Genomic DNA, 112,689 nt, shown 5'->3' on the forward strand with positions numbered 1-112,689 from the left:
TTGATTGTCGGTCGGAGCGGACACGTTCGACAGCGCACCCCACGTCTGCCCACCGTCGGTCGAGCGACGGTAGGAGACTGCCTGCAACACGTCGTTGGCCTTCTGTCGCTCGTCCGAGAAGTAGGCAGTGAGCCCGCCGCCTCCGTCCACGATAAGAGTGGGCTCCCAGACTGTCGTTGTGGTTGAGGTGGAGGACGGGTCATATACGGCGGGGCCGCCGGTGTCGATCGTGCTGAGGTAGCTCCAGCTAGCGCCCTGGTTGCTGCTCTTGTACACAACGAGTTTCGTAATGGATGACGGGTCGTCGCGATCAGCCGGCCGGATCTGGCCCGCCAGAAGGAGGGTTCCTGCGGCGAGCCCTCCAGTCGCCTGCGGCAACTCATAGAGGAACGGCTGGGCAAGCCGATCGAGCTGAGTCAGGTCCTCCTGGCCCGGGATGCCCGGAAACTGCAACCCCGGATTGACCGCCGAGATCTTGGCCCAGGTGGTTCCGTTGTCGGTGCTGCGGAAGATCGGCCACTCCTGGTGGCACGGCAGGCTCGGAGTGGCGAGACATGCCTGAGTGTCGGTCGTCGGGTTGGAGCTGGGACTGGAGTCCTTGATGAGCCTTCCATCATCGAAGGTCACGATCAGAGTGCCGTTGGCCGATCCACTGTGCTTCAGCGCCACGATTTTCGCGTATGCGGTGCCGGTGGCGTCCCCGCCTTCGTCATTGAACGAGGAACCATCCGGCGGCGCGTAGACGAGGGAGCCGTTCCCGGTTGTCACCGCGTAGGCAGCAGGTGTGCCCGCGAGCACTGAGCAGGTCAGCGCGATTGTGGCGGCCAGAGCGAGTGTTGCTCCCCGACGGCGGCGGCCAGATTCTGTGTGTCGCATCGTTGCGTCCTTCTAGCTGGGGACGATGCAGCGTTTCTACATCGTTGTAAGTGATGGTTGCACAACGATGTAAATCGGGTCAATGGGCCGCGACGGATCAGCGGTCGCGCGTCGCGAAGCGGTGGAATGCCTCGGCAACCGGGGTCTTCGTACGCCGCAGCGTGCCGTCAGGTTGCTCGTCGAGCGCCCACAGCCCCATCGTCAACAGGTAGTTCATCGCCGCCTGGTCGCCGGTGCGGTAGCTCCACTCGATCATGTCGGTGATGCACCACCAGGTGTAGCCGACAACGTCGACGCCCTGCGACCGGAGCTGGTCAACGGCCTCCACTGACTCTGTCATCCAAGCGATTCGTTCGTCGACTGTTCCGGTGTAGCTCGTCTCAGTAAGGAAGACGGGCTTGCCGTATCGTTCGGCGAACAACCTCAGGACGTCCTTCATCCCTTCGGTGCCGGCGTTGAGCCGGGGGCGCAGGTCTCGGGGACCGCCGGTCCGCGTCACGCCGCGCTCGAAGAGCTCTGTCGAGTGCTGCGGGTAATAGTTGACACCTATGACATCGGGTTGCGCGGTGTGGGTGCGCGCCCAGGCGAGGTCGTCGTCGCTGAATCCATGTCCTCTCAGGTAGGGGGCCAGCGCGTGGTCGTCTCCGACCCGCCCCATGACGAGATCCTGGATGAGGAATCGCCGGTGGCGCAGGTGCTCATGCGTTTCGTGGTGGGCATCGAGGTCCCCGCCGAACCGGAAGGATGCCTCTACGTGCATGAAGTCCGCCGACTCGTCAACCTCGGCGATCGCGTTCTGGGCCGTCACGATGCCGCGTGTGATACCGCGGAGGACAGCGACGAAGCCCTGGTCGCCGGTGCGGTACGGGGGCCACTGGCCGAACTCGCCGCAATACATCACATTGAGTAGTGGCTCGTTGAGCGGCGTGTAGTGCCGGATGCGGCCTCGGTAGCGCTCGGCGACTTCGGCAGCGTACTCGGCGACGCGTTGCGGATAGTCAGGGTTCACGAATTGGTCGTCGAGCCAGAGCGGCGTGCCGTAGTGCATGAGGTCTGTGACGAGCTCAAGGCCGAGCTCGTCGAAATGGTCGATCACTCGGTCGAGCCACTCCCAGTCCCACGTGCCCGCCTGTGGCTGTATGCGGTACCACGGGATGCCCCAGCGAACCATCTCGCTTCCCGACTCGGCGCAGTAGTCGAGATCCTCTCGCCAGAAGCGGTAGTGCTGCATGAGCTCGTACTCGTCGAGTGCGCGTTCTCCTGGCTCCGTCTGGGGAATGAAGGTGTCCTCCACTCCCACCGCGAATCGGAGGCGTCCGTCTTCGAACCAGCGCATGTATCGTCCTTCGGTCGTGATGAATGTGAGTGGCTTGAGCCGGACACCGGGCAGGGTCGAGCCCGCGCTCCGCAGGCAGCGGCGCGCGGGCCCGGTCACGGTAGCCGGTGGTTTAGCCGGCGAGGGCGGCTTCGATCTCCTGTTGTGCGGAGGTCAGCAGAGAGGCGACGTCGCCCCCGGCGAGGGCCTTCTGCGTTGCCGTGTCCATTGCGGTGAGCACGTCGGTCGAGGGAATCACTCCGGGCAGGAGCGCTGCGCCATATTGCGATTGATCGGTGAGCGCGGCGACGACCTCGTTCTCCGCCACGTCCGCAGGCGTGACCTCGGTGGTCAGCGGCGGCCAGCCGGACGCCAGCGACCAGGTCACCATGTTCTCCTTCTGGTAGAACCACGTGAGGAACTCCTGAATCGCGGCACGCTCGGCATCGGTGGCCTGCGAGGTGACGCTCAGGTCGACCGCCAGAGCCGACGCCTTGATGCCATCCGGACCGGCGGGGAGCGGGGCAATCCCGAAATCGATGCCCGCCGACTCTGACACTGTGGCCATCCAAGGCCCGGCGAGGGTCATGGCCACTTGGCCAGCACTGAACAAGCCATCGGCGTCGGCGCCCGCCAGCCCGGTCGGAGAGAATCCACCCGCGGCCAGCGCGTCCTGCCAATACTTCAGGGTCTCGACATTCTCCGGCGAGTCGATCACTGCGGCACCATCGGCGGTCACGACGTCTCCGCCACCGCTCTTGAACAGCGACGGCCAGACACCGTTCCCGACCGTGCCGTGGTCTTGCAGGGCGAGGCCGTACTGCTCGGGGCTCCCATCGCCGTTCTCATCGATCGTGAGTGCGTTCGCGGCATCCACCCATTCGTCCCACGTCGTTGGCACGTCGACACCGGCCGTCTCGAACATCGCCGCGTTGTAGAACATCGTGAGCGGAGTGAAGCTCAACGGAGCGGCATAGTGCGCGCCCTCCACGATGCCGGTTGCCACGGCCCCCTCGTTGAGCACGTCGGCGCCACTTCCAGCAGTCGAGTACCACTCGTCGAGATCGTGCAGCGCCCCCTTTGACGCCCAGACCGGCACGTTCTCCGCCGGAAGGGCAACGAGCTCGGGGCCAGTGTTGGAGCTGAGTGCCGGAAGAGCAGTGTCCAGCAGCGTGGCCCACGGCTTGATCGACGGCGTGATCTCTATGCCGTCCTGGGACGCGTTGAACTCCTCGACGAGATCGTTCAGCACCTCGCCGTCGGCCTCCGTGTATCCGTGCCAGAACTCAATTTGGATCGGGCCTTCTGAGTTCGCGGTGCCGGCGGCGCAGCCCGATGCCGCGAGCGCGACCGCGCTCAGGAGGGCGGCGGCCGTCATTGTCTTCTTCATTGGTGCGGGACCTCCACAAGTCGACTTCGGTGTCGAAGGGAAGGCGAGACACCTGCTCGCTTCCCCATTCTCTACAACGTTGTAAGGGCGTCGTGCTCACATCATGGATCGCCAGCACCGAAATGTCAAATAGTCACCGCGGCAATCACGCGTTCCTCAACTTGACGCAGCGACCGCCCTCACCCTAGGTTCATTTACAACGTTGCAGAAGCGGTAAGAAACCGCGGAAGAGAGAGACAGCGATGACGCTGACCAGCACACAGCGATTCCGGCCGCCGCCCCAGATCGGCGGCCGCGGCCCGCTGCGCGGGCGGGCGAAGCGGTGGATCACGATTGTCGCGTTCCTGTTGCCGGCGATGACCGTCCTCATCGCCTTCGTGTTCTGGCCGATGCTCGCCGCTCTCCGGCTGTCCTTCACCGACGCCAGTGGCTTCGGGGTTGAGGAATGGGTTGGATTCGACAACTACGCCGCGGTATTCACCGAACCCAACATCCTCCGCGCGATGGGGAACACCGCCCTCTACACGGTCATCTTCACACCGATCGTCGTGGTTCTCGCGCTGCTGCTCGCGCTCGCGCTCAACAGTCCGCGACTCCCCCTCCGCGGCACATTTCGGACAGCCCTGTTCCTGCCTTTCATCGTGTCTCTTGCTGTCGCGGCGTTCGCATGGCAGTACCTCCTGGACCCCCAGGTCGGGCTGCTCAACTTCTGGCTGCAGTCGTTCGGCATCCGCATTGGCGACGTCCTGCAGGACCCCGCACTCGCGATGCCAACGGTTGTGATGATCGCAGTCTGGAAGAACTTTCCGTTCTACATGATCGTCTTCCTTGCGGGCTTGCAGGAGATCCCGCAGAGCCTGTACGAGGCGGCGAAGGTCGACGGCGCGGGACCGCTCGCACGATTCCGCAACGTCACCCTGCCCCTTCTGGGCAATACGACAGGGTTCGTACTTGTGATCGCCACCATCGCCGCACTGCAGGCCTTCGACCAGATCTACATACTCACGGGAGGCGGGCCCTATCAGAGCACGCAAACAGTGGTGATGCAGATCTACAAGTCGGGCTTCAAGGACCTCGAGCTCGGGTTCGCCTCGGCGCTGTCCTATGTGTTGCTCGTCGCCACACTGCTGCTGAGCTTGGCGCAGTTTGCGATCACGGCCCGCAGCGCGAAGGACGCCGGGTGAACATGACTACGTGCACTCGCCGCCGCTTCATCGGGCGGCTCACAAACTGGCTGTTCTTCGCCGCGCTGCTGCTGGTCGCGCTCCTCATCGTGCTGCCGATCGCGATCATCGTGTTCACTGCCTTCAAGCCAGTTACCGAAGTCAACGCTTTTCCGCCGACCCTCGTACCTGGCACCTGGACGCTCGACAACTTCACGAGGATCTTCACCGATCTGCCGTTCGCCAGACTCATCCTCAACAGCTTCGTCTTCGCCGGAGGGGTGACCCTCTTCGCGCTCACATTCGACTCGCTCGCGGCGTACGTTCTGGCGCGGATCGACTTCCGAGGAAGCAACCTCCTGTTGATCGCGATCATCGCGAGCCTCATGGTCCCCTTCCAGGCCACCCTGATCCCCGTTTACCAGCTCGTCGCGGATCTTGGCTGGATCAATTCCTATACCGGTCTCATCGCTCCGCGAGCTGCCGACGCCTTCGGCATCTTCTTCCTTCGCCAGTTCTTCCTGTCACTCCCGCGCGACCTTGACAACGCCGCGCGCATCGACGGGGCATCAGAGTTCCGGATCTTCCGCAGCATCGTCCTACCCAATGCCGTCCCCGCGCTTGTGACGCTCGGCATATACACGTTCATCAACAACTGGAACGACCTGCTCTGGCCGCTCGTGTTCACGACGGATCAGCAGATGGGCACGATCACATCGGGACTCACGCTGTTGACCGGCCCCGACGGCATCATTCCCTACGGCGTCATGATGGCCGGCTCCCTGATCGCATTGGCGCCCCTCGCCGTCCTCTTCCTACTGCTGCAAAAGCGCTTCATCCAGAGCGTCGCGAGCACCGGACTCAAATGAACACGACTCCTCTGAGACGAAAGGCTGCAATGGCCAACGCACGACTTCTGTTCGACACCCGCTTGCCGGTCGGACCCGTCAACCGACGACTGTTCGGCTCGTTCGTGGAGCACCTTGGCCGGGCCATCTACGACGGGATCTACGAGCCGACACACCCGACCGCGGATGCGGACGGGTTTCGGGAAGACGTCCGTGAACTCGTCCGTGAACTCGGTGTAAGCGCCATCCGCTACCCAGGCGGCAACTTCGTGTCCGGGTTCCGATGGGAAGACAGCGTTGGCTCTCGTGAGGATCGTCCAACGCGGATCGATTTGGCGTGGCACTCCACCGAAACGAACGAGATCGGTCTCCACGAGTTCCACAGCTGGCTCGAGTCCATCGGCAGCGAGCTCGTCCTCGCAGTGAATCTCGGTACCCGCGGCACTCTCGAGGCGCTCGATCTCCTCGAATACGCGAACCTTCCCGCTGGCAGCCGCCGCACCGACGAGCGCATGCGCAACGGACGGACGGACCCCTTCAAGGTCTCGATGTGGTGCCTTGGCAACGAAATGGACGGGCCGTGGCAGCTCGGGCATCGCTCCGCCGAAGACTACGGCAAGCTCGCCGCACAGACCGCCCGGGCGATGCGGATGTTCGATCCCGCCCTCGAACTAGTCGTATGCGGGTCGTCGAGCCGGCACATGCCGACGTTCGGCGAGTGGGAGCGAGTCGTGCTCACACACACTTACGACGACGTTGATTTCATCTCCTGCCACGCCTACTACGAGGAGAAAGGCGGAGACGCGGCAAGCTTCCTCGCCTCCGCGGTCGACATGGACGCCTTCATCGACCAAGTGGTCGCCACCGTCGAGCATGTGAAGGCACTTAAGCGCAGCGACCACGTCGTGAACATCTCGTTCGACGAGTGGAACGTCTGGTACAACGAGCGATTCGAGAAGGTCGACAAGCTCACCGGCGTCGACAACTGGCCCGTCGCACCCCGGCTTCTCGAGGACGGGTACACCGTGCTCGATGCCGTCGTCGTCGGCAACCTGCTCATCTCGCTCCTCCGGCACGCAGACCGAGTCACGAGCGCCTCCCTCGCACAGTTGGTCAACGTGATCGCACCGATCATGACCGAGCCCGGCGGCATCGCGTGGAGACAGACCACGTTCTTCCCGTTCGCACTCACCTCCGCGCTCGCTATCGGAGAAGCCCTCACGACAAGCGTGGAGAGCGACACGTACGACACCACGGCCTATGGGCCGGTGCCCACGATCGACGCGGTGACGACCCACGACCCCGCGACAGGTACCGTCGCGATCTTCGTCGTCAACCGGTCGCTAACCGAGACGACTGCGCTCCAGTTCGACCTCGGGGCGCTTTCCAACGCGGCAACAGGAACGGCGCAGACGCTATCCGACGAGGACATCTACGCCGTCAACACGCTAGAGAATCCCAACCGGGTATCCATGCGCGACAACGACTCGCTCATCCTCGATGACGGCGTCGGCTCAGTCGAGCTCCCCCCTGTGTCATGGACGGTCATCTTGCTCGAAGACCCTGGCCGAGCAAAGACGATCCCGCCCCGCGGCAATCGACTGCACGCGTAGGTCCCCTGTCCGAACACCGCCCGTATAGGGATGCCGAGTCGACTGAGTGCCGCCCGGATGTCCGCACGAGCTCATCCGCATCGTTCCGACGCACCCCATCGTGCGGTCACGCGCCGGCGGTCCGGGCTGTGTTCGCGCGGATGTTGCGGCAACCTGGCCGGAGCGAGCAACTTCACGGCTGGGTGCCGACTTCCAAGCCGACAGTGTTTTCGACTGCTACTTCGAGCGCAGACAGGAGGGAGCTCGGTCCCTTAGCCACGTCCCTTGGATAGTCTCGTCCAATGGCAGCTTCCTCCCGCTCCCGCGAGGCCAGACGACGGGCGACAATCAAAGCCCGTGCCGCCACAGCGAGGTTGTCGGACGCGAAGAATGCAAACGATCGGGGCAGTGCGGTGCCGCCCACGGTGGCAGGGTATGAGGTCGCAGCAGAAGCGGCCCACGCACGGGTCGCGGAGGCGTTGCTCGCCCGCCACAATGCGCGAATGTTCAGCATCGAGTCGGTGCCGGATTCGTACAAGGACACGATCATGTCAGCGTTGGTGCCGCTGGTCTTCCTTACGGGCGCGATCGACGGGCTGAGCGGGAAGGAGATGCGGAGGCCGGGATCAATCGGGAGGTTGACCCTCCGGAAGTTCATCTCGGGAATCGACAGCGTAGTGGCGACAATGCGCCTTCTGCTGTGCGGACAGATCGCCGGCGCTGCGATTATCGCGCGAAACCAGATCGAGACCTGGACTGAGGCGCGCGCTGCTTTGACGGATACGACGAAGCAGCGAAGTGAATCTCACGCGGACTTCGTCGCGCGTACCTGGTCGCGCCCCATCAGTCGAAGCCATGCAAGCGCAGGGACGGCGAGCCGTGTATTCGACGATCCCGAACAGTACGTTTCGGTCGTTGAACCCGACGTCGAACACACGCACATCCGACTCAGCACGGGTGAGGAGCTTTGCCCGGCAGGAATCTGGGGTTTGCTCAGTGAGGTCCTGCACGGGAGGGAGGGCACAGCGGTCTCAGCTTGGGATGCCTATTGTCTTGACCCGGCTCAGCTCGGCGAGTCTGAAGCAGTGCTTGGGCTCGTTCTGGATGCATTGCGAGTGGGGATGTTCCAAATCCGTGGCGAAATTCGACTGCTCGCGATTGACGGAGACATACCCATGATTGATGAACTCCTGCGGCAGACCGCGGAGGAGTTCTCGGTGGCGGCCGACGACGACGGCGCCAACCCACCAGCCCCCGGCGCATTGCCGCCGTCGTCGCACTTCGTCTCTCCGCCTCTTTCGTTCATGGCCCCACTTTCGCCGGGCGAGGGGCTCTCCCCGGCGGCCGTGGGGCAGTTGGCCGACGCCGCGAAGGCCTTCGAGCTGGTCAAGCAAGGTCGTCGCCCCGCGGGTCGGCTCTACCGTGACGACGAGTTGATGACTACCGTTTTTGGCTGGCATCGTTTCCGCAGCGCTCGTGCGGCCCAGGAGGCGTTGGATATCGAAGAGCGACTCCTGCCCGATGAATTCGATGAACGCGTGCTGCAACACAGGTCGACCATCTGGGCGTTCGTGACGGAGGCGACCGCGCTGGTGGGGCTGTGGCAATCTCCCGGTCCTTCTAGAGACGCCGCCCTACTCGCGGCATCGACGTTGCGATCTGCGTGGTGGCTTTGGCTGGAGGACGACGACCGCGCAATGTCGATATTGCGGACGGTGCTCGAGCAGACGGCGCGGCTACGAGTCTGGCGGCTGAAGCCCGAAAAGGCCCTCAAGCTCGAAAGCCGCTCAACCCCTCGGGATTGGATCGAGGCGGCGGGCTGGAAGCGCCTCGCTCCGCTGAACTCGGCACTCGGCGAGTTTGCGCACGTAACATCACGTTCTGACTGGAATGCGGCACGGCTAGTACTTACCGACATCCAGGACTCGCCAGAGCGGGACGATGCTCCTTTCACGGCACGGCGTTCGTCTCTTGAACTAGTCACATCGCTCCTGGCCATTGAGGTGTGTGAACAGAATCAAGCGCTGAGTCCCAGCATCGCGGACGCCCTCCGAGAACTGTTTCACGAGGTGGGCGCGTTCCCGCAAGATGAGGCCCGATTTGTTGAGGATCGACTCCGAGCCATCCATGCCTATCAGACGAGGTCCACCGATCAGGGTTCGAAGAGCTGAGTAGTCGGCTGCCGCTGCGCGAGCAGATGGCCATTTGGCTCGGCGTGTCGAGCCCGATCTGAGCATCCGTTGAAGGTGCGCCCATTGCCCGCAATGGGTTCGCAAGTTTGCGCCTCCGGTTCCTTCTCGTACGGCGCCGCTACCCAGCGGGGACTACTGCAGAACTTGCTGACCCCCTGAGCAGGCTTGCCCGAATCGCTGGCCAAGTCGCGCGCGCCACGGAACGTCAATCGGGCGCGGTATGGCCTGCACGCGGCCCTCGTCTCCCGCGCAGTGTCCGTTTGGGGATGGTTTGACGACGGGCCGGACGTCGTGGATATCCGGCACCCATCACCGCTGTCTTGAACCAGTCAGGAAGGCGAGCAGAAGTCAACGACTGGACCGTGAGCATCGTCGAGACTGTGCGCCAGGGCTGACGTGCTTGGTCATGTGCACGGGCCGACGCCTTCGAAGACCGTGCCGAGGTAAGTCTCGTCGCGTGCCGCTGTAGCGGCGAGGTAGTAGTCCGTGAAATGCTCGCACTGCCCGTTCGGAGCACTGATCGCTCTCGGGAAAGGTTGGAAGCCTCCCCCACCCCCGCCTCCACCACTGCCGGCACTGCCGCCACTGGTGCCTCGTGGCTGTGGGCCTTTGCCGGGAGGCGTCGTGTCGGGTCGTGTGGGAGGCCGCCGTGGCGGCGCCTTCCGGCGTGCCTCGACAAGCGGCGGGACGTAGGTAACTAGCGTGTCGTCGAGCCACACGTGGCCTTCGGCGTCAGTGATCCAGGTGTGCTCGGTCCGCATGCCCTGAGGGGTGACGGTTACCTCGACACGGGTGGTGTCGTGAGTGTTGGTGTCGAACCGAACCAGCAGTGAGTGTGTCTCGCTCGTCAGGACGCCGTCTCGGTCGAATGAGTGCGAGCCCTGTTCGGTGGTGAAGTGACTGGCATCCACCGATTCGGCGAACGATTCGAACAGGCCGCTGCCGTCCCGCTGATATGAATCGGCCTGACTTTCGTTCCTATCGCATTGCTTGTCCGGCAGGTGCCGGTTGGGCTGATTCCAGGTCATCGTAGTACGCGTCCTCGACCTCGATCGGGGTGCGCATGTCGAGCTCGCCGTGGAGGCGCTGGTTGTTCCACCACCACACCCATTCGAGGGTCGCGAGCTCGACCTGCTCGACGGTGCGCCACGGCCCGCGCTGGCGGATCAGCTCGGTCTTGTAGAGGTTGTTGACCGCCTCAGCCATCGCGTTGTCGTAGCTGTCGCCGACGGTCCCGGTGGAGGGGACGGCGCCGAGTTCGACTATCCGGTCGGTGTAGACCATCGCGGTGTAGTTCGACCCGTGGTCCGCGTGATGGATAAGCCCGTCGAGCCTGCCGCCTGCGCCCCACGCGGCCATGTCCAGCGCCTGCATCGGCAGGATCTCGGACCGCAGCGTGGCGGCGACGTTCCAGCCAACGATGCGGCGTGAGTAGACGTCGGTGACGAACGCGACGTAGGCGAACCCGGACCACGTCGCGACGTAGGTGACGTCGCAGACCCAGAGCCTTCGCGGCGCGGGCGCGGTGAAGCGACGGTTCACGAGATCACTCGGCAGGACCGTCGTCTTGTCAGCGCGGGTGGTGAACACCCGCTTCGACTTCAGGACGCCTCGGACGCCGGCCAGGCGCATGAGGCGTTCGGTCTGGTCGCGGCCGATGTCCCACCCTTGCCGGCGCATCAGCGCATGCATCTTCCGCCGCCCGTAGACGCCGTAGTTCTCTGCATGCAACCTGGCGACCTCCGGGACGAGAAGCTCGTCCTTCAGCTGCCGTGCCGACGGCGCACGGCCGACCGCGGCGCGGTAGCCGCGGGAGGTGAGGAACCCTTGAACTGCCGGCCGGAGGACGCGGCAGATGAGCTCGACCCCGAAACGATCCCGGTGCTCGTCGATGAACCGGATCATCTCGGTCAGGGGCGGTCGAGCTCCTTCGCGAAAAACACGCTCGCAGCCTTGAGAATCTCGTTCGCCTTCCGCAGCTCGGCGTTCTCCTTCTGCAGCTGCTTGATCTCCGCCGCGGCGTCGCTCGTAACCCCGGGCTTGGTGCCGGCGTCGACCTCGTACCGCCGCTGCCAGAGTCGCAGCGTCTCCGGGCTCATCCCGAGCAGCCCAGCCACATGCCGCACCGCGCTCATCAAGTTCGGGTGCTCCGGCCGCGCCTCCGCGAGCATCCTGAGCGCACGCTCACGCATCTCCGGCGAGTACTTCCTGTTCATCGAGTTCCATCCTTGCTTGAAGAACGGAACGAAAGTCAGGCCGATTCAATAAGACCATCGATGCGAGCCCTTCTCGGACTGATCCGGCCCATGAGGCGAGACCCAATCCCAGGCGTGCTCGATGACGAGGGTGCCATCAGGCGGCACGATAACTGACGTGTGGGATCCGTCCGGATACACAAGGGCACCGACCGACGAAAACGTGTAGTCCGGAGGGCCACCGAGGGTCAATGTCTGGGTGTGAATCTCACCGCTGTCCCACTTCACGTAGATGATGACCTGACGAATGCTGCCGTCATCGTTGTACGTGGCTTCACGCTGCTCCGTGTATCCCGTCGTCGACGTGGCGGCGAGGTATGACGTCTCGGTCATTGTGAACCGCCTCCGGCACCATGGTTTGCCGCGAGTGTAGCGACCAGGGGGGCTAGCCGACAGCCCCGGGTTGACTCATCCGAAGTTCAGCCGATCCTGACGACTCCTGGCTGGAAAGCACAGCGACCACCGCCGGATCTTCGCCACCTTACGTGACCGCTTAGCCCCGCCACGATGTCTGCTAGACCGTCCACGGGTGGATTGATCCCAGTGCGCGGAATGCTCCCGCCTTCGCGCGATGCCCGGATGGATCCGAGCGGAGTACGACGCGACCCGGTGGGACGCTGAGCAGATGGATGGAATACAGATTGGATACGCCAGGGTCTCGACGACTGATCAAGACCTCACCTCCCAGCGTGACGCGTTGCTGCGTATGGGAGTTCTCGATTCGAACATCTATGTCGATCATGGACTGACCGGCACCAACCGAGCCAGACCCGGGCTCCGCGAAGCTCTCGCCGCCGTTCGAGAGGGCGACACACTCGTCGTCACCAAGCTCGACCGGCTCGCCCGGTCCGTGAAAGACGCGCGGGACATCGCCGACGAACTGACGACGAAAGGTGTCGCGCTCAGCCTCGGTGGCAGCCGGTACGACCCCACCGACCCGGTGGGGAGGCTGTTGTTCAACGTGCTCGCGATGGTTGCGGAGTTCGAAAGGGACTTGATCAGCATGAGAACCAAGGAGGGGATGGCGGTCGCGAAGGCGAAGGGCAGACTGAAGGGTAAGCAGCCGAAGTTGTCGCTGACTCAGCGCAAGCTGCTGTTCGAGGTTCAAGACCGGGGTGAGTACACCCAGGCGGAGGTCGCGGAGCTGTTCAGCGTCTCCCGCGCCACCGTCTACCGGGAACTCCAGAAGCGCCGCAGGGCGTTCCTGTCCACCAGTGAGGCACACATCTTCTGACCAGAAACGGCTCCGCCAATCCTCCCGCAGAGCCGAGACCCTTGGCAATTCTTGCCAAGGGTCGTATCCTGACGGAATGGTCACGATGAACGTCTCGCTCCCCGACTCGCTCAAGCAATTCGTCGACGAGCAGGTCTCCGAGCGAGGCTTCGGCACTACCAGCGAGTACGTGCGCGAACTGATCCGATACGACCGCGACCGCTCCCTCCTCCGCGAACGCATCCTCGCGTCTGCGGACGCGGAGTTCTCCGAGACCATGGATGGTGCGTACTTCGAACGGCTCCGCGGTGCAATCCGCGCCGCCGGCGACGGCGCTACCGCCCAGTGACCAAGAAGTGGGTGCGGACCCGCGCCACCGCGGAGACGGAACTGCAGTCCGCGATCGCCTACTACTTGCACGAAGGTGCGCCGGATGCGGCGCTCGGCCTGGTGGACGAGTTCGAAGCGGCACTGGATGCCATCAGCAACCACCCCGCGATCGGATCCCCGCGGCTCGAGGTCGAGCTCGGCATCCCCGGCGTCCGAGTCTTCGCCCTGTGGACCTACCCGTACGTCATCATCTACTTCGACACACCTGAGTTCGTCGACGTCAGACACGTTCTCCACTCCAGTCGAGATATCCCCAACCGACTAGCCGAGTGACTGAACGCACACTCGCGCCCCTCAAACGAGCATTGCCCGCATGGGATCGCTCGACGGCTGGCCGCGAGGAGCCATCTCTCTCTGGCTACGATCTGCTCATGGGGAAAGCCGAAGCTGGGTGGTATGACGACGGGTCAGGTCGGCAACGGTGGTGGGACGGTGAGAGGTGGACCGAGCACTACGCCGACATGAGTGGCGACACCGTCGAGCTGCGCAGTTCGGCGACGGTGGTTCTACCTACTCAGCCGTCGGGGTGGTACGACGACGGTCGCGGACGAATGCGCTGGTGGGACGGATACCAGTGGACGAATCAGACCCACTTCAGCGGTGAGCACCACTCGTTTGCCAACATCACCGTCTCGGGCGCATGGATTCACTTCGGCGATCTCAGCCAGCCCGTGGCCGGGGTGATGGCGTCATTCGAGACCGCGGGAGACATCGGCGAGCGATCGACTCTCACCCGCGCGGCAGCGGGTGGTTTACTTTTCGGCCCCGCCGGGATGATCACCGGCGCGATGTTCAAGAAGAAGGTCGACCGGCGAGAGTTCTACATCTCGATCGACGGCCCTGAGCAGTACTGGGTCGCGCCGGTGAACCCGACTCTCGGTCTTCAGGCGCGCCAGTTCGTCGCGTGGGTGAACAGCGTCTCCCGGCACTACTTCCGGCGGTAGGCGTTCGCCCCTCTATTACGAGATACCAGCCCGAGGCGCGCGCCGCAGTGCCCGCGCGCCCCCTCTCACGTGCACTGCCCGCAGGAGGATCCGATCCAGCGGCTTGCGATCGCTGCGCACAGCGGGCACACACGGTGCGAGTCGGTCGTCGCTACTCAAAGAGCGCGGTGCGGCCCACTAGCATCTTGCTGACGTGAGCAGGGGCGACGGGATCGATTCGACGACGTGGGAGCAGACAGCGGGAGTCTCAGCACAGACAAAGGGATGGCCACCGCCGATAAGTCCCACCACGCCGTGAGTATCATGCGCGGCACAACCTGCTCTAACGGTTGGAACACGTCCGAGCGCTAGAAGGTGGGAAGAACCCCACGGCTGATCCGATGGATTCCTAGAACCAGGAGACTTGGGATGTCCGATGCGTCGAACGCAGACACAGGGCAGGAGGCACCGGTCGCCGCGGCGGCCGGCGGGACTGCTCAGTCGGGTGCCACCGCGCTGACGATCGCGACCCGGGCTGCGATCCCACTCGGTTACGCGGTCGTCGTCGCCGTGTTCGTGGCGTTGGGCATTCAGGGGGATCTGTTCGCCCGTCTGATCAGGAACGACCCAGGTGCCGTCGGCGCATCGTTCACCGTTGCGATCATCGCTGTTGTGGTTCCTCTCGTCGCGTTCGCGGTGACAGGCACATCCACACACACTGCTGCGCGCTGGATCCGCATCGCCGCCGACGTGTTGGGAGCTGTGCTCCTGGTGGTGGCGGCGGTGATCGCGGTGAAGGCAGGCGTCGAAAGCTATGGTCAACGGGAGCAGCCCAGTCTCAGCGTTCCAGCGGTGAGCCAGGACGCGCAGGAATTGGCGACAGTGCAGGTCTCGAGCAGCGCGCTCTCGCTTCGAACCGCCGACAGGATGCTGCTGCGTGTTGTGGCGTTCTCGGGCGACATCGGAGTGAACGATGCTCACGGCATCTGCCGCGACACGTCTCGACCCGAGCCTGATGTCGAGGGTGTGAAGCTGCTCTATTGGGGTGAGAGTGGCCCGACAGTGACCGGGTCCGCGACGGCATCCGCGTCAGTTCAGGTCGACACGGCCGAGTATCCATACGTGTGCGCGCTCGCAGTGCTCACCAACCAGGAGACGGACAGCGTCGAAGCCACTCGGCTGAGCTCGATACTCATTGACGTCACCGCTGCTGCGCAAGAGTAAGCACGAGGGCTCCCGTCGGAATGACCCCTCCGCTCCCATCGACGCCGCCCACGCTGGAGTCCCGGGCGCCCGCCGACGTCCGGCTACCGCGCAACGCGCGTTTCGGGGTCAGCTAGGCAGGCTTGGTCGACGAGTCCAGACCTTGAGCGCGGTGATCACGCAGACGGTCACCGACAACACTAGCCATAGCCACAGTGACGTGTCGATCCCGATGATCGAGCGCTCGAAAGTCCCGCACGTCGACGTTCCGCTGACGGGAGCGTCTGCGCACCATCCGCCGCGGATCACCGGGGCGAAGAACACCGCCACGGCGATGATCCCCGCAATGCCGAGCCACAGCACAGGGCCCCTGCGCGAACCGCTCCTGGTCATCGCCTCAGCCAACCAGATGACCGCGCGCTTGAGGAAGATCTGTACTTTCGGCGAGCGACACCACCAACCTGGACCGGTACCTCATCGCCAAGAAACCGCCGACGCCGACGCCGACCTCATCCGTGCAAAGGGCCGCGGAATCGCGCACACCCGCCCGGCCTTCGCGTATGTGTTCCGTCGACGGTAGAAGTCACGAGCACCACCGGAGTATGTGGGGAGTGGGCCTGGGGTTCGCGCGATCCCCCACTCGTACGGGCTTTGCCCGGATGGGATCGCGTACGGCGAGGGGACCAATGGGCTGGCCACCCCGGCGATGTCTCGCTCCTGGGTCGCCTGCGGACCGGCGAGAACCACCGGCCCGCAGGCTGCGAGCGGAATGGCGACGGCGAGCGCGGCAACAACCAGGGTCGTGCGCCCGATCATGCGACGGGCCATTCGCGCGGCGCCTCTCAGCGACGGATCTCACCGACCAGCACCGGCGCCGCGGTCGGGATGCGCGGCCATGCCCACGACGCGCGCAGGATGAACGCGAGCAGCAGCAACTCGACGCCGATCGAGAGGACGTAGAACGGCGCCCACTCCCAGTTCTCCCCGACTGCGTTGAAGACCGTGACGGGGATGTACAGCGCAGCCACCACGAGGTTCGTGATCCGGTTCGCCTGAGCGGGGAGCACCACCGACAGTGTGATCATCAGCGACGGCACCGCGAGCAGCGCGAGGAACGCGGTCATCAGGGGCGGGCTGATCTCGAACTCGAACACGAGCCCGGCCTGGATGTCGTCGAGGATCCCGGGCCGGTACAGGTGGTAATAGTCGACGTATATGTAGAGGAACATGAGGCTCGTCCATGCGGCGGCGAGCTTCGCTTGCACGGGCATCGCCGCGGTGGCGAGCGGAGCGTGGAGCTTCGGAATGGTCATCGGTCCTTCTTTCTTCGGGTGATCCGTCCGCCGAAGTGGCGGCACATCTGGGTGCGCGCGAGCACAGGGCGGCCCGACCGCCCGAGCGACGGCAGGTATGGGTCCGCCCGAGTCGCGGCTCGTCAGACGGCGACCACGACCTTCCCACGGGTGTGGCCGGTGCCGACGTGGGCGAGGGCCTCGGCTACAGCGTCGAGGGGGTAGGTGCGGTCGATGGCGGGCGCGACCTGTCCGGTCGCGAGCAGGTCGGCGAGCGCGAGCAGGTCCCGACGCTTGCCGACAGACGTGAACGGCCTCAGCCGCTGCCGGATGAACCCCGACTGCGCACGCGCCTTCGCGATCCGCACCACGGGCCCAAGCCAGCGTCCACCGCGCCCGCTGTTGGGGATCAACACGCCGGTCGGCGCGAGCGCGCCGCGCACATCGGCCAGCGGCCGCGCCTCCACGTTGTCCAAGATCACGTCGTAGCGGCTCCCGGCGCGGGTGAAGTCGGTCGCTGTGTAGTCGATGACGTAGTCGGCGCCGAGCATCCGGACCATCTCGATGTTGCCGGTTCGGCACACGCCAGTCACCTCGGCGCCGAGTACCTTCGCGATCTGCACGGCGAACGAGCCGACACCGCCCGAGGCGCCGGTGACCAGCACCGTCTGACCTGGCCGTACCTTCGCGATGTCGCGCACGGTCATGACGAAGTAGTCGCCAGGATGCACCGAAGCGGCGCCCACCCGCACGAGCACTTCAGCGCGCCCGGGCTCCGGCACTGCGACATCGATCGTCTCGAGCACCGAGGGCGGCCCGTAGCGGTGCTGCACCGCTGCCCGCATCGTCATGGTCGTGTTCGTCGTCATGGCTCGAGCATCGCCGTCGCGGCGCGCCACGTCATCGGCCGAGAGGCCTGCATCCCCTCGGCCGAAAGTACGGTTCGCAGTCCATGCCGACGACGGATGCCGCGAGCCGCCCGCCCCGGAGAGCATCGAGACATGTCGCAGCACACGAACGCCACCCGCCCGTCCACCGCGCACCCCACGGCCCGCGCGAAGACGGGGTGGCCGGTGATCGCGGGATTGCTGCTGCTGAGCGTGCTGCCGGTGATCGGCGGCGCGCTTCGCCTGGGCGAGGTGAGCGCCGACCCCGCGAGCGCCCCGAGCGGGATCGCGGCGGTGGCGATCGTCACGCACATCGTGGCGATGACGGTGTTCTGTCTGCTCGGCGCGTTCCAGTTCTCTCCGGCGCTGCGAACCCGACGCCGCTGGCACCGCACGGCCGGCCGCACCCTGATCCCGGCCGGGTTCCTCGCGGCGGCATCCGCGATCTGGTTGGCGGTCTTCTTCGGCGGGCCGCCCGATGAGTTCGCGTTCGCGATGGTCCGGCTCGTCTTCGCCGCGGCGATGTCGGTATTCCTCGTGGAGGCGGTCATCGCGATCCGGCGACGAAACTTCACTGCGCACGGAGCCTGGATGACACGCGCGTACGCGCTCGCCGTCACCGGCGGAACTCAAGCACTCGTCTCCATTTTGTGGGCGATCCCGTTCGGCGAGCCCGACGCCGTCGGCGAGACGTGGGTCGTCGCGGCGGGCTTCGTGATCAACTCCGTCGTGGCCGAGGTGCTGATCCGGCGACGTGCCGCTCGGCGGATGCCCCGCGTGCCCGCCCACGCGACTCCGTGAGCATCCGATCGTGCGCTTGTATCCTGACCCGGTGACCGGGCTCTGGCGTTCCGCGTGGACTGCGCCCAGCGCCGTGCCCTCACCGCCGCGCCGGGTCTGGCGGGACTGGCTGCTGCTCGGCCTCATCACGTCCACAGCGGTGGTCGAGGCCCTCTTCCGCACCGACCTCGCACACCCGCTGCCCGCGGTCATCGCGCTGCTCGCGGTGGCGCCGACGGTGCTGTGGCGGCGCACCCAGCCGCTGCTCATGCTCGTGATCGTGATGGTGCCGATCGACCTGCTGCTGCCCGACTCGGCCCTGTACGCGAGCCTGTTCGTCGTGGTCATGGTGTACGCCCTGTTCCGGTGGGGATCGGGACGCGACCTCATGATCGGCTCGGCCGTGATGCTCGTCAGTCTCGCCCTCACGTTCAGCCGGGGTGGCGGCGTCGACGAGCTGGTCGGCGGCTTCGCACTGCTGCTTGCGGCGGTGCTGCTGGGCGTCGCGCTGCGCAACCGGGCGGCGTCGAGGGGGCGGCTGCTCGACAGCATCCGCACAAGGGAGCGCGAGCACCTCGCCCGCGATCTGCACGACACCGTCGCCCACCACGTCACGGCCATCGCGATCCGTGCGCAGGCGGGCCTGGCGGTGGCCGCGCACGACCCGAACGCCGCACGCGACGCACTCGGCGTGATCGAAGCCGAAGCCGCCAAGACCCTTGGCGAGCTGCGGTCGATGGTGCGGGTGCTACGGCAGGGCGAGACGGCCGAGCTCGCGCCGAGCCCAAGCCTCGGCGACATCGCTCAGCTCGCCGGTACGCGGCCAGGCGGCGCGGCGGTCGCAGTGACGGTCGAAGGCGACGACGGCAGCATCCCGCCGCCGGTGGCCGCCGCGGTATTCCGCATCGCGCAGGAGTCGGTGACCAACGCCCTCCGCCACGCGCGCCAGGTCACCCGCGTCACCGTGCGCGTCGAGGCCGACGAGCAGGGCGTGCGGCTGAGCGCCACGAACGACGGAGACATCGCCACATCGACCACGCCAGGCTTCGGCATCATCGGGATGATGGAACGCGCCGCCTTGCTCGGCGGCACCTGCCATGCGGGCCCTGCGCCGAGTGGCGGCTGGGCCGTCACCGCCGTGCTTCCTCGTGTTGGATGGGCACCATGACCATCCGCGTGCTCATTGCCGACGACCAAGAGCTCGTGCGCACGGGGTTGAGCATGATCCTTCAGGCGCAGCCCGACATCGAAGTCATCGGACAAGCTTCCGACGGCAACGAGGCGGTCGCCCTGGCACGAAGCCTGCGACCAGACGTCTGCCTGTTCGACATCCGGATGCCGGGGCTCGACGGCATCGAGGCGACACGCATGCTCGCAGGCCCCGGCGTCGACGACCCGATGACGGTCGTCATCATCACGACCTTCGACCTCGACGAGTACGTGTTCGCCGCGCTGCGGGCAGGCGCCAAGGGATTCCTGCTCAAGGATGCCGGGGCGGAGCTGCTCGCCCAGGCGATCCGTGCCGCCGCCCGCGGGGACGCCCTGATCGCCCCCAATGTCACGGTGCGGCTGCTCGAGGCCTTCGCCGGAACCGGCCCCGCCAACCCACCGCCGCAACCGGTCGAACCGCTCACCGAACGCGAGGAGCAGGTGCTCGCGACAGTCGCGCGGGGGCTGAGCAACAGCGAGATCGCGAGCGAGCTCTACATCACGCTCAGCACGGTGAAGACGCACGTCGCGAGCCTCATGACCAAGCTCGACGCCCGCAACCGGGTCGAGATCGCCATCTGGGCGCACCAGACAGGGCGGACCCGCGCACGAAGTGACGGCGAGCGGAACTAGCTCCCAATGCCGTTGGAGCCCCGAGGCTCCTGCTCCGGGTGCGCGCCCACCTGAGCTCGCAGCGGAGCGTCAAACGCACACCCTCTTGCAAGTACTCGACGCCGGTCTCTCGTGCAGTGCCGGCATGAGGATCGCAACTGACGGAAGCGGAGCGATGACACGAGCGTCGGAGTCCGTAAGATGCCCTGGTGTCTTCTCGTGGGCAGGACGGGACGCGGGGTCGCGGCATCCTGATCCTCGCCACGGCGGTCTACCTGATCCTCTTGGTATGGGTTGTGCTGTGGAAGCTCGAGCCACCCTGGATCGGTGCCGCCGCAGGCCTGCCGCGGCCGATCAAGCTCGTGCCGTTCGTTCCCAGCGGGAATGCCGGCGCGAGCGCGCCCGCGGAGCTCATCATCAACGCCGTGCTGTTCGTTCCATTCGGGTTGTTCGCCGGAGCATTCGCACCTGCCTGGACATGGTGGAAGACCGGTACTGCGGCATTCGGCGCGAGTCTTGTGCTCGAGACCACCCAGCACATGATCTCGATCGGCAGCTTCGACACCACCGACCTCATCGTCAACACGACCGGCGCCCTCGCCGGCTGGACCATCTTCCTCGCGGTGCGGAACTCCGCGGGTGACCGCACCAGGATCGTGATGACCCGTGTATGCGTCATCGTGAGCACGGTCGCACTGGCCGCAAGCGTCGCGTTCGTGGTGTCACCACTGCACTACGGCCCGCAACATGACGTCGTCGTGGACCGTTCTACCGGCGACGAGGCGGACTGATCGCCACGATCACCGCACACGAATCACCGGGGCACCCGCCGAATGGGATCAAATTCGCCGATCCTGCCCGCCGATCGTCGGTCCGGCTCGCGCACCCCCACTCATCCGTCGTGGCGATGCAGGCAGCGCTCGCAACGGTGCCGCTTCCGCACAAATGCCCGTATGCGGATCGCGTCCGATGTGCCGCGATGAGCAAGAGGGACGCTCGAGCGTTTGACCGCAACGTGACGGTCGAAGCTGTCGGCCGTCGTGTCGAGGATGCCCGATTCGATGTCATGCGCATGACTGAGGATGAGCGCGTCGATCCGCCCTTGCTCTGCGACGACCGTGCGGATGAGGTCTGCAGGACCCTCGCGTGTGGAGAGATCGCAGGAGTAGTCGCAGCCGTCCAGATCGCTGCCCGCGCCCGCGCGGTTGTCGCGGTCGTCGCAGCACGGGTGGGAACCTGTCGCTGGGGCTAGCCTGCTTTCACCGCCGCCCTCCCGTTGAGATGGGATGCGCGGTGTGAATGGAGCAGGCTCCATGATCAGGTGTACGCGCGAGCCCGCCATCGCGCCTCGTGCGCCTCGCGCGTGCGCCTCGCGCGTGCGATACGACTCCTCCGAGAGCCACCGATGCACTCGTTCGACATCCATAGCCGAGGAATACCGGCCGCCAACGCCCAGTTTCAGCCGGCATGACGACGTTCGGAATCATCGGAGCAGGCCACATCGGATCCCAGGTCGCACGCGCACTCACGCGCGCCGGCCACGAGGTGGTGATCGCCAATTCGCGAGAGCCGGAGACGCTCGCGGACCTCATTGAGGAACTCGGGCCGCTCGCACGTGCCGCGACCGCGACGGATGCGGCCGAGGCCGCAGAGGTCGCGGTCGTCGCGGTGCCGATGCGAGCGATCGGCGACGTGCCGGTGGAGCAGCTCGCCGGCAAGGTCGTGCTCGACACGAACAACTACTACTGGGAGCGCGACGGTCACATCCCCGCGCTCGACGCCGGCGAGGCGACCACCTCAGGGCTTCTGCAGGCGCACCTGCCCACCTCCATGGTCGCGAAGGCGTTCAACAACATCTACGCGCACGAGATCACGACGACAGGAGCTCCCGCGGGAACTTCGGGTCGCCGAGCGCTGGGCACGGCATCCGACTTCCCCGAGGCGATCGCGGTGATCACCGAGGTCTACGACGCCCTCGGCTTCGACACCGTCTCGGCGGGTGAGCTTGACGAGTCGTGGCGGCTCGAGCGGGATCGTCCCGGCTACGGAGCCGTCCAGACCGTCGACGAGATGCGCGCGAACCTCGCCGCCGCGAACCGCATCCGCCCCGAAGACGCCACTTGAGCGGGCCTCGACCGACTTCCACGGAGGTCCCGCATCTGCACCGCCGATGGCGCCCATCCCGATCAGTAGTCTGACCGTTGTGAGCGACTACGACATCCTCGAACTCGGCGCACTCGACCGTTGGTACGACTACTACGGCGGCTTCACACCCGACAGGTCTCGCGACGGACGGCGGGTCGTCGACCATGAGATCGACACTCAGTACATCGGGATGACTGCGAACTCCTACGAGCCCGGTGAGGAAGCCGGTTACTGGCACACCCACTCCCACATCGAGGAGCTCTACGTCTTCCTCGCCGGAACCGGCCAGATGGGCCTCGACGACGATGTCGTCGACGTCAGGGCGGGATCGGTCATCCGAGTGGGCCAGGGCGTGTGGCGCACCTGGCGAAGCTTGCCCGATAGCCCCGGCCAGCTGCGCTGGCTCTGCATCCGCGCAGGCGGTGGCCCGATCGCCCACATGCCAGACGACGCCCAGCGAGACGTTGATCGCCCCGCGCCGTGGTGATCCGCGCCAGGCGCGTTCGAACACGGTCGCGCGGCGGTTCGAGCTGTCTGCGGTCGAGCGGAGTCTTTGAGCGCTCGCCCTTCCTGCCGCGAAGAGGGCGCCCCGAGGCGGGAGCGCCCTCTTCGGTGCTGCGCAGGCCGCTACGGGAGCGGGCCGTACAGAGCCGGCGCCGTGCGGGCGTGGGTCGACTGCTCGAATGCGTAGGCGAGGCCGAGCAGGGTGCCCTCCGAGAAGTCGCGGCCGAGCCATTCGAGGTTGACGTTCCCTGAGGCCGCGTTGCCCGCGCCCTGTACCCAGCCCATCGGCACGGTGACGGCCGGGAGCCCGGTGTTGGGGCTCAGGCGCATGTTGGTGCTGATGGTCGAGTACGGGTTGCCGCTCGGGTAGACGATCGTGTCGAGGTCCATCGCGTCCATGATCCCGGTGACCAGCTGCTTGCCGGCGGCGAGCTGGAGAGTGTGGCTTCCGTTCTCGCCCGCCCAGGCCTCGTAGGCCTCGGGGGTGACGGCCGCGCGCTGCCCGTAGGGGCTGTTGGAGCGGCCGGGCACGATGTTGTCCGACTGGCTGATCGCCAGCAGGCTCCGTGCCGCGACATCCGAGTTGAGGTAGGAGTCGATATACGCCTGCAGGTCGTGGTTGAACTCGGGGCCGCTGCCGCTGCCCTCGCTCAGCACGGCGCTCCAGCCGGTCGGCGGGGTCACCTCGACCACGGTGGCGCCCTTGGCCTCGAGGAGGGTCCGCGTCTGCTCCCACAGTGCGAGCGTGCCCGCGTTCGATCCGAACATCGACGTCACGTACCCGATCCGGGCGCCCTCGAGGGAGTCCGCGTCGAGGAACGACGTGTAGGTCGACGGGACCCGCCCGGCCTGAGTGGCGGTGATCGGGTCGCCCGGGTCGACGCCCACGACCGCGTCCAGCGCGACGGCGGCATCCACGACCGACTTGGCCATCGGGCCACCGGTGTCCTGCGACAGCGCGAGCGGCACGATGCCATCGCGGCTGGCGAGGCCCACCGTGGGGCGGACGCCGACCAGCGAATTGTACGTCGAGGGCACACGGATCGAGCCGCCCGTGTCGGTGCCGAAGCCGATCGCGGCGAGGTTCGCCGAGATCGACGCGCCGGTGCCGCCGCTCGAGCCGCCTGAGCTGCGGTTGGTCGCCAGCGGGCTCGCGACGGTCAGCGCGGTGCCCGGCGCCTGGAAGGCCGAGAACTGAGAGGACAGGTTGATCGCGAACTCGTCCATGCTCGCCTTGGCGAGAATGACGGCGCCGTCCGCACGAAGCCCCTCCACCATGGTGGCGTCTGAGGTGGTCTGGTTGAGGTTCCAGCATCCGCAGCCCGCGGTCGTGGGCATGTCGACGGTGTTGTAGTTGTCCTTCAGCGCGATCGGCACGCCCAAGAGCATGCTCGTCATGCCGCTCTCCGCACGGGCCGCGTCGGCGTCAGCGGCCGCGGCCAGCGCGGTCTGCTCCCCGACGGTGATGATCGAGTTGAGCGGGCGCCCCGTGCTCGCGGGGTCCACCGTCACACGGTCGTACGCAGCAATCCGCTCGATGTACTCCTGGGTGATTTCCACGGAGGTCGTCACGCCGGCGTTCATCGCGGCCTGCATGTCGAGGACACTGGCCTCGACGAGCTGGAACGGGCCGTCGTCGTAGATGATGCGCTGCGACAGGTCGGCGAGATCGAGGACGTCGATCGATCCGTCGGCCACGGAGTCGAGGTCGGCGACATCGGCCCAGTCGGCAGCCTCTGAAGTCGCGCCGAACGCGTCCGCGAACACCCCGAGATCCTCGACGGTGACCTGGTCATCGCCGGTGAGGTCGAGCTCGGTGTAGTACGGGGCGAGGAAGGACGCGGCCGCCGTGGGGTCGACGTTCTTGTTGACCCAGCCCTTGTGACGGTTGGCGTCGGCCTTCGAGGCGGCGTGGCGCTTGCCCGGCAGTCCGGTGAGGGCGACTGTCGCATCCGCGGCATCCGTGAGCTCGGTGAGCTCCGAAGTCGAGCTGACCAGCGAGGCGGCAGAGAGCGCGATGTTGGCCGACCCACCGTCGATCACGGTGAACGTGAAGGAGCCGAGCTCGACGTCGCCCGAGAGCCCGGGAGACGTGCCCAAGCGCGTGTCGGCAAGAGTGACGATGCCTGCTTCGGAGGACTCGATCGCGTAGCCGCCGTCGGGTGCCGTCGACGAGTTCGCGTCGAACTTCAGGAGGGCCGGGTCGTACATGAACTCGAGTGAGTAGGCGTAGAGGTCGGTGACGCCCTCGGCGACCGCGGTCACCTCGAGCTTCGTGCCCTCGGTCGCCTTCGCGGCGACATCGAGTGCGATCGTCGCCGTCGGCGGGGCAGCGGTGGCAGCGGGCGCGACGAGCGCCGCGCCGCCGAGCACGGTCGCGGGGGCGAGGAGGAGCGCGAGGGCGCGCGCGGGGCGGCGCCCGACGAGCCCTCGAGGGGTTGCTTCAGACATGCGTGAGCAGTCCTTCCTGGGGAGAAGGGGTGGATCCGGCGTCTGCACGGGCTGTTCAGGCGCGGACTATGCCGGTGAATGAACCGTTCCAGATCCGGATTGCGTCGCGATGTCGGCGTGTTGCGTTCCGATTTCCGCGTCGTCAGTCCGACTCACGGCCCGTCGCGTCGTGCCGCACCCCTTCGATGCCGTCCACGCCTGGCATCTGAACGTCCATCAGTACGACGTCGGCGCCGGAGGCGACGGTCTCTCGTGCGGCCGACGTCCGTCGGATGCCTCGCCGACCATGCGCAGATCTGATTCCGCGTCGATGATCGCCGGCCACCCCGAAGGAGGTGCTGGTCATCGGCGATCGCGGGTCCTGGACTGAGAGATGTGGGACGGAGCGCCCCGGTAGCGCAGGAGCGCTTCATCCTGCGCGTAGCCGCAGAAAATAGCACTCGTCCGCGACGCTGGCAACCCCACCTCGATTTCACGTGGGCACACGGCCGGGGGGCATACGATGGGCGACCGCACGACGAAGGAGACGAGAATGACCGACACCCAGGGAAACTCCGAAGCGACCCAGGCGGCGCGAGACGCGGCCGAGCGAGTGCGCAGGTCTGCCGCCGACGGCGCGGAATCGCTCGGTGCAACAGCGGAGCAGATCGCTGACGACCTCTCGGCCGGCGCGGAATCTGCGAAGGGCGATGTCGCAGGAACCGTGAGCGACATCGGGAACAAGGTGAGCGAGAAGGTCGGCGACGTCGTCGATGGAGCCAAGGGTGCTGCGTCCGATGCGAGGGCCGCCGCCGGAAAAGCCGCGGATGCAGCCGTTGACGCCGCGAAGGCCGCGACCGCGAGCATCAAGGATGCGGTCGACGATGTCGATTTCGACAGCGTCGTCGCCCAGACCAAGACGGTCGCCGGCGAGTGGACGGACAAGCTGAAGCAGACCTATCGCGAGCGTCCCGGCGTCGTGATCGCCGCGGCCGCGGGGGCTCTGGTGGTGCTGGGCGCAATCGTGCGCTCGGTCGGTCGTCGCTGAGTGTCGGGCTCACGTGAACTGATGAGGTCACGTGACCCGGTCGCGCCGTCCACGGCATCCATCGCCATCGGGTAGGCGAGGAGCTCGATCGGTGGCGCGCTCCGCGACTGCGTCTGCTCAGGCCTGCTCGATGGGGAGCCAGAGTTCGCACGTGGCTGTGCTGAAGTCGGGAGCCCGATCGAGGACGGCGACGATCGACGGCCCGGGGCGCAGTCGCCAGGTGTTCGAGGGGAACCAGTCGGTGGCGGTGGCCGCCCACGCGTCCTGCAGGGCCGCGGGGTAATCGCCGGTGACCCGGAAGACAGCCCATGCGCCCGCCGGCACGTCGATCACGTCCAGGTCGGCGGGCACAGGCGCGCCGAGCTCGACGGCGACGCCATGCAGGTAGGTGAGTTCGCTGCCTTCGGCATAGTCCGGATCGACGTCGGCGCTGACCTGCAGCAACCCCGCCGGCTCGGTGCTGCTCAGGCTCTTCAGCCGTTCGTGCGCGGTGATGGGCAGGGCGGCGATGTGGGCCTGGATGTGCGGGTTGGGGCCGCGGTGGATGAGCGGCACGCGGGCAGCGTGCCCGATGAGCCGGAATGCGGGGCGGTCGGCGATGCGGGTGTCCATGGGGGTGTTCCCTTCGACGGTCAGTCGGAACCTGAGCTGCGGTTGTGATCGAAGGGGACCGCCATCACGGCGCACGTCGCTGGGCCCTGCGCCATGAACTGAACGGAACGCTCGAGCGAAGGCCTCCGTCGAGCCGTACCGATAGCGGGTAGCGATGTCGAGCAGACTGTCGTCCTGCCGCAGATCGGCGGCGGCGACGGTCATCCGCCGCCGCCGGATGTACTCCGACAGCGGCATCCCGGCCAGTGACGAGAACATCCGCCGCACGTGGTACTCGGTCGTGCCGAGGCTCTTTGCGAGGCCGTCGATGTCCACATCGTCGGTGAGGTTCTGCTCGACGTGCTCGACGACGCGGTTGAGTATCGCGATCACGGTTCCTCCTTCGCGATCCAGCCTTCCCCTCAACGCAGCCTCGGGCCCGATGATCACGGACCGATCCGATCAGTCAGCCGTGTGCCCAGCCGCTCCACTTCGTCGCCTCGACACGGATGACGGGCCCGTGATGCTCCGCGTGCCGGTACTGCTCGTACTTGTTGTTGAGAGCTTCCCAGGCTCGTTCCCACGACTCGCCGCTCTCGACGATCGAGGCGATCCCGTCGGCTCGGACCCACCACAGCAGGCTCCAGTCCTCGTCGTACCGGTCCCAGCAGAGGGCGACGCGCGGGTTGTCCCGGATGTTCCTCAGACGTCTCAGGTCGAGGGTGCTCTTCGGCTTCTCATCGATGCCGATGATCACGAAGCCATCCGCGACGGCGAACGTGACGGGCACGAGGTGGGGATCGCCCGCCGCAGAGACGGTCGCCAGCCGGCCGACCCGCTCCGCAATCGCCAGGCTTCGCGACTCCTCAGCGGCAAGTCTCACGCAGCCATCATGCCTCAGCGTCCGGCGGAGTCGTACATGGGCTCGTTGCGCGCCGGCTGGCGAAGACGATTCCGACGATCCTGGCGTCGCTCGCACTGTTCCCGTAGCCGGAACGAGTCAGAGTTCGGTGGCGAACGTCGCGGCGAGCACGCAGAGTTCGTCGATCCGGCGGTCACGCGCGGCATCCCGGTCGAAGCCCTCGTAGGCGAGCGGCGGAAGTCTCCGCACGTTTGCCGAGCACGTAGGCGGCTGCAGCACCCGACGCGCGGGGCCGCCGCATCTCAGTGGATCGTCTCGCCGCGCGCGAGCATGGCGACGTACTGGGCGACGCGTGCCGCGCGCGTCTCCGGGCGCTTGAGGCTGCCCACGCGGAACGCCATCGCGAAGCGGTTCTGCGCCGATTGCGCGGCGAACGCGGCGGCGATCGCCGGGTCGGCATCCAGTGCCGCCTGAAGCTCGGGAGGGAGTTCCCCGTCACGCTGGCGATACGCGGCATCCCACCGCCCGTCCGCCTTCGCGCGATCGACCTCGCGGAGGCCGGCAGGTCGCATCCGGCCCTCCTCGATCAGACGGGCGACGTGCTCGATGTTGATCTTCGACCACACCCCGCGCGGCCGGCGCGGGGTGAAGACCTGCAGGAAGTAATCCGCATCGAGCGACAGCTTCTGCCCGTCGATCCAGCCGAAGCACAGCGCCACGTCAAGGGCTTGGGCGTAGGTGATGCCAGGCTTGCCCGACGCCGTCTTGCGAAGTCGCAGCCGCACTCCGTCGGGTCCGGGATCCGACTCCAGCCAGCGCTCCCATTCCTCGACGGTGTCGATATGGAGCTCAGGCTTGGCGGAGGCGGCGACCATCCTCGCACCGTAGACCTACCCACCGACAACTTCCATGAGAGCGACTGTCGATACGACGTCCAGGTCGGCTGCGCCGCCCGAGTCACGTCGTCGAGGGCTGTTCGATCAGCGCGAGCTGCGTGCCGTCGGGGTCGATCAGATACCCGGCTCTCAGACCCCACTCCTGCAGGCGAACAGGGTGGAGTCGCGGCATCCCGACAGTCCGCTCCGCGACCCCGGAGCGTTCGACGGCCGCGTAGAGCTCGTCCACGTCGGCGACACGGAGCGAGCACATGAAGCTGCTGGTTGCCGGGTCGAGCTCCGGGTGAGGAAAGAACTCCAGCTGAAGCCCGCCACGAGTCAGGATCATCCAGCCTTCGTCGCGGAACACGCGCTCGAATCCGAAACCTCCGTAGAACCTCTCGGTGCGGTCGAAGTCGCGGGAGGGGAGGTGGGGAACGGCCCGATCGAGACCGGTGGTCGCCTGCATGGGTCAATGGTGCCAGGACGACGCCCACCGCCTGCAAGACTGGCGCGATGACGATGGTTCGCATTGCGCGAGTGAGCGTTCGGATTCTTCTCGGCGGATTCCTCGTCTTCACGGGGCTCAGCCACCTCTTCTGGGCGCGGCGAGGCTTCCAGATCGCCGTTCCCGACTGGGCGCCCCGCGCGACCGGCCTCGACAAGGATGCGATCGTCGTGTCCTCGGGAGTCGTGGAGATCATGCTCGGCGGCGCACTGGTCGCGCTTCCGCGTGAGCGTCGCACCGTCGGGGCGCTGACCGCGGCCTTCTTCGTCGCCGTCTTCCCGGGGAACGTCCATCACTGGCGCACCGGACGCTCGGCGCCGCTGCTGCGCACCGACCGCGCCCGATTCATCCGGCTGTTCCTCCAGCCGGTCCTGATCGCGTGGGCGCTGTGGAGCGCAGGCCCGTGGCGGCACCCGGCATCGGAGCGTGCGCACGGATAGAGTGCCGGGCATGAGGATGCGCGTGGTCACTGCAGGTATTGCCGGCCGGCGTTGAGCGTCGCTGCCATCGCCGCCGTCACGGCGCTCGTCGCCGGAGGGATCACGGTGGGGCTGATCGCCCTGCTCCACGTGCTCGAGCCCGAGTACGACCCGTCGTGGCGGATGATCAGCGAGTATTCGCTCGGGCGGCACGGGTGGGTCATGCGCGTCGCCTTCGTCACGATGGCCATCGGCCCTGCCGCGACATGCATCGCGTTGTGGCCGTTCGGCGGCGCGTGGACCTTGGGTCTGGTCGTTGTGGCCGTGGGCGCGTTCGGTGCCGCGTTCATCGACGCCGATCCGATCATGACCTCGCGTGCCGAGGCGACGCGCGTGGGCAGGGTGCACACGGTGATGGGCGGGCTGTGTCTCGCCGGCTTCCCACCGGCTGCGCTGCTCGCGGGGGTGGGGGTTGCGCCGGCGCTCGGCTGGCTGCTTGCGATCGCGTCTGTCGTTCCCTTCGCCACCCTGGTGTGGTTCCTCCGCGCCGCTGCCCCCGCCCACGGGCAGGGCGGCTCGCCGGAGATCCGGATCGGCTGGCCGGACAGATTCTGCCTGCTCGCCTACCTGGCGTGGGTGGTGCTCGCCACGATCAGCGCGCTGCGCGTCGTGTGACCGGGAAGCGACGCGCCATCGGCGGGTGACGTGCTCTCAGAGCGCGGGCCGGTCCAGCCGGTTCGACACCGCGGAACCCGCGAGCACACCGAGTGCGATCGCGAGCATCGTCGACAGTGTGGCCAGCAGCGAGGCGGCCGCGGCCGAGTCCTGCTCCAGCAGGGAGGTGACGCCGATGAGACCGAGGGCTCCGGGCACGAGCAGCCAGTAGCCGGCCGTGAAGGTCACGAGGGCGGCCGGCCCGGTGGGCTGGCGGGCGACCAGCGCGGTCACCGGCGTGAGCACCAGCGCCCCGATGAACGCCGACAGCACGCCGCCGACGAGCTGATCGCTCAGCACCTGAACGGCATAGGCGACGTACAGCACCAGCAGCATCCACGGGAGCGCGCGTCGGGGCGCGCTCGAGTGCACCGAGATCCCGACGCCCAGCACCGCGACCGCGATCCACGGTGCGAGGGGGCCGAGCGCCGTGCCCTCGATGTCGATGTCGACGTCGGGGATCCCGACCACCACGGCGGCCGTCGCGATGCCGGCGCCCAGCAGCAGCAGTCGCGTCGCGCCGCCGGCGAGCCGCCCCGCGCCCGAGATGAGGTTGCCCGTGGCGAGCTCGAGCATCGCCGTCGTGAGCAGCGTGCCGGGCAGCAGCAGCACCAGGGGCGCCAAGAGGGCGGGGAGGATGCCGTAGCCCAGCCCCGCGCGCAGCAGGAGGAACACCACCACCGCGACGCCGAACGACAGCGCCACCGTGTTGAGGGCGCCGTAGCGGCGCGGCATCCGCTCGGCCACGAGCATGGTGGTGCCGGCGACCAGGCCGAGGCCCGCGGCGAGCAGCACGCCGCTCCACGACGCGCCGAGCAGCACCGACAGCGCACCGCTGAGCAAGCCGTACGCCACCACCCGCGGCACCGGCCCGTACACCGGCGGCATCTCGCGGATGCGGGCGATCTTCTCGACCACCGACCGGGGGCTCAGAACCCCCTTGCGCGCGGCATCCACCGTGCGCTGCAGTTCATCGATCTGCGACAGCAGCAGCCGGATGTCATCGCTGACGACCGCGCCGGTCTGATGCTGCCCCTGCCCACGCGCCGACACCAGCAGGGCGCTGGGGAAGACGAGGGCCTCTGTCTCGGGCAGGCCGTTCACCCGCGCGATATCCGAGATGGCGTTCTGCACCGTCTCGACCGAGTAGCCCGCCTGCGTCATCGCCCGACCGATCGCCTCGGCGGCGGCGAGCGTCAGCTGCGCATCCGGCTGGTCGGCCGGGGAGATGGGCACGCTGCCGGTGAACGTCGCCTCGCGGGCATCGACGACGACGTCACGCGCACCCCGGGGACTGAGGACAAGCAGCACGATCGCCGCGACGGCGATCACACCGGCCGCGAGGAGCATCGAAAGAAGAGCGGTGTCCATGATCGTCTCGGGTAGTGCGAGTCTGGCACGTGCCCGTGGCGTATGCGCGCAGCCGGGCGGAGTCGGCTCCGCTGCCGGTGGCTCACGGGACGGGAGCAAGCGCCCCGGCCGCCCAGGAGGCGGCACGGGGCGCTGCGATCGGTTCGTCAGCCTCCGACGAGGGTCATCACGAGCCGCACGGAGAGGGCGAAGACGGCGACGAGTCCGACGATCCCCAGGAGGTTCTGCCACCAGCGGTTCTTCATGTCGCCCATCAGCCGGGAGCGGTTGGCCATCACGATGATGAGGATCGCGAGAACCGGGGCGATCAGGACGGTGAGCGCCTGCGCGACGATGATGAGCTGGATGGGCGAGCCCTGGAAGATCAGCGTGACCGCGACTCCGAAGGCCAGGATCGCGCCGCTGATGATCTTGGCGGCCGGGGAGCTGGACGAGGCCCCGCGTCCGAGTCCGTCGGAGAGCATCGTGCCGCCCGCGGTGGCGTTGGCGATCATCGAGGAGAACGCTGCGCCGAAGAATCCGAGCGCGAAGATGGTCGATCCGATCGGCCCTGCGAGGGGCTCGAAGATGCCGGCGAGAGCGGCGATCGTGGGAGCGGACTGCCCGGTCTGACCGAGGACGGATGCGGCGACCACGAGGACCAGGGCCGTCATGATCCCGGGCGCGATGATGCCGGGGATGGTGTCGACGACGGTCACGTCGCGGTAGTCCGCCTCGGTGCGCCCGCGCTCCTTGGTGCCGTAGGAGGTATAGAACGCGGCGTTGATCGAGAAGTTCGTGCCGACGAGAGCGACGATGAGCAGCCAGGAGCCGTCGGGAACCGTGGGGAGCAGGCCGCTTCCGGCCGCGGCCCAGTCGGGGTTGGCGACGAAGGCGCTGACGATGAACGCGACGGCCATGAGCCCGACGATGACGACGAGGAGCTTCTCGATGACCCGGTAGACGTTGCGCAGCAGCAGGAGGGTTGCGACGGCGACAGTGCAGATCACCGTCCACATCACGGGGTTCCCGCCGAAGAGCAGCGAGAGGCCGAGTCCGGATCCGACGGCGTTCCCGACGGAGAAGCAGAGGGTGATGAGGAACACGCCGACGCCGGCGACGACGCCGACCCAGGTGCCGAGGTGGTCCTTGATCGAGGCGATGAGCGAAACGGGGGACTTGATCCCGAGCCGGACGCTCATGTCGGTGAGGAAGATCATCAGGATCGTCGAGACGACGATCACCCAGATGAGCGCGTACTGGAACGAGCTTCCTGCCTGAACAGCTGTGGTGAGGTTGCCGGGGCCGAACTGCCAGGCGCCCGCGACGAACGCCGGGCCGATGAGGGCGAGCTGCTGCCAGAAGCTGCGGCGGCGCTTGTGCGAATCGACGATGGACTTCATGGTCTCTGTCGAGACTCGACCATAGCCGGTACCGGGGGTGGTGGAGGTGTGACGGGTTGTTTGAGCCATGGTTCTGCTCCTTCATTGGAGAGTTGTCAGGTCTTCTTCGACGTGATGCTCGGGGCGGCCGGGTGGGCCGGATGCCGGAGGGGTGCGGTTCGCACCGCACCCCTCACGGGTCAGACGGAGACGGCGACCTTGCCGAGTCCGGCTGAGGCGAACGCGGCGGCGATCTCCGCGTCGGCGCCGTCGGTGAGCGGCAGCAGCGGGGTTCGCACGGTCGCGTGGTCGAGGATGCCGCGGTGCACCAGGCCCCACTTCAGTGCGACGGTGCCCTCCATGTGCGAACCGCGGTGGTACACGTTCTTGGTCACCGGCAGCAGTCGCTCGTGGATGGCGTGCGCCGCCTCGTAGTCGCGCGCCTTGCCCGCGGCGATGAGCTCGACGAGCGCCTCGGGGGCGATGTTGCCGTACCCGACGAGCAGTCCGTCGACGTCGAACATGGTGGGCAGCAGGTACTCGTCGTGGCACGACAGGATCTGCAGCTCCGGGTATGCGGCACGCAGCGCCGGGATCTCGGTGTACCAGCGCCGCATGTTGCGGACGCCGTTCTTGGTGGCGAACACGCCCTCCTGGCCGGCGATCTCGAGCTGGGTGTCCAGGTTGTAGGACGCCTTCGTGTTGTCGGGGTACTGGAACAGGATGAGCGGCAGCCCGGACTCGTCGTAGATGTCGCGGTAGCGGGTCTGCGGAGCGCCGTCCTGGTAGCCGAAGCGCAGCCAGCCGTGCGACGGGTAGACCAGCCCGGCTGCGGCACCGGCGGCGACGGCGGCCTTCGCCTCGAGGGCGGCGGTCTTGTTGCCCTCCTTCGTGATGCCGGCGATGACGGGAACGCGTCCGTCGGTCGAGGCGACGAAGGCGCGGATGACCTCGGCCTGCTCGTCGTCGGTGAGGAACGTTCCCTCGCCGGCGTGACCCAGGACGACCAGGCTCTTCACGCCGTCGATCGAGCCGAGCCAGGAGCCCAGGCGCTGGATGGCGTCGAAGTCGACATCGCCGTCTTCGGTGAAGGGGGTGACGGGGGCGGGGTTCAGGCCGCGAAGGTCGAGAGTCATGATTTCTCCTCTGGTTGGGGCTCGGCGACGAGCTGATAACGTTTGCGGGAACGTTTGCAAGAACGTTTGCATCGATTGTGGGACACCATCCCGACGGTGTCAACCCCCAATCTGCAAACGTTCGCGTGAACGTTGCTAGGCTCACGGACGGGAGGGATCGTGACGGATCGGATCGAGCGGCACATCGTGACGCTGCGCGAGGTCGCCGAGGCGGCCGGGGTCAGCATCTCGACGGTGAGCCGCGTGCTCGACGAACGCACGCCGGCGTCGCGCTCGGCGACCGCGCAGCGCGTGCGCGCCATCGCCGACGAACTCGGATACCGGCGCAACGTGTTCGCGTCGGGCCTGCGCCGCGGGGCGACGGCGACCATCGGGGTGCTGGTCCCACGTCTCACCGATGCGGTCATGGCGCTGCTGTTCGAAGCTGTCGAACGGGCCGCGCGCCGGGACGGCTACTTCGCCGTCGTCGCCACGTGCGGCGACGATCCCGACGAGGAGCGCCGCGCGACCGAGACCCTCCTCGATCGCAGCGTCGACGGACTCATCCTCGCCACCGCGCGCATCGACGACGCGCTGCCCGCATCGCTGCGCGCACGCGGCATCCCCCATGTCCTCGCGCTGCGCACCGACGGAACGAGCCCCTCGTCTCTCGGCGACGACGAGGCCGGCGGTTACCTCGCCGTGCGACACCTCATCGACCTGGGACATCGGGAGATCGGCATCGTCACCGGCCCCTGGTTCACCTCGAGCGGACAGGACCGGCGTGCGGGAGCGGAGCGCGCGATGCGAGAGGCCGGAGTCGAGATGCGGGAGGAGTGGGTCACCTCGACGGGCTACGGAGTCGACGATGGGATCGCCGCCGGCCACGCTCTCCTCAGCGGATCCGAGCGCCCCACCGCGGTCTTCGCGGCGAACGACAACCTCGCGATCGGGGTCCTGAGCGCGGCCGGGAATCTGGGCCTCGTCCCGGGTGCCACGCTCTCGGTCGTGGGATACAACGACATCCCGCTCGTGTCGAAGCTCCCCGTTCCACTCACCAGCGTCCATACGCCGTTCGACCAGATCGCATCCGCGGCGATGCAGCTGCTCACCTCCGCCGACAGCGCGGCGCCCGTCATCCTCCGCGCGCTGCCGACCCTCATCCCGCGCGCCTCGACGGCGCGTCCACTCCGATGAGACCGGCGGAGTCGGTTACACGACGTCCTGGAACGCGGTGAGCAGGGGCATCATCGCCTCGCCCATCTCGACCTGGGTGAGCAGGATCGCCACCGTGCCGTCCGCGTCGACGAAGAAGTCCGTGCCGAGTCCGCCCGACCACCCGTAACGGCCGGCTCGTGGGCCGGACGTCTGCACGCCGACGCCGTACCCCCATCCCATCCCCTCCCAGAATCCAGGGAAGAAGCTGTCCGCGGTCTTCGCGTGGGACGGAACCTGATCGGATGCCAGGGCACGCCCCTGCTCCGGCGTGACGAGCTCCCCGTCGCGGAGAGCGCGGAGGAATCGGTGGTAGTCGGCGACCGTCGACACGAGCTCGCCGTGGCTCACGTCGAAAGGCGGTGGGCCGGCATCGAAGCCGCCACCGGCCGGCTCGATCTCCACGAGCCGCCCGCCGTCGTGGCGGTAGGCGGCGGGCAACCGGCGCGCTGCGGCATCCGGCGTGCCGAACCCGGTGTCGACCATGCCCAGCGGTGCGAACAGATCCTCCTGCAGGTGGTCGCCGAGGGGGCGCGCCGTCAGGCGCGAGAGAAGGATGCCGAGGATGCCGAACGAGTGGTGGTAACGCCATCCGTCGCCGGGCGGAAAGGCGAGCGGCAGTTCGGCGAGGGCTGCGAGCCAGTCATCGGCGGCGAGTTCGAGAGGCGCGGGCCCCATCTCGGTGCGGTTCGCGAGCATGGCGCGCGCGAGCGGCGAGTCGGTCATCATGCTGCCGTAGCCGCTCGTGTTGGTGAGCAGGTGCCGCACCGTGATCGGACGGCCGGCGGGCACGGTGTCGTGCAGCGGGGCGTCCGGATGCACGAGCACGCGACGGTCGGCGAGCTCGGGGAGCCACCGCGACACGTCATCGTCGAGCGCGAACTCGCCGCGCTCGATGAGGCGCAGCGTCGCGACGGCGGTCACCGCCTTCGTCATCGACATGATGCGGAAGACGGCATCGGAACGGAGCGCGGGTCCGCCGAGGGAGGCGGAGCCGACGGTCACGAGGTCGAGTGGCGCGTCGGGGCGGTCGATGAGAGCTACGGCTCCGGGGATCGTCCCCGCCTCGCGATGGCGGTCGAGCAGCTTCTGTAGATCACCCATGCGGGGAGTCTGCCACCTGGTGCCGACGCCGGGTGAGGATGGAGGTGTGGAATCCCCTGCCGCCTTCATTGACCGTACGCTGCGGGCGGAGGCATCCGAGTGGCGCACCTGGGCGGACCGGGACGCGTCGGTCGGCGGGCTGCGGGTGTATGGCGCCTCGGTCGGGGCGGTCCGCGGCACCGTGCGTGACGCGCTGCGGCGCCACCGTGGCCTCGAGCACGACGACATCACCGCACTCGCGTCGGAACTGTGGGCGACGGGTGTCTTCGAGCTTCGCCTCGCGGCGATCGTGCTGCTGCAGGGGCAGGTCGACAGCCTCACCGGCAATGACCTGACCCGCATCGAGGGGTTCCTGCGCGATGCCCGCGTCAGCGATCTCATCGAGCCGCTCGCCGTGGACGTCGTGCGTCCGCTGCTCGCCCGCCTGACGGGCGTCGAGGCCGATCGCGCCCGACGGATCGTGAACCGGTGGGCCGCGGCAGACGCCGAGGGGCTCCGCGCAGCCGCCTCCCTCGTGTGACGGCGCCGGCGGCGGCATCCCGAGGGGGAATGAGCACGTCACGGCCGCAGTTCAGGCGCCGGCCCGCTCCGCGCAGGGCACGCATCGCCTCGCAGCGGGTCTCACCCGCAGCCGTTCGATCGGGATGCTGCGCCCGCAGTCCTCGCAGCGACCGTAGTCGCCGGTGCGCCAACGACTGAGTGCCTCGTCGATCTCGGCGAGCTCGGCCTCGGCGGCGAGTCGCAGACCTTCGATGCGCTCCCACTCCATCGACAGCGTGACGCCTTCGGGGTCGTGCTCGTCGTCCGCGGTCTCGGCACCGCGATCGCGCCGCAGCTCGGCGGCTGCCGCCGACAGCGCATCGCGCCGCGCGACGGCGTCGGACCGCAGCCCCGCGAGAAGCGCGCCATGGGCGGCGCGGGAATCGGTGCTCATCGCGTCGAGCCTACGAGCACGTCGCCGGATGATCACGGCCGGGGCGAAAGCGCTGGCTCTGGATGGATGGGATGCCGCGGTCTAGCGTGCTGCCATGAGACTGCTCGGTGTGGTGTCGCTCGTCCAACTCGTCCTCGGCGTGCTGGGGCTGCGGAAGGCGCTCGACGAGCGCCTCGTGCCGGACCTGCCCGGCTTCGCCCCGCGCCGCCGACGGGACATCGCGGACCGGCACTGGGCTGAAGGCACCGCGCTCTCGGCACCGTCGTTCATGCTCGTGCTGCAGGCCGTCGCCACGCTGTTCGCGCTGTTCGGTTCGCGCAGCCGGCTCGCACCGGCTCGGGTGCTCGGCGTGCTCGGTGCGATCATGTCGATCGGCTACCCGATCGAGCGCATCTGGCGGGAGTCGCTCGTCAAGCCCGATCGCGACCTTCTCCCGCTCACCCTCGGGGGGTTCCTGCTGGCACTGAAGATGGCGATCCTCGGCTTCGCTGTGCGGCGCCCCGAGCGACCCTGAACCGCGACGGCCCGACCGCCGTCCTCAGGGATAATCAGGGTTGTGAGCGAATCCATCTTCACGCCCGGCGCAGAAGTCCTCACTGCGCGCGGGCCCGGCACGGTCGTCGATGTCCGGGCCACCCCCTCCGGCAGGTTCGTCTTCGGCGTCGAGGACGCCGAAGGCATGGTCACCTACTTCACCGATCGGGCGCTGCGTCCGGCGCACGGCTAGCGCCCGCGTCCCAAGCCACTCCCAGGCGACCGGCCGCCCGTCGGCCATCACGACCCCGCCCGATGCGCCGGACCTCAAACCTGAACCTCGATCTCGCCCGGAGATGAGGATGCCGCGTCGGTGGCCCGGCCGCGGGCAGCCCGGCCGTCTGCCGCGCGACGGGAGTGATCGGATTTCCCCAGAGAGGGTTGACGAACGGATGCCGCGGGTCTAACGTACAACCAAATGGTTGTAGAACTAGGACTCGACGATGATGCGATCGACAGGCTCTTCCGGGCACTGGGCGATGCGACGCGACGCGACATCCTCCGCCGCACGCTCACGGACGAGTGGTCGGTCTCAGAGCTCGCCGCCTCGTACGACATGTCGTTCGCGGCGGTGCAGAAGCACGTGGCCGTGCTCGAAGCGGCCGAGCTCATCGTCAAGCGCGCCGAAGGGCGCGAGCGTCGCGTGCGGGCGGATCCCGAGATGATCGCCCGCGCCCGCGAGCTCCTCGACCGCTACGAGCGGCTGTGGCGTTCCCGCATCGACCGCCTCGACGCGCTCCTCGCCGAAGACGCCGCACCGCGGCATCCCTCATCGAACGATCCCACCGACAAGACCGAAGGAGAGTGACATGCCCGTCACCGACATCACCACCGACCCCGAGGCTCTCACGATGACCCTCACCGCGGAGTTCGCCGCCCCCGTCGAGCGGCTCTGGAACGCGTTCACCCAGCCGAGCCAGCTCGAGCGGTTCTGGGGACCTCCCGGGTGGCCGGCCACGTTCACGGAGTTCGAGTTCGTGCCCGGCGGGGTGGCGCGGTACCGCATGACCGGTCCCGCCGGAGAGACCTCGCGCGGGGGCTGGGAGTTCCTGCGGATCGACGCGCCGCGCAGCTTCGAGGTGCTCGACGCCTTCGTCGACGAAGACGGCAAGCCCATCGAGGGGATGCCCTCGATGCGCATGACCTTCACGTTCGAAGCGACCGAGACCGGGTCGCGCATGCACAACGTGAGCTACTTCGCGTCGGCCGACGCGCTCGACGAGGTCATCGCAATGGGCGCTGTCGAGGGCTCCCGCATGGCGATGGATCAGCTCGACGCCGTGCTGCAGGACCTGCGCGCGTATTCCGAGGGCAAGGGAACGCGCACCGAGATCCTCGACGACACCCACGTGCGCATCACGCGGCTCATCGAGGGTCCGCGCGACCTCGTGTGGCGTGCGCACCAGGAGCCCGAGCTGCTGCAGAAGTGGCTGCTCGGCCCCGACGGCTGGGCGATGACGGAGTGCGAGGTCGACTCCCGTGTGGGCGGCGCGTACAAGTACTGGTGGGAGCCGGTCGGCGACACCGAGGGCCAGGGCTTCGGCTTCGACGGCGAGACGCTCGTGCTCGACGCTCCGCGCCGGGCGGTCACGACCGAGCGCATGATCGGCACCGACTACCCGTCGACGACGAACGACCTGTCGCTCTACGAGGAGGACGGCGCCACGCTGCTCACCCTCATCATCACGTATCCCGACAGCCAGACGCGCGACATGGTGCTCGCCACCGGCATGACCGACGGCATGGAGGCCAGCTACGCGCGACTGGAGGGCGTGCTCGTCTGATCCCGCGCTGAGAAGAGTGGATGCCGCGCCCGGCCGGGTGCGGCATCCACTCGTCAGTTCGCGCGGAAGAACTCGTTCGCGCGACCGGTGAACAGCAGGATCAGGCCGATCACGGCGAAGAAGAGCGAGACGATGACGCTCACGTTGACCAGGCTGTGGGTCAGCAGCACGAACGCTCCCGCGGCGATGTTGAGCACGAACGCGAGCGCCGTGAGGGAGCGCGCACCGCTCGACCCGCGGAAGAGCCCCATGCTCACGAGGAACACGATCGTGCCGAAGATGATGGCGACCCACCCCGCGGCCGCTGATTCCTCGCCCGGCACGGCGATGACCCCCGTGAGCACGAGGATGCCGCCGATGATGTTGAGGATCCCCGAGATCCATGCGAGCACCGCGACGAGAGTCACGCCGCCCGGACGCTTTGCTGCCACCACACACCCGCCCCTCCCGCCCGGCCGGTCCGGACGAGGCTCACACTAGCGGGGCCGGGGCCGCGTGGGCAGGTGGTGTGCGGTTCAGGGGGCGCTTCGCGCGGCATCCACTCGTCTGAACCCACCGCTGTCGCCCCACGAAGCGGCGCGACCGAGGCTCGTGGGGCGCAATCTGCGGCGAAGGGCGAGTGGATGCCGCGCCACGCGCCCCACGAACAGCGGCGGCGCCGGCGGGACCGGAGCGCCGCACGAACAGGCGCCCCCGCGGGACCGCCGGTCAGGCGCGGGCGAGGGCGTCTTCGAACGCGACCCAGGCGAGCATCGCGCACTTCACGCGCGCGGTGAACTTCGAGACTCCTGACAGGGCCGCGGCGTCGGCGAAGGTCTCTTCGTCGAGCGGGATCTTGCCGCGCGAGCGCAGCGCCTCGCGGAACCCGTCGATCAGGGCGGTGGCGTCGGCCGGCGGCATCCCCTCGTCTCCGCCGTCCTCCTCCACGAGCGCAACCAGCATCGAGGCCGAGGCCTGCGAGATCGAGCAGCCTGCGCCGTCCCACGTGATGTCGCGCACCGTGCCGGCGTCGGTGAGCCGCACGCGCAGCGTGATCTCGTCGCCGCAGATCGGGTTGCGCTGGTACGAGGTGGCGCTGCGGCCCTCCTCGTCGGCGAGGCCCTTGCCGTGCGGGCGCTTGGAGTGGTCGAGGATGAGCTCCTGGTAGAGCGACTCGAGGCTCATGCGGTGGTTCCTCCAGAGACTCCGAAGAATGAGCGGATGCCGGACACGGCGTCGAGGAAGATGTCGACGTCTTCAGGCGTGTTGTACACCGAGGTGCTCGCGCGCACCGTCGCGGTGAGCCCGAAGCGGCGGTGGAGCGGCTGTGCGCAGTGGTGGCCGACGCGCACCGCGATGCCGCGCGCGTCGAGGAACTGACCCGCGTCGTGGGCGTGCACGCCATCCACGTCGAAGGCCCACAGCCCCACGCGCTCGGCGCCGGTGGCGTCGCCGAGCAGTCGGATGCCGGGGATCGACCGCAGCCCCTCGCCCATGCGCCGCTCGAGTGCGACCTCGTGGGCGTGCGCTGCTTCCATGCCGATGCCCTCGAGGTAGCGCGCTGCGGCGGCGAGCCCGATCGCCTGCGACACCGGCTGCGTGCCGGCCTCGAAGCGCTGCGGCGGCGGCAGGTAGTCGGCTTCGTCGAGGGTGACGGTGGTGATCATCGACCCGCCGGTGAGGAACGGCGGGAGATCCTCGAGCACGTCGGCGCGGCCGTAGAGTCCGCCGATGCCGTAGGGGCCGAGCATCTTGTGGCCCGAGAACACGGCCAGGTGGACGCCGAGCGCCGGGAGGTCGAGGGGGAGGTGGGGTGCGGACTGGCAGGCATCCATGACGGTGAGGGCACCGGCATCCCGAGCCAGCCCGATCAGCTCGGCGACCGGGTTCACGATGCCGAGCACGTTCGACACGTGCGGGAACGCGACGACCCGGGTGCGGTCGCCGATGAGGGATGCCGCGGCCGCGAGGTCGAGCGTGCCGTCGTCGTGCACGGGGATGTGGCGCAGCACCGCGCCGGTGCGGGCGGCGAGCTCCTGCCACGGGATGAGGTTGGCGTGGTGCTCGGCCTCGGTGACGACGATCTCGTCGCCGGGCTTCAGCGCGAACCGCGCGCTCGCTCCAACCGGTTGTCGAGTAGCGGCGGAGCCGTGTATCGAGACACGGCCCACGCTGGCGTTGCCGAGGGAGTACGCGACGAGGTTGAGGCCGGCGGTGGCGCCGCTGGTCCAGACGAGTTGCTCGGGCTCGGCACCGACGAACCCGGCGACGGCTTCGCGCGCATCCTCGAAGAGCACCGTCGACTCGGCCGCGAGAGTGTGGGCGCCGCGGTGCACGGCGGAGTTGGTGTGCGTGAGGAAGTCGACCTCCGCGTCGATCACGGCCTGCGGCTTCTGACTCGTCGCACCGGAGTCGAGGTAGACGAGCCGGTGCCCGTTGACCTCTTCACCCAGCAGCGGGAAGTCTGCGCGCACGGTGGCGGCGTCGAGGGCGGGGACAGTCGGAGAACTCACCCCTCAAGGCTACGCCGCGCGCGGTGGGCCCGGGTCGGCGTGACGGTGCCCGGCCGTGATGCCGTGCGGGCTGCCGTGCGGCGTGCATGACTCCTGAGGAACGGCCGTCATGCGGCATCCACTCGTCGTCTGCCGCGGAATCGGGCTCGGAGTTGAGGGGTTGCGCACGCGCGGCCGCGGGCAGGTGGCGCCTAACGGCCCGCGAGGAACTCCCGCGCGGCCACGACGATGTTCGACACCCCGTTCGACAGGGTCGGCTGCAGCACCGGAGCGAAGAACGGCGAGTGATTGGTCGGGATGTCGCGGTCGATCGTGCCGGCGGCGGCGGCCTCCGCGTACTTCTGCGGGTCGACGCCGCCCCAGAACCAGTACACGAGCGGGGCGCCGGACTCGCGGGCGAACCACGAGACGTCTTCGCTGCCGGTGAACATGCCGGGGTCGACGACGGTTCCGGCGCCGAAGGCGGTGTCGAACGCGTCGCGCAGGCGCGTGGTGGCGTCGACGTCGTTGATGGTCGGCGGCAGCGAGTGGTCGATGGTGATGACCGGCTGCTGCTCCGCGCCCGAGGCGTGAGCCTCGGCACGCACGATGCGCTCGACCTTCTCGAGCACGCGCGCGCGGGCCTCATCATCGGGGTAGCGCAGGCTCAGCTCGAGGGTCGCCTCGGCGGGGATGATGTTGTTCTTCAGCCCGGCGTGGATCGAGCCGACCGTGACGACGGCGACGTCGCGGGGGTCGACCTCCCGCGAGACGATCGTCTGCAGGCGCATCACGGTGGCGGCAGCCATGACGACCGGGTCGATGGTCGAGTGCGGGCGCGAGCCGTGTCCGCCGCGGCCGTGCAGCACGACGCGCAGGCCGTCGGAGGCGGCCATCTGCGTGCCGCTGCGCACGCCGATCGTGCCGGCCGGCAACGGTGTGACGTGCTGGCCGAGCACCACGTCGGGCTTCGGGAACCGGTCGAGCACGCCGTCGGCGATCATCGCCTGGGCGCCCGCGCCGTACTCCTCGGCGGGCTGGAAGACGGTGACGATCGTGCCCGACCACTCGTCCTTCGTGGCGACGAGCTTCTCGAGCGCGCCGAGCATGGCGGCCACGTGCATGTCGTGCCCGCAGGCGTGCATGACCGGCACGTCGGTGCCGGCGGGATCGACGCCGCGCGCGGTGCTCGCGTACTCGAGCCCGGTGGCCTCGGCCACGGGAAGCCCGTCGGTGTCGGCGCGCAGCCACACGACGGGCCCGTCGCCGTTGCGGATGACCGCCGCGATGCCGGTCTTGCCGATGCCCTCTTCGAACTCGATGCCGAGTGCGGTTAGCGTCGAGGCGATCACGCCCGCGGTGCGCGTCTCCTGGAACGACAGTTCGGGATGCCGGTGCAGGTCGATGTACAGGGCTTCGAGGTCGACACTCATGGCGTCGAGCCTAGCCCGCGCCGCCCGGGGCCTCCGCGTGCGCCGCCCGGGGCCTCCGCGGTCAGAACGTGCGGTCTGGGACGGCGTGCGCTCGCAGCAAGTGACTGCGGACCGAATTCGCGGAGCAGACCCGCGGGGCTACCCCGCGGGCCGGGCCGTCGAGCCGCGCACGACGAGCTCGAACGGGAGGATGCCGGGCTCGGGCGCGTGCGAGACGTCGTCGCCGACCCGCTCGAGCGCCGCGACGATCGCGTCGGCGGCGCGCTCGCCCTGTCCGAGCGGGAACTGGTCGATCGTGGTGAGGCGGAAGAACTCGCCGAGCTCGTGTCCGTCGATGCCGACGATCGAGAGGTCTTCGGGCACGCGGAAGCCGAGCTCCCGCGCGGCGAGGATCGCGCCGATCGCCATCTCGTCCGACGCGGCGAAGATCGCCGTGGGGCGCGATCCGGGACGGCCGAGCAGCTGCTTCGCGGCGCGGAACCCGCCCTCGATCGTGAAGTCCGCGGGCTCGAAGCGCACCGGATCGGCCGGGATGCCGGCATCCATCAGCGCCTGCTCGAACCCCTGCCGACGGTGCGTGGGCACGTGGAAGTCGACGTCGAACTCGCGGCTCGCGCCGATGTGGGCGATATCGCGGTGGCCGAGGGCCAGGAGGTGCTCGGTGGCCAGCTGCGCGACGGCGACGTCGTCGACCGTGAGTGCGGTCAGGCGCGGGTTCGGTCCGCCGAGGGCGATGACCGGGAGGCCGAGCTCCTGCACGCGCTGGGTCTCCTCGTCGCCGAGTTCGATGGCGATCGCGATGACGCCGTCGACGCGCTGGCGGCGCAGGAACTCCTCGAAGATCGTGCGGCGCTGCTCGCCGTCGGCGGTCAGGTTGTAGAGCGTGATGTCGTAGCCGTGGCGCACGAGCGCGTTGGCGACGCCCGAGAGCACGGTCGAGAAGAACCACCGGTCGAGGAACGGCACCAGCACGCCGATGTTGCGCGTGCGCCCCGACGCGAGGCTCGACGCCGACGCCGACACGACGTAGCCGAGCGATTTCGCCGCGGTCTCGACGCGGGTGCGGGTGGTCGGCGAGACGTGGCCGCGGCCGCTCAGCGCGCGCGAGACCGTGGCCGTCGACACGCCGGCGAGGCGTGCCACCTCGTCGATGCTGACCACGTCGTCACCTCAGGTTCTGTTCGGGATGCCGCGAAGCGGCCGGTTCGGGATGCCGCGAAGCGGCCGGTTCGGGATGCCGCGAAGCGGCGCGCGGCGCGTGCGCGGCATCCCGTCGCATCGGTCAGTCCGCGACGATCCACACCGCCGTGTCGGCGGGCAGCTCTGCCCCGGAGACCGGGCCGCTCGCCGCGATCACCTTACCGGCGGGAAGCGCGATCGAGTCGGCGCCGGTGTTGGCGACGACGGTGACGTCGCCGTTGCGGAACGCGACGGCCGTCTTCGGGAAGCCGGTCAGCCACTCCAGGGTGCCGGCGCCGAGCGCGAACGCGCGACGCTCGGCCAGGAGGGTGCGGTACAGCTCGAGCGTGGAGCCTTCGACGCCGACCTGCGCGTCGCGGGCGAGCCCGGCCCACTGCGCGGGCTGGGGCAGCCACGCCTCACCGGTGTCGTTGAAGCCGTAGCTCGGGCCCTCGGCCGTCCACGGGATCGGCACGCGGCAGCCGTCGCGGCCGTAGCGCTCGCCGGCGGTGCGGAACCACGTCGGATCCTGGCGGGCGGCGGCGGGCAGGTCGATGACCTCGGGGAGGCCGAGCTCCTCGCCCTGGTACAGGTACGCCGAGCCGGGGAGCGCGAGCATGACGGTGGTCGCCGCGCGGGCGCGGGCAAGGCCCACCTCGGGGATCGGCTGGCCGGGCGAGTCCGGGCCGATTCCGTGGCCCTGCGGGTTCTCGGCCGTCAGCGCGAGACGCGAGGCATGCCGCACCACGTCGTGGTTCGACAGCACCCAGGTGCTCGGGGCGCCGACGCCGTGGAAGGCCGCGAACGAGGCATCCACCACCGCGCGCAGCGACTTCGCGTGCCACTCGGTCTCGAGGTAGGGGAAGTTGAACGCCTGGTGCATCTCGTCGGGACGCACCCACAGGGCGGTCTTCTCGGGCGTGGGCAGCCAGGCCTCGGCGCACAGCGCGCGGTCGCCGGTGTACTCGGCGACGAGTTCATGCCAGTCGCGGTAGACCTCGTGCACTCCCGGCTGGCCCCAGTAGGGCACGTCGGCCTCTTCGCCGCCCATCGATCCCGCCTCGGGGTCGGGCGTGTAGTCGGGCAGGCCGTCGGCCTTGATGAGGCCGTGCGCCACGTCGACGCGGAAGCCGTCGACGCCGCGGTCGAGCCAGAAGCGGAGGATGCGGCGGAACTCCTCGCGCACCTCGGGGTTGGTCCAGTCGAAGTCGGGCTGGCTGGAGTCGAAGATGTGGAGGTACCACTGGCCGGGGGTGCCGTCGGCCTCGACGACGCGCGTCCAGGCCGGACCGCCGAACACGGACTCCCAGTTGTTCGGGGGCAGCTCGCCCTCGACGCCCTTGCCGTCGCGGAACATGTACCGCGCGCGCTCCCGGCTGCCGGGCGCCGCCGCGAGGGCCTGCTGGAACCACTCGTGCTGGTCGGAGGAGTGGTTCGGAACCAGGTCGACGATGACCCGGATGCCGCGGGCGTGCGCCTCGGCGAGCATGACGTCGAAATCGGCCAGGGTGCCGAAGATCGGGTCGACGTCGCAGTAGTCGGCCACGTCGTAGCCGGCGTCCTTCTGCGGGGAGCGCATGAAGGGGCTCAGCCAGATCGCGTCGACGCCGAGGTGCTCCAGGTCGACCAGGCGCGAGGTGATGCCGGGGAGGTCGCCGATGCCGTCGCCCGATGCGTCGGCGAACGAGCGGGGGTAGATCTGGTAGATCACGGCGGTGCGCCACCACTCGGCGCCGGGGGCGGTCTCCAGGGCGCCAGCGCGCAGGACGGTCTCGGTCACAGTCATGCCTGCCACTGTAGTGCAAGCGCTTGCAGGGATGCTGGACGCTGTCATAGAGCGAGATGTGCGTCTGCAGAAGCCCCAGGTCGGGCCGCTATCGTGGGCGGGTGACCGAAGCCCTCGCCCGTGCCGAATCGCTCATCCGCACGATCCCCGACTACCCGGAGCCGGGCGTGATGTTCCGCGACATCACCCCGCTGCTGGTGGATGCCGCGGCCCTGCGCACCGTGATCGATGCGATGATCGCGCCCTTCGCCGGCCAGTTCGACGTGGTCGCGGGCATCGAGGCGCGCGGCTTCCTGCTCGCCGGGGCCGCCGCGACCGCTGCCGGGGTGGGCCTGGTGCCGATCCGCAAGGCGGGCAAGCTGCCGCGGCCCGCGGCATCCGTCTCCTACTCGCTCGAGTACGGCACGGCCACCATCGAGGCGCACGACGACATCACGCCGGGCATGCGGGTGCTGCTGATCGACGACGTGCTCGCCACCGGCGGCACGCTCGTGGCCGCCCACGCGCTCGTGGCGCAGCTCGGCGGCACCGTGGTGGGCACCACCGTGCTGATGGAGCTCGAAGCACTCGGCGGCCGTCCGCTCGTGGGCGACGTGCACGCCCTGTTCACCGCGTAGCGCCCCGGGGCGGCTGCCGATTGCGGGGCTGTTACCGCGTGTGAACTCCCCGCGACCATTCCCTGACACCCCTGGCGCCTCCCAGGGAGAGCGACTAACGTCACCGGTCCGAACCGGATCCGCAAAGCTCGAAGCCCGAGAACTGCCAGTGTCCGGGGAGGACGCGGAGGCAGTGCACAGCGCCCTCCGTCTGGCTGGACGACGGCGGACGACCCCCGGGCACCGGTACCCGGGGTCCCGCCGTCGTCGAATCGTCGTAACCGCGAGGCAACAGTCATAGGCCAGTCTTGATCCATGTCGGTCAAGGTGGCGCTCGAGCATTACACGAGCTATGAATTCGCGCATCCGGTGACGGTGCACCCGCACCTGGTGCGGTTGCGGCCCGCTCCGCACGCGCGCACGCCGATCGAGGCGTACTCGCTCGAGATCAGCCCGAAGAACCACTTCCTCAACTGGCAGCAGGATCCGTTCGGCAACTGGCTGGCCCGCATCGTCTTCCCCGAGAAGGTCAGTCGGCTCGAGATCACGGTGGGCCTCGTCGCCGACCTCATGGTCATCAATCCGCTCGACTTCTTCATCGAGGAGTACGCCGAGCGCTTCCCGTTCGCGTATGCGCCCGAGCTCGCCGCCGACCTCACGCCCTACCTCGCCCCGGTGTCCGACAGCGATGCGGCGAAGGACTGGATGAGCCGGCAGCTGCCCGACCTGCCCGACGGCGGCGTGCCGACCGTGTCGTTCCTCTCGGACCTCAACCGCGCCGTGCACGGCGCGGTCGCGTACGACGTGCGCATGGAGCCGGGCGTGCAGACGCCCGACGAGACGCTCGGCCGCGCCATCGGCTCGTGCCGCGACTCGGCGTGGCTGCTGGTGAGCCTGCTGCGCGCGCACGGCCTGGCGGCGCGGTTCGTGTCGGGGTATCTCGTGCAGCTGGCCGCCGATCAGGCCGCTCTCGACGGCCCGAGCGGCCCTGTGGCCGACTTCACCGACCTGCACGCGTGGGCCGAGGTGTTCATCCCCGGTGCCGGCTGGATCGGGTTGGATGCCACGAGCGCGCTGTTCGCCGGAGAGGGGCACATCCCCCTGTCGGCGACGCCGCACCCGAGCACCGCCGCGCCGATCGAGGGGGCCACCGCCCCCGTGGAGGTGTCGTTCTCGTTCCACAACGAGGTGCGCCGCGTGCACGAGGACCCGCGCACGACCCGTCCGTACACCGCGCAGCAGTGGGAGCGCATCGACGCACTCGGCGAAGCGGTCGACGAGCGTCTGCGTCGCGGCGACGTGCGCCTGACGATGGGCGGCGAGCCGACCTTCGTCGCGCTCGACGAGGCGACCGCGGCCGAGTGGAACACCGCGGCCGACGGCGCGCACAAGCGGGAGCTGGCCACGGGCCTGGCCGAGCGGCTGCGCGCCGCCTACGCGGTCGGCGGCGTCGTGCACCGCGGCGACGGCAAGTGGTACCCGGGCGAGCCGCTGCCGCGCTGGAACATCGCCCTGCAGTGGCGCACCGACGGCGTTCCGCTGTGGCACGACCCGGCGCTGCTGGCCGACCCGTGGGACGAGGCCTCGGCCGATCCCGGCGCGGGCGCGGCCGCCGAAGCCCTCGCGCGCCGTTTCACCCAGGTGCTCGGGCTTCCCGACGCGCAGCTGCTGGCGGCGTACGAAGACCCTCTCGCCGCGCTCGCCGCCGAGGTGCGCCGGCCGGTCGGGCCGAAGCCCGACGCGGAGCCCGCCGGCGCCGACGACGTGGCCGCCCTCGACGCCGGCATCGACACGCCCACCGGCTGGGTGCTGCCCCTGACGACCGAAGAGGCCTGGACGAGCCCCGCCTGGCGGTTCCGACGCGGCCGCCTCGTGCTCACCACCGGCACCAGCGCGGTCGGACTCCGCCTGCCGCTGGACTCGGTCGCGTGGACCGATCCGGAGCACCCGGGCGAGCCGTCGTACCTCGAAGCCGGCGAGCCGCTGGCCCCCGGCATCCCGCACGTGACGATCGTCGACCCGGCAGAGGCCGGACGCACCGCTGTCACGGTCGAGGCGCGGGGCGGGCACGTGCTCGTGTTCCTGCCGCCGACGACCACCCTGGAGGCCTACGCCGATCTGCTCACGGTGATCGAGACGGCCGCGCGAGAGACCGCCACCCCCGTCGTGCTCGAAGGCTACGGACCGCCGCCGGACGCCCGGCTCACCCAGCTGGTCGTCACCCCCGACCCCGGGGTGATCGAGGTGAACGTGCAGCCGACCGCCTCGTGGGCGGACCAGCGCGATCTCACGCTGTCGCTCTACGAGCACGCACGCCAGAGCCGGCTCACCACGGAGAAGTTCGACCTCGACGGCCTGCACACCGGCACGGGGGGCGGCAACCACATCACCCTCGGCGGCACCCAGCCGATCGACTCGCCGCTGCTGCGCCGGCCGGACCTGCTCGCATCGCTCGTGGCGTACTGGCAGCGGCATCCCTCGCTCTCGTACCTCTTCTCGGGGCGCTTCATCGGCCCGACGAGCCAGGCGCCCCGCTTCGACGAGGGCCGGCCCGAGGCCGTGTACGAGATGGAGATCGCGCTGCAGGAGCTGCGCCGGCTGCAGGGCGACCCGGAGACGGCGGAGGGCACCACCCTGCCGTGGCTCACCGACCGGGCGCTGCGGCACCTGCTCACCGACCTCACCGGCAACACGCACCGTGCCGAGTTCTGCATCGACAAGCTCTACAGTCCCGACTCGAGTCGCGGGCGCCTGGGCCTGCTGGAGCTGCGCGGCTTCGAGATGCCGCCGCATCCCGAGCTCGCCCTCGTGCAGGCGCTGCTGGTTCGCAGCCTCGTCGCGATGTTCTGGGAGAAGCCGTACACCGCGCCGCTGGTGCGGTGGGGCACGCGCCTGCACGAGGACTTCCTGCTGCCGCAGGGCGCGATCGCCGACATCCACGCCGTCATCGCCGACCTGCGCGCCCACGGCATCGCGTTCGAGGAGACCTGGCTCGACGCGTTCACCGAGTTCCGCTTCCCGCGGATCGGATTCACCCGCATCGGCGGCGGCCCCGGGCACGGCATCGAGCTCGAGCTGCGCCAGGCGATCGAGCCGTGGCACGTGCTCGGCGAGGAGGCGACCGCGGGCGGAACCGCGCGGTACGTCGACTCGTCGGTGGAGCGCATCCAGGTGCGGGTGCGGGGCGTCGACGCCGAGCGCCACCTGGTGACGTGTCAGGGTGTACCTGTGCCCCTGACCCCGACCGGACACCTCGGCGAGTACTACGCCGGCGTGCGCTACCGCGCCTGGCAGCCGTGGTCGGCGCTGCACCCGTCGATCCCCGTGCACGCGCCGCTGACGTTCGAGGTGATCGACGTCGAGGCCGAGACCTCGCTGGGGGGCGCGACCTACCACGTGGTGCACCCGGGGGGCCGGGCCTACGACCACCCGCCGATCAACGCGAACGAGGCCGAAGCCCGCCGCGCGAGTCGCTTCGAGCAGCGCGGTCACACCGTGGGCCGCATCGACGTGGCTGCGATGCGCGAGGAGGCCCGCCGCGCCGCCACCACCGACTACCCGCACACGCTCGATCTGCGCAGGGTGGCGCCGCGGTGAGCGTGCTCCACGAGTACGCGGCGACGCTGACCCAGGCGCCGCTGCCGCTCGGCGTGGGCGACGTGCCGTCGCCGGCCACGCGATTCGACGAGGTCATCGGGCCCGAGGGGGCGCTGCGCCCCGCGTGGAAGCCGCTCGCCTCGGCGACCATGAACCTCACCGGTCCGGAGCTCGGCCGCGTCGACGCCGAGATCGTGCGCGCCCTCGCCGACGACGGCGTGACCTACGCGCATCGGGGCGGCGCGCGCCCGTGGCGGCTCGATCCCCTGCCCCTGGTGATGGATGCCCCCACCTGGGCGCGCCTGGAGATCGGCCTCGCGCAGCGTGCCGAGCTGCTCAACGCCATCATGAGCGACGTGTACGGCGAGCAGCGCCTGCTCGCCGAGGGGGTGGTCCCGGCCGCTGCGGTGTTCGCGCACCCCGGCTTCGTGCGGGCCGTCGCCCGACCGGGGGTCGTCGACCGGCATCCCCTCCTCATGTCGGCCACCGACCTCGGCCGCGACGGCGACGGCGAGTGGCGGGTGCTCGCCGATCGGGTGCAGGCGCCGTCGGGCCTCGGCTACGCGATGGAGAACCGCCTCGTGATCTCCCGCATGCTGCCGGATCTGCACCACGAAGCCGACCTGCACGGCCTCGACCCGTTCTTCGCGGTGCTGCGCGATGCCCTCCTGCAGTGCGCGCCGCGCGACGACGAGGACCCGCGGGTCGTGGTGCTCTCGCCCGGCACGCACTCGGAGACCGCGTACGACCAGGCCTTCCTCGCCAACACCCTCGGCTTCCCGCTCGTGCAGGGCAGCGACCTCGTCGTGAGCGAGGGGAGCGTGTGGATCAAGCCCGCGCGCTGGCCGCGTGCCACCCCCACCGACCGCGTCGACGTGATCCTGCGCCGGGTGGATTCGGCGTGGTGCGACCCGCTCGAGCTGCGCGGCGACTCGCAGCTCGGCGTCGCGGGTCTGGTCGAGGCGGTGCGACGCGGGCGCGTGCACGTGGTCAACGGGCTCGGCGCCGGTGTGCTCGAGAACCCGGCGCTGCTGCCGTTCCTCGGCGCGGCCTGCGAGCGGCTGCTCGGCGAGCAGCTGAGGCTGCCCGCGACGCCGGCCTGGTGGTGCGGCGACCGCGAGGGGCGCGCCGAGGTGCTCGCGCGGCTGCGCACCGACCCCGACGCCGTCATCGTGCGCACCCTCGACGGGCAGTCCGCCGGCGTCGACGCAGACGCCGACGAACTGGCCGTGCGCATCCAGGCGCACCCCTACCGCTACGTCGGCCTCGCCCGCCTTCCCCTCTCGCAGGCGCCGGTGTGGGGCGCCGCCGGCGCCGCCGAGGCGCAGCCGCTCGTGCTGCGCGCGTTCAGCGTGCGCTACGGCCCGGCGTACCGCACCCTCGCCGGGGGCCTGGCCACCGCGCGCGACGACGAGGGTGCGCCGCTGACCAAGGACGTGTGGGTGCTCAAGTCCGACCCCGCCGAGCCCGATCAGGGCCTCGCGGTGGCGACCCCGCTCACGATGATCCCGTCCATCCCGGCGATGGCCCCGCGTGCGCTGGCGGACATGTACTGGGCCGGCCGGTACGCCGAGCGGTCCGAAGACCTCCTGCGCCTCGCGCTGGCGACCCAGCCGCACCTGGAGCGCGTGCGTGCGCGCGGCGGGGGCCCGGCGCCGGTGCTGCTGCGCGTGCTGCAGATGCTCGCCGGGCGGCGGCATCCCGATCCGACCGACGAGCTGCGCTCGCTCCTGGTCGACGCCGACCGTCCGGGTTCGGCGGCACATGCCCTCGCCGGCATGCGCGACGCGCTCGAGGGTGTGCGCGACCAGCTCTCGGGCGACACGTGGCGCGTCTTCAGCATCGCCGACCGCGCGATGGCCTCGGCGCGGGAGTCCACCCACAGCCCGCAGGTCGCCGAGTCTGCCGGACGCATGCTGTCGGGCATCCTCTCCCTGCACGGCGTGACGGCGAACATGATCCGCGACACCGGCTGGCACATGATCGAGGCGGGCCGCTACGTCGAGCGCTCGCTGCAGCTGTGCACCCTGTTGTCGGCGACGACCGTGACCAGCGATGCGGCAGCCACCGACCGGGCCGTGCTCGACGGCGTGCTATTGGCCGCCGAGAGCCTCGTCACCCACCGGCGCCGGTACCGCGGCTACGGGCGCACGCGCAGCGTGTTCGATCTGCTCCTCAACGACCTCGACAACCCGCGTTCGCTCGCGTTCTCCCTCGACCGGCTGCGCGCGCACCTGTCCGCGCTGCCGGACTCCACCGGGTCGACCCGCCCCGAGCGCCTGCGCGACGAGCTGTCGGCGGCGCTCGCCACGGCCGACGTGGCGGCGCTCGCGCGGGAGGTCGACGGGCAGCGCCCCGCGCTCGCCGCGTTCCTCGAGGAGACCGCCCAGTCGCTGCGGCAGCTCTCCGACGCGATCGCCACCCTCCACTTCGCGGGCGGACCGCCCGCGCTGGAGATGTCTTCGCTGTCGCTCATCGAGGAGATGGTGCGCGAATGAAGTACGTGCTCAGCCACCGCACCGAGTACACGTACGACAAGCCGGTGCGCAACAGCCTCGGGGTGCACCACCTGCGGCCTCGTCAGCTGCCGTGGCAGTCGGTCGCCTCGCACGCGGTCACCCTGGAGCCCGTGCCCGGCGACCTCGCCCCCGACACCGACTACTACGGCAATTCGGTCACCTACTTCCACGTCACCGCGCCGCACGAGCGGCTCGTGATCGACGCCGTCAGCGAGGTGACCGTCGAGCGGCCCGTGTACGACGAGGCCGCCCTCGCGGTGCCGTGGGAGAACGCGCGCCCCATGGAGGCGGCAACCGGGGCGTCCGCCTGGGCGGCCGTCGAGTACGCGCTCGAGTCGCCCCGCGTGGCGCACATCCCCGAGGCCGCCGCGTACGCGGCCGAGTCGCTCACCCCGGGCCGCCCGCTCGGCGAGGCGGCCACCGACCTCATGCAGCGCATCCACCGCGACTTCGACTACGACACCAAGGCCACCACCGTCACGAGCACGGTGGCAGATGCCATGCGCAAGCGCGCGGGCGTGTGCCAGGACTTCGCGCACGTCGCCCTCGCGTGCCTCCGCTCGCACGGACTCGCCGCCCGGTACGTCAGCGGCTACCTCGCCACCCAGCCCCCGCCCGGCAAGGAGAGGATCGTCGGGGCCGACGCCTCGCACGCGTGGCTCGCGGTGTGGGTTCCGCCCGTCGGAACCGGCGCCGGGCAGTGGCTCGCGATCGATCCGACGAACAACCAGTGGGCGAACGACCGGTACATCACGGTGGCGTGGGGCCGCGACTACGGCGATGTCTCCCCGGTGCGCGGAATCATCTGGTCGAAGGCCAAGCGCTCCACCCTGCGCGTGTCGGTCGATGTGGCCCCCGTGCCGGTGTCGCCCTCGGTCGCGTAGGCGGGGGTGGGCGCCGGGCTCGGCGCCCCTGCGGAGATCTGCGGTCGTGCGGAGCATTTCGCCGCGATTCCTCCGCATGAGCGCAGATCTCCGCTGCAGGGCAGACGACGGGCGCGCCGGCCGGGCGTAGGGTTGCCGAGGCGCGCACCGCGCGCGCCCGAGGGGGGATCATGCAGGCTTTCGCGTGCCGCGTGTGCGGGGCTCCGCTGTACTTCGAGAACTCCGTGTGCGTCTCGTGCGGCACCGCGGTCGGCTTCTCGCGCGAGGAGCGTGCGCTCGTGCCCCTCGATGCCGCCGGGCGATACGTCGACGGCGACGGGCTCATCTGGCACGTGTGCCGCAACCTCAACCTGTCGGGATGCACGTGGCTCGCCCGCCTCGAGGGCGGGCAGTGCGAGGCCTGCGACCTCACCCGCGTGCGGCCGGCTGATTCCGACCTGGAGGGTCTCGCGAACTTCGTGCCCGCCGAGCGCGCCAAGCGGCACCTGATCGTCGAGCTCGACCGGCTGGAGCTCCCGGTGCGCTCGCGCGCTGCAGACCCCGCGGAGGGGCTGGCGTTCGACCTGCTCTCCAGCACGCTGCAGTCGGTGACCACCGGGCACGTCGACGGCGTCATCACGATCGATCTCGCCGAGAGCGACGCCGCCCACCGCGAGGGGCTGCGTGAGCAGCTCGCCGAGCCCTACCGCACACTGCTCGGGCACTTCCGTCATGAGATCGGCCACTACTACCAGTGGCAGCTGGTGCGATCGGATGCCGCGCTGCAGCGCTTCCGCGAGCTGTTCGGCGACGAGCGCGCCGACTACCAGGCCGCCGTCGACCGCCACTACGCCGAGGGCGCGCCCGCCGACTGGGCCGTCGCGCACATCTCCACGTACGCGACGATGCACCCCCACGAGGACTTCGCCGAGACGTGGGCGCACCTCATGCACATCCTCGACACCGTCGACTCGGCCGTGGCGTACGGACTGGTGGATGCCGCGGCCGTCGGCGCGGCATCCACGATCCGCGATCTCGTGGTGGAGGTGTGGATGCCGCTGTCGACGGCCCTCAACGCGGTGAACCGGTCGATGGGCAAGGACGACCTCTACCCCTTCGCGATCCCCGCGCCCGTGCTGGACAAGCTGGAGTTCGCCGCGTCGCTCCTGCCCTGACAGGTGCCTGGGCCACGCCGGCCGAATCAGCGGCACTCGGCGCGATCCGGAAACCGGAGCCCCGCGGCGTTTCCGGGCTCGAACGCCCCGTGAGCCCGGGAAGCGTCGCGTCATCCGGTTTCCGGATCGAACGACGGCACGCGCACCCGGTGGTCGAGCAGCGAGCGGAGCACGCGTATCGAGACCCGCGCCGCCCGAGCCTCAGACGAAAGTCGGCAGGTCGACCCAGGCGGCGGGGGCGGCATCCACACCGTCTCTGACGACCGTGCCCTCGATGAGGCCGTAGGGGCGGTCGGCGGCGTAGAAGACCTCGTTGGGGTTCTCCAGGCCGAACGACGAGAGGTCGTACACGAAGTGGTGCTTGTTGGGCATCGCGAAGCGCACCTCGGCGATCTCCGGGCGTGCCTCGATCGCCGCGCGCCCCATCTCGAACAGGGTCTGCTGCAGCGCCAGCGAGTGCACGCTCGCGAAGGTCGACAGCAGCACCGCCTGAACCTCGGCGTAGAGGTCGTTGTAGTCGATGCCGGCCTCGACGGCCTCGGGCAGGAACCGCCAGCGGCCGGTCACCGAGGTGGCCATGATGCGGTCGTCGGTCTCGATGAGCGTCGTGTAGCGGTCGCGGGGGAAGCCGGCGAACTCCGACCCCGTCGATTTCAGCACCACGAGGTCCTTCACCCCGCCGGTGACATGCGTGGCCCCGTCGATCTTCTGCACCGTCGCCAGGCGGGTGGCGCGGCCCGAGCGCACGAAGGAGTGATCGTGCGGCATCCCGTCGACGTCGATGCGCTCCCACTCGTACTGCTCGGCCTGCCACAGGCCGCCCTCGATCCAGTCGAACTCCCGCACGAAGTGCGCGCCGAGGGCGAGCAGGTACTCCTCGGGCGAGGGGATGCCGTGCTGCTTCGCGAACGCGAACGCGGTGTTCTTCTGGGTGTCGGTGGCGACCACGAACGCGTTGTCGCCCTCGAGGAACGACGACTCCAGCGCGGCGCCGCGCAGCTGCGACGTGACGTTCAGATCGACGATCTCGTGGCGCGGGCTGTCGCGGTACACGCGGACGATGCGGTTCTCGGCCTTGCCGTACTTGTTGGCTCCGAGGCTGACGGACACCATGACTAGCTCCCTCTGTAGGTCGAATACGCGAACGGGCTCAGCAGGAGCGGCACGTGATAGTGCGGGCTGGTGCCGTCGCCGGTCACCTCGACGGTGAACGTCACGGTGACGAAGGGGTAGAAACTCGGGATGCCGCGCTCGGCGAAGTACTCGCGCGTGAGGAAGGTGAGCGTGTAGTCACCGGCATCCAGTCGCTCCGGCCCCAGCGCGAGGCGGCCGTCGGCGTCGGTGCGGCCGTGGGCGATGATCGCCCCGGGCGTCTCTGCGACGACGGCGTCGCCCGACGCGGCGGCGAGCACGACGCTCACCCCGGCGGCGGGGGCTCCGGTCGCGGCGTCGAGGATGTGCGTGGTCAGATGCGTGGTCATGGCTCACCTTGCGTGATGGTGCCGCGCAGGCGCAAGAGGGCGATCTCGGCCAGCTGCGCCGCGGCCTCGGCGGCCTCGGTGTCGTCGTCGCTGCCGAGGCGCCGCTCGAGGTGCGCGAGCATCTCGGCGGGGGTGCGTCCGGCCGCGCGGATGAGGTACACCCGTCCGAAGCGCTCCTCGTAGGCGGCGTTGCCGGCCGCGATGCGCGCCGCGATGTCGGTGTCGACGTCGTTCATCGACGACTGCTCGCGACGGGATGCCGCGGCCTCGGCGCCTGCGCCGGTCGGCTTCTCGCCGATGCGGGGGTGATGGGCGAGCGCCGCGTCGAGGTCGTCTCGAGACCAGGTCGCCGCGAGCGCGGCGGCGTGATCGGCCAGGGCGTCGACCGTGCCGTACGGGCGGGCCGCCACGACGGCATCCACCCACTCGGGCACGGCCGCCCAGACCGCCACCACCGTGCGGGCCTCGGCCGGGTCGAGGCGGTCGAAGGCATCGATGTTCATGTCTTCCTTTCCAGGGCGACGCTACCGGCCCCGTCGAACACGCAGTTTTCCGCCCTGTGTCGGCGGTGTGACCGGATGGCGGGGGCGGGCGCCGCGGGGCGGGCGGCGCCTTCGTGCACCGTGTGACGACGCGAGAGGGTTTACACCGGCGAAACGGCGCGGCATTGTGCGGAGACGTGGGTGCGGGATGCTGGAGCCCGAACCCGGAGGAGGCGTGGTGGCAGCTGAACGAGGGCGTGGGGGCTCCGGCCGCGTTCGCGCCGGCCGGGCGTGGGTGGAGGGCGCGTTCCGCCCCGTGGAGGTCGTCTTCGAGAACGGCGTGATCGTGGGGCTCGAATCCCCCACGACCGCCTCCCGCAAGGCCACGATCGTGCCCGACGACGCGGTGCTGCTTCCGGGTCTGGTCGACTCGCACGTGCACGTCAACGAACCGGGGCGCACCGAGTGGGAGGGCTTCCGGTCGGCGACGCTCGCCGCGGCCGCTGGCGGCGTGACGACCATCGTGGACATGCCGCTGAACTCGGTGCCCGCCACGACGACGCCCGGAGCGCTCACGATCAAGAAGAGCGCCGCCGCGCCGTCGGCCTTCATCGACGTCGGGTTCTGGGGCGGCGCGGTGCCCGAGAACCTGGGGCAGCTGGCGCCCCTGCACGAGGCCGGCGTGTACGGGTTCAAGTGCTTCCTCGCACCGTCGGGCGTCGACGAGTTCGGCCACCTCGACCGCACGCAGCTCGCCGCCGCGATGGAGGAGATCGCCGCGATCGGCTCGCGCCTCATCGTGCACGCCGAGGACCCGGCGCTGCTGCACGAGCCCCCCGCCGAAAGCCACGGGGCCCTCGGCCGCGGCTACGACGCCTTCCTCGCGTCGCGGCCTCCCGCCAGCGAGGCCTCCGCGATCGAGGCGGTGATCGCCGAGGCGCGGCGCACCGGCGCCCGCGCGCACATCCTGCACCTGAGCGACGCCGGCTCCCTGCCCGTGATCCGCGCGGCGAAAGCCGAGGGCGTCGCGCTCACGGTCGAGACCTGCCCCCACTACCTGACGATCGTGGCCGAGGAGATTCCCGACGGCGCCGCGGAGTTCAAGTGCTGCCCGCCGATCCGGGAGGCATCCAATCGCGACCTGCTGTGGGCGGGTGTCGTCGACGGCACGATCGACGCGATCGTGAGCGACCACTCGCCCTCCACCGTCGACCTCAAGCGCTCCGGCGGCGGCGACTTCGGACTCGCGTGGGGTGGCATCGCGGGGCTCCAGGTCGGGCTGTCGGCGGTGTGGACCGAGGCGCGCTCGCGCGGCATCCCGATCGAGACGATCCTGCCCCTGTACACGACCGGCCCCGCCCGCGTCGCGGGGCTCGACGGCGTCGGCGCGATCGAGGTGGGCGCGCCCGCGCACCTGACCGTGTTCGGCCTCGACGACCCCTACCCGATCGACGCGCGTGCGCTGCTGCACAAGAATCCGATCACGGCGTACGACCATCGCCTGCTCGCCGGACGCGTACGGCGCACGTGGCTGCGCGGCCGTGCCATCTTCAACGTCACCGAGGGCGGCGCGGGCGAGGCTCCGCGCTTCCGGGCCACGCCCAAGGGACGACTGCTGTCGGCGCGGACGCTCGCGGCTGCGGATGGGCTTGGATAGGGCCATGGATGCCGCACCCGCCGCCTTCGCGGCCCTCGAGATCCTGCAACCCGGCGTGGGGGAGACCCCCGGCGACCACTACCTGCCCGCGACGCCCGCGTCGGTGGTGTGGGGACGGCTGCCGTGCGCGACGGACGCGCCGGTGATCGCGATCGCCGCCGGATCGACCGTGACGGTCGACACCGTGAGCCACGAGGGCATCCTCGAAGACCAGGGCAAGGACCCGCTTGCGTATTTCACCGGCAAGGGCGTGAATGCGTCGGCGGTGCTCGCCGACGCGATCGAGATCGCCCGCGAGCTCTCCCGTAACCCCGCCGCCGACGGCCCGCACGTGGTCACCGGCCCGATCTTCGTCGAGGGCGCCCGGCCGGGCGACCTGCTGAAGATCACCGTCGAGCGCCTCGACCCGCGCGTGCCGTACGGCGTCATCTCGAACCGGCACGGCAAGGGCGCCCTGGTCGGAGAGCTGCCCCGCGGAGCCGGCAGCGTCAGCGTGTTCACGCCGGTGGTCTCTCGCGACGGCGCGCTGGTCGGCGCGCTGCCGCTCGTGGAGGGCGGCGACCGCGTCGTGGAGTTCCCGCTCGCGCCCTTCCTCGGCACGATGGGCGTGGCCGTCGCCGGCGACGAGCGCCCGCACTCGGTGCCCCCCGGAGCCCACGGCGGCAACATCGACATCAACCTCCTCACCGTCGGGGCCGCGCTGTACCTGCCGGTGCAGGTCGAGGGGGCGCTCGCGTACGTCGGCGATCCCCACTTCGCGCAGGGCGACGGCGAGGTCGCGCTCACCGCGCTCGAGGCGTCGCTGCGGGCGACCCTGCGCTTCGACGTCGTGCCCCGTGAGGAGGCGCTCGCCGAGTTCGGCGCGGTCGCCGGGCCCCTCGCCCGCACGTCGGAGTACCTCGTGCCGACCGGCCTCGACCCCGACCTCGACGTCGCGATGCGCGCCTGCGTGCGCGCGGCGCTGTCGCTGCTGCAGGCGAGATACGGCATGGACGAGCACCTCGCCTACGCCTACCTCTCCGCCGCGACCGACTTCGACATCTCGCAGGTCGTCGACATCGTGTGCGGCGTGCACGCCCGCATCCGCGAGGCCGACTTCGCCGCGGTGCGGGTGGATGCTGCGCCCGCCGCGCCGGGGACCGGCATCCATTCCTCTCCGGCGGCCCCCGGTGGGCTCTTCCCGAGCGGGCGGGGTGTCACCTCCCAGCCGTTGCCGAGCGCGCCCGGGCCTTTGCCGAGAACAGGTGATCTGGCGGAGACAGGCCAGGTTCTCCCGGATGGGCCTGTTCTCGGCGGATCACCTGATCCGGGCACGGCGAGCGGGCGGGGCGATGCCTCCCAGCCCTTGCCGAGAACAGGTGATCTGGCGGAGACAGGCCAGGTTCTCCCGGATGGGCCTGTTCTCGGCGGATCACCTGATCCGGGCACGGCGACCGGGCGGGGCGACGCGACCGCGCCGGCCGCCGGCCCCGCGGGCGAAGGGACGACACGGGCATGAGCGGCTTCCCCGATGACATCCCCGCCGACCTGTTCACGGCCTTCGACGAGTACGAGCGCGCGATCCTCGCGAACGACCTCGACGCGCTCGACGCGGCCTTCGCACCCGGCGCCGAGACGCTGCGCGGCGACGCGGCCGGTCTGCTGGTCGGGCACGACGCGATCCACGCGTTCCGCGGCGCGCGCGGTGGTGTGCCCTCGCGCACGATCGAGCGCATCGAGTACCGTCCGCTCGGTCCGGATGCCGCGCTTTTGGTGTCGGTCTCGCGCTACACGCTCGGGGGGGCGGGCCTGCAGACGCAGGTGTGGCAGCGCATCGGCGGGCGCTGGCTCATCACCGCCGCGCACGTCACCGGGCGCGCGCTGCCCTTCGACCGGAGCGTTTGGCGCACCGTCGGCGACCCGCTCTACCAGGGGGCATGGGAGGGTCCGCTGTCGGGTCTCACCGTCGCGGTCAAAGACCTCTTCGCCATCAAGGGCTACCGCATCGGGGGCGGCAACCCCACCTTCCTCGACGACGCCCGCCCCGAGGCCAGGACGTCGTCGGCGGTCGGCGACCTGCTGCGCGGTGGGGCGTCGCTGCGGGGAATCGCCCGCACCGACGAATTCGCCTACTCGATCGCCGGCGACAACGTGCACTACGGAACGCCGCCCAACGGCGCGCTGCCCGGGGCGCTGCCGGGTGGGTCGTCGAGCGGACCGGCATCCGCTGTCGCCACGGGCCAGGCCGAGATCGGACTCGCCACCGACACCGCCGGGTCGGTCCGCGTTCCCGCCTCGTACCAGGGACTGTGGGGGCTGCGCACCACGCACGATCTCGTCCCGCGGCAGGGGATGCTGCCGCTCGCGCAGTCGTTCGACACGGTCGGATGGCTCACCCGCGACGGCGCGACGCTGCAGCGCGTCGCCGACTGGTGCCTCAGCTACGACGGCTCCGAGTCCACCGAGTCCGTATACGGCCAGGGCGGCTCCGATCTGCCCTGGCGCTTCCTCGTGCCCGACGAGGCGATCGCCGCCGTCGAGCCGGCCACGCGCCGCGCGTTCGAGGCCCTGATGACGCGGCTCGCGGCATCCGACGATCCGCCCCGGCTCGGCCGCATCGCGATCGGCGACCTCGACGAGTACTACGAGCCGTTCCGCACCGTGCAGGGCGCGGAGGCCTGGCGCAACAACGGCGCGTGGCTGCGCCAGCACCCCGGCGCTGTCGGACCTGCCGTCGCCGAGCGCTTCCGCCTCGCGTCGGAGGTCACGCCCGAGGCGGAGGCCGCCGCACGGCGCGACCTCGAGGCACTGAGCGAGCACATGCAGCACCTCGTGCGAGATGCGGTGCTGCTGCTGCCCACCGTTCCAGGGCCAGCGCCCGCGCGCACCGCGAAGGGGCCGGCGGTCGACGCGGTGCGCCAGGCGACGCTGCGCATGACGACCCCCGCGGCCATCGGCGGCCTCCCGGCGGTGTCGGTGCCGCTGCTGACGGTCGACTCGCCGCTCGGCCCCGCGCCGGTGGGCGTGTGTCTGGTCTCCCGCGCGGGAACCGACATCGCCCTCGTGCGGCTGGCCCGCCGCATCCACTCTCTCGCCTCTCGAACGGAGCTCGCATGACGTCCGCCGGTGTGATCCCGGGGCCGATCGACCCGCCCGCGCGCCTGCTCATGGGGCCCGGGCCGATCAGCGCGTACCCGAGCGTGCTGCGGGCGATGTCGGCGCCGCTGGTCGGCCAGTACGACCCCTTCATGACCGCCACGATGACCGAGACGCAGGAGCTCTACCGCGCCGTCTGGGCCACCGTCAACGATGCGACCGTGCTCGTCGACGGCACCAGCCGCGCGGGCATCGAGGCGGCGATCGTGTCGCTGGTGCGCCCCGGAGACCGCGTGCTCGTGCCGGTGTTCGGCCGCTTCGGGCACCTCCTCGCCGAAATCGCCGAGCGGGCGATGGCCGAGGTGCACACGATCGAGACCGAGTGGGGTCAGGTGTTCACGCCGTCCGCGATCGAGGACGCGATCACCCGCGTGCGGCCGACGCTGCTCGCGCTCGTGCAGGGCGACACGTCCACGACGATGAACCAGCCGCTCGATGAGATCGGCGCGATCTGCGCGCGCCACGGTGTGCTGTTCTACACCGACGCGACGGCCTCTCTCGGCGGCAACGCCTTCGAAGCCGACGCATGGGGGGTGGATGCCGCCACCGCCGGCCTCCAGAAATGCCTGGGCGGTCCGTCGGGGTCGGCCCCGATCACGCTCTCGCCCCGTGCCGTCGAGATCATCCAGAGCCGCAAGAGGATCGAGGCGGGCATCCGCGAGCCCGGCGACCCCGACGCGGCGGACTTCGTGCGCTCGAACTACTTCGACCTCGGCATGATCCTCGACTACTGGGGCCCGCGCCGGCTCAACCACCACACCGAGGCGACCTCGATGCTCTACGGCGCCCGGGAGTGCGCGCGCGTGCTGCTGCTCGAGGGCCGCGACGCGGTCATCGCCCGGCACGAGCGCGCCGGCGCCGCGATGCTCGCCGGCGTCGAGGCCCTGGGCCTGGTCGTCTTCGGCGACGTCGCGCACAAGATGAACAACGTCGTCGCGGTCGAGATCCCGGAGGGCGTGCCCGGCGACGCCGCGCGCACCGCGATGCTCGAAGACTTCGGCATCGAGATCGGCACCTCCTTCGGCCCCCTGCACGGCCGCGTGTGGCGCATCGGCACAATGGGCTACAACGCCCGCGAAGACGCGGTGCTCACCACGCTGGCCGCCCTCGAAGCGGTGCTGCGCCGATTCGGCGCGGCGGTGCCGGCGGGTGCCGGAGTGGATGCCGCCGCCGACGTCTACCGGAGCGCATGACGTGCCGTCCGCAGCGCTGCTGACCGCCGACCGCGACCGCATCGCGGCCGCGGCGCGGCGCGTGATGGCCCGCTGCGACGAGCTCGCCCGGGTCACGGCGACCCCCGGCGCGATCGAGCGCGTGTACCTTTCGCCCGAACATGCGCGGGTGAACCGCCTCGCCGCCGAGTGGATGCGCGAGGTCGGCATGCGCACCCGCCAGGATGCGGCAGGCAACCAGGTCGGCCGCCTCGACGTCGCTTCCGGAGACCGCGACGGGCCCGCCACACCGTGGTCGAGGAGCGGCGAAGCCGCGGCTCGAGACCCCGACGCCCCCGCGCTCGTCCTGGGTTCGCACCTCGACACCGTCCCCGACGCGGGGCGCTACGACGGCATCGTCGGGGTGCTCATGGCTCTGGAAGTGGTGCGCCTGCTGCGCGTGCCCGCCGGCGACGCCGACCGCGACGGCTGGCGCTCGCCGCTTCCCTTCGCGCTCGAGATCCTCGCCTTCTCCGACGAGGAGGGCACCCGGTTCGGCAAGGCGCTGCTCGGCTCATCGGCGGTCGCCGGTCTATGGAATGACGACTGGTGGGAGCTGACCGACGCCGACGGCACGACGCTGCGCGAGGCGTTCCGCGAGTTCGGCCTCGACCCGGGTCGCGTCGGCGAGGCCGCTCGCCGACCCGAGGAGCTGGCCGGCTACCTCGAAGCGCACATCGAGCAGGGGCCCGAACTCGACGAGCGCGAGGAGTCGCTCGCGGTCGTGTCATCGATCGCCTCGGCACGCCGGTTCCAGCTCGTGGTCGAGGGCGAGGCCCGTCACGCCGGAGGCACACCCTACGACCGGCGCCGCGACGCACTCCTCGGCGCGTCGGAGGCGGCGCTCGCGGTCGAGCGCATCTGCCGCGCCGAGCACCACATCATCGGCACCGTCGGGCAGCTGGAGGCCTACCCGGGAGCGGTCAACGTCGTGCCGGGCGAGGCGCACCTCTCGCTCGACCTGCGGGGCGAGTTCGACGGCCAGCGTGACCGCGTGTGGCTGTCGATCGAGCACGAGCTCGACGCGATCATGGGCCGTCGCGGGCTGCGCTGGAACGCCCGCGAGGTGCACAGCGCGCCGGCCGTCTTCTGCGCCCCGCTGCTGCAGGACGTCGTGCGCGCCGGCATCGAGACGACGATGGATGCCGGATCCGACCCGCCCGCGACACTCTTCAGCCGCGCCGGCCACGACGGCATGGCCATCGGCGCGATCGCCCCGGTCGGGATGCTGTTCCTGCGCAACCCCGACGGCATCAGCCACCACCCCGACGAGGCGGTGTCCGCCGGCGACGTGGCGCGCGGCATCCAGGCCCTCGCCGAGGCCGTGCTGCAGCTCGCCGCCGCGCGCGCCTGACCCCGCCGCCGAGGTCCCTGAGCGAGCGGAGCGAGACGAATGGCCGCCCCCGCCGCCGAGGTCCCTGAGCGAGCGGAGCGAGACGAATGGCCGCCCCCGCCGCCGAGGTCCCTGAGCGAGCGGAGCGAGACGAATGGCCGCCCCCGCACACGGTGTCACACGGCGGAAACACCCCGATCGATGCGCGGAAACGTCGACCCTCTAGCGTCGCGATGATCACACTGCTTCAGAAGAGGAGCCAACCCGATGGCATCACACAGCAAGCTGGGGCGACGCGGTCGCCTTGCGGCCGCAGCGGCCGCATTCGCAGCATCCGCCCTCGTCCTGGCCGGCTGCGCCTCGGGCGCCGCGGCCCCCGGTGAGACCGGCGACGAAGAGGCATCGTACGGCGAGATCAGCGTGCAGTACTCCTGGATCAAGAACGAGGAGTTCGCGGGCGAGTTCTACGCCTACGAGAACGGCTACTACGACGAGGCGGGCTTCGACGAGGTGATCGGCATCTCCGGTCCGGACACCGGCGTGGCCAAGCTCCTGTCGGGCACCGTGCAGGTCGCGCTCAGTGACGCGGCATCCATCGGCGCAGCCATCGCCGAGGAGGAGGCGCCGCTGAAGATCATCGGCGCGACGTTCCAGAAGAATCCGTTCACGATCCTCTCGCTGGCGGACGGCGGAAACATCATGAGCCCCGAAGACCTCGTCGGCAAGACGATCGGCGTGCAGGACTCGAACGCCTCGGTGTTCGCGGCCCTGCTGAACGCCAACGACATCGACCCCGCCGACGTGACGGTGGTCCCGGTCGACTTCGACCCGACTCCGCTGATGAACGGCGAGGTCGACGGCTTCATGGCGTACCTGACCAACGAGGCCCTCACGGTCGAGCTCGCGGGCTACGAGATCACCAACCTCTCGTACGCCGAGAACGGCGTGCCCTACGTGGCCGAGACCTTCTCCGTCACCGACCAGTACCTCGCCGAGAACAAGGAGCTGCTGAAGGCGTTCCTCATCGCGGAGATCAAGGGCTGGACCGACGTGTTCCAGGAGACGACCGACGACTCGGTCGCGCTCATCGAGACGTACTACAACGCGGCGGCCGCCGAGTCGGAAGACGGTCTCGAGGCCATCTTCGGCGCACTCGACCCGGTGAAGACCGGGATGGGCCTGGAGGCTGAGAAGCTCCTCATCTCGACGGAGGAGACCGAGGCCAACGGCCTGTTCACGATCTCCGACGAGCTCAAGGAGCAGACCGTCGCCTCGCTCGCCGCCGCCGGCTGGGACGTTTCGGTGGAGGACCTGTTCGACACCACCATCATCGACGAGATCTACGAGGAGAACCCCGAGCTCAAGGACTACCTCCCGTAGTCCCCGGCACCGGGCACCACTCACATGACCGACATCCACACATCGGATGCCGCGGCCGCGGCGCCGGCGGCGGGGGACACCTCGCCGCCGGCGCCGACGCCCGGCACCGGCATCCGCATCGACGGACTCAGCAAGACGTTCGACACCGGCCGCGGCAGGTCCGTCACCGCGCTGCAGGACACCCACCTCCACACCGACAAGGGCTCGTTCCTGGCCCTCCTCGGCCCCAGTGGATGCGGCAAGTCGACGATCCTGCGCATCCTCGCCGACCTCGAGCAGCCCACCACCGGCGAGGTGTTCGTCGACGGCAAGACGCCGGCCCAGCTGCGCCGCGACAGCGAGCTGGGCATCGCGTTCCAGGACCACGCGCTGCTGCCGTGGCGGAGCGTGTACGCGAACATCAAGCTCGTCTTCGAGATCGCGGGCCGCAGGGCCGACAAGGCGTACATCGACGAGCTCATCGAGCTCGTCGGCCTGAAGGGCTTCGAGAAGGCCAAGCCCGCGCAGCTGTCGGGCGGCATGCGCCAGCGCGTGTCGATCGCCCGCGCTCTCGCGCTCAAGCCCAGCGTGCTGCTGCTCGACGAGCCGTTCGGCGCGCTCGACGACATGACCCGCCAGAACCTCAACCTGGAGCTGCTGCGCATCTGGACCGAGAAGCCCGCGACGACGCTGCTGGTCACGCACGGCATCTCGGAGGCGATCTTCCTCTCCGACCGCGTCGCGGTGATGTCGCCGCGGCCGGGCCGCATCAAGGAGATCATCGAGGTCGACCTGCCGCACCCGCGCACGCCCGACATGCAGCGCACCCCCGAGTTCCACGCCCTCGTGGACCAGGCGTCCGAGCTGCTGTTCGGCAGCGACGGCCGCGCCGCCGCGGAGAGCTGATGGGCCGGGCACGACGACTGCCCGGCTGGGTCGCCGGGCTGATCGGAGCCGTCGCGCTCATCGGCGCATGGTGGCTCTTCTCGGTCACGATCTTCCAGCCGCCGCCGGGCACCACCTTCACCCCGGTACCCTCGCCGTTCGTGGTGTTCCAGACCATCTGGCAGGACGGACTCGCGCCGTACTGGTCGGTATTCCAGGTGACGATCACCGAGGCGGCGATCGGCTACGCGTGGGGCAACGGCATCGCGCTGCTGCTGGCCGCGACCGTGCTGCTGCTGCCGCGCATCGAGCCGGTGGTCATGCAGGTCGCGGTGGTCAGCTACTGCCTGCCGGTGGTCGCCGTCGGCGGCATCGCCATCGTCGTGCTCGGCGGCGCGAAGCGCCCCGGCGACCCGAGCTCCACGGCGATCTTCCTCGCCGCGCTCGCCGTGTTCTTCACCACGGTCGTGGGCGCCCTGCTCGGGTTCCGTGCCGCCGACCGCTCGAGCCTCGACGTGGTGCACGTGTACGGCGGCTCGCGCCTCACGCAGCTGCGCAAGGTGCGGCTGATCGCGGCACTGCCCGCGATCCTCAACGCCCTGCAGATCGCCGTGCCCTCGGCCTTCCTCGGAGCCGTGCTCGGCGAGTACATGGGCGGCATCGACCGGGGCGTCGGCATCACCCTCATCAAGCTGCAGGGCGATCTCGACTCGGCCCGGGTGTGGGCGGTGTTCCTGCTGTCGGCCCTCGTCGCCCTCGCCGGCTATGCGCTGGTCGGGCTGATCTCGCGCCTGGTCACCCCGTGGGTCTCCGGAAGGACCGTCGCATGATCCCCGCCGTCTCGCGCGCCGCGGGCCGCTCTCTGCTGAACGCCCTCCTCACGTTCGTGATCATCATCGCGCTGTGGTGGGCGGTCGTGAACCTCACCGGCATCTCGTCGTTCGTCGCCAAGGGGCCGCTCGAGGTGTGGCAGTTCCTGTTCACCGAAGAGGATGCCGCCGCCAACCGCGCCGAGCTCATGCCGCTCCTGATACAGACCCTGCAGGACGCCGCCCTCGGCTTCGTCGTCGGCATGGTGGTCGCCACGATCCTCGCGATCGCCTTCTCGCTGTCGCGCTCGGTGGAGGCCGGCGTGATGCCGCTCGCGCTGCTGCTGCGTTCGGTGCCGCTCGTGGCCATCGCCCCGGTGATCATCCTCATCACGGGGCGCGGCACCGCGGCATCCGTCGCCGTCATCGGCTCGATCGTGGTGCTGTTCCCGGCCCTCGCGTCGGTGATGTTCGGCCTCAGCCGCGCCTCGAAGGAGAGCCTCGACCTCGTGCACGTGTACGGCGGCGGGCGGGCGACCCAGCTGCGCAAGGTGAGCGTGCCCGGCGCGCTGCCCTCGCTGTTCGCTGCGGCGCGCGTCTCGGTGCCGGGTGCCGTGACGGGAGCCCTGCTGGCCGAATGGCTGTCGACCGGCCAGGGCATCGGCGGCATGATCGTCAAGTTCTCGGCATCGGCCCGGTTCGACGAGCTGTGGGCCTCGGTCGCCCTCATCACGATCGTGACGCTGCTGCTCTACAACCTCGTGCAGGTGGTCGAGAACATCGTGCTCGCCCGCATGGCGATGACGACCGCCCAGCGCTGACCACAGCGGTCCGCCTCCGGGTTCGTGGGTCGCCTGTGGTGGGTCGGCGCGGGTGGATGCCGCGCGAGTCGCCCCACGAGGGGCGCGGCGCTGCGGGCCCGAGGGTTCGTGGGGCGCTGGTGGTGGGTCCGGGCGGGTGGATGCCGCAGGAGTCGCCCCATGAGGTGGCGCGGCGCTGTGCGCCCGGGGGTTCGTGGGGCGCCTGCGGTGGTGCCGGTCGGGTGGATGCCGCAGGAGTCGCCCCACGAGGGGCGCGGCGCTGCGGGCCTGAGGGTTCGTGGGGCGCTTGTGGTGGGTCCGGGCGGGTGGATGCCGCAGGAGTCGCCCCACGAGGGGCGCGGCGCTGTGCGCCCGGGGGTTCGTGGGGCGCTTGTGGTGGGTCCGGGCGGGTGGATGCCGTAGGAGTCGCCCCACGAGGGGCGCGGCGCTGCGGGCCCGAGGGTTCGTGGGGCGCTTGCGGTGGGTCCGTGCGGGTGGATGCCGCAGGAGTCGCCCCACGAGGTGGCCGCCGCTTTGCGCCCACGGGTTGGTGGGGCGGTGGTTGCGGGTCGGCGCGGATGGATGCCACAGAAGTCGCCCCACGAGGGGCCGCACCACCGCGCGGAGGCGTCAGCCCGCGGCATCCACCTCGTCGAGGCCGTGCGCGACGCGCCAGACCCGCTCGCGGGTGAACGGCTGACGGAAGGGGCGACGCCCGAGCGCCCGGGCGATGGCGTTGCCGACCGCTGCGGCGACCGGGTTGTAGGGGGATTCGCTCATCGACTTGGCGCCGAAGGGTCCGATGGCGTCGACGGTGTCGGCGAAGTACACCTCGGTGTCGGGGATGTCCGCCGACTGCGGCACCCGGTACAGCCGGAACACCGGGTTCTCGATCGCGCCGTCGGGGCCGACGACGACCTCCTCGTACAGCGCGCTGCCGAGGCCCTGCGCCGCGCCGCCCTCGACCTGTCCTCGGCACTGGGCGGGGTTGATGACCACCCCGGCGTCGGCGGCCTGCACGGACTGCAGCACCCGCACGGTTCCGGTCTCGACGTCGACCGCGACCCGCACCCCGTGCACGTTGAAGGCGAGGGAGCGCTCCGAGCCGTCTTCGTCGCCGGTGCCGACCAGACCCTCGGCGCTGCACTCGGCGGAAGGCGCCGTCGCGACGAGCTCCGCGAACGGAACGACGCGTCCCCCTGCGAGCACCCCGTCGTCGGCGAGCACCGCGTCGTCGGCGCCGGTCGCCGTCCGGGCCGCCGCGAGCATCCGGTCGCGCAGCTGCGTGCACGCGCGGGCGAGGGCCTTGCCGGCGACGGTCGTTCCGGCCGACGCGAAGGCTCCGGTGTCGTGCCGCACGAGGTCGGTGTCGGCGGCGCGCAGCTCGATGCGATCCGTGGATGCCTCGAGCACGGTGGCCGCGATCTGACGGTGCACGGTGCTGGTGCCGTTGCCGAACTCCGCGGTGCCGACCGAGAGCGCGATCGTGCCGTCGGGGCGCAGCGTGGCCGTCGCGTGGGAGTAGTGGCCCCCCGGCGCTGCCGACGCGATGAGCGAGATCGCCATCCCCTCGCCGACGCGCCAGCCGGTCGGCGCTTCCATGCCGTTCCCGCGCCGGAGCGCGTCCTGCGCGAGATCCAGGCACTGGTCGAGACCGTACGAACCCCAGACGAGGTCGGGCTCGGGTTCGGGGAACACCGTCGACAGCACGTCGCCCTCCCGCACGGCGTTGATGCGCCGCAGCTCGAACGGGTCGATGCCGAGCTTCTCGGCGAGCATGTCCATGGCGGATTCGACGCCGAGGATCACCTGGCCGAGCCCGTAGCCGCGGAACGCGCCCGAGGGCACGGCATTCGTATAGACGACCTCCGCGTCGATGCGCGTGACCGGGCAGTTGTAGACGTTGACCGATTCGGCGACGCCGTGGAACAGCACACCCACGCCGTGGTTGCCGTAGGCGCCGGTGTTGCTGAGCACGTCGAGCGTCATCGCGGTGAGCCGGCCGTCGGCGTCGGCGCCGAGCGAGACCGAGACCCGGAATGGATGCCGCACCGAGGTGCGACGGAACTCCTCGGTGCGCGAGAGCTCGAACGCCACCGGGCGTCCCGTGCGCAGCACCGCCAGCGCGACCAGGTCTTCGGCGAAGATCTCCTGCTTGCCGCCGAACCCACCGCCCACACGCGCCGTGAACACGCGCACCCGGTCGCGCGGCAGGTCGAACAGGCGGGCGATCTCGTCGCGCGCAAGGAACGGCACCTGTGTGCTCGCCCGGATCACGAGGCGCCCGTCGTCATCGAGCCAGCCGAGCGCCCCGTGGGTCTCGAGCTGAGCGTGCGAGACGCGGCCCGTGCGCCAGGTTCCGCTCACCGTGACGGCGCTCGCGGCCAGCGCCGCCTCGGGGTCGCCGCCGAGCCCCGCGTGCAGACTCGCGAGCACGTTGCGGTGCGCTTCGTCCACACGGTCCGCGCGCGTGCGGTCGGGGTGCACGAGCGGGGCGCCCGGCAGTCGCGCGAGCTCGGGATCGAGCACCGCCGGGAGCACGTCGTAGGTGACGTGGATGCCGCGCACCGCGGCATCCGCGATCTCGGCCGTCTCGGCCACGACCGCCGCGACCCGCTGGCCGACGAACCGCACGGTGTCGTCGAGCACGCGGGTGTCGTCGGGGTCGTCTTCGCGGTGCTCGTGGCGGGCCGTCGAGAAGCGCTTCGCGGGGGCGTCGAGGTGGGTCAGCACGGCGACGACGCCGGGCATCGCCTCGGCGGCGGACGCGTCGATCGCGACGATGCGGGCATGCGCGTGCGGCGAGCCGAGCACCCGGAGCACAAGGGTGTCGGCGGGCGGCTCCAGGTCGAACGTGTACGGCTCGAGGCCCTGCACCACGCGACGTGCGGGCTCCGGCGTGGCGGAGGTGCCCACCGCGCCGGCAGCCGAGGTCCCTGAGCGAGCGGAGCGAGACGAAGAGCCGGCAGCCGCGACCGCACCGGTCTCGCGCACCGGGCCGAGCACCGACGCCCGGATCGCCTCACGGATCGGTCGGTACCCCGTGCACCGGCACAGGCTCCCCTTCAAGCGGCGGTCGAGGTCGGGGAGGTCGTCGGCGGTGAGGCACGATGCCGTCACGCTCATGCCTGGCGTGCAGAACCCGCACTGGAAGCCGAAGTGCTCCACCAGCGCCTCCTGCACGGGGTGCAGGTCGTCGCCCGGCGCGAGGCCCGACGCCGTCACGACGCGGGAGCCGTCGACGCGGGCGGCGGGGATGATGCAGGAGTGCACCGGCTTGCCGTCGAGGATGACCGCGCACGCCCCGCAGTCGCCCGCGTCGCAGCCCTTCTTCACTTCGCGGTGCCCGTTCTCGCGCAGCAGCGTGCGCAGGCACTGGCCCGGACGGGGGTCCGCCTCCACCGGGGCGCCGTTGACCTCGAATCTCATCCCGGCACCGCCTCAGGCCGGGCGAGGGCTGCGCGGATCCGCTCGCCGAGCACGCCGCTCACCGCCCGCCGCCAGTCCTCGGTGCCCAGCACATCGGAGTAGTACCCGGGCGCGCTGTCGATGGCGGCGGCGAGGCCCGCGGCATCCGGCAGTTCGCAGAACCGCATCACGACGGGCCGTTCCACGGCCGCCGTCAGCGTGAACACGGCTCGACCGTCGTCGTCGAGACGTCCGGTGACGACGGCCCCCGATCGTCCCAGCTCGGCGAGGGCGATCTTCTCGAGCCGCGCGCGGGCCCGCAGCGCGTGGGCGGGAATCTCGATCGCGCGCACGACCTCGCCCGGGGCGAGCCCGTTCACGCCGTTGCCGATGACGAAGGCGGCCGCGCTCAGCCGGTGCACGCCGCCCCCCGGCATCCAGATCTCCACCTCGGCATCGAGCGCGACCGAAAGCGACGTCATCGCTCCGGCGGGGAATGCCCGGCAGAGGTTTCCGCCCACGGTGGCGGTGTTCCAGATCTTGAAGGAGGCCAGCAGCGCGTCGGCGGCGACCGGGACGAGGGATGCCGCCCGCCAGCCGTCGGGGACCGCGACGGGCCCGCGCCCTTCCGCCCAGGCCCGCAGCGCCGCGATCGTGCAGGTCGCGCCGATGCGCAGGCCCGCGTCGGTGACCTCGAGGGCCGGCCAGTCCAGTGTCGTCAGGTCGACGAACCCCGTCGTGCCGGGCTGGGGCTCGCTCATGAGCCAGGTGCCGCCGGCCAGGAAGACCTCCCCCGGCGCCAGGTCGAGGTCGTCGCGCGTGTGTGCCCGGCGGAACGAGGTGACGGAGGTGACGTCCATGTCAGAGCCGTTCGGCCAGGGCGCGCGATGCGGTGGCCACCTGCTCGGCGAGCACCGGCTCCTCGATCGTGACGAGGGTGCCGTCGGCCACGACCGTTCGTCCGCCGACGAGAAGCCGCTTCAGCGGCGGCATCGATCCGAGACCGAGCGCGGCGACCGGATCGAGGATCCCCGCGTGCTCGACCCCATCGATGCGCCACACGGCGACGTCGGCGACCTTGCCCGGCTCGAGCGAGCCGATCTCACGGTCGCGCCCGAGCACGCGTGCGCCGCCGAGCGTCGCCATGCGCAGGGCGTCGCGGGCGCTCATCGAGTCCGCCCCGGTGCGCAGTCGGTTCATGAGCACGGCCTCGCGGATCTCGACGCCCAACTGCCCCGACTCGTTGGAGGCGGCGCCGTCGACGCCGAGTCCGACCGGCACACCCGCGCGCAGCAGGTCGCGCACCGGGGCGATGCCGGCCGCCAGTCGTCCGTTCGACGAGGGGCAGTGGGCGACGCCCGTGCCGGTGGCGGCATACCGGGCGATCGCAGGCTCGTCGAGGTGTACGCAGTGCGCCATCCACACGTCGTCTCCGAGCCAGCCGAGGTCTTCGAGGTACTGGGTGGGGGTCTTGCCGAAGTGCTCCGCGCAGTAGGCGTCCTCCTCGACGGTCTCGGAGGCGTGGGTGTGCAGGCGCACGCCGAGACTCCGGGCGAGCACGGCCGCCTCGCGCAGCAGGTCAGCGGTGACCGAGAAGGGCGAGCAGGGGGCGATGGCCACGTGCACGAGCGATCCGAACGACGCGTCGTGGTAGCGCTCGACCGCCTCCTGCGAGGCGGCGAGGGCGGCATCCGTCGTCTCCACGGCGAAGTCGGGCGGCAGCCCGCCCTGTGAGGCGCCGAGATCCATCGACCCGCGTGTGGCGTGCAGCCGGACGCCGACGGTCGACGCCGCCTCGACGATCGCGCCGACGATGTCGCCGGAGCCCCGCGGGAAGATGTAGTGGTGGTCGCCCACGGTCGTGCAGCCCGATCGGGCGAGCACGGCCATCGCACCCGCTGCGCCCACGCCGGTCAGTCCCGCATCGATGCGCGACCACAGCGGGTACAGCGCGGTCAGCCAGTCGAACAGGATGGCGTCCTGCGCGTACCCGCGGGTGAGCCACTGGTAGAGGTGATGGTGCGTGTTGACCAGGCCCGGGGTCACCAGGCACCCGGTCGCGTCGATGATCTCGGCGCCGTGGCGCAGCTCCCCCGGCGCCGGGCCGGAGCCGACCGCGGTGATCAGACCGTCGTCGACGACCATATGCCCGTCGGGGAATTCGCTGCCCGACGCATCGATCGTCGCGAGGTACCCGTGCTCGATGATCGTCCGAGACATAGGGCGGCTCCCGTCGATCGAGGTGGATGCCGCGGCTGGTCCACGCGGCGAACCCGTGTGAATCCGACGCTAAACCCGATGTGTTTCGGGCGGAATACGCTGTCGTGACACGAACCGACGAGCCGGAGGTGCGCCGATGCGGGTGAGCGGACTGGTGCTGGCGGCGGGCGCGGGCACCCGCTACGGCGGCCCGAAGGGGTTGGTGCGCGACGCCGGCGGGATCGCCTGGGTCGAGCGGGCGGTGTGGATGCTGCGCGCGGCCGCCTGCGACCCGGTCCTCGTCGCGGTCGGAGCGCAGGCCGGCGAGGTCGCGGCGCTGGTGCCCGCCGCCGCGACAGCGGTGAGCGTGGAGGACTGGGCCGAGGGGCTGAGCGCGACCCTGCGCGCGGGGCTGCGCGCGGCATCCCTCGACCCGGCGATCGATGCCGTGGTCGTCACGCCCGTGGACACGCCCGATGCGCCGGCTGCCGCCGTGCAGCGCGTGGTCGAGGCGGCCGCCGGGCGGACGGCACTGGTGCAGGCGGTGTACGGCGGGCGGCCGGGCCATCCCGTGCTCATCGGCCGCGACCACCTCGACGAGGTGTGCGCGTCGCTCACCGGCGACCGCGGCGCGCGCCCCTACCTCACGGCGCACGGCGCGCTCGAGGTCGAGTGCGGCGACCTGTGGTCGGGCGCCGACATCGACCGCCCGAGCGGACGGCGGGCCTGACCCCTCGGACGTCCCTTCGTCGCGCCGATGATGCGCGGCGCGGTGAAGGATGGGGGACGGGTGCGCCGTCCACCGTGGATGAGGCGGCGGCCCGCGGTTCAGCCGCCGAGCACGACGTTCAGCGGCCGTTCACCGGTGCGCATCCGGTCGATCTGGCGTTTCACCAGGCGTGCCACGCGGGGGCGCATGGCGGATGTCCACCCGCCGACGTGGGGTACGACGAGAACGCCGGGGATCGACCACAGCGGGTGGTCCGCCGGCAGCGGCTCGGGGTCGGTGACGTCGAGCGCCGCGCGGATGCGCCCGCGCGAGGCGTGCGTGACGAGCGCCTCCGTGTCGATGAGCGGGCCGCGACCGACGTTCACGATCAGCGCGCCGTCGGGGAGGGCGGACATGAACGCGTCGTCGATGATGTGCCGCGTGGCGGCGCCCCCGGGCAGCGAGGCGATGACGACCTCGGTCGTGGGCAGGAGGTCGGGCAGCTCGTCGACGCCGTGCACGGCCACTCCGTCCTCGACGCGGGCGCGGGATGCCACGGGCACCACCTCCACCTCGAAGCCGGCCAGTCGCGCGGCGATCGCCTTGCCCACGCCGCCGTACCCGAGCAGCATCACGCGGCGGTCGGCCAGGCTCGGAGCGTAGGCCGCCGCCCACCGACCCTCGGCCTGGTTCTGCGCGAACTCGCCGATGCGCCGCTGCCCGGCGATCGCGAGGCCGACGGCGAGCTCCGCGGTCGACGCCTCGTGCACCGACGAGGCGTTCGCGAACACGAGCCCGGGCGGGAGGATGTCGCGGACGCCCTCGTAGCCGATCGACTGGCTCTGCACCAGCCCGACCTCGACGCCCTCGAGGCGCTCGAGCACGCGCGCCATCGACATGTACGGGGGAACGACCATGTCGAACCGGTCGCGCGGGGCCGCGGCATCCATCGGCCACACCACCACCTCGACATCCTCGGGGAGCGGGGCGAGATCGCCCGCGAGTTCTTCGGTGGGCACGCTGACGACGAGGGGAGTGGGACTCACGCCTCCCACGCTACCGGCGCGCTGCCGACGCGGCGTCCGAGCCGGGCGCTACGCTCGCGCCGAGCACCCGTACCCGACCCGAGGAGCCTCCCGATGCAGATACCCGAGATCAACTACTGGGCGGTGATCCTCGCCACCCTGTCGACGATGGTGGTCGGGTCGGTCTGGTACGCGCCGCCGGTGTTCGGCAAGCGCTGGGCGGCTCTCGCGAAGGTCGACATGAATCGCGAGCAGACGACGCTGCAGGCGTGGCTGCCGATCATCGTCACCGTGTTCGTGAGCTTCGGCACGGCGTGGGTGCTGGCCGGCTCGATCACGATCGCGTGGCATTTCTACGGCGGCAGCTACTTCGCTTCGGCGCTCGTCACCGGGATCATCCTGTGGGCCGGTCTGACCGCCGCGCGCTTCATCACCCACGACCAGTTCGAGGGGCGGCCGTCGTCACTCACGGTGCTGAACATCGCGCACGAGCTCGTGACGTTCGTGGTGATGGCGATCATCATCGGCGTCTGGCCCCCCGCCGGCACCGTCTGAGCACGCACCTCGGTGACCGTCGAGACCCGACTTTCCCGCCCGGACCCGGCGCCGGGGCGGGGGGGTCTGAGCGGGAAACACGGGTCTCGCCGAAGCGACCTGCGGTGGATGCTGCGGGGCGGCAAACGACGCGGGGTGTGGATGCCGCGGGGCGACCGTCGACGCGGCGTGTGGATGCCGCGGGGCGGCGAAACCGGGTGCCTGCGGATGCCGCGCGTCAGGCCGCGGCGGCGACCACGGCGGCGACCGCCGAGGTGAAGAACGGCAGGCCGTCGATGCCGGAGCGCATGGCGGCGGCGGTGTCGGGGCCGAAGCCGGCCTCGACGGCGTGCTCGGGGTGGGGCATGAGGCCGACCACGTTGCCGCGCTCGTTGGTGATGCCGGCGATGTCGCGGAGCGACCCGTTGGGGTTCACACCCAGGTAGCGGAAGGCGACCAGGCCCTCGCCCTCGAGCCGGTCGAGCTCGGACTCCGAGGCGATGTAACCGCCGTCGGCGTTCTTGAGCGGTATGACGATCTCCTGGTCAGCCTCGAATTCCGCCGTCCAGGCGGTCGACGCGTTCTCCACGCGCAGACGCTGGTCGCGGCGGATGAACTGCTGGTGCGCGTTGCGGATCAGGCCGCCCGGCAGCAGGTGCGCCTCGACGAGCATCTGGAAGCCGTTGCAGATGCCGAGCACCGGCATCCCGGCGGCGGCCGCCGTCTTGACTTCCGACATGATCGGCGCGAGCGCGGCGATGGCGCCGGCGCGCAGGTAGTCGCCGTAGCTGAAGCCGCCGGGCAGCACCAGGGCGTCGACACCGTCGAGGTCGTGCGAACCGTGCCACAGGGCGACGGGTTCGGCGCCGGCGACGCGGATCGCGCGCTGCGCGTCGCGGTCGTCGAGCGAGCCGGGAAAGGTGATGACCCCGACGCGGACGGTCACTCGACCACCTCGACACCCACGACATCCTCGATCACGCTGTTCGAGAGGATCTCGTCGGCGATGCGGCGGGCCTCGGCGAGCACCTCGTCGGTGACCTCGCCCTCGACCGTGAGCTCGAAGCGCTTGCCGATGCGGACGGCCGAGAAGTCCTCGACTCCGAGGCGGCTGAGCGCTCCGGTGACGGCCTTCCCCTGGGGGTCCAGCAGCTCGGCCTTGGGCATGACGTCGACGACGATGGTGGGCATACGAGGCTCCGGATGTCGCGGGCAGGGAACCCGTCAAGTCTACGGCGCGCCCGCCCTCGTCCGAACCCGGGACGCGTGGATGCCGCGCCGCGGCCGATCGTGAACGCCGACCACGGCCCGTGATCCAACCGTGACACATTCATGGGAGCGCTCCCTTGACAATCATGGGAGCGCTCCCTTAGCGTTGCTGATTGTTCGTGGGACCGCTCCCACGACGGTCTCGAACCCGAGACGTTCACAGCACCAACACCGCCTGACACACAAAGGAGTGACAGTGAATTCACGCGCCTTCCGCCGGAGCGCCGTGGCCGTTGCCGCATTCTCCGCGTCCGCCATCGTCCTCGCCGGCTGCGCGAGCGGCGACTCCGAGGGCTCTGCCTCGACCGACGAGGAGATCACGCTCACGGTCGCCACGTTCAACGACTTCGGCTACACCGACGAGCTCCTCCAGGAGTACATGGACGAGAACCCGAACATCACGATCGAGCACACCCGCGCCGCCGAGTCGGGCGACGCCCGTGCGAACTACTTCGCGAAGCTCGGCAAGGGCGGCCTCGCCGACATCGAGGCCGTCGAGATCGACTGGTTCGCCGAGGCGATGCAGTACTCCGACCTCCTCGCCGAGGCGCCGGACTCGGTCAAGGGCCGCTGGCTCGACTGGAAGGAAGCCGCCGCGACCGACGGCGACGGCCGCCTCGTCGGCTTCGGCACCGACATCGGCCCGCAGGGCATCTGCTACCGCGCCGACCTCTTCGAGGCCGCCGGCCTTCCCAGCGACCGCGAGGGCGTCGCCGAGCTGTTCGACGGCGACTGGGAGCACTTCCTCGACGTCGCCGACCAGTACCGCGAGGCCACCGGCAAGCCGATGGTGGATTCGGCCAACTCGGTGCTCCAGGGCATCGTGAACCAGATCGAGTTCACCTACACCGAGCCCGACGGCACCGTCATCGCCACCGAGAACCCGGAGATCGCCGAGGCCTACCAGCTCGTCACCGAGCGCGGTGTGCCCAACGCGGCATACGCGGGTCAGTGGTCCGACGACTGGTTCGCCTCGATGGCCAACGGCGAGTTCGCCACGATGCTCTGCCCGGGCTGGATGCTCGGCGTCATCTCGGGCAACGCCCCCGACGTCACCGGCTGGGACATCGCCGACGTCTTCCCCAACGGCGGCGGCAACTGGGGCGGCTCGTACCTGACCGTCCCCGCCGACGGTGAGAACGTGGATGCCGCGCTCGCACTCGCTGACTGGCTGACCGCTCCCGAGCAGCAGATGAAGGCGTTCGCGAACGCCGGCACCTTCCCGAGCCAGCTCGAGGCCCTCGACAGCGCCGAGCTCGCCTCGGCGACGAACGAGTACTTCAACGACGCCCCGACCGGTGAGATCCTCTCGTCGCGTGCGGCGGGTGTCACGGTCGCGCCCTACAAGGACGCCGAGTACTTCAAGTACCACGACGCGCTCCAGAACGCGGTGACCCGTGTCTTCGACGGTGTCGAAGACGCCGACACCTCGTGGGACACGTGGGTCAACGAGGTCGGCGCGTTCTGACGCTGATCTGACCGGTCCTCGGACCGACCGGGTGCGTGCGGGTCTCCCTGCGACCCGCACGCACCCGGCGTCCTCACCATCGAGCCGGAACCGACCGGCCCCCAGCCCCGAGCCCTGATCCCCGACCCGGAGACGACATCGTGACCGCAACCGACACGCGCCCCCAGGCGCCCGCGGCAACGCCGCCGCAGCCGCAGGACAAGCGCGTCCGCGTGCTCTCGTTCAGCCAGAAGCTGAGCCGGTGGGATCTGAAGGTCTCGCCCTACCTGTACATCTCGCCGTTCTTCGTCATGTTCGCCGTCGTGGGCCTGTTCCCGATCGGCTACACGGCGGTCATCTCCTTCATGGACTGGGACCTCGTCCGCAACTCCGGCGAGTTCATCGGCTTCGACCAATACGCGTGGATCCTCTCCAATCCGCAGTTCTGGACCGCCCTGCGCAACACGTTCAGCATCTTCCTGCTCTCGAGCGTGCCGCAGCTGATCCTCGCGATCTTCATCGCGGCGATGCTCGACAAGAACATCCGCGCCAAGACCTTCTGGCGCACCAGCGTCCTGCTGCCCTACGTGATGGCCCCGGTGGCCGTCGCCCTGATCTTCAGCAACATGTACGGCGACAACCACGGGCTCGTCAACAACGTGCTCGCCGACCTCGGCATCCCGCCGGTGCCGTGGCACAAGGATCCCTTCTGGAGCCATGTCGCCATCTCGACGATGGTCAACTTCCGCTGGACCGGCTACAACGCGCTGATCCTGCTCGCCGCCATGCAGGCGGTGCCCCGCGACTACTACGAGGCCGCCACCGTCGACGGCGCCGGCGCCTTCCGCCAGTTCTGGAGCATCACGCTCCCGTCGCTGCGCCCCACGCTCATCTTCGTGATCATCACCTCGACGATCGGCGGTCTGCAGATCTTCGACGAGCCGCGCATGTACGACAACACGGGCGAGGGCGGCGCCGCCCAGCAGTGGCTGACGATCACGCTCTTCCTCTACAACATCGGCTGGCGCGAGTGGAACTTCGGGCGGGCTGCGGCCCTGGCCTGGATCCTGTTCCTCATCATCCTCGTCATCGGCCTCATCAACCTCATGATCACGCGCCGCCTCGTGCGTGACGAGGGCGGTCGCGGCGTGGTCTCCCCACGAAAGCGCCTGCTCGGCAAGAAGGGATCGGCCCGATGAGCACCACTCCTCCCCTCGCGATCGTCGAGCAGAGCATCCCGAACGCTGCGCAGCGCGGCTCCCGCAAGAACCGCACCACCCGCATCCGCGGCTACCGCGCGGGCTTCTGGGTCTACGCGGGCCTGGCCGTCGTGCTGGTCAGCGCGGTCTTCCCCTACTACTGGTCGCTCCTGATCGGGTCGGGCGACGCATCCACCATCAACGACCCGAACATGTCGTGGTTCCCGGGCGGCAACTTCCTCGAGAACGCCGCCGCCGTCGTCAACGACCCGGCCGTCGGGTTCTGGCGCGCGCTGTGGAACTCGATCTACAGCTCGACCCTCATCGCGGCATCCGTGGTCATCACCTCGACACTCGCCGGCTGGGCGTTCGCGAAGCTGAAGTTCCCGGGCAGCAAAGGGCTGCTGGTCTTCGTCGTCGCGACGATGGCCGTGCCGATGCAGCTGGGCGTCGTGCCGCTGTACATCCTGTTCGCCGACCTCGGCTGGACCGGATCGATCGGTGCGATCATCATCCCGGCGCTCACCAGCGCGTTCGGCGTGTTCTGGATGACGCAGTACCTCCAGCAGACCGTGCCGGACGAGCTCATCGAGGCCGCACGCGTGGACGGCGCCACCATGATGCGCACGCTGTGGACGGTGGGCGTTCCGGCCGCGCGCCCGGCCGCGGCGATGCTGTTCCTGTTCACGTTCGTGGGCGCGTGGAACAACTTCTTCTGGCCCTTCATCGTGCTCGACCGTCGCGACCCGACCCTGCCCGTCGCGCTGTCGCTGCTGCAGTCGAACTACTTCGTGGATTACTCGGTGGTGCTCGCGGGCGTGCTGCTGTCGACCATCCCGCTGCTCATCCTCTTCGCCTTCGCGGGCAAGCAGCTGGTGAGCGGCATCATGGCCGGCGCAGTGAAGGGCTGACCATCTGCGCCGCCCCGCGCCACAATTGATCCTGCAACCTCTAGAGAGGAATCCGTCGCCATGACCTCTGCCGTCGAGCGCGCCTTCCCGTCGAACTTCCTGTTCGGTGCAGCCACCGCCGCGTACCAGATCGAGGGCGCCGCCCACGACGACGGTCGCCGCGATTCGATCTGGGACGCCTTCTCCCGCGTGCCGGGTGCCGTCATCAACGCCGACAACGGCGACGTGGCGTGCGACCACTACCACCTCTACCGCGACGACGTCGCCCTCATGAAGCAGATGGGTCTGCAGACCTACCGCTTCTCCACCTCGTGGTCGCGGGTGCGCCCCGACGGCGGAGCCGTCAATCCGAAGGGCGTCGACTTCTACAAGCGCCTCGTCGACGAACTGCTGGGCGCCGACATCCTTCCGTGGCTCACGCTCTACCACTGGGACCTGCCGCAGGCCCTCCAGGAGAAGGGCGGGTGGGCCAACCGCGACACGGCCGACCTCTTCACCGAGTACGCGCTCGACATGCACGACGCCCTCGGCGACCGCGTGAACGTGTGGACGACGCTCAACGAGCCGTGGTGCTCGTCGTTCCTGAGCTACACCGCCGGCATCCACGCCCCCGGGCATTTCAGCATCGAGGAGGGATTGCTCGCCTCGCACCACCTGCTGCTCGGCCACGGCCAGGCGATCCGGGAACTGCGCGCCCGCGACGAGTCGCTGACGCTCGGCATCACGCTGAACCTCACGGTCGCCGATCCGGTCGACGCGAACGACCCCGCCGACCTCGACGCGGCGCGCCGCATCGACGGGCAGTTCAACCGCTGGTTCCTCGACCCGGTGTTCCGCGGTGAGTACCCGGCCGACATCGTCGAGGACGTGCGGAAGGTGGATGCCGCAGCCGTCGCCTCCTTCGAGGCGGCCGTGCAGCCCGGTGACCTCGAGACGATCGCGACGCCCATCGAGTCGCTCGGCGTGAACTACTACCACGGCGAGTACGTCGGCGGCCACGAGCCCGTCGACCCGCCGATCGGCGGCGACGCGCCCACCGATCGGCCCACCGGGTCGCCGTGGCCGGCCGGCCACGACATCTACTGGCACGAGCGGGGGCTGCCGCGCACGCCCATGCAGTGGGAGGTGCAGCCCGAGGGGCTCACTCGTCTGCTGGAGCGGGTGTGGACCGAGTACGCCGAGCCCGCCGGCACGGTGCTCTACGTCACCGAGAACGGCGCCGCCTACGACGACGTGGCCGTGGTCGAGGACGGGGAGACCCGCGTGCACGACGACGACCGCGTCGAGTTCGTGCGCGGCCACCTCGCCGCGATCCTCGATGCCCAGGATGCCGGTGTCGATGTGCGCGCCTACTTCTACTGGTCGATGCTCGACAACTTCGAGTGGGCGTGGGGCTACGAGAAGCGGTTCGGTATCGTTCGAGTGGACTACGAGACGCAGGAGCGTGCCGTCAAGGACAGCGGCCGCGAGTACAGCCGCATCATCGCGGCGCGCACGCTCGACGTCGCACCGGCGACGGTCGTGGCGTAGTCCGAGGGGGAGCACGCAGCAATGAGCACACACACGGTGAGTGGCACCGTCACCATCGAGGAGGTCGCCGCGGCAGCGGGGGTCTCCCGGTCGACCGTGTCGCGCGTCGTGAACGGCTCGACCGCGGTGAGCCCGTCGGCACTCCAGTCGGTGCAGCGGGCGATCGCGGAGCTCAACTATGTGCCCAATCGCGCGGCGCGTTCGCTGGCGAGCCGGCAGACCCACGCTGTCGCCCTGATCGTTCCCGAAGACACCACCCGGTTCTTCGGCGACCCGTTCTTCGCGGCGATCGTGTCGGGCATCAACGCCCGGCTGAGCAAGTCCGACTACGTGCTCAACCTCTTCATCGCCAGCGATGACCCCGGCGACAAGACCACGTCCTACGTGCGATCGGGCGCGGTCGACGGTGCGATCGTGGTCTCCCATCACACCAGCGACACGTTCATCGACCGGATCGCCGCGGCCGTCCCCGTCGTGTACGGCGGTCGCCCCGTGCGCGAGCGCGAGCGCGACTACTACGTCGACGTCGACAACGTGCGCGGCGCCCATGACGCCACGACGTACCTGATCGAGCAGGGCCGCAAGAACATCGCGACCATCACCGGACCGCTCGACATGCCCGCGGGCGTCGACCGGCTTCAGGGATACCGGGAGGCGCTCGCCGCCTGGGATCTCCCCGAAGGAGCGATCGCCGACGGCAACTTCACCGCCGACGGCGGCGCGGTCGCGATGCGGGAGATCCTCGCCGCCGGGGAGCGACCGGACGCGGTCTTCGCCGCGAGCGATCTGATGGCACGCGGAGCCCTGTCGGTGCTCGCGGCCGAGGGTCTGCGGGTGCCCGCCGACGTCGCGATCATCGGCTTCGACGACTCGCCCGTCGCCACCTCGGTCACGCCGCAGCTGACGACGATGCGTCAGCCGTCGTTCGCCCAGGGGGAGCGCATGGCCACCGTGCTCCTCGACCTCCTGGCAGGAAAGCACCCGCGCCACGTCACGATCCTCGAGACGGAGCTCATCGAGCGCGACTCCGTCTGACGACCGGTCGTGCACCCGATCCGAGCAGGATCGGAGAAGCATCGGCGCGCGCGGATTCGTAACGTGGAGGATGCCGCAGGGTGCGGCATCCCGAACCGGGACGAACACGCGAGGAGCCGGAACATGGCGAAGGCATCGACGGGCCTGTCGGCCGAGGAGCGCGCAGCGGTCAAGGAGCGCGCCAAGGAGCTGAAGGCCGCTCAGGACCGCGCGAGCGGCGAGCAGGCGGTGGCCGAGAAGATCACCGAGATGCCCGAGGCCGACCGCGTGCTCGCCGAGAAGGTGAGCGAGATCGTCGCGAAGGTCGCGCCCGACCTCGTGCCGCGCACCTTCTATGGGATGCCGGCCTGGTCGCGCGACGGCAAGGTGGTGGTGTTCTTCAAGGACGCCGCGAAGTTCAAGAGCCGCTACGCGACGCTCGGGTTCGAAGAGGCCGCCACCCTCGACGACGGGGAGATGTGGGCGACGTCGTACGCGCTGGTGGGGATCGGGCCCGACACCGAGAAGCAGATCACGGCACTCGTCGAGCGCGCGATCAGCTGACGGCGGGGGCTGCCGAGGCGGGGGCTGGTGCGGCCTCGGCGCGCAGAACGTTGTTCCACGGGTCGTCGAAGCTCAGCGCGCGGCCGTCGTCGCGCACCGCGAAGCCGTGGTGGCGGAGGCGCTCGCCCAGCTCGCCCAGGGCGTCTGCGCCGGGGAGCGCGAGGTCGACCCGGCCGAGCCCGAGCGCGGGCATGCGGGGTCCGGCGCCGCGGGAGTTCCACACGTTCATCGCCATGTGGTGGTGGTAGCCGCCGGCGCTGACGAACACGGCCTGGTTGCCGAGGGCCGCCGTCTCGTCGAAGCCGAGGGCGTCGACGTAGAAGGCGCGCGCGGTGGCGACGTCGCCCACCGACAGGTGCACATGCCCGACCGAGGCGGCATCGCCACCGGTCGATCCGAGCGAGGCCTGCTCGGTGAGGTGGGAGCGGAGGAACTCGTTCGGGTCGAGGTAGAGGGTCGCCATCTCCACCTGGCCGTGCACCCACGACCAGTCGGTGCGCGCGCGGTCCCAGTACAGCTCGATGCCGTTGCCCTCCGGGTCGGTGAAGTAGAACGCCTGACTCACCAGGTGGTCGGCCGACCCGGTGAAGGTGCCGGGAGCGTGACGGGCGACGCTGTACAGCGCCGCGGCGAGGGCCTCCTGCGTCTCGAAGAGGATCGCGGTGTGGAACAGCCCCGCGCTGCCGGGGGGCGCATGCCGCAGGGCGGGATCGTGGCGGAGCACGACGATCGGGAGTCCGGCGCGGCCGAGGGTGACTGTGTCGGCCTCCGCGCCCAGGACCTGCAGGGTCACGACCTCGCGGTAGTACCGGGTCATGGCGTCGAGGTCGCCGACCAGCAGCGTGACCGCGCCCATCGCTGTCGCCGCGGCGAGCTTGTCGGGGGCGGGGAGGTTCACGGTCGCGTCATTCACGTGTAGCTACAACCATTTTCGCGCGGCGACCATTCCCTGCATCCGCGGACACGTCCTGGTCGCGCGGGTCGCTGGTCGCGCTGGTCGCTGGTCGCGCTGACTTCCGTTTGCTGAGATCAGGTGATCTGCCGTATGCAGGACGTTTCGTGCTCGCCCCGGCCTGCTTTCGCCGGAACACCTGTTCTCGGTCAGTGGATGCCGGATGGGCTCCGCCGCGGCATCCACTCTTCGGTTGCTGAGATCAGGTGATCTGCCGTATGCAGGACGTTTCGTGCTCACCCCGGCCTGTTTTCGCCGGAACACCTGTTCTCGGCAAGGCAAGCCCGCAAGGCAAGGCAAGGCAAGGCAAGGCAAGGCAAGGCAAGGCAAGGCAAGCCCGCAAGGCAAGACAAGGCAAGCCAAGGCGGGCCAAGGCAGGGCACGCCCGCAAGGGGCAGGGCAGGGCGAGTGGATGCCGCGCCCGGCGCCCCGCGCTACTGCGGGTCGCCGCCCAGCTGACCCACGGCGGGGATGGGGCCGCCGTCGTCGGCGCCGGTCTTGCGCCAGCGGGCGATGAGGTTGCCGAGGTGGTAGATCAGCAGAGCGGCGGCCGAGCCGATGACGATCGCGCCGAGCTCGAAGTCGCCCCACTGCATGGTGAATCCGGCGATCGCGATCACCAGCGCGACCGCTCCGGTGTACTGGTTGACGGGCCGAGAGAAGTCCACGCGGTTGTCGACCCAGATCTTGATGCCGATGATGCCGATCAGCCCGTACAGGGCTGTCGTCACTCCGCCGAGCACACCGGCCGGAATCGAGTTGAAGATCGCGCCCACCACCGGCGACAGCGAGAGCAGGATCGCGAACGCACCGGCTACCCAATAGGCCGCCGTCGAGTAGACGCGCGTGGCCGCCATGACGCCGATGTTCTCGCCGTAGGTGGTGGTGCCGGAGCCGCCGAAAGCGCCCGCGAGCGTGGTCGCGGCACCGTCGGCGATCAGCGCGCGGCCGGTCTGACGGTTGACCGAGCGCGAGGTCATCGTCGCGACCCCGCGCACGTGGCCGACGTTCTCCGCGATGAGCACCAGCACGACGGGGAGGAACATCGCGATGACGCTCCACGTTCCGGGGGAGGCGAAGTCGGCGACCTGGAACGTCGGGAGGCCGAACCACTGCCCGTCGGCGACGAGGGCGTTCACGTCGGAGAAGTCGACCTCGCCGCGCACGAGCGCCGTGATGTAGCCGACGATCACGCCGAGGAAGATCGAGATGCGCCCGAGGAACCCGCGGAACAGCACACTGAAGAGCACGACTGCGACGAGCGTGATCGTGGCGGTGACGGGCGCGAGCTGGAAGTTGTCCCACGCGACCGGCGCGAGGTTGAAGCCGATGAGCGCGACGATGGCTCCCGCGACGACAGGCGGCATGAGCCGGTCGATCCACCCGATCCCGAGGAACTGCACCACGAATCCGACGGCTGCCAGCAGCACGCCGACCGCCACGATGCCCGCGAGGGCCGAGCCCATGCCCTGCGAGGCGGTGGCCGCGGTGACCGGGGCGATGAAGGCGAACGACGACCCCAGGTAGCTCGGCAGCTTGTTGCGCGTGATGAGCAGGAACAGCAGCGTCCCCACGCCCGAGAAGAACAGCGTCGTCGACACCGGGAAGCCGGTGAGCAGCGGCACGAGGAACGTCGCGCCGAACATCGCGACGACGTGCTGCATGCCGACGGCGACGGTCGCACCCCAGTTGAGTCGCTCGTCGGGGGCCACCACCTTTCCGGGCTCGACGGTGCGTCCGTTGCCGTGCAGGGTCCACGTGGGCATGGGGTCTCTCCTCGGTGGTGCGGGCCGCGTCTCGCGCGCGCCGGTCGACCGATCAGGCTACCGCCGTGTCCGCGTGCGGTTCGGGATGCCGCGCCCGGCGCGGCGCGCGGGGCGTCGCCGACGCACGCGTCGCGGGGCGGCGGAGGGCGGCGGACCGTAGGGGCGGCGCAGCACGGCGGGCGCGGCATCCGTCATCGAATCGTCATGGTCTGCGGGGGTTCGTCGGCCCCGCTCCGGCGGAGGATGGAGAGTATGAAGCGCAGTGCCATCGCAGGACTGGTCATCGCGGGCGTGCTCGTGGTCGGGGTCGGGGCCGCCGTCGCGGTGAGCGTGGCCGGTCGCGAGGACGAGCCCGTCGCCGTGCAGACCGCCACGCCGACCGCCGAACCGATGGACGACGGCACGGACGACGCGGCCGAGGAGTCTCCCGCCGCCGAGGCGACGCCGACCCCCGAGGCCGACGCACCCGCGCCCGGCGCGACCACCGCCGGGTCGTACGTGGACTACTCCGAGTCCGCGCTCGCGTCGGCGGAGGGCACGCGCGTGCTGTTCTTCCACGCGCCCTGGTGCCCGCAGTGCCGGGCGCTCGAGTCCGACATCGACGCGGTCGGCGTTCCCGACGGCGTCACCATCCTCAAGGTCGACTACGACACGAGCACCGAGCTGCGTCAGCGCTACGACGTGCGGCTGCAGACCACGGTCGTCGCCCTCGACGACTCCGGCGCGGCCACCGCATCGTTCGTCGCGTACGACGATCCGACCCTCGACGCCGCGCTGACGGGTCTCGGCATCGACGGCTGATGCTCGCTCTCACCCTCGTCTCCTTCGCCGCCGGGGTGCTCACGGTGCTCGCGCCGTGCGTGCTGCCGCTGCTCCCGGTGATCGTCGGCGGCACGGCGGTCCGCGCCGGCGGCGGCGATGCCGCAGCGGCGGAGCGGCAGTGGTTCCGGCCGCTGGTGATCGCGGCGGCGCTCGCCGTGTCGGTCGTGGCGTTCACACTGCTGCTCAAGGCGACCTCGGCGCTGCTGGGCGTGCCCGGCTGGGTGTGGCAGACCGTGTCGGGCGTGATCGTCGCGGTGCTGGGTCTGTCGATGCTGTTCCCCACGCTCTGGGAGCGACTCACCGTGGCGGCCGGATGGCAGGCCGGCGGCGGCCGACTGCTCGACCGCGGCTACCGGCGCGGTGGTCTCACCGGAGACATCGCCCTCGGCGCGGCCCTCGGCCCCGCGTTCAGCAGCTGCTCCCCGACCTACGCGCTCATCGTCGCGACGGTGCTGCCGGCGAGCTTCGCCGCCGGCGTCGTCTATACGACGGCGTACGCCGTGGGGCTCGCCCTCGCGCTTCTGGCGATCGCCATCGCCGGCACCGCGCTCGTGCGGCGCCTGGGATGGCTCGCCGACCCGCACGGCGTGTTCCGCCGCGGGATGGGCGGGGTGCTGCTCGTCGTCGGCGTCGCCGTCGCGCTCGGGTGGGACCGGCTCCTCCAGGCCTGGATCCTCGAGCAGGGTTGGTACGGCCCGATCGAGAACCTCGAGCGCATGCTGCTGGGCTGAGCCGCGGGCGGCGCTGCGGTGCGGTGCGGCGGTGCAGGCGGTGCGGCGGTGCGGCGGTGCGGTGCTGCGGTGCTGCGGTGCTGGTGGTGCGGGCGTGGCATCCACTCGCCTGGCTGGTCTTGCTGAGATCAGGTGATCTGCCGGGGACAGGCTGGTGTGGGTGGGGTTCGGCCTGTGTACGCCGGATCACCTGTTCTCGGCGAGGGGGAAGGGGTGGATGCCGGCTGGCGGCGCCGTGCGGATCGGCGGGGTGCCCGCGGGTGGGGCGGGTGTGGCATCCACTCGCCTGGCTGGTCTTGCTGAGATCAGGTGATCTGCCGGGGACAGGCTGGTGTGGGTGGGGTTCGGCCTGTGTAAGCCGGATCACCTGTTCTCGGCCAGAACTGTTCTCGGCGAGGGGGACAGGGGTCACGCCGGATCACCTGTTCTCAGCCAGAACTGTTCTCGGCAAGGGGGAAGGGGCGGATGCCGGCTGGCGGCTCCGTGCGGATCGGCGGGGTGCCCGCACCCGACCGCCGCCGCCCGCCCCTCGGCCGCACCGATCAGCCGGTGAGCAGACCGATCAGCTCGCGGTAGCGGGCGGCGGTGCGCTCGACGATCTCGGCGGGGAGCTCGGGCGGCGTGCCCTGCTTGTCCCAGTTCGCCGCGAGCCAGTCGCGCACGATCTGCTTGTCGAAGCTCGCCATGCGCTCCTTCGGGGTCGTCCCGGTGCGCCAGGTCGCGGCATCCCAGTAGCGCGATGAATCGCTCGTCAGCACCTCGTCGGCGAGGGTCATGACCCCGTCCGCATCGAGGCCGAACTCGAACTTCGTGTCGGCGAGGATCAGCCCCCGCGCCTCGGCGGTCGCCGCGGCGCGCCGGTAGATCTCCAGCGACAGATCGCGCAGTTCGGCCGCGCGCTCCGCGCCTACGAGCTCCACCGACTGCGCGAACGAGATGTTCTCGTCGTGCTCGCCCATCGGAGCCTTGTACGCGGGCGTGTAGATCGGCTCGGGCAGCCGGTCGCCGTCGGCGAGACCCGCGGGCAGCGCGATGCCGCACACCGTGCCGCTCTCCTGGTACTCGACCCAGCCAGACCCGGTGAGGTAGCCGCGCACCACGCATTCGACCGGCTGCATGTCGAGGCTCTTCACGACCATCGCGCGTCCGGCGACGGCATCCGGCGCCTCGGCGCCCGCCACGAGATGGTTCGGGATGCCGCGCCCGCCGTCCGCGCCGGCGAGCTGGTCGAACCACCAGCCGCTCAGGCTCGTGAGCAGCTCGCCCTTGCTCGGGATGCCGGGCGAGAGCACGTGGTCGAAGGCGCTCACGCGGTCGCTCGCGATGACGAGGAGGCGCGCCGGCGCACCGCCCTCGGGCGTGTCGGCCGGCACGTACAGGTCGCGCACCTTGCCCGAATAGATGTGGCGCCAACCGGGCAGGTCGAGCGGGGCCGGGGATGCTGCGGAGTCGGTCACCCGCCCATTATCGCCCGCGTGCGATTCACGCTCAGCCTGCGCACTCCGCGACCCTCGGCCCGGGCAGGGGCGAGTAGAGTCCACGAGTCAGAGAGAGGACGCCGCCGATGAGCGAACCGTTCACGTCCACATCCACGTCTCCGGTGAAGACCCGCAGCGCCTGGCCAGGCCTGTGGGCGCTGGTGATCGGCTTCTTCATGATCCTCGTCGACACCACGATCGTGTCGGTGGCGAACCCCGCCATCAAAGCCGACCTCGACCCCGGCACCCCCAACCTCGACAACATCGTGTGGGTGACCTCGGCGTACCTCCTCGCGTACGCCGTCCCGCTCCTGATCACGGGGCGCCTGGGCGACCGGTTCGGTCCGAAGAACATCTACCTCATCGGCCTCGCGATCTTCACGCTCGCCTCTCTCGCCTGCGGCCTGTCCGACACGCTCGGAATGCTCATCGCGTTCCGCGCGGTGCAGGGCGTGGGCGCCTCTCTCATGACGCCGCAGACGATGGCGGTCATCACCCGCACGTTCCCGCCGAACCAGCGGGGCGCTGCGATGGGCCTCTGGGGCGCGACCTCGGGCGTCGCGATGCTCGTCGGTCCGCTGGCCGGCGGCCTGCTGGTCGACGGATTCGGATGGGAGTGGATCTTCTTCGTCAACCTCCCGGTGGGCATCGTGGGCTTCGTGCTCGCGTGGATGCTGGTTCCCCGCCTGGAGACGCACCCGCACCGCTTCGACCTCGTCGGGGTCGTGCTCAGCGCGGTGGGCCTGTTCCTGATCGTGTTCGGACTGCAGGAGGGCGAGACCTACGACTGGGGCGTGATCTGGGGGCCGATCACCGTGTGGGGGCTCATCATCTCCGGCGTCGCGGTGATGGGCCTGTTCCTGTGGCAGCAGGCCCGCACGAAGTCGGAGGCGCTCGTGCCGTTGGAGCTGTTCCGCGACCGCAACTTCTCGATCGCGAACCTCGGCATCGCCACCGTGGGCTTCAGTGTGACGAGCATGTCGCTGCCGATGATGTTCTTCTTCCAGCTCGGCAGGGGGCTGACGCCCACCGAGTCCGCGCTGCTTCTCGTGCCGATGGCGATCGCCGCCGGCATCCTCTCTCCCCTCGCCGGACGCCTGCTCGACCGCAGCGATCCCCGCCTGCTGCTGGTGCCGGGACTCCTGCTCGTCGCCGGATCGCTGGTGCTCTACTCGGTGCTGATGAGCCCCGACACCCCGGTGTGGGCGTTCCTCATCCCGTCGTTCCTCATGGGCGTCGGCAACGCGGGCATGTGGGGTCCGCTCGCGACGACCGCGACGCGCAACCTCGCTCCGCGCCAGGCGGGAGCAGGCGCGGGCATCTACAACACGACCCGCACGATCGGGTCGGTGCTCGGCTCCGCCGCGATCGCCGTGTTCATGCAGGCGCGCTTGGAGGCCAACCTCGGCGCCGGGGCCGACGCGTCGGGCGAGGGCTTCGGGGGTGGAGCGCTGCCGCCCGTCATCGCCGAGCCGTTCTCGACCGCGATGGCCCAGTCGATCCTGCTGTCGGCCGCCGTGCTCGTGGTGGGAGTGGTGGGCGTGCTGTTCCTGCGCCGGCCCGAAGGGCTCGGGCAGCCGCGGAGCTGACTCGCGCCGGCTGAGCGCGGTCCCGCGCGGGCTGCGCGCGCGGCCGGCGCGGCGCTCGTGGGGCGTGTCGTGCGGGTTCCATCGCGTCGACCCCGCGGATCGTGCCCCATGAGCCGCCGCCGGCGCGAGGCTGCCCGGTTCGTGGGGCACGTTTGGTGGCATCCACCCCCGCGACCCCGCGGATCGTGCCCCATGAGCCGCTGCCGGCGCGAAGCCGTCCGGTTCGTGGGGCGCGTTTGGTGGCATCCGGCCCCGCGACCCCGCGGATCGTGCCCCATGAGCCGCTGCCGGCGCGAAGCCGTCCGGTTCGTGGGGCGCGTTTGGTGGCATCCACCCCCGCGACCCCGCGGAACGTGCCCCATGAGCCACCGCCGGCGCGAGGCCGTCCGGTTCGTGGGGCGCGTTTGCAGGCATCCACGCCGTCGACCCCGCACAACGTGCCCCATGAGCCGCCGCCGGCGCGAAGCCGCCCGGTTCGTGGGGCGGGTTTGGTGGCATCCAGCCCCGCGGCCCCGCGGAACGTGCCCCATGAGCCACTGCCGGCGCGAAGCCGTCCGGTTCGTGGGGCGGGTTTGGTGGCATCCAGCCCCGCGGCCCCGCGGAACGTGCCCCATGAGCCGCTGCCGGCGCGAAGCCGTCCGGTTCGTGGGGCGGGTTTGGTGGCTTCCAGCTCGGCGACCCGCAGAACGTGCCCCATGAGCCGCTGCCGGCGCGAGGTCGTCCGGTTCGTGGGGCGTGTCGTGCGGGTTCCACCCCCGCGGCCCCGCGGATCGTGCCCCATGAGCCGCTGCCGGCGCGAAGCCGTCCGGTTCGTGGGGCGCGTTTGGTGGCATCCAGCCCGGCGACCCGCGGAACGTGCCCCATGAGCCGCCGCCCGCGCGAAGCTGCCCGGTTCGTGGGGCGTGTCGTGCGGGTTCCACCCCCGCGACCCCGCAGGCCGTGCCCCCTGAGCCACTGCCGGCGCGAGGCTGCCCGGTTCGTGGGGCGTGTCGTGCGGGTTCCACCCCTGCAACCCCGCGGAACCTGCCCCATGAACGACGCGCGGGCGGCAGTCGGGGTGTGCGGCTGCGAATCGGTGCCGCGGGGACCGCGCGTCACTCCACCTCGAGGTCGGAGGCCACCTGATCCAGCGCGGCACGGAACGTCGAGACCGCGGGGAACTCCGCGCCCGCACGTCGCGCCGACGTGAAGATCGTGCGCCGCGGAGCCCCCGCGAGCCCGAGCAGCGCGCAGCGCGGGTCGGCCGATGCCCAGATGAGGTCGGGCAGCAGCGCGACCGCGTTGCCGGACTCGACGAGCCGCACGTGCGCCTGCAGGTCAGCGGTCTCGTACCGCACGTCGGGCTCGAATCCGGCGGTGCGGCACGCCTGCTCGGCGAAGTGACGGGATGCCGCACCCCGCGGCTCCATCACCCATGGCAGCTCCGCGGTATCGGCCAGCGTGCGCACCGGGTCGGCCAGTTCGCCGCCGACGGCGAGCCGGATGCGGTCGGTCAGCAGCGCGCGACGGTCCAGGCCGGAATGGTGGGGTGCGGAGTGGGCCGGGTACTGCTCGGCCACGACGAGGTCGAACTCGCGCATCCACGTCTCGCGGAGGGCTGACTCGGGCTCGCGCTGGTAGACCTCCACGCGCACGCGGGGCGCGTGCTCGCGCATCGCGCGCAGCGCCGCCGGCAGCAGCGCCAGCATGGCGGACTGGAACACCGCGAGCCGCACCGTCCCCGACGGGCCCTCGCCGATCGCGCGCAGTTCGGCCTCGGCCTGCTCCATCGTCTCGAGCAGCTCTTCGGCGCGCGCGACGAGCTGCTCGCCGGCCGGGGTCAGCCGCACGCCGCGCCCGACGCGGCGCACGAGTTCCACGCCGGCTTCGCGCTCCAGCTGCGACAGGTGCTGCGACACCGCGGACGGGCTGTAGCTCAACGCGTCGGCGACGGCGGCCAGCGTGCCGCGCATGTGGAGTTCGCGCAGAAGACGCAGGCGCTTCAGGTCCAGCATCCATCTCCCCGATTCATCGGTACAGCTGACGAATATACGTCAGAAACGGTCGCTTTTCTTTCATGAAACCCGACCGCACACTGGATCCGAGCATCCCCCTTGGAGAACCCGTGAGCATGACGACCGACACCACCCCCGACCTGGCGAACGAGACCGTCGCCCTCGTCGACCGCTGGCTCGCCGAAGCCGCCGAGATCGCCCCGAGCGTCGCCGCCCAGCGCCTCGCCGGTGTGCTGAGCGACCCGAACGGGCTCGACTTCACGACCGGGTTCGTCGATGGCGTGGTGCGTCCCGAAGACGCCGCGGTCGCAGCCCGCGCGCTCGCACGCGTGGCGCCGAAGGTGCCCGGGTTCCTGCCGGCCCCGCTGCGCGGGGCCGTGCGCCTGGGCGGGGTCGCCGCCCCGGTCGCGCCCGGCGTGGTGGTGCCGATCGCCCGCGCGGTGCTGCGCCGCATGGTCGGGCACCTGATCGTCGACGCCCGCGACGCGCGGCTCGGCGCGGCGATCCGGCGGCTCCGCCGCGACGGCGTGCGCCTGAACATCAACCTGCTGGGCGAGGCCGTGCTCGGCGCGGCCGAGGCGCAGCGCCGCCTCGACGGCACGATGCGCCTGCTCGCGCGCGACGACGTCGACTACGTGTCGGTCAAGGTCTCGGCGATGGTCGGCCCGCACTCGGCGTGGGGGTTCGAGGAGGCCGTCGAGAGCATCATCGAGCGGCTCACGCCGCTGTACCGGCTGGCCGCCGCGTCGCCCACGCCGAAGTTCATCAACCTCGACATGGAGGAGTACCGCGACCTCGACCTGACCATGGCGGTGTTCACCCGCATCCTGGACCAGCCCGAATTCGAGCGGCTGGAGGCGGGCATCGTGCTGCAGGCCTACCTGCCCGACGCCTTCGACGCGATGGTGCGCCTGCAGGAATGGGCGGCGGCGCGCCGTGCGCGCGGCGGCGCCGCGATCAAGGTGCGCCTGGTCAAGGGTGCGAACCTCTCGATGGAGCGCGTCGACGCCGAGATCCACGGCTGGCCGCTGGCGACCTGGCACACCAAGCAGGACAGCGACACCCACTACAAGCGCATCCTCGACTGGTCGCTCCACCCCGATCGCATCCGCAACGTGCGCCTCGGCGTCGCCGGTCACAACCTGTTCGACATCGCTCACTCCTGGCTGCTGGCCACCGAGCGCGGGGGGACCGACGGCATCGAGTACGAGATGCTCCTGGGCATGGCCGAGAGCCTCGCCGAGGTGATCCGCCGCGAGGTCGGCGGGCTTCTCCTCTATACGCCGGTCGTGCACCCGCGCGAGTTCGACGTCGCCATCGCGTACCTCATCCGCCGCCTCGAGGAGGGCGCCTCCAGCGACAACTTCATGTCGGCACTGTTCACCCTCGATTCCGATCCGGCCATGCGCGCCCGCGAGACCGAGCGCTTCCTCGCGTCGCTGCGGACGATGGATGCCGCGGTGCCGCGAACCCATCGGGTGCAGGACCGCTCCACCCCGGCCGCGGGCGCCCCGGCCGGGTTCGAGAACGCCCCCGACACGGATCCGTCCGTCGCCGCGAACCGCTCATGGGGTCGCCAGATCCTCGCGCGGGTCCCGCAGTCGCGGGCCGGCGTCGCCACCGCCGACGCCGCGATCCTCTCGGATGCCGCCGCCGTCGACGCCACCCTGCGTACGGCGCGGGCGGCCGCCGCCCGATGGCGGGAGCTCGGAGCCGCGGGGCGTGCGGCCATCCTGCACCGCGCGGGCGAGGTGCTCGAGCGGCGCCGCGCGGACCTGCTCGAGGTGATGGCGTCGGAGGCCGGCAAGACCCTCGACCAGGCCGACCCGGAGGTCTCGGAGGCCATCGACTTCGCGCACTACTACGCCGAGCGCGCCCTGGATCTGGGCGCCGTCGACGGCGCGCGGTTCACCCCGGCATCCCTCACCCTCGTCACCCCGCCATGGAACTTCCCGGTCGCGATCCCGGCCGGTTCGACCCTCGCGGCGCTCGCCGCCGGATCGGCGGTGGTCATCAAACCCGCGCGCCAGGCGCGGCGCTGCGGCGCCGTGATGGTCGAGGCGCTGTGGGAGGCGGGCGTGCCCCGCGACGTGCTCGCGCTCGTGCAGCTGGCCGACGCCGAGCTCGGCGAGCGGCTCGTCGCCTCCGACGCCGTCGATCAGGTGATCCTCACGGGCGGCTACGAGACCGCGAGCCTGTTCCGCGGCTTCCGCAAGGATCTGCGCCTCATGGGCGAGACCAGCGGCAAGAACGCGATCATCGTCACCCCGAGTGCCGACCTCGATCTCGCCGTGAAGGATGTCGTGGCCTCGGCGTTCGGCCACGCGGGTCAGAAGTGCTCGGCGGCCTCCACCGTGATCCTGGTCGGATCGGTCGCGACCTCGCGCCGCTTCCGCACCCAGCTGGTCGACGCCGTGCGCTCGCTGCACGTCGCGCTGCCGACGGACCCGACCGCGCAGGTGGGGCCGGTCATCGCGCCGCCCACCGGCAAGCTCGCCGAGGCGCTCACCTCCCTCGCCCCGGGGGAGTCGTGGCTGATCGAGCCGCGGCAGCTGCCCGAGGACCCGAAGCTGTGGACCCCCGGCGTGCGCGACGGCGTGCGCCGCGGCTCGGAGTACCACCTCACCGAGTACTTCGGACCGATTCTCGGCATCATGACGGCAGCCACGCTCGACGAGGCGATCGAGCTGCAGAACCAGGTCGACTACGGCCTCACTGCGGGGCTCCACTCGCTCGACGCCGACGAGATCCGCACGTGGCTGGCCCGCGTCGAGGCGGGGAACCTGTACGTGAACCGCGGCATCACCGGTGCGATCGTGCAGCGCCAGCCGTTCGGCGGCTGGAAGAAGTCCGTCGTCGGCGCCGGCTTCAAGGCGGGCGGCCCCAACTACCTGATGGGGCTCGGCCGCTGGAGCGACAGCACCGTCGACCTCTCGCGGCGTCCGCGCACCGACTCCGGCCCCGTTGCCGCGCTCATGCACGCGGCCTCCGAGGTGCTCGACGCAGATCGGCTCGTGTGGCTGATGCAGGCGCTCGCGAGCGATGAGACCGCGTGGGCGGAGGAGTTCGGCGTGCACCGCGATCGCACCGGCTTGGCCTGCGAGCGCAACGTCTTCCGCTACCTGCCCGCCGAGGCCGAGATCCGCGCCGAGGCGCGCGCCGACGTCGCCGAGGTCGTGCGCGTGGCGGCTGCGGCGCTTCGGGCCGGCGCGACACCGCGCCTGTCCAGCGCGCGCCCGCTGCCGACCGCACTCGCGACCGCGCTGCGCACCGCCGGCATCGAGGTGCAGGTCGAAGGTGCGGATGCCGCGCACCGCCGCCTCGCCGCCCTGCCGCGCCCGCGCGTGCGCCTGGTCGGAGGGTCGGCCGCGCCGCTGCTGCGCGCCGCGGGCGGCCGCCCCGACCTGACGATCTTCGACGGCGAGGTCACCCGCGCCGGCCGCGTCGAGATGCTGCCGTTCCTGCACGAGCAGGCCGTCAGCATCACCGCGCACCGCTTCGGCAACCCGACGAGCCTCGCGTACGACGTGCTGCCGGAGCCGGAGGCCGGCGTGGTCCGCGGCTGAGGCGCGGGCTCGGCCCTCCCCGCGTCGGGCCGGTGTCGGGGGCCGGGCCGCGGCCGGGGTGGTGGTCCCGAGCACCGCCGCGCTCGTATCCTGATCGCATGAGCGTCCCGGCGTCGTCGTCGCCCGATGATCGCATCACGATGCGGTTCCTGAGTCTTCCTCACGACGCCGCGGCGGGTGGCGCGACCGTCGCCGCCGGCAGCGTGATGGAGTGGATCGACCAGGCCGGATACGCCTGCGCGGTCGGCTGGAGCGGCAGCTACTGCGTCACCGCATACGTGGGGAACGTGCGGCACGCCTCGCCCATCGCACCCGGGTCGCTGGTGGCGGTGCACGCACGGATCGTGCACACCGGCACGTCGAGCATGCACGTCGCCGTGACCGTCGAGTCGGCCGACGTGCGCGAGCGCGACTTCACCCCCAACACCACCTGCATCCTCGTCTTCGTCGCCGTGGGGGACGACCGTCGCCCGGTGAAGGTGCCGCAGTGGCGCCCGTCATCGGAGTCCGATCGCGCCCTCGCCGCAGCGGCCGTCTCGCGCATCCCCGCCCGCGATGGGATCAAGAAGGCGATGCTCGCGGAGGAGTACACCGACGCAACGGCAGCGCCGCGATCCTCGCTGCGGTTCCTCGCGCCGCCGAGCTCGGTCAACTTCGGCGGCGCCGCGCATGGCGGCACCGTGATGCGCTGGATCGATGAGGCCGGCTACGCCTGCGCCGCGAGCTGGTCGTCTGCCGACGCCGTGGCGGTCTACTCCGGCGGCATCCATTTCCTGGCGCCGGTGCGCATCGGCCACATCGTCGAGCTGCACGCGCGGCTCATCTACACCGGGCCGCGCAGCATGCACGTCGCCGTGCGGGTGCTCACCGCCGACCCGCGCACACCCGCCGAGACTGCGCTCACGACGCAGTGCCTGCTCGTGTACGTCGACCGTGGCGACGCGGGCGCGCGACCGGTCCGGCGCTGGGAACCATCGCTGCCCGAGGATGTGCGCCTCACCCGCCACGCCGTCGACCTCATCCATCGGCGCGAGCAGCTCGTGCCGATCCCCGCGGAGCTCACGCTGCGCGACTGACCCGAAGCGCTCGGACGCCGATGACCGCGGCGGATGCCGCACCTGTCAGCCCGCCGCTCGGCGCGCACCCCTTTTCAGCAGGTCCGGAAACCGGAGGTCTGCACGCTTTCCGGAGCGACGGGGCGAAGCGCTCCGGAAAGCGCCGCGCGATCCGGTTTCCGGACCCGCCGCGACGGCGGGGCTAGGGCGCGCCGGCACCGGGGAGTGGATGCCGCGCCCGCCGCAGCGGGTCGCAGCCGCGGATCAGGACTCGACGACGCGCGCGGCGATGTCGGTGCGGAACTGGCCGCCCTCCAGGCCGATGTGCTCGAGCGCGGAGTAGGTGCGCGAGCGCGCCTCGGCGAACGTCGTTCCGACCCCGACCACGTTGAGCACCCGGCCGCCGGTCGCGACCAGCCCGTCGCCGGAGTCCGCGGCGGCGGTCGCCGCGTGGGCGACGTGCACGCCGTCGACGCCGGCTGCGGCATCCAGTCCCGTCAGGGCGCGGCCGGTGACCGGCGACGACGGGTAGCCCTCCGACGCGAGCACGACGGTCACCGCCACCGCGTCGGCGAAGGCCGGGCGCGCGTGGTCTTCGAGATGACCGGATGCCGCGGACAGCAGCAGCGCGGAGAGCGGGTCGACCAGGCGCGGCAGCACGACCTGGGTCTCCGGGTCGCCGAAGCGGGCGTTGAACTCGATCACCTTCACGCCGGCTTCGGTGAGGATGAGCCCGGCGTAGAGGAGGCCGATGAACGGCGTGCCCTCGGCGTCGAGCTGGCGGATCACCGGCTCGGCGATGTCGCGGGTCACGAGGTCGACGAAGGCGTCTTCGCCGCCGAAGCGCTCGAGCAGCCACGGCAGCGGCGAGTACGCTCCCATGCCACCCGTGTTGGGGCCGGAGTCGCCGTCGCCCAGGCGCTTGAAGTCCTGCGCGGGGCTCAGAGGCAGCACCCGGTCGCCGTCGCTCAGGAAGAACAGCGACACTTCGGGGCCGGCGAGGAACTCCTCGACGAGCACCGAACCCGACGGCAGGTAGGTGTCGGCGTGGGCAAGGGCTGCGGCGCGGTCCTCGGTGACGATGACGCCCTTGCCGGCGGCGAGGCCGTCGGCCTTGACCACGTGGGGGGCGCCGAGCTCGTCGAGGGCGGCCTCGACCTCGGCGCGGGTGTGGGCGCGCACCGCGCGACCCGTGGGCACGCCCGCCGACTCCATGATCCGCTTGGCGAACGCCTTGGACCCCTCGAGCTGCGCGGCCGCCTTGCCGGGGCCGAAGACCGGGATGCCGCGCTCGCGCAGCGCGTCGGCGACGCCGGCGACCAGTGGCGCCTCGGGGCCGATCACGACGAGTCCGATGTTGTCGGAGAGGGCGAAGGACGTCACGGCGGCCGGGTCGTTCGCATCGAGCTCGACGATCGTCGCGTCGTTCGCGATGCCCGCGTTGCCGGGAGCGGCGAGGATCTCGTGCCCGGCCTCCTCCGAGAGCAGAGCGAGGATGATGGCGTGCTCGCGCGCGCCCGAGCCGAGAACCAGGATCTTCACCCGCCCCAGCCTACCGCCGGCCACCGTCGCGGCCCGCGGGCGTAGCGTGGTCCCATGCCCCGCAAGATCGCCACCGACGAGGGCCGCGCCGCGCTCGCCGCCGTGCGCGCCGCCGCCGAGACGGGCGCCGAACCGGCCCGCACCGACCTCGCGATGTCGGTGCGCTACCTGCTGCAGCTGCTGGCCGAGAAGGCCCCCGGCCACACGGTGGAGGTGCGCGTGCCCCCGTTCGGCGCGGTGCAGGTCGTCGAGGGCCCGCGCCACACCCGCGGCACCCCGCCGAACGTGGTCGAGACCGACCCCCGCACGTGGATCGCCCTCGCCCTCGGCGATGAGCGATGGGTGGATGCCGCGGCGGGCGGCCGCATCGCGGCATCCGGGATCCGCGCCGATGTATCCGACCTGCTTCCCCTGCGCCCCTGACGCTGCCCCCGCGCAGCCGCCGCCGGGAACACGGACCGGGGCGCGCCCGCGCCGGAGCAGTGGGACAATGGATGCCATGGGTGAGCAGATCCACGACCACATCGAGACCGTGCACGTGCGCCGTGCCCCGAAGTTCTCGGTGTTCCTGCTCACCGGGGCCGCGCTCGGGCTGCTCACGGCGATGATCCTCACGTTCGCGTTCGACGGCACGTCGCAGGTCAGCCCCAACACCGGCCTCGAGTACTCGCAGGGCCAGGTGTTCGGGTTCCTCGCGCTCATCTGCGTGCCGGTCGGGCTCGCGGTGTTCGGCATGCTCGCCGTGATCCTCGATCGCCGCGCCTCCGCGCACACGCGCGACATCGAGGTCGACCACGCGACCGTCGAGACCGACGAGCTCCGCGAGAACGACTGAGACCCGCCGGCCCCCGTCAGGCGAGCTCGGCGATGATCGGGTGGATCGCCGCGTCGAACGCGGCGACGTCGCCCCGCAGCCCGTCGGTGACGGCCACGGTGAGCGAGCCGATCCACCACACGCCGCGCTGATTGAGCGGCAGCACCTGCACGTTCAGTTCGAACGAGTGCGCCCGACGGCCCACCTGGCGCTCATGCTCGGCGATCGCGCTCGCGTAGGCCCGGTACGCGGAGTGCGTGGCCGCGTCGCGGGCGTAGCGCGCGTGCGCGGACTGCGCGAAGGCGACCGCCTCGGCCGCGTGCGGCGCGAACGCGCGGCGCAGCTGTTCGGCACCGGTGCTCGGAAGCACGACATGGGTGCCGAAGCCGTCGACGAGATCGAGCGGCACCGGCGACGGGTGCGCCTGAGGCTCGACCGTGATCGCCCAGTACTCGCGCCACTGACGTTCGAGGGCGTCCTGCACGGATTCGCTGCGGTCGTTCGCGCGCGGAGGGATGCCGCGCAGATGCGGCAGCTCGTCGGGGGAGCGGATGCCCAGCACCTGGCGCAGATAGAGGGCGATGAGCACCGGCTGACTCGCGTCCTCGCGGATCAGCCATTCCGGGGTTCCGGCGGCGCCCATGGCGAACATTGTAGGACGGGTGCCGCCGCGTTGGGCCGGTCTCTCGGGATCGCCGGGAACGCAGCGCCGCGGGTGAACGCCGAGGTGGGCCCAGGCCCGGCATCCGTCCAGGTACAGCGCAGGTAGTCTTGTCGGGTGGCCTCCCCTTCTCGTGACGCCTCTGCCAACCCCTATACCGAAGCGGGGGTGGACACTGCCGCCGGCGACCTCGCCGTCGAGCTGATGAAGTCCGCCGTCCGCCGAACCCACGGACCCGAGGTCCTGGGCGGTGTCGGCGGGTTCGCCGGGCTCTTCGACGCCAGCGCGCTGCGCTCCTACGCCAAGCCGCTCCTGGCGACCTCGACCGACGGCGTCGGCACGAAGGTCGCGATCGCGCAGGCGATCGACAAGCACGACACGATCGGGCTCGACCTGGTCGGCATGGTCGTCGACGACATCGTCGTGGTGGGCGCGAAGCCCCTGTTCATGACGGACTACATCGCGTGCGGCAAGGTCTTCCCCGAGCGCATCGCCGACATCGTGCGCGGCATCGCGCAGGGCGCGGCCGAGACGGGCACGGCCCTCGTCGGCGGCGAGACGGCCGAGCACCCGGGTCTGCTGGGCCTGAACGACTACGACGTCGCGGGGGCCGCGACGGGCGTGGTCGAGGCCGATGCCGTGCTCGGCGCCGAGCGCGTGCGCCCGGGCGATGTCGTGCTGGCGCTCGCGAGCAGCGGGCTGCACTCCAACGGCTACTCGCTCGTGCGCCACATCGCGGCCGGCGCCGGCATCCAGTACGGCGACAATGCGGCCGACTTCGGGACGACGTGGGGTGAGGCCCTGCTGGAGCCCACGCGCCTCTACACCCGGCCCCTCCTGCGACTCATCGCGGAGATCGGCGACGGGGTCCACTCGCTCAGCCACGTGACCGGCGGCGGCATCGCGGCCAACCTCGCGCGCGTGCTGCCGCGGGGCACATGGGTCGACGTCGACCGCTCGACCTGGTCGCCGCCGCCCGTCTTCCGCGTGCTGGCAGACCTGGGCGGTCTCGACCTCGCCGCGACCGAGGGCACCTGGAACCTCGGCATCGGCTTCCTCGCGGTGGTGTCGGCCGACAAGGCCGATGCGGCCACGACCGCTCTCGCGGGTGAGGGCATCGCGACCTGGCAGGTGGGTGTCGTCGGCGACGGCCCGCTCCCCGCCGGCGATTTCGAACAGGGCGCGAAGGGCGTCGACGGCGGTGCCGTGCGCCTCGTCGGCGCCTACGGCACGGACAACGGAGCGAAGTAACACCACATGTGCGGAATCGTCGGGATGGTGGGGCGCGAGCCCGTCAACCAGGAGATCTACGACTCGCTCCTTCTGCTGCAGCACCGCGGCCAGGACTCCACCGGCATCGCCACTGCGGAACGCAGCGGCAGCGTGCACATGCACAAGGCCCGCGGCCAGGTGCGCGAGGCGTTCCGCACCCGCGACATGCGCAACCTCCTGGGTGAGGTGGGCCTCGGCCACGTGCGGTACGCGACGAAGGGCACGGCGACCAGCGAGGAGGAGGCGCAGCCCTTCTACGTGAACGCGCCGTACGGCATCGTGCTGGTGCACAACGGCAACCTCACCAACACCCGAGAGCTGACCGAGGAGCTGTTCCGCAAGGATCGCCGTCACCTCAACACGAGCTCCGACACCGAGCTGCTGGTGAACGTGCTCGCCAACGAGCTGCAGTCGTCGATCTCGGGCTTGCAGCTCGATCCCGAGCAGGTCTTCCACGCCGTCACGCGCGTGCACGAGCGTGTCGAGGGTTCGTACGCGGCGATCGCGCTCATCGCTGGCTACGGCCTGCTCGCGTTCCGCGATCCGTTCGGCATCCGTCCGCTCATCCTCGGCACCCGTAAGAACTCCGACGGCCGCTATGACTGGGTCGTCACGAGCGAGTCGCTCGTGCTCGAGAACGGCGAGTTCGAGGTCGTGCGCGACGTCGAGCCCGGCGAGGCCGTGTTCATCGACGTGGAGGGCAACCTTCACACCCGTCGGTGCGCACCGGATGCCACGCTCGCCCCGTGCTCGTTCGAGTACGTCTACCTCGCGCGGCCGGACTCCATCATGAACGGCATCTCGGTGTACGAGGCGCGGCTGCGCATGGGTGAGCGCCTGGCCGACACGATCGCCAAGTACACGCCGGCGGGTGCGATCGACGTGGTCATGCCCATCCCCGACTCCTCGCGCCCCGCCGCGATGCAGGTGGCCCGCAAGCTCGGCATCGAGTATCGCGAGGGCTTCTACAAGAACCGCTACGTCGGCCGCACGTTCATCATGCCGGGTCAGGCGGTGCGCAAGAAGAGCGTGCGCCAGAAGCTCAACGCGATGTCGACCGAGTTCAAGGGCAAGAACGTCCTGCTGATCGATGACTCGATCGTGCGCGGGACGACCTCCAAGCAGATCATCCAGATGGCCCGGGATGCCGGTGCCAAGAGCGTCACCTTCGCGTCGGCCGCACCGCCCGTGCGCTACCCCCACGTGTACGGCATCAACATGCCTTCGCGCGAGGAGCTCGTCGCGCACGGCCGCACGATCCCGGAGATCGCGGAGGAGCTCGGCGCGGACTTCGTCGTGTACCAGGAGGTCGAGGACCTCAAGGCCGCGATCCTGGAGGGCACCGACATCGAAGACCTCGACATGAGCTGCTTCGACGGCCGGTACGTCACCGGCACGGTGACCGACGAGTACCTCGCCTGGGTCGAGGGCTCGCAGGAAAGCTGACGCTGACCACGCCGCGGCCCCTCTGGCACGGGCGAGCGCTCGCGCTCGTCGGCATCGTGCTGTTCGCCTTCTCGCTGCGGTCGGCGGTGGCATCCCTCTCCCCGCTGTTCGGCCTCATCGCGGCGGACTTCCCGGTCTCGTCGGCGGTCATCGGCCTGATCGGCACCGCGCCGGCGGTCTGCTACGCCGTCTTCGGTCTGCTGACACCGGCGCTCGAGCGCCGGTTCGGCCTCGAGAAGCTCGCATCAGCGGCCATGGCCGTCGTGGCGATCGGCCTCATCGCGCGCAGCCTCGCACCGAACTCCGGGCTCCTGCTCGCGGGAACCGCGCTCGTGTTCGCCGGCGTCGGCAGCGGCAACGTCCTGCTTCCGCCGCTGGTGAAGCGCTACTTCCCCGATCGCATCGGGCTGATGACGTCACTGTTCTCGACCACGATGGCGGTCGCCTCGTTCGTGCCCCCGCTGCTTGCGGTGCCGATCGCCGACGCGACGTCATGGCGTCTGTCGCTGGGTCTGTGGGCGGTGTTCGCGGCGGCGGCGATCATCCCGTGGGTGACCATGATCCTGCGCCGGCCGATCGCCGGCCCCGTCGACGACGACGACATCGAGCAGCCCAGCCCCCGTGTGTTCGGTCGCCTGTGGCGACTGCCGACCGCGTGGGCCCTCATGTTCGGGCTGGTGGTGTCGAGCTCCATCGCCTACACGTCGTTCGCCTGGCTGCCGACGCTTCTCATCGACACGGCCGGTGTCACACCGGCCGGCGCCGGTGCACTGCTGGCCCTGTTCGCCTCGATGGGCCTGCCGTGCTCGGTGCTGGTGCCGCTGCTGGTGACGCGGTGGAACGCCACCCTGCCGCTTTTCCTCACGGCGTTCGCCGCGGGGGTCGTCGCCGTCGCGGGGCTGATCGTCGCGCCGGCGGCCGCACCGTGGCTCTGGGTGACGCTGCTGGGCATCGCGACGCTCACGTTCCCGCTCGTGCTCGTGCTGATCGGACTGCGCACCCGCACCCACGAGGGCTCTGTCGCGCTGAGCGGGTTCGTGCAGAGCATCGGCTACGCGGTCACGGCGATCGTGCCTCTGGGCTTCGGTCTGCTCCACGAGGCGACCGGGTCATGGAACGGGCCGCTCCTGGTGCTCGCGGTCGTCATCACGGCGGCGGTGCCGGCCGGCGTCGTCGCCGCGCGACCCCGCACGATCGAGGACGAATGGGAGCTCCGTCGCGGCACCTGGTGACGCGCACGCGACGCTCGGCGAAAGAGCCGGGAACTCACAGCCGGTTCGCGAGGTCGGGTGTTACTTTCGGCCCGTGACGTCCGATGCGACTTCGACGATGACGATGCGCAGCAGCATCCCGCCCTCGCACCTCGAGCGCGCGGTGCGCGCGGAGATCGTGCGCGCAGAGAGCCCCGAGCGGCCGATCCGCCGCTTCATGCGCCGGGCCCGCGAGTGGGTGGCGGCGCATCCGCGGGTGGAGGTCGCGTACAAGGTCGCCGTCGCGATCGTCGGCGGCATGCTCGCCGTCGGCGGACTCATCCTGGTGCCGCTGCCCGGGCCGGGGTGGCTCGTCGTGTTCCTGGGCCTGGCGGTGCTCGGCACCGAGTTCCACTGGGCGCGGCGCATCGCCGCGTGGCTCAAGCGCATGCTCGACAGGTTCTGGACCTGGTGGCGCGCCCGGCGCGCGCGAAAGGCCGCCGCAAAGGCGGCGGCCTAGCGGACGGGGGAGAAGGCTACGCCTTCTCCATTTCGTCTTCGTCTTCGTCGTCGTACTGGTCGGCCCACTTGTCGACGTACTCGTCTTCCGAGTGGTGTCCGAGTTCGCGCTCGAGCGCGCCGAAGTTGACACTGTAGGTGTCGTACTTCAGTTCACGGGCGATCTTGGTGTGCTTCGCCTTCTGACGGCCACGCCCCATGCGAGACCCCCTCATTTCAGACTCGCGGGTTGTGAGCGTCTGTCCGCTGCTCCAACCCGGGCATTCACGTATCCGGCATCCGCGGCCGGCAAGAGTAGCATTCAGGATATCACGGCACCTCGTATCGCAGACGGTGACGCGGGCTGCTGAAGACGACGACGCGAAAGGGGCGGGGACGTATGGCCGATGAGGCATCCGAGGTCGGAGGCGGGACCCACGATGAGGTGGCGCCGGCTGCAGAAGCCGACGACGCGACGCTCCTCCACGGAGCCGTCATCGCCGGTGTCATCCCGGGGCTCTCGCCGCGCGTGCTGACCGAAGCCGCCCGCTACGCCGCGCTGCTGGGCGCACCCCTGGCCGTCGTGCACGTCGACGTGACCCGGTTCGTCACGTACGAGGATCCCGACGGCTACGTGCACTCGGCCCCGATCGACATGAACATCCAGGCCAGCGAGAACGAGTTCGCCGAGATCCAGACGGAGGCGGCCGCGGTCTTCGAGGGGCACGACGTGAACTGGCACGCCCGTCAGCTGGTGGGCGACCCCGCTCTGGCCATGAAGCACTTCGCCGACAAGGTCGACGCGCGCCTGCTGGTCGTCGGCACGCGCAAGCACGGCCTCGGCGAGTCGATCCGCGAATTCTTCACCGGCTCGGTCGCAGCCCGGCTCGCCCACCGTCAGCACCGACCGCTGCTGGTCGTGCCGCTCGGAGAGCCGGTGCCCGACGACGAGGAGATCTGGTCGTCCTGACCGGCTTCCGCACGTGATCGCCGCCCCCGTCTGAGCGCCGGGGGCGGCGATTCGCGTCGTGCCGGCCAGGCCGGCCGGGACGGCTATCGGCTGAGCGCGCGCGAGACCTCGCGTGCCGCCTCGTCGAGCGCGGCGACGAGGTCGTCGACGAGCGATGCCCCCACGCCGCCGCCATGTGCGACGTGGGTGCGCAGGTCGGTGCGCACGCGGGCGCGGAAGTCGTTGACCGCACCCTCCGCGCGGTGCAGCTGCTCGCGGCTGCGGGCGCGGGCGTCGTCTTCGGGTGCGGGTCGCGGCGGCGCTGACGTCTCGGCGCGGCTGGCCGCGGCGAGGTCGGCCCGGAGGCTGCGCATGGCCTCCTTGACGCTTCCGCGCACCTCATCGGCGATCAGTCGCACCGAGTCGGCGAGCCCCGCCTCGATTCCCTCCAGCTCGCCGGCGCGGGCGGCCACTTCGGCGCGGCCCGCGTCGGTGATGGCGTACACGGTCTTGCGGCCCTCGACGGTCTTGGTGACCAGCCCCTCCTCCTCGAGCTTGGCCAGCCGCGGGTACACCGTGCCGGCGCTCGGGGTGTACGTGCCGCCCGTGCGGTCGGAGAGCGCCTGCATGATGTCGTACCCGTGCCGTGGTCCCTCCGCGAGGAGGTTCAGCAGGTACAGGCGCAGGTCGCCGTGGGAGAAGACGGGGGCCATCACCACTCCTGTCGATCGGTGCCGCTCGCGTCGCCGATTCCCGCCGCCGGAGCGTCGGGTGCGGCATCCACCCGCTCCTGCACCGCCGGGCGCCGCAGGACCGTGAGGTCTCCCGACACCGAGTTGGTGCGCACGTCGACGAACATGCCGCTGAGCTCACCCGTCGAGCCGGTGAAGCTCGAGGCGAGGGACGACGAGCGCACGACGCCGTCGATCACGAGCCGGCCGCTGACGGCGCGGGCGGAGTAGTTGGCGGGCAGGCCCTCGTCGAGGCGCAGCGTCGTGTTGCCGCTGACCGTGTTGGTCGAGATGCTGTGCACCTCGCCGGTGGTGTCGACCAGGACCGAGCCGGAGACGGTCTCCACGCCGGCCTTCGAGACCTGGCCGCTGGCGGCGACATCACCCGACACGCTGTTGGCGTCGAGGGTGCCGACCAGGCCGCGGGCGTTCACGTCGCCCGAGACGGACTTGACGCTGAGCTCGCCCGTGAGCCCGTCGACCATGATGTCGCCCGAGACGGTGTTGAGCTTGGCATCGGTCGTCAGGCCCGAGACCAGGGCGCTCGCGCTGACGACACCGAGGGTGAGGGCGACCGAGCGGGGGACGGCGACGCTGATCTCGGCCTTCGGGCCGCCGGCGCCGAAGTTGCGGAACACCTCGAGGAAGTTGTCCCAGCGCAGCTGCGCGTGGTCGATCTCGACGACGTCGCCGGTGACCTCGATGCGGAGGTCCTTCGTGGTCACCGCGTGCACTTCGATGCGGGCGCCGGGCTCGTCGTGGGCGACGACGTCGACCTGGCCGCCGACGAGGCCGATCTTGAGCTTGCGCACGGTCTCGATGTCGATGACGCGCGTTTCGCCCGGGTGGATGATCCACTTCTCGAGGGTCATGTCTGCTCCAAGGGGTGAGGTTCCAAGTCGCGATATATCGTGACCTGAGGAGAGTAACACGATATATCGCGAGTTGGTCAAGCGCACTCGGGAAACTCTCATGAAGACCCCGGTTGACCTTGACGTGACGTCAACCTCTACCGTGGATCACGTGCCCGAGAGGAGGAAGACGATGAGCACCACCAGCACCGAGGGTGAGTGGTCGATCCAGCAGATCGCCAAGCTCGCCGGCACGACAAGTCGCACGCTGCGCCACTACGACGACATCGGGCTGCTCGCGCCCTCCCGCATCGGCGCCAACGGGTACCGGCACTACGACGGATCCGCGCTGGTGAGACTCCAGCGCATCCTGCTGCTGCGCGAACTCGGGCTCGGTCTCGCGCAGATCGCCGAGGTGCTCGAGCGGGACGGATCCGAGGCGCACGCGCTCGCGACCCACCTGGCCTGGCTGCGGGAAGAGCAGCGACGGCTGACGCGTCAGATCGCGTCGGTCGAATCCACGATCACGGCATTGGAAGGAGGTGAACGACTGATGGCAGAGAACATGTTCGACGGCTTCGACCACACCCAGTACAAGGACGAGGTCGAGCAGCGCTGGGGCAAGAAGGCGTACGCCGACAGCAACGACTGGTGGAACGCGATGGATGCCGCGGCCAAGGCCGACTGGCAGCAGCGGGTCTCCGACCTGAACAGCGACTGGATCGCCGCCGCCGAGAGCGGCATCGCGCCCGACAGCGCACCCGCGCAGGAGCTCGCGCGGCGGCACGTGGAATGGCTCACCGGCATCCCCGGCACGCCTGCGGCGGCGCCGGGAGGCGACGTCAAGGGCTACGTGCAGGGGCTGGGCGAGATGTACGTCGCCGACCCGCGCTTCGGCGCGAACTACGCGACGTCGGCCGGCGGCTCCGCCGGCGCCGAGTTCGTGCGCGACGCGCTGAGCGTCTACGCCGAGGCGAACCTCTGACGGCTGAGCACGGGGAGGCTGAGCGCCCCGGACACACGGATGCCGCGACCGAGTCCTCGGTCGCGGCATCCGGTCGCTGTCGCAGGGTTAGGGAGCCCCGGAACAGGTCAGGTGCGCCGACTTCCGCTGATCATGCGGAACAAGAGGGCGATGAGTGCGATGACGCCGACGATGAGGGCGACCCACAGCAGCCAGCTCAGGGCTTCGCCGAGGCCGCCGACGATCGCGAGCACGACCGCCACGACGATGATGATGATGAGGGCGAGGTTCATGAAGGTTCTCCTTCTTGTCGTCGGTGCGTGGGGTACGCACCGGATGCCTCGTGGGCACACTCCGACAATGGCACCGGCGCGCTCGCGCGCGTAGGGGGTTGACGCCCGTCGGATCGCGGTGCTACCGGCGCGCCGGGGAGTGGCGGAGCGCCCTTCGCGCCGCTGTCAAGTCCCTGCGACGGGCCGCGGGCGGGTCATACGCTGACCCGCGGAGCCGCACCGTGCGCTCCGACGCCGTCGAGGGAGGACTGGGATGCCCCGCCTGATCCGTGTGAGTCCTCAGCGCGATCGTGGCTACCGCCGAGTGCGGGCCGGCTCCGGGTTCCGCTACATCGACGCCAAGGGCGCCCCGATGCCCCCGCGCGAGCTCGGCCGGGTCCGCGATCTCGTGATCCCGCCGGCCTGGCAGGACGTGTGGATCTGCGCTCGGGCCGACGGGCACATCCAGGCTGTCGGCACCGACGAGGCCGGCCGGCGGCAGTATCTCTACCACTCGGCGTGGACCGCGGGCCGGGACCGCGGCAAGTTCGCCCGTGCGCTCAAGCTCGCCGCGGCGCTGCCTCGCGCGCGCGGGCGGGTGACGACATCCCTGCGCCGTGACGGGCTCGACCGGGAGCGTGTGCTCGCCGTCGCCTTCCGGCTGCTCGATCAGGCGGCGCCGCGAATCGGCTCGGAGCGGTACTTCGCGCTGCACGGCAGCCGTGGGCTCACGACCCTGCAGCGGCGCGACGCGCTGGTGGACGGCGCGAGCGTGCACCTGTCGTTCCCCGGCAAGAGCGGCCGGCGACAGCTCATCGAGATCGACGACGCCGATCTGGCCGGCGCCGTCGAGCCGCTGGCCGCCGGGCGACCGCACTCCGCGCTGCTGTCCTGGCAGCGCGGCCGCCGACGCGTGGCCCTGTCCCCCGGCGACGTGAACGCCTACGTGCGCGCGCTCACCGGCGGGAAGTTCACCGCGAAGGACTTCCGCACCCTCCGCGGCACGATCCTCGCCGCCGACGCGCTGGCGCGCATCGGCGAGGTCGGCACCGCAGCCGACCGCAAGCGCGCCGAGGTGCTGGCGGTGCGGGCGACGGCCGACGCGCTGGGCAACACGCCCGCCGTCGCGCGGGGGTCGTACATCGATCCGCGCGTCTTCACGCGATACCGGGACGGCCACCTGCTCGACCTCGGCATCACTCCGGAATCGGCGATCCAGGATCTGCTGCGCCCGAGGCGCTGAGCCCGCCGGGCGGTAGCGTGTGGGCATGCCGCAGCCCGTCGACCTCCGCGTGGTCGGCCTCGCGGCGGCGGGTGCCGCGGCCGGCGTGCTCGCCCGGGCAGCGCTGGAGGCCCCGCTCGAGGCCCCTGCGGCGGTCGCGTGGACGACCATGGCGATCAACGCGGTCGGCTCCCTCCTGCTCGGCATCGTCGTCGGCTGGCTCGATGGCCGCAGACCGCTCCTGCGGGTGTTCCTCGGCACCGGCGTGATGGGCGGGTTCACGACCTACAGCGCCTTCGCGGTGCAGGCGGTGGCGGCGGGCCCCATCGGCGGCGCGCTGCTGGCCGTCGCCTCGCTGGCCGCGGGCGTGGCCGGCGCGATCGCGGGTCTGTGGATCGGACGCCGCATCGCCGACGTGCCCGGGGAGTGGGAAGCGCTGGAGGACGCCGAATGAGCATCGGGATGCTGCTCCTGGCCGCCCTCGCCGGGGGGCTGGGCGCCGCCCTGCGGGTCGTCGTCGACGCCGCCGTTCCGCGGCCGAGGGGCTTCCCCCTGGGCATCCTCGTCGTGAACGTGTCGGGAGCTTTCGCGCTGGGTCTGCTCACCCCGCTGCTGCCGGCCGAGACCCTGCTCGTCGTCGGGACCGGGCTCCTCGGCGGCTACACGACCTTCAGCGCCGTCTCGGTCGAGACCGCGCTGCTCGCGGAGCGCGGCAGGTGGGCGCACGCCGCGGCCAACGTGCTCGGGACCTTCGCGCTCGCCGTGGCCGCGGCCGGAGCCGGGCTGGCCATCGGCGTCGCCGTCGTCGGACCGTGAAATACTGAAGCGGATACATCCGCGTATCGGCCGCTCGCGGCCGCCCGACCCGGGTGCGACCCGATCCTGGGGCGCGGGCCGCGGCATCCCGTTGCACACCTCACCAGCGAAGGCCTTCCGTGTCGAACCTCGCCGTCCTGAGCTTGAAGAACCGCGCGCTCATCGCGCTGGTCACGATCGTCGCCGCCCTCTTCGGCGGCCTCGCGCTCACCAGTCTCAAGCAGGAGCTCATCCCCTCGATCGAGTTCCCCGCGCTGATCGTGATCAGCACCTACCCGGGAGCGTCGCCCGAGGTGGTCAACACCGACGTATCGACGCCGATCGAGCAGGCGATCCAGGGCGTGCCGGGGCTGGAGGCATCGACGGCGACGAGCACGACGAACGCGTCGATCGTGCAGGCGTCGTTCACCTACGGCACCGACCTCGGCACCGCCGAGCAGAAGATCAACCAGGCGATCGGCCGGATCGACCTGCCCGACAGCGTCGAGCCGACCGTGATCTCGGCGAGCATCGACGACTTCCCCGTCATCCAGCTCGCCGTGACCGGCTACGACGATCCTGACGCGATCCAGTCCCAGCTCGAAGCCTCGGTGATCCCCGAGCTCGAGGATGTCGACGGGGTGGATGCCGCGGGCATCGTCGGCGGCATCGGCCAGCGCATCACCATCACCCCCGATCAGGCGGCGCTCGCGGCAGCCGGGTTCTCCCCGCAGGCCATCCGCGACGCCCTCAACCAGAACGGCGTGCTCTTCCCCGGCGGTGACATCACCGAGGGCGACGAGACGCTCACCGTGCAGACGGGGTCGAAGATCACGACGGTCGACGAGCTCGCCGCGCTGCCGCTGGTGCCCTCCTCGGCGGAGCAGCTCGCCGCCGGCACCGTCACGATCGGCGATGTGGCCGAGGTCGCGCAGACCGACGACCCGGTGACCAGCGTCTCGCGCGTCGACGGAGAGCCGGCGCTCACGATCGCGGTGACCAAGCTTCCCGCGGCCAACACCGTCGACGTCTCGCACGGCGTGCTCGAGGTGCTCCCCGATCTCGAAGACGCCCTCGGCGGCGCCGAGTTCACCGTCGTGTTCGACCAGGCCCCGTACATCGAGGAGTCGATCGAGACCCTCGCGGTCGAGGGCATGCTCGGCCTCGCCTTCGCCGTGCTCGTGATCCTCGTCTTCCTGCTGTCGGTGCGCGCGACGCTGGTGACGGCGATCTCGATCCCGACGAGCGTGCTGATCACCTTCATCGGCATCCAGACGTTCGGGTACTCGCTCAAC

Annotated in this window: 107 protein-coding genes, 3 pseudogenes and 1 other annotated feature (2 of these 111 only partly in view); of the genes and pseudogenes, 65 read left to right on the plus strand and 45 right to left on the minus strand. The window is 70.2% G+C overall.

What is annotated here, in order from left to right:
- The 3 genes from HQM25_RS00520 to HQM25_RS00530 form a co-directional block, all read right to left on the minus strand.
- Positions 1-876, minus strand: the beginning of a protein-coding gene (locus HQM25_RS00520; RefSeq protein WP_172988427.1) for an RICIN domain-containing protein. The gene continues 1,329 nt to the left of window position 1, outside the view; the window shows 876 of its 2,205 coding nt (coding positions 1-876); the start codon lies at positions 874-876; the stop codon falls past the left edge of the window.
- A 97-nt stretch (positions 877-973) separates the two neighbouring features.
- Positions 974-2,212, minus strand: coding sequence for a family 1 glycosylhydrolase (locus tag HQM25_RS00525; RefSeq protein ID WP_172988428.1), 1,239 nt, complete (start codon positions 2,210-2,212; stop codon positions 974-976).
- Between the two features lie 112 nt (positions 2,213-2,324).
- On the minus strand, positions 2,325-3,569 hold the full coding sequence (locus HQM25_RS00530; protein WP_254359455.1) for an ABC transporter substrate-binding protein: 1,245 nt from the start codon (positions 3,567-3,569) through the stop codon (positions 2,325-2,327).
- Positions 3,570-3,823: 254 nt separating this feature from the next.
- On the opposite strand from HQM25_RS00530, the gene HQM25_RS00535 reads away from it, so the two are divergent.
- From HQM25_RS00535 to HQM25_RS00550, 4 genes are all read left to right on the plus strand, one after another.
- Positions 3,824-4,765, plus strand: coding sequence for a carbohydrate ABC transporter permease (locus tag HQM25_RS00535; protein ID WP_172988430.1), 942 nt, complete (start codon positions 3,824-3,826; stop codon positions 4,763-4,765).
- Positions 4,766-4,767: 2 nt separating this feature from the next.
- Positions 4,768-5,613 carry a carbohydrate ABC transporter permease gene (locus HQM25_RS00540; RefSeq protein WP_172991422.1) on the plus strand — a complete coding sequence of 282 codons (846 nt, stop codon included), beginning with the start codon at positions 4,768-4,770 and terminating at the stop codon, positions 5,611-5,613.
- Between the two features lie 29 nt (positions 5,614-5,642).
- Entirely contained in the window at positions 5,643-7,205 is a 1,563-nt protein-coding gene (gene arfA / locus HQM25_RS00545) for an arabinosylfuranosidase ArfA (RefSeq protein WP_172988431.1), read from the plus strand.
- A gap of 482 nt (positions 7,206-7,687) precedes the next feature.
- Positions 7,688-9,355, plus strand: coding sequence for a hypothetical protein (locus HQM25_RS00550; protein WP_172988432.1), 1,668 nt, complete (start codon positions 7,688-7,690; stop codon positions 9,353-9,355).
- Positions 9,356-9,780: 425 nt separating this feature from the next.
- On the opposite strand, the gene HQM25_RS00555 is transcribed toward HQM25_RS00550, so the two are convergent.
- The 4 genes and pseudogenes from HQM25_RS00555 to HQM25_RS00565 form a co-directional block, all read right to left on the minus strand.
- On the minus strand, positions 9,781-10,404 hold the full coding sequence (locus HQM25_RS00555) for a hypothetical protein (RefSeq protein ID WP_172988433.1): 624 nt from the start codon (positions 10,402-10,404) through the stop codon (positions 9,781-9,783).
- Positions 10,355-11,452, minus strand: a complete 1,098-nt coding sequence (locus HQM25_RS00560) for an IS3 family transposase (RefSeq protein WP_254359695.1) — start codon at positions 11,450-11,452, stop codon at positions 10,355-10,357. Before HQM25_RS00560 ends, HQM25_RS00555 begins: the two co-directional genes overlap by 50 nt.
- Positions 11,217-11,320 (minus strand) — a sequence feature (AL1L pseudoknot). (Overlaps the previous gene by 104 nt.)
- Positions 11,401-11,592, minus strand: a pseudogene (locus tag HQM25_RS17650) (transposase); the annotation flags it as partial. The gene HQM25_RS00560 and the pseudogene HQM25_RS17650, both read right to left, overlap by 52 nt.
- A gap of 45 nt (positions 11,593-11,637) precedes the next feature.
- On the minus strand, positions 11,638-11,964 hold the full coding sequence (locus HQM25_RS00565) for a hypothetical protein (RefSeq protein ID WP_172988435.1): 327 nt from the start codon (positions 11,962-11,964) through the stop codon (positions 11,638-11,640).
- A gap of 292 nt (positions 11,965-12,256) precedes the next feature.
- Here HQM25_RS00565 and HQM25_RS00570 point away from each other — a divergent pair, with 292 nt between their 5' ends.
- The 7 genes and pseudogenes from HQM25_RS00570 to HQM25_RS00600 all read left to right on the plus strand — a co-directional run bounded on the left by HQM25_RS00570 (position 12,257) and on the right by HQM25_RS00600 (position 15,940).
- Positions 12,257-12,865, plus strand: coding sequence for a recombinase family protein (locus HQM25_RS00570; protein ID WP_172991423.1), 609 nt, complete (start codon positions 12,257-12,259; stop codon positions 12,863-12,865).
- A gap of 76 nt (positions 12,866-12,941) precedes the next feature.
- Positions 12,942-13,193: a ribbon-helix-helix domain-containing protein gene (locus tag HQM25_RS00575; RefSeq protein ID WP_172988436.1), complete on the plus strand. Its 252-nt coding sequence runs from the start codon at positions 12,942-12,944 to the stop codon at positions 13,191-13,193.
- A gap of 11 nt (positions 13,194-13,204) precedes the next feature.
- Positions 13,205-13,507 (plus strand): type II toxin-antitoxin system RelE/ParE family toxin, encoded by a 303-nt coding sequence (locus HQM25_RS00580; RefSeq protein WP_217275169.1) that lies wholly within the window; start codon positions 13,205-13,207, stop codon positions 13,505-13,507.
- A 98-nt stretch (positions 13,508-13,605) separates the two neighbouring features.
- Positions 13,606-13,683 (plus strand): annotated as a pseudogene (locus HQM25_RS17655) (DUF2510 domain-containing protein); the annotation flags it as partial.
- A 12-nt stretch (positions 13,684-13,695) separates the two neighbouring features.
- Positions 13,696-14,178 carry a DUF2510 domain-containing protein gene (locus HQM25_RS00590; RefSeq protein ID WP_172991424.1) on the plus strand — a complete coding sequence of 161 codons (483 nt, stop codon included), beginning with the start codon at positions 13,696-13,698 and terminating at the stop codon, positions 14,176-14,178.
- A 408-nt stretch (positions 14,179-14,586) separates the two neighbouring features.
- The gene (locus HQM25_RS00595; protein ID WP_172988438.1) at positions 14,587-15,381 is read left to right on the plus strand and encodes a hypothetical protein; all 795 of its coding nucleotides are present in this window, start codon (positions 14,587-14,589) and stop codon (positions 15,379-15,381) included.
- A gap of 142 nt (positions 15,382-15,523) precedes the next feature.
- Positions 15,524-15,940 (plus strand): hypothetical protein, encoded by a 417-nt coding sequence (locus HQM25_RS00600; protein WP_172988439.1) that lies wholly within the window; start codon positions 15,524-15,526, stop codon positions 15,938-15,940.
- Positions 15,941-16,202: 262 nt separating this feature from the next.
- Here HQM25_RS00600 and HQM25_RS00605 read toward each other — a convergent pair whose 3' ends face one another.
- Together HQM25_RS00605 and HQM25_RS00610 are read right to left on the minus strand one after the other, a co-directional pair.
- Entirely contained in the window at positions 16,203-16,673 is a 471-nt protein-coding gene (locus HQM25_RS00605) for a DUF6326 family protein (RefSeq protein ID WP_172988440.1), read from the minus strand.
- 122 nt (positions 16,674-16,795) lie between these two features.
- Positions 16,796-17,665, minus strand: a complete 870-nt coding sequence (locus tag HQM25_RS00610; RefSeq protein WP_254359457.1) for an NAD(P)-dependent alcohol dehydrogenase — start codon at positions 17,663-17,665, stop codon at positions 16,796-16,798.
- On the opposite strand from HQM25_RS00610, the gene HQM25_RS00615 reads away from it, so the two are divergent.
- From HQM25_RS00615 to HQM25_RS00630, 4 genes are all read left to right on the plus strand, one after another.
- Positions 17,654-18,340 (plus strand): DUF2306 domain-containing protein, encoded by a 687-nt coding sequence (locus HQM25_RS00615; RefSeq protein ID WP_172988441.1) that lies wholly within the window; start codon positions 17,654-17,656, stop codon positions 18,338-18,340. The two genes, HQM25_RS00610 and HQM25_RS00615, sit on opposite strands and share 12 nt — an antisense overlap.
- A 31-nt stretch (positions 18,341-18,371) precedes the next feature.
- Positions 18,372-19,487: a sensor histidine kinase gene (locus HQM25_RS00620; RefSeq protein ID WP_172988442.1), complete on the plus strand. Its 1,116-nt coding sequence runs from the start codon at positions 18,372-18,374 to the stop codon at positions 19,485-19,487.
- Positions 19,484-20,161, plus strand: a complete 678-nt coding sequence (locus HQM25_RS00625) for a response regulator (protein ID WP_172988443.1) — start codon at positions 19,484-19,486, stop codon at positions 20,159-20,161. Before HQM25_RS00620 ends, HQM25_RS00625 begins: the two co-directional genes overlap by 4 nt.
- A gap of 188 nt (positions 20,162-20,349) precedes the next feature.
- The gene (locus HQM25_RS00630; protein ID WP_254359458.1) at positions 20,350-20,931 is read left to right on the plus strand and encodes a VanZ family protein; all 582 of its coding nucleotides are present in this window, start codon (positions 20,350-20,352) and stop codon (positions 20,929-20,931) included.
- 101 nt (positions 20,932-21,032) lie between these two features.
- On the opposite strand, the gene HQM25_RS17660 is transcribed toward HQM25_RS00630, so the two are convergent.
- Positions 21,033-21,566 carry a hypothetical protein gene (locus tag HQM25_RS17660; protein ID WP_254359460.1) on the minus strand — a complete coding sequence of 178 codons (534 nt, stop codon included), beginning with the start codon at positions 21,564-21,566 and terminating at the stop codon, positions 21,033-21,035.
- A 41-nt stretch (positions 21,567-21,607) separates the two neighbouring features.
- Here HQM25_RS17660 and HQM25_RS00640 point away from each other — a divergent pair, with 41 nt between their 5' ends.
- Positions 21,608-22,264, plus strand: a complete 657-nt coding sequence (locus HQM25_RS00640; RefSeq protein ID WP_172988444.1) for an NADPH-dependent F420 reductase — start codon at positions 21,608-21,610, stop codon at positions 22,262-22,264.
- A 79-nt stretch (positions 22,265-22,343) separates the two neighbouring features.
- On the plus strand, positions 22,344-22,772 hold the full coding sequence (locus tag HQM25_RS00645) for a cupin domain-containing protein (protein WP_172988445.1): 429 nt from the start codon (positions 22,344-22,346) through the stop codon (positions 22,770-22,772).
- A gap of 140 nt (positions 22,773-22,912) precedes the next feature.
- On the opposite strand, the gene HQM25_RS00650 is transcribed toward HQM25_RS00645, so the two are convergent.
- Positions 22,913-25,240 (minus strand): amidase family protein, encoded by a 2,328-nt coding sequence (locus HQM25_RS00650; protein WP_172988446.1) that lies wholly within the window; start codon positions 25,238-25,240, stop codon positions 22,913-22,915.
- Between the two features lie 532 nt (positions 25,241-25,772).
- Between HQM25_RS00650 and HQM25_RS00655 the strand changes: the two genes are divergently transcribed.
- A complete protein-coding gene (locus HQM25_RS00655) occupies positions 25,773-26,267 on the plus strand; it encodes a hypothetical protein (protein ID WP_172988447.1) in 495 nt (164 codons plus the stop codon).
- A gap of 117 nt (positions 26,268-26,384) precedes the next feature.
- Here the strand turns inward: HQM25_RS00655 and HQM25_RS00660 are convergent, their stop codons facing one another.
- From HQM25_RS00660 to HQM25_RS00675, 4 genes are all read right to left on the minus strand, one after another.
- A complete protein-coding gene (locus tag HQM25_RS00660) occupies positions 26,385-27,251 on the minus strand; it encodes an AraC family transcriptional regulator (RefSeq protein WP_172988448.1) in 867 nt (288 codons plus the stop codon).
- Between the two features lie 73 nt (positions 27,252-27,324).
- Positions 27,325-27,741 (minus strand): TIGR03668 family PPOX class F420-dependent oxidoreductase, encoded by a 417-nt coding sequence (locus tag HQM25_RS00665; protein WP_172988449.1) that lies wholly within the window; start codon positions 27,739-27,741, stop codon positions 27,325-27,327.
- 281 nt (positions 27,742-28,022) lie between these two features.
- Positions 28,023-28,595, minus strand: a complete 573-nt coding sequence (locus tag HQM25_RS00670; protein ID WP_172988450.1) for a YdeI/OmpD-associated family protein — start codon at positions 28,593-28,595, stop codon at positions 28,023-28,025.
- Between the two features lie 82 nt (positions 28,596-28,677).
- Positions 28,678-29,064 carry a bleomycin resistance protein gene (locus HQM25_RS00675; protein WP_172988451.1) on the minus strand — a complete coding sequence of 129 codons (387 nt, stop codon included), beginning with the start codon at positions 29,062-29,064 and terminating at the stop codon, positions 28,678-28,680.
- Positions 29,065-29,117: 53 nt separating this feature from the next.
- Between HQM25_RS00675 and HQM25_RS00680 the strand changes: the two genes are divergently transcribed.
- Positions 29,118-29,543 (plus strand): DoxX family protein, encoded by a 426-nt coding sequence (locus HQM25_RS00680; protein WP_172991427.1) that lies wholly within the window; start codon positions 29,118-29,120, stop codon positions 29,541-29,543.
- Positions 29,544-29,594: 51 nt separating this feature from the next.
- Positions 29,595-30,197 (plus strand): DUF998 domain-containing protein, encoded by a 603-nt coding sequence (locus HQM25_RS00685; protein WP_172988452.1) that lies wholly within the window; start codon positions 29,595-29,597, stop codon positions 30,195-30,197.
- 36 nt (positions 30,198-30,233) lie between these two features.
- Here HQM25_RS00685 and HQM25_RS00690 read toward each other — a convergent pair whose 3' ends face one another.
- The 3 genes from HQM25_RS00690 to HQM25_RS00700 form a co-directional block, all read right to left on the minus strand.
- Positions 30,234-31,607 (minus strand): threonine/serine ThrE exporter family protein, encoded by a 1,374-nt coding sequence (locus tag HQM25_RS00690; RefSeq protein ID WP_172988453.1) that lies wholly within the window; start codon positions 31,605-31,607, stop codon positions 30,234-30,236.
- Positions 31,608-31,753: 146 nt separating this feature from the next.
- Complete coding sequence (locus HQM25_RS00695; RefSeq protein ID WP_172988454.1) at positions 31,754-32,989, minus strand: Nramp family divalent metal transporter; 1,236 nt, start codon at positions 32,987-32,989, stop codon at positions 31,754-31,756.
- Between the two features lie 179 nt (positions 32,990-33,168).
- Positions 33,169-34,104 (minus strand): dihydrodipicolinate synthase family protein, encoded by a 936-nt coding sequence (locus tag HQM25_RS00700; protein WP_172988455.1) that lies wholly within the window; start codon positions 34,102-34,104, stop codon positions 33,169-33,171.
- A gap of 159 nt (positions 34,105-34,263) precedes the next feature.
- Here HQM25_RS00700 and HQM25_RS00705 point away from each other — a divergent pair, with 159 nt between their 5' ends.
- Complete coding sequence (locus HQM25_RS00705; protein WP_217275171.1) at positions 34,264-35,280, plus strand: LacI family DNA-binding transcriptional regulator; 1,017 nt, start codon at positions 34,264-34,266, stop codon at positions 35,278-35,280.
- A 15-nt stretch (positions 35,281-35,295) separates the two neighbouring features.
- Here the strand turns inward: HQM25_RS00705 and HQM25_RS00710 are convergent, their stop codons facing one another.
- A complete protein-coding gene (locus HQM25_RS00710; RefSeq protein ID WP_172988456.1) occupies positions 35,296-36,402 on the minus strand; it encodes a serine hydrolase domain-containing protein in 1,107 nt (368 codons plus the stop codon).
- Positions 36,403-36,448: 46 nt separating this feature from the next.
- Between HQM25_RS00710 and HQM25_RS00715 the strand changes: the two genes are divergently transcribed.
- Positions 36,449-36,922: a DNA alkylation repair protein gene (locus tag HQM25_RS00715; protein WP_254359462.1), complete on the plus strand. Its 474-nt coding sequence runs from the start codon at positions 36,449-36,451 to the stop codon at positions 36,920-36,922.
- 51 nt (positions 36,923-36,973) lie between these two features.
- Here the strand turns inward: HQM25_RS00715 and HQM25_RS00720 are convergent, their stop codons facing one another.
- Positions 36,974-37,336, minus strand: a complete 363-nt coding sequence (locus tag HQM25_RS00720) for a TraR/DksA family transcriptional regulator (protein ID WP_172988458.1) — start codon at positions 37,334-37,336, stop codon at positions 36,974-36,976.
- Positions 37,337-37,430: 94 nt separating this feature from the next.
- On the opposite strand from HQM25_RS00720, the gene HQM25_RS00725 reads away from it, so the two are divergent.
- The 4 genes from HQM25_RS00725 (at position 37,431) to HQM25_RS00740 (ending at position 39,654) form a co-directional block, all read left to right on the plus strand.
- Complete coding sequence (locus HQM25_RS00725; protein WP_172988459.1) at positions 37,431-37,850, plus strand: hypothetical protein; 420 nt, start codon at positions 37,431-37,433, stop codon at positions 37,848-37,850.
- 42 nt (positions 37,851-37,892) lie between these two features.
- Entirely contained in the window at positions 37,893-38,063 is a 171-nt protein-coding gene (locus HQM25_RS00730) for a hypothetical protein (RefSeq protein ID WP_172988460.1), read from the plus strand.
- Positions 38,064-38,288: 225 nt separating this feature from the next.
- Positions 38,289-38,678, plus strand: a complete 390-nt coding sequence (locus HQM25_RS00735; RefSeq protein ID WP_172988461.1) for an ArsR/SmtB family transcription factor — start codon at positions 38,289-38,291, stop codon at positions 38,676-38,678.
- Between the two features lies 1 nt (position 38,679).
- Positions 38,680-39,654: an SRPBCC family protein gene (locus HQM25_RS00740; RefSeq protein WP_172988462.1), complete on the plus strand. Its 975-nt coding sequence runs from the start codon at positions 38,680-38,682 to the stop codon at positions 39,652-39,654.
- Between the two features lie 53 nt (positions 39,655-39,707).
- Here HQM25_RS00740 and HQM25_RS00745 read toward each other — a convergent pair whose 3' ends face one another.
- The 6 genes from HQM25_RS00745 to HQM25_RS00770 form a co-directional block, all read right to left on the minus strand.
- The gene (locus HQM25_RS00745) at positions 39,708-40,061 is read right to left on the minus strand and encodes a hypothetical protein (RefSeq protein ID WP_172988463.1); all 354 of its coding nucleotides are present in this window, start codon (positions 40,059-40,061) and stop codon (positions 39,708-39,710) included.
- A gap of 301 nt (positions 40,062-40,362) precedes the next feature.
- Positions 40,363-40,818 (minus strand): Fe-S cluster assembly sulfur transfer protein SufU, encoded by a 456-nt coding sequence (gene sufU / locus HQM25_RS00750; RefSeq protein WP_172988464.1) that lies wholly within the window; start codon positions 40,816-40,818, stop codon positions 40,363-40,365.
- A complete protein-coding gene (locus HQM25_RS00755) occupies positions 40,815-42,146 on the minus strand; it encodes a SufS family cysteine desulfurase (protein WP_172988465.1) in 1,332 nt (443 codons plus the stop codon). The genes sufU and HQM25_RS00755 overlap by 4 nt, the downstream gene beginning before the upstream one ends.
- A 191-nt stretch (positions 42,147-42,337) precedes the next feature.
- Positions 42,338-43,558: an amidohydrolase gene (locus HQM25_RS00760; RefSeq protein ID WP_172988466.1), complete on the minus strand. Its 1,221-nt coding sequence runs from the start codon at positions 43,556-43,558 to the stop codon at positions 42,338-42,340.
- A 138-nt stretch (positions 43,559-43,696) separates the two neighbouring features.
- A complete protein-coding gene (locus HQM25_RS00765) occupies positions 43,697-44,719 on the minus strand; it encodes a LacI family DNA-binding transcriptional regulator (protein WP_172988467.1) in 1,023 nt (340 codons plus the stop codon).
- A 121-nt stretch (positions 44,720-44,840) separates the two neighbouring features.
- Positions 44,841-46,523 carry a glycoside hydrolase family 13 protein gene (locus HQM25_RS00770; RefSeq protein ID WP_172988468.1) on the minus strand — a complete coding sequence of 561 codons (1,683 nt, stop codon included), beginning with the start codon at positions 46,521-46,523 and terminating at the stop codon, positions 44,841-44,843.
- 56 nt (positions 46,524-46,579) lie between these two features.
- Between HQM25_RS00770 and HQM25_RS00775 the strand changes: the two genes are divergently transcribed.
- The 5 genes from HQM25_RS00775 (at position 46,580) to HQM25_RS00795 (ending at position 55,273) form a co-directional block, all read left to right on the plus strand.
- Positions 46,580-47,140: an adenine phosphoribosyltransferase gene (locus tag HQM25_RS00775; RefSeq protein WP_172988469.1), complete on the plus strand. Its 561-nt coding sequence runs from the start codon at positions 46,580-46,582 to the stop codon at positions 47,138-47,140.
- 294 nt (positions 47,141-47,434) lie between these two features.
- Positions 47,435-50,716, plus strand: a complete 3,282-nt coding sequence (locus HQM25_RS00780; protein WP_172988470.1) for a DUF2126 domain-containing protein — start codon at positions 47,435-47,437, stop codon at positions 50,714-50,716.
- Entirely contained in the window at positions 50,713-53,214 is a 2,502-nt protein-coding gene (locus HQM25_RS00785) for a circularly permuted type 2 ATP-grasp protein (protein ID WP_172988471.1), read from the plus strand. The genes HQM25_RS00780 and HQM25_RS00785 overlap by 4 nt, the downstream gene beginning before the upstream one ends.
- Positions 53,211-54,119: a transglutaminase family protein gene (locus tag HQM25_RS00790; protein WP_172988472.1), complete on the plus strand. Its 909-nt coding sequence runs from the start codon at positions 53,211-53,213 to the stop codon at positions 54,117-54,119. The genes HQM25_RS00785 and HQM25_RS00790 overlap by 4 nt, the downstream gene beginning before the upstream one ends.
- 170 nt (positions 54,120-54,289) lie before the next feature.
- Entirely contained in the window at positions 54,290-55,273 is a 984-nt protein-coding gene (locus HQM25_RS00795; protein WP_172988473.1) for a zinc-binding metallopeptidase family protein, read from the plus strand.
- A 201-nt stretch (positions 55,274-55,474) separates the two neighbouring features.
- Here HQM25_RS00795 and pucL read toward each other — a convergent pair whose 3' ends face one another.
- From pucL to uraD, 3 genes are read right to left on the minus strand one after another with little or no spacing between them, the layout of a single operon-like run.
- A complete protein-coding gene (gene pucL, locus HQM25_RS00800; RefSeq protein WP_172988474.1) occupies positions 55,475-56,386 on the minus strand; it encodes a factor-independent urate hydroxylase in 912 nt (303 codons plus the stop codon).
- Positions 56,387-56,388: 2 nt separating this feature from the next.
- Positions 56,389-56,754, minus strand: a complete 366-nt coding sequence (gene uraH, locus HQM25_RS00805; RefSeq protein WP_172988475.1) for a hydroxyisourate hydrolase — start codon at positions 56,752-56,754, stop codon at positions 56,389-56,391.
- Positions 56,751-57,257 carry a 2-oxo-4-hydroxy-4-carboxy-5-ureidoimidazoline decarboxylase gene (uraD, locus tag HQM25_RS00810; RefSeq protein ID WP_172988476.1) on the minus strand — a complete coding sequence of 169 codons (507 nt, stop codon included), beginning with the start codon at positions 57,255-57,257 and terminating at the stop codon, positions 56,751-56,753. Before uraD ends, uraH begins: the two co-directional genes overlap by 4 nt.
- Positions 57,258-57,474: 217 nt before the next feature.
- On the opposite strand from uraD, the gene allB reads away from it, so the two are divergent.
- From allB to HQM25_RS00855, 9 genes and pseudogenes are all read left to right on the plus strand, one after another.
- Complete coding sequence (allB, locus tag HQM25_RS00815; protein ID WP_254359464.1) at positions 57,475-58,893, plus strand: allantoinase AllB; 1,419 nt, start codon at positions 57,475-57,477, stop codon at positions 58,891-58,893.
- A gap of 4 nt (positions 58,894-58,897) precedes the next feature.
- A pseudogene (locus HQM25_RS00820) lies at positions 58,898-60,004 on the plus strand (acetamidase/formamidase family protein); the annotation flags it as partial.
- Between the two features lie 383 nt (positions 60,005-60,387).
- Entirely contained in the window at positions 60,388-61,989 is a 1,602-nt protein-coding gene (locus HQM25_RS00825) for an AtzH-like domain-containing protein (protein ID WP_172988478.1), read from the plus strand.
- Positions 61,986-63,221, plus strand: coding sequence for a pyridoxal-phosphate-dependent aminotransferase family protein (locus HQM25_RS00830; protein WP_254359466.1), 1,236 nt, complete (start codon positions 61,986-61,988; stop codon positions 63,219-63,221). Before HQM25_RS00825 ends, HQM25_RS00830 begins: the two co-directional genes overlap by 4 nt.
- A 1-nt stretch (position 63,222) precedes the next feature.
- Positions 63,223-64,593 (plus strand): Zn-dependent hydrolase, encoded by a 1,371-nt coding sequence (locus HQM25_RS00835; RefSeq protein WP_217275172.1) that lies wholly within the window; start codon positions 63,223-63,225, stop codon positions 64,591-64,593.
- 246 nt (positions 64,594-64,839) lie between these two features.
- Positions 64,840-65,952 (plus strand): ABC transporter substrate-binding protein, encoded by a 1,113-nt coding sequence (locus tag HQM25_RS00840; RefSeq protein WP_172988480.1) that lies wholly within the window; start codon positions 64,840-64,842, stop codon positions 65,950-65,952.
- A 24-nt stretch (positions 65,953-65,976) separates the two neighbouring features.
- Positions 65,977-66,837 carry an ABC transporter ATP-binding protein gene (locus HQM25_RS00845; RefSeq protein ID WP_172988481.1) on the plus strand — a complete coding sequence of 287 codons (861 nt, stop codon included), beginning with the start codon at positions 65,977-65,979 and terminating at the stop codon, positions 66,835-66,837.
- Complete coding sequence (locus HQM25_RS00850) at positions 66,837-67,646, plus strand: ABC transporter permease (RefSeq protein ID WP_172988482.1); 810 nt, start codon at positions 66,837-66,839, stop codon at positions 67,644-67,646. Before HQM25_RS00845 ends, HQM25_RS00850 begins: the two co-directional genes overlap by 1 nt.
- Positions 67,643-68,446 carry an ABC transporter permease gene (locus HQM25_RS00855; RefSeq protein WP_172988483.1) on the plus strand — a complete coding sequence of 268 codons (804 nt, stop codon included), beginning with the start codon at positions 67,643-67,645 and terminating at the stop codon, positions 68,444-68,446. Before HQM25_RS00850 ends, HQM25_RS00855 begins: the two co-directional genes overlap by 4 nt.
- 609 nt (positions 68,447-69,055) lie before the next feature.
- On the opposite strand, the gene HQM25_RS00860 is transcribed toward HQM25_RS00855, so the two are convergent.
- Genes HQM25_RS00860 through HQM25_RS00870 form a run of 3 tightly spaced genes read right to left on the minus strand, consistent with a single transcriptional unit; the run spans position 69,056 to position 74,053 of the window.
- Positions 69,056-71,854 (minus strand): molybdopterin-dependent oxidoreductase, encoded by a 2,799-nt coding sequence (locus HQM25_RS00860; protein WP_172988484.1) that lies wholly within the window; start codon positions 71,852-71,854, stop codon positions 69,056-69,058.
- On the minus strand, positions 71,851-72,693 hold the full coding sequence (locus HQM25_RS00865; RefSeq protein ID WP_172988485.1) for an FAD binding domain-containing protein: 843 nt from the start codon (positions 72,691-72,693) through the stop codon (positions 71,851-71,853). The genes HQM25_RS00860 and HQM25_RS00865 overlap by 4 nt, the downstream gene beginning before the upstream one ends.
- Position 72,694: 1 nt before the next feature.
- Positions 72,695-74,053, minus strand: a complete 1,359-nt coding sequence (locus HQM25_RS00870; RefSeq protein WP_172988486.1) for an 8-oxoguanine deaminase — start codon at positions 74,051-74,053, stop codon at positions 72,695-72,697.
- Positions 74,054-74,189: 136 nt separating this feature from the next.
- On the opposite strand from HQM25_RS00870, the gene HQM25_RS00875 reads away from it, so the two are divergent.
- Positions 74,190-74,762, plus strand: a complete 573-nt coding sequence (locus tag HQM25_RS00875; RefSeq protein ID WP_172988487.1) for a nucleotidyltransferase family protein — start codon at positions 74,190-74,192, stop codon at positions 74,760-74,762.
- A 98-nt stretch (positions 74,763-74,860) separates the two neighbouring features.
- Here the strand turns inward: HQM25_RS00875 and HQM25_RS00880 are convergent, their stop codons facing one another.
- Positions 74,861-75,787 carry a 2-hydroxyacid dehydrogenase gene (locus tag HQM25_RS00880; RefSeq protein WP_254359467.1) on the minus strand — a complete coding sequence of 309 codons (927 nt, stop codon included), beginning with the start codon at positions 75,785-75,787 and terminating at the stop codon, positions 74,861-74,863.
- Positions 75,788-75,880: 93 nt separating this feature from the next.
- On the opposite strand from HQM25_RS00880, the gene HQM25_RS00885 reads away from it, so the two are divergent.
- Complete coding sequence (locus HQM25_RS00885) at positions 75,881-76,321, plus strand: DUF1761 domain-containing protein (RefSeq protein WP_172988488.1); 441 nt, start codon at positions 75,881-75,883, stop codon at positions 76,319-76,321.
- 217 nt (positions 76,322-76,538) lie between these two features.
- Here the strand turns inward: HQM25_RS00885 and purQ are convergent, their stop codons facing one another.
- Together purQ and purS are read right to left on the minus strand one after the other, a co-directional pair.
- On the minus strand, positions 76,539-77,246 hold the full coding sequence (gene purQ / locus HQM25_RS00890) for a phosphoribosylformylglycinamidine synthase subunit PurQ (protein WP_172988489.1): 708 nt from the start codon (positions 77,244-77,246) through the stop codon (positions 76,539-76,541).
- Positions 77,243-77,491 (minus strand): phosphoribosylformylglycinamidine synthase subunit PurS, encoded by a 249-nt coding sequence (gene purS / locus HQM25_RS00895; RefSeq protein ID WP_172988490.1) that lies wholly within the window; start codon positions 77,489-77,491, stop codon positions 77,243-77,245. Before purS ends, purQ begins: the two co-directional genes overlap by 4 nt.
- A 274-nt stretch (positions 77,492-77,765) precedes the next feature.
- Between purS and HQM25_RS00900 the strand changes: the two genes are divergently transcribed.
- The 6 genes from HQM25_RS00900 to HQM25_RS00925 all read left to right on the plus strand — a co-directional run bounded on the left by HQM25_RS00900 (position 77,766) and on the right by HQM25_RS00925 (position 84,234).
- Positions 77,766-79,037: an ABC transporter substrate-binding protein gene (locus tag HQM25_RS00900; RefSeq protein ID WP_172988491.1), complete on the plus strand. Its 1,272-nt coding sequence runs from the start codon at positions 77,766-77,768 to the stop codon at positions 79,035-79,037.
- Positions 79,038-79,177: 140 nt separating this feature from the next.
- Entirely contained in the window at positions 79,178-80,215 is a 1,038-nt protein-coding gene (locus HQM25_RS00905) for a carbohydrate ABC transporter permease (RefSeq protein ID WP_172988492.1), read from the plus strand.
- The gene (locus tag HQM25_RS00910; protein WP_172988493.1) at positions 80,212-81,126 is read left to right on the plus strand and encodes a carbohydrate ABC transporter permease; all 915 of its coding nucleotides are present in this window, start codon (positions 80,212-80,214) and stop codon (positions 81,124-81,126) included. The genes HQM25_RS00905 and HQM25_RS00910 overlap by 4 nt, the downstream gene beginning before the upstream one ends.
- Positions 81,127-81,186: 60 nt before the next feature.
- Positions 81,187-82,656 (plus strand): GH1 family beta-glucosidase, encoded by a 1,470-nt coding sequence (locus tag HQM25_RS00915; protein WP_172988494.1) that lies wholly within the window; start codon positions 81,187-81,189, stop codon positions 82,654-82,656.
- A gap of 21 nt (positions 82,657-82,677) precedes the next feature.
- The gene (locus HQM25_RS00920; RefSeq protein WP_172988495.1) at positions 82,678-83,691 is read left to right on the plus strand and encodes a LacI family DNA-binding transcriptional regulator; all 1,014 of its coding nucleotides are present in this window, start codon (positions 82,678-82,680) and stop codon (positions 83,689-83,691) included.
- Between the two features lie 123 nt (positions 83,692-83,814).
- Positions 83,815-84,234, plus strand: coding sequence for an iron chaperone (locus HQM25_RS00925; protein WP_172988496.1), 420 nt, complete (start codon positions 83,815-83,817; stop codon positions 84,232-84,234).
- On the opposite strand, the gene HQM25_RS00930 is transcribed toward HQM25_RS00925, so the two are convergent.
- Complete coding sequence (locus HQM25_RS00930) at positions 84,227-85,090, minus strand: VOC family protein (RefSeq protein WP_172991431.1); 864 nt, start codon at positions 85,088-85,090, stop codon at positions 84,227-84,229. The genes HQM25_RS00925 and HQM25_RS00930 overlap by 8 nt on opposite strands.
- A gap of 530 nt (positions 85,091-85,620) precedes the next feature.
- A complete protein-coding gene (locus HQM25_RS00935) occupies positions 85,621-86,952 on the minus strand; it encodes a uracil-xanthine permease family protein (RefSeq protein ID WP_172988497.1) in 1,332 nt (443 codons plus the stop codon).
- A 252-nt stretch (positions 86,953-87,204) separates the two neighbouring features.
- Between HQM25_RS00935 and HQM25_RS00940 the strand changes: the two genes are divergently transcribed.
- Positions 87,205-87,753: a thioredoxin family protein gene (locus HQM25_RS00940; protein ID WP_217275173.1), complete on the plus strand. Its 549-nt coding sequence runs from the start codon at positions 87,205-87,207 to the stop codon at positions 87,751-87,753.
- Entirely contained in the window at positions 87,753-88,505 is a 753-nt protein-coding gene (locus HQM25_RS00945) for a cytochrome c biogenesis CcdA family protein (protein ID WP_172988498.1), read from the plus strand. The genes HQM25_RS00940 and HQM25_RS00945 overlap by 1 nt, the downstream gene beginning before the upstream one ends.
- A gap of 542 nt (positions 88,506-89,047) precedes the next feature.
- Here HQM25_RS00945 and HQM25_RS00950 read toward each other — a convergent pair.
- Positions 89,048-89,962, minus strand: coding sequence for a phosphoribosylaminoimidazolesuccinocarboxamide synthase (locus HQM25_RS00950; protein WP_172988499.1), 915 nt, complete (start codon positions 89,960-89,962; stop codon positions 89,048-89,050).
- A 107-nt stretch (positions 89,963-90,069) separates the two neighbouring features.
- Between HQM25_RS00950 and HQM25_RS00955 the strand changes: the two genes are divergently transcribed.
- Positions 90,070-91,572 (plus strand): DHA2 family efflux MFS transporter permease subunit, encoded by a 1,503-nt coding sequence (locus HQM25_RS00955; protein WP_172988500.1) that lies wholly within the window; start codon positions 90,070-90,072, stop codon positions 91,570-91,572.
- A gap of 1,094 nt (positions 91,573-92,666) precedes the next feature.
- Here HQM25_RS00955 and HQM25_RS00960 read toward each other — a convergent pair.
- The gene (locus HQM25_RS00960; protein WP_172988501.1) at positions 92,667-93,566 is read right to left on the minus strand and encodes a LysR family transcriptional regulator; all 900 of its coding nucleotides are present in this window, start codon (positions 93,564-93,566) and stop codon (positions 92,667-92,669) included.
- Positions 93,567-93,682: 116 nt separating this feature from the next.
- Between HQM25_RS00960 and HQM25_RS00965 the strand changes: the two genes are divergently transcribed.
- Both HQM25_RS00965 and HQM25_RS00970 read left to right on the plus strand, forming a co-directional pair.
- On the plus strand, positions 93,683-97,132 hold the full coding sequence (locus HQM25_RS00965; protein WP_254359722.1) for a bifunctional proline dehydrogenase/L-glutamate gamma-semialdehyde dehydrogenase: 3,450 nt from the start codon (positions 93,683-93,685) through the stop codon (positions 97,130-97,132).
- A 98-nt stretch (positions 97,133-97,230) separates the two neighbouring features.
- Positions 97,231-98,208 (plus strand): acyl-CoA thioesterase, encoded by a 978-nt coding sequence (locus HQM25_RS00970; protein ID WP_172988503.1) that lies wholly within the window; start codon positions 97,231-97,233, stop codon positions 98,206-98,208.
- A 243-nt stretch (positions 98,209-98,451) separates the two neighbouring features.
- On the opposite strand, the gene purD is transcribed toward HQM25_RS00970, so the two are convergent.
- The gene (gene purD / locus HQM25_RS00975) at positions 98,452-99,729 is read right to left on the minus strand and encodes a phosphoribosylamine--glycine ligase (protein ID WP_172988504.1); all 1,278 of its coding nucleotides are present in this window, start codon (positions 99,727-99,729) and stop codon (positions 98,452-98,454) included.
- 54 nt (positions 99,730-99,783) lie between these two features.
- Between purD and HQM25_RS00980 the strand changes: the two genes are divergently transcribed.
- Both HQM25_RS00980 and HQM25_RS00985 read left to right on the plus strand, forming a co-directional pair.
- Entirely contained in the window at positions 99,784-100,152 is a 369-nt protein-coding gene (locus tag HQM25_RS00980) for a sterol carrier family protein (protein ID WP_172988505.1), read from the plus strand.
- A 76-nt stretch (positions 100,153-100,228) separates the two neighbouring features.
- The gene (locus tag HQM25_RS00985; protein WP_172988506.1) at positions 100,229-100,564 is read left to right on the plus strand and encodes a potassium transporter Trk; all 336 of its coding nucleotides are present in this window, start codon (positions 100,229-100,231) and stop codon (positions 100,562-100,564) included.
- Positions 100,565-100,580: 16 nt separating this feature from the next.
- Here the strand turns inward: HQM25_RS00985 and HQM25_RS00990 are convergent, their stop codons facing one another.
- Complete coding sequence (locus HQM25_RS00990) at positions 100,581-101,186, minus strand: zinc-binding alcohol dehydrogenase (protein WP_172988507.1); 606 nt, start codon at positions 101,184-101,186, stop codon at positions 100,581-100,583.
- Positions 101,187-101,321: 135 nt separating this feature from the next.
- Here HQM25_RS00990 and purM point away from each other — a divergent pair, with 135 nt between their 5' ends.
- The 4 genes from purM to HQM25_RS01010 all read left to right on the plus strand — a co-directional run bounded on the left by purM (position 101,322) and on the right by HQM25_RS01010 (position 105,632).
- The gene (purM, locus tag HQM25_RS00995; protein ID WP_172988508.1) at positions 101,322-102,455 is read left to right on the plus strand and encodes a phosphoribosylformylglycinamidine cyclo-ligase; all 1,134 of its coding nucleotides are present in this window, start codon (positions 101,322-101,324) and stop codon (positions 102,453-102,455) included.
- 6 nt (positions 102,456-102,461) lie between these two features.
- The gene (gene purF, locus HQM25_RS01000) at positions 102,462-103,922 is read left to right on the plus strand and encodes an amidophosphoribosyltransferase (RefSeq protein ID WP_172988509.1); all 1,461 of its coding nucleotides are present in this window, start codon (positions 102,462-102,464) and stop codon (positions 103,920-103,922) included.
- Between the two features lie 2 nt (positions 103,923-103,924).
- The gene (locus HQM25_RS01005) at positions 103,925-105,154 is read left to right on the plus strand and encodes an MFS transporter (RefSeq protein WP_172991433.1); all 1,230 of its coding nucleotides are present in this window, start codon (positions 103,925-103,927) and stop codon (positions 105,152-105,154) included.
- A 97-nt stretch (positions 105,155-105,251) separates the two neighbouring features.
- Positions 105,252-105,632 (plus strand): TIGR02611 family protein, encoded by a 381-nt coding sequence (locus HQM25_RS01010; protein WP_254359470.1) that lies wholly within the window; start codon positions 105,252-105,254, stop codon positions 105,630-105,632.
- 16 nt (positions 105,633-105,648) lie between these two features.
- Here HQM25_RS01010 and HQM25_RS01015 read toward each other — a convergent pair whose 3' ends face one another.
- On the minus strand, positions 105,649-105,831 hold the full coding sequence (locus HQM25_RS01015; protein ID WP_172988510.1) for a DUF3073 family protein: 183 nt from the start codon (positions 105,829-105,831) through the stop codon (positions 105,649-105,651).
- Between the two features lie 179 nt (positions 105,832-106,010).
- On the opposite strand from HQM25_RS01015, the gene HQM25_RS01020 reads away from it, so the two are divergent.
- The gene (locus tag HQM25_RS01020) at positions 106,011-106,580 is read left to right on the plus strand and encodes a universal stress protein (protein WP_172988511.1); all 570 of its coding nucleotides are present in this window, start codon (positions 106,011-106,013) and stop codon (positions 106,578-106,580) included.
- 83 nt (positions 106,581-106,663) lie between these two features.
- Here the strand turns inward: HQM25_RS01020 and HQM25_RS01025 are convergent, their stop codons facing one another.
- A complete protein-coding gene (locus HQM25_RS01025; protein ID WP_172988512.1) occupies positions 106,664-107,272 on the minus strand; it encodes a PadR family transcriptional regulator in 609 nt (202 codons plus the stop codon).
- The gene (locus tag HQM25_RS01030; protein WP_172988513.1) at positions 107,272-108,162 is read right to left on the minus strand and encodes a DUF4097 family beta strand repeat-containing protein; all 891 of its coding nucleotides are present in this window, start codon (positions 108,160-108,162) and stop codon (positions 107,272-107,274) included. Before HQM25_RS01030 ends, HQM25_RS01025 begins: the two co-directional genes overlap by 1 nt.
- A 172-nt stretch (positions 108,163-108,334) precedes the next feature.
- On the opposite strand from HQM25_RS01030, the gene HQM25_RS01035 reads away from it, so the two are divergent.
- Complete coding sequence (locus HQM25_RS01035) at positions 108,335-109,126, plus strand: MerR family transcriptional regulator (protein WP_172988514.1); 792 nt, start codon at positions 108,335-108,337, stop codon at positions 109,124-109,126.
- A 107-nt stretch (positions 109,127-109,233) separates the two neighbouring features.
- Here the strand turns inward: HQM25_RS01035 and HQM25_RS01040 are convergent, their stop codons facing one another.
- Complete coding sequence (locus HQM25_RS01040) at positions 109,234-109,398, minus strand: hypothetical protein (protein ID WP_172988515.1); 165 nt, start codon at positions 109,396-109,398, stop codon at positions 109,234-109,236.
- A gap of 253 nt (positions 109,399-109,651) precedes the next feature.
- Between HQM25_RS01040 and HQM25_RS01045 the strand changes: the two genes are divergently transcribed.
- The 4 genes from HQM25_RS01045 to HQM25_RS01060 all read left to right on the plus strand — a co-directional run.
- Entirely contained in the window at positions 109,652-110,620 is a 969-nt protein-coding gene (locus tag HQM25_RS01045) for a DNA topoisomerase IB (RefSeq protein WP_172988516.1), read from the plus strand.
- A 25-nt stretch (positions 110,621-110,645) separates the two neighbouring features.
- Positions 110,646-111,053 carry a fluoride efflux transporter FluC gene (locus tag HQM25_RS01050; RefSeq protein ID WP_172988517.1) on the plus strand — a complete coding sequence of 136 codons (408 nt, stop codon included), beginning with the start codon at positions 110,646-110,648 and terminating at the stop codon, positions 111,051-111,053.
- Entirely contained in the window at positions 111,050-111,415 is a 366-nt protein-coding gene (locus HQM25_RS01055; protein ID WP_172988518.1) for a fluoride efflux transporter FluC, read from the plus strand. Before HQM25_RS01050 ends, HQM25_RS01055 begins: the two co-directional genes overlap by 4 nt.
- 119 nt (positions 111,416-111,534) lie before the next feature.
- Positions 111,535-112,689: the beginning of an efflux RND transporter permease subunit gene (locus HQM25_RS01060; protein WP_172988519.1), read on the plus strand. Its footprint extends 2,685 nt past the window's final position; only the first 1,155 of its 3,840 coding nucleotides appear in the window; the start codon lies at positions 111,535-111,537; its stop codon lies off the right edge, out of view.

It is taken from the genome of Microbacterium hominis (assembly GCF_013282805.1).
Classification (GTDB): Bacteria; Actinomycetota; Actinomycetes; order Actinomycetales; family Microbacteriaceae; genus Microbacterium; species Microbacterium hominis_B.

Excerpts from the sequence above, each read along its gene's own strand:
- HQM25_RS00525 (WP_172988428.1), bottom strand. The coding sequence starts at position 2,212 with ATGCGCTGGTTCGAAGACGGACGCCTCCGATTCGCGGTGGGAGTGGAG.
- HQM25_RS00530 (WP_254359455.1), bottom strand. The coding sequence starts at position 3,569 with ATGACGGCCGCCGCCCTCCTGAGCGCGGTCGCGCTCGCGGCATCGGGC.
- HQM25_RS00535 (WP_172988430.1), top strand. The coding sequence starts at position 3,824 with ATGACGCTGACCAGCACACAGCGATTCCGGCCGCCGCCCCAGATCGGC.
- HQM25_RS00540 (WP_172991422.1), top strand. The coding sequence starts at position 4,768 with ATGACTACGTGCACTCGCCGCCGCTTCATCGGGCGGCTCACAAACTGG.
- arfA (WP_172988431.1), top strand. The coding sequence starts at position 5,643 with ATGGCCAACGCACGACTTCTGTTCGACACCCGCTTGCCGGTCGGACCC.
- HQM25_RS00550 (WP_172988432.1), top strand. The coding sequence starts at position 7,688 with ATGTTCAGCATCGAGTCGGTGCCGGATTCGTACAAGGACACGATCATG.
- HQM25_RS00555 (WP_172988433.1), bottom strand. The coding sequence starts at position 10,404 with ATGACCTGGAATCAGCCCAACCGGCACCTGCCGGACAAGCAATGCGAT.
- HQM25_RS00565 (WP_172988435.1), bottom strand. The coding sequence starts at position 11,964 with ATGACCGAGACGTCATACCTCGCCGCCACGTCGACGACGGGATACACG.
- HQM25_RS00570 (WP_172991423.1), top strand. The coding sequence starts at position 12,257 with ATGGATGGAATACAGATTGGATACGCCAGGGTCTCGACGACTGATCAA.
- HQM25_RS00575 (WP_172988436.1), top strand. The coding sequence starts at position 12,942 with ATGGTCACGATGAACGTCTCGCTCCCCGACTCGCTCAAGCAATTCGTC.
- HQM25_RS00590 (WP_172991424.1), top strand. The coding sequence starts at position 13,696 with ATGAGTGGCGACACCGTCGAGCTGCGCAGTTCGGCGACGGTGGTTCTA.
- HQM25_RS00595 (WP_172988438.1), top strand. The coding sequence starts at position 14,587 with ATGTCCGATGCGTCGAACGCAGACACAGGGCAGGAGGCACCGGTCGCC.
- HQM25_RS00605 (WP_172988440.1), bottom strand. The coding sequence starts at position 16,673 with ATGACCATTCCGAAGCTCCACGCTCCGCTCGCCACCGCGGCGATGCCC.
- HQM25_RS00615 (WP_172988441.1), top strand. The coding sequence starts at position 17,654 with ATGTCGCAGCACACGAACGCCACCCGCCCGTCCACCGCGCACCCCACG.
- HQM25_RS00625 (WP_172988443.1), top strand. The coding sequence starts at position 19,484 with ATGACCATCCGCGTGCTCATTGCCGACGACCAAGAGCTCGTGCGCACG.
- HQM25_RS17660 (WP_254359460.1), bottom strand. The coding sequence starts at position 21,566 with ATGGATGTCGAACGAGTGCATCGGTGGCTCTCGGAGGAGTCGTATCGC.
- HQM25_RS00640 (WP_172988444.1), top strand. The coding sequence starts at position 21,608 with ATGACGACGTTCGGAATCATCGGAGCAGGCCACATCGGATCCCAGGTC.
- HQM25_RS00650 (WP_172988446.1), bottom strand. The coding sequence starts at position 25,240 with ATGTCTGAAGCAACCCCTCGAGGGCTCGTCGGGCGCCGCCCCGCGCGC.
- HQM25_RS00655 (WP_172988447.1), top strand. The coding sequence starts at position 25,773 with ATGACCGACACCCAGGGAAACTCCGAAGCGACCCAGGCGGCGCGAGAC.
- HQM25_RS00670 (WP_172988450.1), bottom strand. The coding sequence starts at position 28,595 with ATGGTCGCCGCCTCCGCCAAGCCTGAGCTCCATATCGACACCGTCGAG.
- HQM25_RS00675 (WP_172988451.1), bottom strand. The coding sequence starts at position 29,064 with ATGCAGGCGACCACCGGTCTCGATCGGGCCGTTCCCCACCTCCCCTCC.
- HQM25_RS00680 (WP_172991427.1), top strand. The coding sequence starts at position 29,118 with ATGGTTCGCATTGCGCGAGTGAGCGTTCGGATTCTTCTCGGCGGATTC.
- HQM25_RS00690 (WP_172988453.1), bottom strand. The coding sequence starts at position 31,607 with ATGGACACCGCTCTTCTTTCGATGCTCCTCGCGGCCGGTGTGATCGCC.
- HQM25_RS00695 (WP_172988454.1), bottom strand. The coding sequence starts at position 32,989 with ATGAAGTCCATCGTCGATTCGCACAAGCGCCGCCGCAGCTTCTGGCAG.
- HQM25_RS00700 (WP_172988455.1), bottom strand. The coding sequence starts at position 34,104 with ATGACTCTCGACCTTCGCGGCCTGAACCCCGCCCCCGTCACCCCCTTC.
- HQM25_RS00710 (WP_172988456.1), bottom strand. The coding sequence starts at position 36,402 with ATGGGTGATCTACAGAAGCTGCTCGACCGCCATCGCGAGGCGGGGACG.
- HQM25_RS00720 (WP_172988458.1), bottom strand. The coding sequence starts at position 37,336 with ATGAGCACCGATTCCCGCGCCGCCCATGGCGCGCTTCTCGCGGGGCTG.
- HQM25_RS00725 (WP_172988459.1), top strand. The coding sequence starts at position 37,431 with ATGAGACTGCTCGGTGTGGTGTCGCTCGTCCAACTCGTCCTCGGCGTG.
- HQM25_RS00735 (WP_172988461.1), top strand. The coding sequence starts at position 38,289 with ATGGTTGTAGAACTAGGACTCGACGATGATGCGATCGACAGGCTCTTC.
- HQM25_RS00740 (WP_172988462.1), top strand. The coding sequence starts at position 38,680 with ATGCCCGTCACCGACATCACCACCGACCCCGAGGCTCTCACGATGACC.
- sufU (WP_172988464.1), bottom strand. The coding sequence starts at position 40,818 with ATGAGCCTCGAGTCGCTCTACCAGGAGCTCATCCTCGACCACTCCAAG.
- HQM25_RS00760 (WP_172988466.1), bottom strand. The coding sequence starts at position 43,558 with ATGAGTGTCGACCTCGAAGCCCTGTACATCGACCTGCACCGGCATCCC.
- HQM25_RS00770 (WP_172988468.1), bottom strand. The coding sequence starts at position 46,523 with ATGACTGTGACCGAGACCGTCCTGCGCGCTGGCGCCCTGGAGACCGCC.
- HQM25_RS00775 (WP_172988469.1), top strand. The coding sequence starts at position 46,580 with ATGTGCGTCTGCAGAAGCCCCAGGTCGGGCCGCTATCGTGGGCGGGTG.
- HQM25_RS00780 (WP_172988470.1), top strand. The coding sequence starts at position 47,435 with ATGTCGGTCAAGGTGGCGCTCGAGCATTACACGAGCTATGAATTCGCG.
- HQM25_RS00790 (WP_172988472.1), top strand. The coding sequence starts at position 53,211 with ATGAAGTACGTGCTCAGCCACCGCACCGAGTACACGTACGACAAGCCG.
- HQM25_RS00795 (WP_172988473.1), top strand. The coding sequence starts at position 54,290 with ATGCAGGCTTTCGCGTGCCGCGTGTGCGGGGCTCCGCTGTACTTCGAG.
- pucL (WP_172988474.1), bottom strand. The coding sequence starts at position 56,386 with ATGGTGTCCGTCAGCCTCGGAGCCAACAAGTACGGCAAGGCCGAGAAC.
- uraH (WP_172988475.1), bottom strand. The coding sequence starts at position 56,754 with ATGACCACGCATCTGACCACGCACATCCTCGACGCCGCGACCGGAGCC.
- uraD (WP_172988476.1), bottom strand. The coding sequence starts at position 57,257 with ATGAACATCGATGCCTTCGACCGCCTCGACCCGGCCGAGGCCCGCACG.
- HQM25_RS00825 (WP_172988478.1), top strand. The coding sequence starts at position 60,388 with ATGAGCGGCTTCCCCGATGACATCCCCGCCGACCTGTTCACGGCCTTC.
- HQM25_RS00830 (WP_254359466.1), top strand. The coding sequence starts at position 61,986 with ATGACGTCCGCCGGTGTGATCCCGGGGCCGATCGACCCGCCCGCGCGC.
- HQM25_RS00840 (WP_172988480.1), top strand. The coding sequence starts at position 64,840 with ATGGCATCACACAGCAAGCTGGGGCGACGCGGTCGCCTTGCGGCCGCA.
- HQM25_RS00845 (WP_172988481.1), top strand. The coding sequence starts at position 65,977 with ATGACCGACATCCACACATCGGATGCCGCGGCCGCGGCGCCGGCGGCG.
- HQM25_RS00850 (WP_172988482.1), top strand. The coding sequence starts at position 66,837 with ATGGGCCGGGCACGACGACTGCCCGGCTGGGTCGCCGGGCTGATCGGA.
- HQM25_RS00855 (WP_172988483.1), top strand. The coding sequence starts at position 67,643 with ATGATCCCCGCCGTCTCGCGCGCCGCGGGCCGCTCTCTGCTGAACGCC.
- HQM25_RS00860 (WP_172988484.1), bottom strand. The coding sequence starts at position 71,854 with ATGAGATTCGAGGTCAACGGCGCCCCGGTGGAGGCGGACCCCCGTCCG.
- HQM25_RS00865 (WP_172988485.1), bottom strand. The coding sequence starts at position 72,693 with ATGGACGTCACCTCCGTCACCTCGTTCCGCCGGGCACACACGCGCGAC.
- HQM25_RS00870 (WP_172988486.1), bottom strand. The coding sequence starts at position 74,053 with ATGTCTCGGACGATCATCGAGCACGGGTACCTCGCGACGATCGATGCG.
- HQM25_RS00875 (WP_172988487.1), top strand. The coding sequence starts at position 74,190 with ATGCGGGTGAGCGGACTGGTGCTGGCGGCGGGCGCGGGCACCCGCTAC.
- HQM25_RS00885 (WP_172988488.1), top strand. The coding sequence starts at position 75,881 with ATGCAGATACCCGAGATCAACTACTGGGCGGTGATCCTCGCCACCCTG.
- purS (WP_172988490.1), bottom strand. The coding sequence starts at position 77,491 with ATGCCCACCATCGTCGTCGACGTCATGCCCAAGGCCGAGCTGCTGGAC.
- HQM25_RS00910 (WP_172988493.1), top strand. The coding sequence starts at position 80,212 with ATGAGCACCACTCCTCCCCTCGCGATCGTCGAGCAGAGCATCCCGAAC.
- HQM25_RS00915 (WP_172988494.1), top strand. The coding sequence starts at position 81,187 with ATGACCTCTGCCGTCGAGCGCGCCTTCCCGTCGAACTTCCTGTTCGGT.
- HQM25_RS00920 (WP_172988495.1), top strand. The coding sequence starts at position 82,678 with ATGAGCACACACACGGTGAGTGGCACCGTCACCATCGAGGAGGTCGCC.
- HQM25_RS00925 (WP_172988496.1), top strand. The coding sequence starts at position 83,815 with ATGGCGAAGGCATCGACGGGCCTGTCGGCCGAGGAGCGCGCAGCGGTC.
- HQM25_RS00930 (WP_172991431.1), bottom strand. The coding sequence starts at position 85,090 with ATGGGCGCGGTCACGCTGCTGGTCGGCGACCTCGACGCCATGACCCGG.
- HQM25_RS00935 (WP_172988497.1), bottom strand. The coding sequence starts at position 86,952 with ATGCCCACGTGGACCCTGCACGGCAACGGACGCACCGTCGAGCCCGGA.
- HQM25_RS00940 (WP_217275173.1), top strand. The coding sequence starts at position 87,205 with ATGAAGCGCAGTGCCATCGCAGGACTGGTCATCGCGGGCGTGCTCGTG.
- HQM25_RS00945 (WP_172988498.1), top strand. The coding sequence starts at position 87,753 with ATGCTCGCTCTCACCCTCGTCTCCTTCGCCGCCGGGGTGCTCACGGTG.
- HQM25_RS00955 (WP_172988500.1), top strand. The coding sequence starts at position 90,070 with ATGAGCGAACCGTTCACGTCCACATCCACGTCTCCGGTGAAGACCCGC.
- HQM25_RS00960 (WP_172988501.1), bottom strand. The coding sequence starts at position 93,566 with ATGCTGGACCTGAAGCGCCTGCGTCTTCTGCGCGAACTCCACATGCGC.
- HQM25_RS00965 (WP_254359722.1), top strand. The coding sequence starts at position 93,683 with ATGACGACCGACACCACCCCCGACCTGGCGAACGAGACCGTCGCCCTC.
- HQM25_RS00970 (WP_172988503.1), top strand. The coding sequence starts at position 97,231 with ATGAGCGTCCCGGCGTCGTCGTCGCCCGATGATCGCATCACGATGCGG.
- HQM25_RS00980 (WP_172988505.1), top strand. The coding sequence starts at position 99,784 with ATGCCCCGCAAGATCGCCACCGACGAGGGCCGCGCCGCGCTCGCCGCC.
- HQM25_RS00985 (WP_172988506.1), top strand. The coding sequence starts at position 100,229 with ATGGGTGAGCAGATCCACGACCACATCGAGACCGTGCACGTGCGCCGT.
- HQM25_RS00990 (WP_172988507.1), bottom strand. The coding sequence starts at position 101,186 with ATGGGCGCCGCCGGAACCCCGGAATGGCTGATCCGCGAGGACGCGAGT.
- purF (WP_172988509.1), top strand. The coding sequence starts at position 102,462 with ATGTGCGGAATCGTCGGGATGGTGGGGCGCGAGCCCGTCAACCAGGAG.
- HQM25_RS01010 (WP_254359470.1), top strand. The coding sequence starts at position 105,252 with ATGACGATGCGCAGCAGCATCCCGCCCTCGCACCTCGAGCGCGCGGTG.
- HQM25_RS01015 (WP_172988510.1), bottom strand. The coding sequence starts at position 105,831 with ATGGGGCGTGGCCGTCAGAAGGCGAAGCACACCAAGATCGCCCGTGAA.
- HQM25_RS01020 (WP_172988511.1), top strand. The coding sequence starts at position 106,011 with ATGGCCGATGAGGCATCCGAGGTCGGAGGCGGGACCCACGATGAGGTG.
- HQM25_RS01025 (WP_172988512.1), bottom strand. The coding sequence starts at position 107,272 with ATGGCCCCCGTCTTCTCCCACGGCGACCTGCGCCTGTACCTGCTGAAC.
- HQM25_RS01030 (WP_172988513.1), bottom strand. The coding sequence starts at position 108,162 with ATGACCCTCGAGAAGTGGATCATCCACCCGGGCGAAACGCGCGTCATC.
- HQM25_RS01035 (WP_172988514.1), top strand. The coding sequence starts at position 108,335 with ATGAGCACCACCAGCACCGAGGGTGAGTGGTCGATCCAGCAGATCGCC.
- HQM25_RS01040 (WP_172988515.1), bottom strand. The coding sequence starts at position 109,398 with ATGAACCTCGCCCTCATCATCATCATCGTCGTGGCGGTCGTGCTCGCG.
- HQM25_RS01045 (WP_172988516.1), top strand. The coding sequence starts at position 109,652 with ATGCCCCGCCTGATCCGTGTGAGTCCTCAGCGCGATCGTGGCTACCGC.
- HQM25_RS01050 (WP_172988517.1), top strand. The coding sequence starts at position 110,646 with ATGCCGCAGCCCGTCGACCTCCGCGTGGTCGGCCTCGCGGCGGCGGGT.
- HQM25_RS01055 (WP_172988518.1), top strand. The coding sequence starts at position 111,050 with ATGAGCATCGGGATGCTGCTCCTGGCCGCCCTCGCCGGGGGGCTGGGC.